This is a genomic window from Natrinema hispanicum (assembly GCF_004217335.1).
Lineage (GTDB): Archaea > Halobacteriota > Halobacteria > Halobacteriales > Natrialbaceae > Natrinema > Natrinema hispanicum.
In genome coordinates this window covers 1-115,343 of sequence record NZ_SHMP01000008.1, presented here as the reverse complement: position 1 = coordinate 115,343, position 115,343 = coordinate 1, and the positions used below count along the sequence as shown (strand labels likewise).

General features: G+C 58.9%; 104 protein-coding genes and 2 pseudogenes. 48 read left to right on the top strand and 58 right to left on the bottom strand.

Annotated features, from left to right (window positions below; all coding sequences use genetic code 11):
- Nucleotides 1–6: 6 nt before the first annotated feature.
- The 4 genes from BDK88_RS18525 to BDK88_RS18510 all read right to left on the bottom strand — a co-directional run bounded on the left by BDK88_RS18525 (nt 7) and on the right by BDK88_RS18510 (nt 6,829).
- On the bottom strand, nt 7–1,527 hold the full coding sequence (locus BDK88_RS18525) for an RAD55 family ATPase (protein ID WP_130501640.1): 1,521 nt from the start codon (nt 1,525–1,527) through the stop codon (nt 7–9).
- Between the two features lie 120 nt (nt 1,528–1,647).
- A complete protein-coding gene (locus BDK88_RS18520; RefSeq protein WP_130501639.1) occupies nt 1,648–3,009 on the bottom strand; it encodes a hypothetical protein in 1,362 nt (453 codons plus the stop codon).
- Nucleotides 3,006–5,069, bottom strand: coding sequence for a type II secretion system F family protein (locus tag BDK88_RS18515; RefSeq protein WP_242611717.1), 2,064 nt, complete (start codon nt 5,067–5,069; stop codon nt 3,006–3,008). The genes BDK88_RS18520 and BDK88_RS18515 overlap by 4 nt, the downstream gene beginning before the upstream one ends.
- Before the next feature lie 2 nt (nt 5,070–5,071).
- Nucleotides 5,072–6,829 carry a type II/IV secretion system ATPase subunit gene (locus BDK88_RS18510; RefSeq protein WP_242611716.1) on the bottom strand — a complete coding sequence of 586 codons (1,758 nt, stop codon included), beginning with the start codon at nt 6,827–6,829 and terminating at the stop codon, nt 5,072–5,074.
- A 179-nt stretch (nt 6,830–7,008) separates the two neighbouring features.
- Between BDK88_RS18510 and BDK88_RS18505 the strand changes: the two genes are divergently transcribed.
- Nucleotides 7,009–7,467, top strand: coding sequence for a pyridoxamine 5'-phosphate oxidase family protein (locus tag BDK88_RS18505; RefSeq protein ID WP_242611715.1), 459 nt, complete (start codon nt 7,009–7,011; stop codon nt 7,465–7,467).
- Nucleotides 7,468–8,102: 635 nt separating this feature from the next.
- On the opposite strand, the gene BDK88_RS18500 is transcribed toward BDK88_RS18505, so the two are convergent.
- Nucleotides 8,103–8,372, bottom strand: a complete 270-nt coding sequence (locus BDK88_RS18500; RefSeq protein ID WP_130501638.1) for a HalOD1 output domain-containing protein — start codon at nt 8,370–8,372, stop codon at nt 8,103–8,105.
- Between the two features lie 391 nt (nt 8,373–8,763).
- On the opposite strand from BDK88_RS18500, the gene BDK88_RS22560 reads away from it, so the two are divergent.
- The 4 genes from BDK88_RS22560 (at nt 8,764) to BDK88_RS18490 (ending at nt 11,944) form a co-directional block, all read left to right on the top strand.
- Nucleotides 8,764–8,934: a DUF7475 family protein gene (locus BDK88_RS22560; RefSeq protein ID WP_449406710.1), complete on the top strand. Its 171-nt coding sequence runs from the start codon at nt 8,764–8,766 to the stop codon at nt 8,932–8,934.
- A gap of 260 nt (nt 8,935–9,194) precedes the next feature.
- Nucleotides 9,195–9,323, top strand: a complete 129-nt coding sequence (locus BDK88_RS22155) for a hypothetical protein (RefSeq protein ID WP_277613489.1) — start codon at nt 9,195–9,197, stop codon at nt 9,321–9,323.
- Nucleotides 9,324–9,354: 31 nt separating this feature from the next.
- Nucleotides 9,355–10,623, top strand: a complete 1,269-nt coding sequence (locus BDK88_RS18495; RefSeq protein WP_130501637.1) for a saccharopine dehydrogenase family protein — start codon at nt 9,355–9,357, stop codon at nt 10,621–10,623.
- A gap of 580 nt (nt 10,624–11,203) precedes the next feature.
- The gene (locus tag BDK88_RS18490) at nt 11,204–11,944 is read left to right on the top strand and encodes a helix-turn-helix domain-containing protein (RefSeq protein ID WP_242611714.1); all 741 of its coding nucleotides are present in this window, start codon (nt 11,204–11,206) and stop codon (nt 11,942–11,944) included.
- A gap of 33 nt (nt 11,945–11,977) precedes the next feature.
- Here the strand turns inward: BDK88_RS18490 and BDK88_RS18485 are convergent, their stop codons facing one another.
- From BDK88_RS18485 to BDK88_RS18465, 5 genes are all read right to left on the bottom strand, one after another.
- Entirely contained in the window at nt 11,978–12,733 is a 756-nt protein-coding gene (locus BDK88_RS18485) for a CoA-transferase subunit beta (RefSeq protein ID WP_130501636.1), read from the bottom strand.
- On the bottom strand, nt 12,730–13,752 hold the full coding sequence (locus BDK88_RS18480; RefSeq protein WP_130501635.1) for a CoA transferase subunit A: 1,023 nt from the start codon (nt 13,750–13,752) through the stop codon (nt 12,730–12,732). The genes BDK88_RS18485 and BDK88_RS18480 overlap by 4 nt, the downstream gene beginning before the upstream one ends.
- Nucleotides 13,749–14,144: a Zn-ribbon domain-containing OB-fold protein gene (locus BDK88_RS18475; RefSeq protein WP_130501634.1), complete on the bottom strand. Its 396-nt coding sequence runs from the start codon at nt 14,142–14,144 to the stop codon at nt 13,749–13,751. The genes BDK88_RS18480 and BDK88_RS18475 overlap by 4 nt, the downstream gene beginning before the upstream one ends.
- On the bottom strand, nt 14,141–15,310 hold the full coding sequence (locus BDK88_RS18470; protein ID WP_130501633.1) for a thiolase domain-containing protein: 1,170 nt from the start codon (nt 15,308–15,310) through the stop codon (nt 14,141–14,143). The genes BDK88_RS18475 and BDK88_RS18470 overlap by 4 nt, the downstream gene beginning before the upstream one ends.
- Before the next feature lie 738 nt (nt 15,311–16,048).
- Entirely contained in the window at nt 16,049–17,488 is a 1,440-nt protein-coding gene (locus BDK88_RS18465; protein WP_130501728.1) for a cryptochrome/photolyase family protein, read from the bottom strand.
- A 369-nt stretch (nt 17,489–17,857) separates the two neighbouring features.
- Between BDK88_RS18465 and BDK88_RS21905 the strand changes: the two are divergent.
- Both BDK88_RS21905 and BDK88_RS18455 read left to right on the top strand, forming a co-directional pair.
- A pseudogene (locus BDK88_RS21905) lies at nt 17,858–18,178 on the top strand (hypothetical protein); the annotation flags it as partial.
- A 709-nt stretch (nt 18,179–18,887) separates the two neighbouring features.
- Nucleotides 18,888–19,622: a SagB/ThcOx family dehydrogenase gene (locus BDK88_RS18455; protein WP_207225329.1), complete on the top strand. Its 735-nt coding sequence runs from the start codon at nt 18,888–18,890 to the stop codon at nt 19,620–19,622.
- Nucleotides 19,623–20,208: 586 nt separating this feature from the next.
- Here BDK88_RS18455 and BDK88_RS18445 read toward each other — a convergent pair.
- The 5 genes from BDK88_RS18445 to BDK88_RS18425 form a co-directional block, all read right to left on the bottom strand.
- Nucleotides 20,209–22,677 carry a DUF5059 domain-containing protein gene (locus BDK88_RS18445; protein WP_130501631.1) on the bottom strand — a complete coding sequence of 823 codons (2,469 nt, stop codon included), beginning with the start codon at nt 22,675–22,677 and terminating at the stop codon, nt 20,209–20,211.
- A 212-nt stretch (nt 22,678–22,889) separates the two neighbouring features.
- Nucleotides 22,890–24,002, bottom strand: a complete 1,113-nt coding sequence (locus BDK88_RS18440; protein WP_130501630.1) for an ABC transporter substrate-binding protein — start codon at nt 24,000–24,002, stop codon at nt 22,890–22,892.
- A 58-nt stretch (nt 24,003–24,060) separates the two neighbouring features.
- Complete coding sequence (locus BDK88_RS18435) at nt 24,061–25,179, bottom strand: ABC transporter substrate-binding protein (RefSeq protein ID WP_130501629.1); 1,119 nt, start codon at nt 25,177–25,179, stop codon at nt 24,061–24,063.
- A gap of 48 nt (nt 25,180–25,227) precedes the next feature.
- The gene (locus tag BDK88_RS18430; protein WP_130501628.1) at nt 25,228–26,088 is read right to left on the bottom strand and encodes an ABC transporter ATP-binding protein; all 861 of its coding nucleotides are present in this window, start codon (nt 26,086–26,088) and stop codon (nt 25,228–25,230) included.
- Complete coding sequence (locus BDK88_RS18425) at nt 26,088–27,197, bottom strand: FecCD family ABC transporter permease (protein ID WP_130501627.1); 1,110 nt, start codon at nt 27,195–27,197, stop codon at nt 26,088–26,090. The genes BDK88_RS18430 and BDK88_RS18425 overlap by 1 nt, the downstream gene beginning before the upstream one ends.
- 508 nt (nt 27,198–27,705) lie before the next feature.
- Between BDK88_RS18425 and BDK88_RS18420 the strand changes: the two genes are divergently transcribed.
- The 3 genes from BDK88_RS18420 to BDK88_RS21400 all read left to right on the top strand — a co-directional run bounded on the left by BDK88_RS18420 (nt 27,706) and on the right by BDK88_RS21400 (nt 29,720).
- Nucleotides 27,706–28,359, top strand: coding sequence for a protein-L-isoaspartate(D-aspartate) O-methyltransferase (locus BDK88_RS18420; RefSeq protein WP_130501626.1), 654 nt, complete (start codon nt 27,706–27,708; stop codon nt 28,357–28,359).
- 435 nt (nt 28,360–28,794) lie between these two features.
- Nucleotides 28,795–29,073 carry a universal stress protein gene (locus tag BDK88_RS18415; protein WP_130501625.1) on the top strand — a complete coding sequence of 93 codons (279 nt, stop codon included), beginning with the start codon at nt 28,795–28,797 and terminating at the stop codon, nt 29,071–29,073.
- A gap of 506 nt (nt 29,074–29,579) precedes the next feature.
- The gene (locus tag BDK88_RS21400) at nt 29,580–29,720 is read left to right on the top strand and encodes a hypothetical protein (protein WP_165397001.1); all 141 of its coding nucleotides are present in this window, start codon (nt 29,580–29,582) and stop codon (nt 29,718–29,720) included.
- Nucleotides 29,721–30,147: 427 nt separating this feature from the next.
- Here the strand turns inward: BDK88_RS21400 and BDK88_RS18410 are convergent, their stop codons facing one another.
- Nucleotides 30,148–31,362 (bottom strand): COG1361 family protein, encoded by a 1,215-nt coding sequence (locus tag BDK88_RS18410; RefSeq protein WP_130501624.1) that lies wholly within the window; start codon nt 31,360–31,362, stop codon nt 30,148–30,150.
- A gap of 281 nt (nt 31,363–31,643) precedes the next feature.
- On the opposite strand from BDK88_RS18410, the gene BDK88_RS18405 reads away from it, so the two are divergent.
- The gene (locus BDK88_RS18405; RefSeq protein WP_242611713.1) at nt 31,644–34,646 is read left to right on the top strand and encodes a PAS domain-containing protein; all 3,003 of its coding nucleotides are present in this window, start codon (nt 31,644–31,646) and stop codon (nt 34,644–34,646) included.
- A 351-nt stretch (nt 34,647–34,997) separates the two neighbouring features.
- Here BDK88_RS18405 and BDK88_RS18400 read toward each other — a convergent pair whose 3' ends face one another.
- The 6 genes from BDK88_RS18400 to BDK88_RS18380 form a co-directional block, all read right to left on the bottom strand.
- Nucleotides 34,998–36,380, bottom strand: a complete 1,383-nt coding sequence (locus tag BDK88_RS18400; protein ID WP_242611712.1) for a DUF5305 domain-containing protein — start codon at nt 36,378–36,380, stop codon at nt 34,998–35,000.
- Nucleotides 36,381–36,387: 7 nt separating this feature from the next.
- Nucleotides 36,388–37,548: a signal peptidase I gene (locus tag BDK88_RS18395; RefSeq protein ID WP_130501623.1), complete on the bottom strand. Its 1,161-nt coding sequence runs from the start codon at nt 37,546–37,548 to the stop codon at nt 36,388–36,390.
- Between the two features lie 302 nt (nt 37,549–37,850).
- Nucleotides 37,851–38,273 carry a hypothetical protein gene (locus tag BDK88_RS18390; RefSeq protein WP_130501622.1) on the bottom strand — a complete coding sequence of 141 codons (423 nt, stop codon included), beginning with the start codon at nt 38,271–38,273 and terminating at the stop codon, nt 37,851–37,853.
- Nucleotides 38,274–38,601: 328 nt separating this feature from the next.
- Nucleotides 38,602–38,727, bottom strand: a complete 126-nt coding sequence (locus tag BDK88_RS22150; protein ID WP_277613488.1) for a hypothetical protein — start codon at nt 38,725–38,727, stop codon at nt 38,602–38,604.
- 1 nt (nt 38,728) lies between these two features.
- Nucleotides 38,729–39,331, bottom strand: coding sequence for a hypothetical protein (locus BDK88_RS18385; RefSeq protein WP_130501621.1), 603 nt, complete (start codon nt 39,329–39,331; stop codon nt 38,729–38,731).
- A gap of 15 nt (nt 39,332–39,346) precedes the next feature.
- Nucleotides 39,347–39,892, bottom strand: coding sequence for a DUF1102 domain-containing protein (locus BDK88_RS18380; RefSeq protein WP_130501620.1), 546 nt, complete (start codon nt 39,890–39,892; stop codon nt 39,347–39,349).
- Between the two features lie 514 nt (nt 39,893–40,406).
- Here BDK88_RS18380 and BDK88_RS18375 point away from each other — a divergent pair.
- From BDK88_RS18375 to BDK88_RS18330, 10 genes and pseudogenes are all read left to right on the top strand, one after another.
- Nucleotides 40,407–41,063, top strand: a complete 657-nt coding sequence (locus BDK88_RS18375) for a DUF7344 domain-containing protein (protein ID WP_130501619.1) — start codon at nt 40,407–40,409, stop codon at nt 41,061–41,063.
- Nucleotides 41,064–41,127: 64 nt separating this feature from the next.
- Nucleotides 41,128–41,673 (top strand): hypothetical protein, encoded by a 546-nt coding sequence (locus BDK88_RS18370; RefSeq protein ID WP_130501618.1) that lies wholly within the window; start codon nt 41,128–41,130, stop codon nt 41,671–41,673.
- Nucleotides 41,673–42,056 (top strand): poly-gamma-glutamate biosynthesis protein PgsC/CapC, encoded by a 384-nt coding sequence (locus tag BDK88_RS18365; RefSeq protein ID WP_338143227.1) that lies wholly within the window; start codon nt 41,673–41,675, stop codon nt 42,054–42,056. Before BDK88_RS18370 ends, BDK88_RS18365 begins: the two co-directional genes overlap by 1 nt.
- Nucleotides 42,056–42,679 (top strand): poly-gamma-glutamate biosynthesis protein PgsC/CapC, encoded by a 624-nt coding sequence (locus BDK88_RS18360; RefSeq protein WP_130501616.1) that lies wholly within the window; start codon nt 42,056–42,058, stop codon nt 42,677–42,679. Before BDK88_RS18365 ends, BDK88_RS18360 begins: the two co-directional genes overlap by 1 nt.
- Nucleotides 42,680–43,075: 396 nt before the next feature.
- Nucleotides 43,076–44,902: an asparagine synthetase B family protein gene (locus BDK88_RS18355; protein WP_165397000.1), complete on the top strand. Its 1,827-nt coding sequence runs from the start codon at nt 43,076–43,078 to the stop codon at nt 44,900–44,902.
- Between the two features lie 362 nt (nt 44,903–45,264).
- Nucleotides 45,265–47,028 (top strand): hypothetical protein, encoded by a 1,764-nt coding sequence (locus tag BDK88_RS18350; protein ID WP_130501614.1) that lies wholly within the window; start codon nt 45,265–45,267, stop codon nt 47,026–47,028.
- Between the two features lie 584 nt (nt 47,029–47,612).
- Entirely contained in the window at nt 47,613–48,488 is an 876-nt protein-coding gene (locus tag BDK88_RS18345) for a ParA family protein (RefSeq protein WP_130501613.1), read from the top strand.
- Nucleotides 48,485–48,946 (top strand): hypothetical protein, encoded by a 462-nt coding sequence (locus BDK88_RS18340; RefSeq protein WP_130501612.1) that lies wholly within the window; start codon nt 48,485–48,487, stop codon nt 48,944–48,946. The genes BDK88_RS18345 and BDK88_RS18340 overlap by 4 nt, the downstream gene beginning before the upstream one ends.
- Before the next feature lie 204 nt (nt 48,947–49,150).
- Nucleotides 49,151–49,384 (top strand): annotated as a pseudogene (locus BDK88_RS18335) (BCCT family transporter); the annotation flags it as partial.
- A gap of 328 nt (nt 49,385–49,712) precedes the next feature.
- On the top strand, nt 49,713–50,894 hold the full coding sequence (locus BDK88_RS18330; protein ID WP_130501611.1) for a COG1470 family protein: 1,182 nt from the start codon (nt 49,713–49,715) through the stop codon (nt 50,892–50,894).
- 223 nt (nt 50,895–51,117) lie between these two features.
- Here the strand turns inward: BDK88_RS18330 and BDK88_RS18325 are convergent, their stop codons facing one another.
- Entirely contained in the window at nt 51,118–52,101 is a 984-nt protein-coding gene (locus tag BDK88_RS18325; RefSeq protein WP_130501610.1) for a DUF3592 domain-containing protein, read from the bottom strand.
- A gap of 723 nt (nt 52,102–52,824) precedes the next feature.
- On the opposite strand from BDK88_RS18325, the gene BDK88_RS18320 reads away from it, so the two are divergent.
- On the top strand, nt 52,825–53,073 hold the full coding sequence (locus BDK88_RS18320; RefSeq protein ID WP_130501609.1) for a sporulation control protein: 249 nt from the start codon (nt 52,825–52,827) through the stop codon (nt 53,071–53,073).
- Between the two features lie 527 nt (nt 53,074–53,600).
- On the top strand, nt 53,601–54,290 hold the full coding sequence (locus tag BDK88_RS18315) for a peroxiredoxin (protein WP_130501608.1): 690 nt from the start codon (nt 53,601–53,603) through the stop codon (nt 54,288–54,290).
- 90 nt (nt 54,291–54,380) lie between these two features.
- Here the strand turns inward: BDK88_RS18315 and BDK88_RS18310 are convergent, their stop codons facing one another.
- The 8 genes from BDK88_RS18310 to BDK88_RS21390 all read right to left on the bottom strand — a co-directional run bounded on the left by BDK88_RS18310 (nt 54,381) and on the right by BDK88_RS21390 (nt 63,143).
- The gene (locus BDK88_RS18310) at nt 54,381–54,623 is read right to left on the bottom strand and encodes a hypothetical protein (protein WP_242611710.1); all 243 of its coding nucleotides are present in this window, start codon (nt 54,621–54,623) and stop codon (nt 54,381–54,383) included.
- Between the two features lie 590 nt (nt 54,624–55,213).
- Complete coding sequence (locus tag BDK88_RS18305; RefSeq protein WP_130501607.1) at nt 55,214–56,392, bottom strand: MBL fold metallo-hydrolase; 1,179 nt, start codon at nt 56,390–56,392, stop codon at nt 55,214–55,216.
- 161 nt (nt 56,393–56,553) lie between these two features.
- On the bottom strand, nt 56,554–57,378 hold the full coding sequence (locus tag BDK88_RS18300) for a DUF1641 domain-containing protein (RefSeq protein WP_130501606.1): 825 nt from the start codon (nt 57,376–57,378) through the stop codon (nt 56,554–56,556).
- 3 nt (nt 57,379–57,381) lie between these two features.
- Nucleotides 57,382–58,563 (bottom strand): NAD(P)/FAD-dependent oxidoreductase, encoded by a 1,182-nt coding sequence (locus BDK88_RS18295; protein WP_130501605.1) that lies wholly within the window; start codon nt 58,561–58,563, stop codon nt 57,382–57,384.
- A gap of 349 nt (nt 58,564–58,912) precedes the next feature.
- On the bottom strand, nt 58,913–59,995 hold the full coding sequence (locus tag BDK88_RS18290) for a rhodanese-like domain-containing protein (protein WP_130501604.1): 1,083 nt from the start codon (nt 59,993–59,995) through the stop codon (nt 58,913–58,915).
- A 465-nt stretch (nt 59,996–60,460) separates the two neighbouring features.
- Nucleotides 60,461–61,888 carry an orc1/cdc6 family replication initiation protein gene (locus tag BDK88_RS18285; RefSeq protein WP_130501603.1) on the bottom strand — a complete coding sequence of 476 codons (1,428 nt, stop codon included), beginning with the start codon at nt 61,886–61,888 and terminating at the stop codon, nt 60,461–60,463.
- Between the two features lie 382 nt (nt 61,889–62,270).
- A complete protein-coding gene (locus tag BDK88_RS21395) occupies nt 62,271–62,420 on the bottom strand; it encodes a hypothetical protein (protein ID WP_165396999.1) in 150 nt (49 codons plus the stop codon).
- Nucleotides 62,421–62,978: 558 nt separating this feature from the next.
- A complete protein-coding gene (locus BDK88_RS21390; protein ID WP_165396998.1) occupies nt 62,979–63,143 on the bottom strand; it encodes a hypothetical protein in 165 nt (54 codons plus the stop codon).
- Between the two features lie 116 nt (nt 63,144–63,259).
- Here BDK88_RS21390 and BDK88_RS18280 point away from each other — a divergent pair, with 116 nt between their 5' ends.
- Nucleotides 63,260–64,375, top strand: coding sequence for an MFS transporter (locus BDK88_RS18280; RefSeq protein ID WP_394342680.1), 1,116 nt, complete (start codon nt 63,260–63,262; stop codon nt 64,373–64,375).
- Between the two features lie 102 nt (nt 64,376–64,477).
- Nucleotides 64,478–65,881 (top strand): carotenoid oxygenase family protein, encoded by a 1,404-nt coding sequence (locus tag BDK88_RS18275; protein ID WP_130501601.1) that lies wholly within the window; start codon nt 64,478–64,480, stop codon nt 65,879–65,881.
- A 263-nt stretch (nt 65,882–66,144) separates the two neighbouring features.
- On the opposite strand, the gene BDK88_RS22400 is transcribed toward BDK88_RS18275, so the two are convergent.
- Nucleotides 66,145–66,360: a helix-turn-helix domain-containing protein gene (locus BDK88_RS22400; RefSeq protein WP_207225328.1), complete on the bottom strand. Its 216-nt coding sequence runs from the start codon at nt 66,358–66,360 to the stop codon at nt 66,145–66,147.
- Nucleotides 66,361–66,588: 228 nt separating this feature from the next.
- On the bottom strand, nt 66,589–66,930 hold the full coding sequence (locus BDK88_RS18265; RefSeq protein ID WP_130501723.1) for a CBS domain-containing protein: 342 nt from the start codon (nt 66,928–66,930) through the stop codon (nt 66,589–66,591).
- Nucleotides 66,931–67,611: 681 nt separating this feature from the next.
- Between BDK88_RS18265 and BDK88_RS18260 the strand changes: the two genes are divergently transcribed.
- Complete coding sequence (locus tag BDK88_RS18260; RefSeq protein WP_130501600.1) at nt 67,612–68,241, top strand: phosphoribosyltransferase; 630 nt, start codon at nt 67,612–67,614, stop codon at nt 68,239–68,241.
- 69 nt (nt 68,242–68,310) lie between these two features.
- Here BDK88_RS18260 and BDK88_RS18255 read toward each other — a convergent pair whose 3' ends face one another.
- Both BDK88_RS18255 and BDK88_RS18250 read right to left on the bottom strand, forming a co-directional pair.
- On the bottom strand, nt 68,311–69,363 hold the full coding sequence (locus tag BDK88_RS18255) for an NAD(P)-dependent alcohol dehydrogenase (protein WP_130501599.1): 1,053 nt from the start codon (nt 69,361–69,363) through the stop codon (nt 68,311–68,313).
- 198 nt (nt 69,364–69,561) lie between these two features.
- The gene (locus tag BDK88_RS18250) at nt 69,562–70,011 is read right to left on the bottom strand and encodes a universal stress protein (protein WP_130501598.1); all 450 of its coding nucleotides are present in this window, start codon (nt 70,009–70,011) and stop codon (nt 69,562–69,564) included.
- Between the two features lie 189 nt (nt 70,012–70,200).
- Here BDK88_RS18250 and BDK88_RS21385 point away from each other — a divergent pair, with 189 nt between their 5' ends.
- The gene (locus BDK88_RS21385) at nt 70,201–70,359 is read left to right on the top strand and encodes a hypothetical protein (protein WP_008014727.1); all 159 of its coding nucleotides are present in this window, start codon (nt 70,201–70,203) and stop codon (nt 70,357–70,359) included.
- Nucleotides 70,360–70,488: 129 nt separating this feature from the next.
- Here BDK88_RS21385 and BDK88_RS18245 read toward each other — a convergent pair whose 3' ends face one another.
- The gene (locus BDK88_RS18245) at nt 70,489–70,794 is read right to left on the bottom strand and encodes a thiamine-binding protein (protein WP_049911989.1); all 306 of its coding nucleotides are present in this window, start codon (nt 70,792–70,794) and stop codon (nt 70,489–70,491) included.
- Nucleotides 70,795–71,164: 370 nt separating this feature from the next.
- Entirely contained in the window at nt 71,165–71,485 is a 321-nt protein-coding gene (gene rpl12p, locus BDK88_RS18240) for a 50S ribosomal protein P1 (RefSeq protein ID WP_130501722.1), read from the bottom strand.
- A gap of 483 nt (nt 71,486–71,968) precedes the next feature.
- Here rpl12p and BDK88_RS18235 point away from each other — a divergent pair, with 483 nt between their 5' ends.
- Complete coding sequence (locus BDK88_RS18235; protein ID WP_008014720.1) at nt 71,969–72,418, top strand: Hsp20/alpha crystallin family protein; 450 nt, start codon at nt 71,969–71,971, stop codon at nt 72,416–72,418.
- A 231-nt stretch (nt 72,419–72,649) separates the two neighbouring features.
- A complete protein-coding gene (locus BDK88_RS18230) occupies nt 72,650–72,838 on the top strand; it encodes a hypothetical protein (RefSeq protein ID WP_130501597.1) in 189 nt (62 codons plus the stop codon).
- A 125-nt stretch (nt 72,839–72,963) separates the two neighbouring features.
- Here the strand turns inward: BDK88_RS18230 and BDK88_RS18225 are convergent, their stop codons facing one another.
- On the bottom strand, nt 72,964–73,854 hold the full coding sequence (locus BDK88_RS18225; RefSeq protein ID WP_130501596.1) for a universal stress protein: 891 nt from the start codon (nt 73,852–73,854) through the stop codon (nt 72,964–72,966).
- Between the two features lie 8 nt (nt 73,855–73,862).
- Between BDK88_RS18225 and BDK88_RS21380 the strand changes: the two genes are divergently transcribed.
- Nucleotides 73,863–74,030, top strand: a complete 168-nt coding sequence (locus BDK88_RS21380) for a hypothetical protein (protein WP_165396997.1) — start codon at nt 73,863–73,865, stop codon at nt 74,028–74,030.
- A gap of 98 nt (nt 74,031–74,128) precedes the next feature.
- On the opposite strand, the gene BDK88_RS18220 is transcribed toward BDK88_RS21380, so the two are convergent.
- The 5 genes from BDK88_RS18220 to BDK88_RS21375 all read right to left on the bottom strand — a co-directional run bounded on the left by BDK88_RS18220 (nt 74,129) and on the right by BDK88_RS21375 (nt 77,600).
- Entirely contained in the window at nt 74,129–74,890 is a 762-nt protein-coding gene (locus BDK88_RS18220) for a diphthine--ammonia ligase (RefSeq protein ID WP_130501595.1), read from the bottom strand.
- A gap of 132 nt (nt 74,891–75,022) precedes the next feature.
- Nucleotides 75,023–75,472, bottom strand: coding sequence for a universal stress protein (locus BDK88_RS18215; RefSeq protein WP_130501594.1), 450 nt, complete (start codon nt 75,470–75,472; stop codon nt 75,023–75,025).
- 70 nt (nt 75,473–75,542) lie between these two features.
- On the bottom strand, nt 75,543–75,920 hold the full coding sequence (locus tag BDK88_RS21900; RefSeq protein WP_008014709.1) for a hypothetical protein: 378 nt from the start codon (nt 75,918–75,920) through the stop codon (nt 75,543–75,545).
- Between the two features lie 157 nt (nt 75,921–76,077).
- Complete coding sequence (locus BDK88_RS18205) at nt 76,078–77,061, bottom strand: hypothetical protein (protein ID WP_130501593.1); 984 nt, start codon at nt 77,059–77,061, stop codon at nt 76,078–76,080.
- Nucleotides 77,062–77,426: 365 nt separating this feature from the next.
- Nucleotides 77,427–77,600: a hypothetical protein gene (locus tag BDK88_RS21375; RefSeq protein ID WP_165396996.1), complete on the bottom strand. Its 174-nt coding sequence runs from the start codon at nt 77,598–77,600 to the stop codon at nt 77,427–77,429.
- 222 nt (nt 77,601–77,822) lie between these two features.
- Between BDK88_RS21375 and BDK88_RS18200 the strand changes: the two genes are divergently transcribed.
- From BDK88_RS18200 to BDK88_RS18190, 3 genes are all read left to right on the top strand, one after another.
- The gene (locus tag BDK88_RS18200) at nt 77,823–78,836 is read left to right on the top strand and encodes an arsenic resistance protein (RefSeq protein ID WP_130501592.1); all 1,014 of its coding nucleotides are present in this window, start codon (nt 77,823–77,825) and stop codon (nt 78,834–78,836) included.
- 206 nt (nt 78,837–79,042) lie between these two features.
- Nucleotides 79,043–79,432 carry a DUF2237 family protein gene (locus BDK88_RS18195; RefSeq protein ID WP_130501591.1) on the top strand — a complete coding sequence of 130 codons (390 nt, stop codon included), beginning with the start codon at nt 79,043–79,045 and terminating at the stop codon, nt 79,430–79,432.
- 143 nt (nt 79,433–79,575) lie between these two features.
- Nucleotides 79,576–81,306, top strand: a complete 1,731-nt coding sequence (locus tag BDK88_RS18190; RefSeq protein ID WP_130501590.1) for an adenine deaminase C-terminal domain-containing protein — start codon at nt 79,576–79,578, stop codon at nt 81,304–81,306.
- Between the two features lie 136 nt (nt 81,307–81,442).
- On the opposite strand, the gene BDK88_RS18185 is transcribed toward BDK88_RS18190, so the two are convergent.
- On the bottom strand, nt 81,443–82,360 hold the full coding sequence (locus tag BDK88_RS18185) for a universal stress protein (RefSeq protein ID WP_130501589.1): 918 nt from the start codon (nt 82,358–82,360) through the stop codon (nt 81,443–81,445).
- Between the two features lie 189 nt (nt 82,361–82,549).
- Between BDK88_RS18185 and BDK88_RS18180 the strand changes: the two genes are divergently transcribed.
- The 3 genes from BDK88_RS18180 (at nt 82,550) to BDK88_RS18165 (ending at nt 85,427) form a co-directional block, all read left to right on the top strand.
- Nucleotides 82,550–82,864, top strand: coding sequence for a hypothetical protein (locus BDK88_RS18180; RefSeq protein ID WP_049911968.1), 315 nt, complete (start codon nt 82,550–82,552; stop codon nt 82,862–82,864).
- 556 nt (nt 82,865–83,420) lie between these two features.
- Entirely contained in the window at nt 83,421–84,065 is a 645-nt protein-coding gene (locus tag BDK88_RS18170; protein WP_130501588.1) for a phosphoribosyltransferase, read from the top strand.
- Between the two features lie 144 nt (nt 84,066–84,209).
- The gene (locus BDK88_RS18165) at nt 84,210–85,427 is read left to right on the top strand and encodes a CBS domain-containing protein (protein ID WP_130501587.1); all 1,218 of its coding nucleotides are present in this window, start codon (nt 84,210–84,212) and stop codon (nt 85,425–85,427) included.
- A gap of 51 nt (nt 85,428–85,478) precedes the next feature.
- On the opposite strand, the gene BDK88_RS18160 is transcribed toward BDK88_RS18165, so the two are convergent.
- Together BDK88_RS18160 and BDK88_RS18155 are read right to left on the bottom strand one after the other, a co-directional pair.
- Complete coding sequence (locus BDK88_RS18160) at nt 85,479–86,087, bottom strand: YbhB/YbcL family Raf kinase inhibitor-like protein (RefSeq protein WP_130501586.1); 609 nt, start codon at nt 86,085–86,087, stop codon at nt 85,479–85,481.
- Complete coding sequence (locus tag BDK88_RS18155; protein ID WP_394342679.1) at nt 86,084–86,356, bottom strand: nitroreductase family protein; 273 nt, start codon at nt 86,354–86,356, stop codon at nt 86,084–86,086. Before BDK88_RS18155 ends, BDK88_RS18160 begins: the two co-directional genes overlap by 4 nt.
- Nucleotides 86,357–86,411: 55 nt before the next feature.
- On the opposite strand from BDK88_RS18155, the gene BDK88_RS18150 reads away from it, so the two are divergent.
- Together BDK88_RS18150 and BDK88_RS18145 are read left to right on the top strand one after the other, a co-directional pair.
- Complete coding sequence (locus tag BDK88_RS18150; RefSeq protein WP_130501585.1) at nt 86,412–86,858, top strand: universal stress protein; 447 nt, start codon at nt 86,412–86,414, stop codon at nt 86,856–86,858.
- A 94-nt stretch (nt 86,859–86,952) separates the two neighbouring features.
- The gene (locus BDK88_RS18145) at nt 86,953–87,825 is read left to right on the top strand and encodes a universal stress protein (RefSeq protein WP_338143226.1); all 873 of its coding nucleotides are present in this window, start codon (nt 86,953–86,955) and stop codon (nt 87,823–87,825) included.
- A gap of 120 nt (nt 87,826–87,945) precedes the next feature.
- On the opposite strand, the gene BDK88_RS18140 is transcribed toward BDK88_RS18145, so the two are convergent.
- From BDK88_RS18140 to BDK88_RS18125, 4 genes are all read right to left on the bottom strand, one after another.
- Nucleotides 87,946–90,714, bottom strand: coding sequence for a TRAP transporter permease (locus BDK88_RS18140; protein ID WP_130501583.1), 2,769 nt, complete (start codon nt 90,712–90,714; stop codon nt 87,946–87,948).
- A complete protein-coding gene (locus BDK88_RS18135) occupies nt 90,711–91,208 on the bottom strand; it encodes a DUF1850 domain-containing protein (RefSeq protein WP_130501582.1) in 498 nt (165 codons plus the stop codon). Before BDK88_RS18135 ends, BDK88_RS18140 begins: the two co-directional genes overlap by 4 nt.
- A 169-nt stretch (nt 91,209–91,377) precedes the next feature.
- Nucleotides 91,378–92,328, bottom strand: a complete 951-nt coding sequence (locus BDK88_RS18130; protein ID WP_130501581.1) for a TAXI family TRAP transporter solute-binding subunit — start codon at nt 92,326–92,328, stop codon at nt 91,378–91,380.
- A gap of 362 nt (nt 92,329–92,690) precedes the next feature.
- Nucleotides 92,691–93,041 carry an ArsR/SmtB family transcription factor gene (locus BDK88_RS18125; protein WP_130501580.1) on the bottom strand — a complete coding sequence of 117 codons (351 nt, stop codon included), beginning with the start codon at nt 93,039–93,041 and terminating at the stop codon, nt 92,691–92,693.
- Between the two features lie 179 nt (nt 93,042–93,220).
- Here BDK88_RS18125 and BDK88_RS21370 point away from each other — a divergent pair, with 179 nt between their 5' ends.
- From BDK88_RS21370 to BDK88_RS18115, 3 genes are all read left to right on the top strand, one after another.
- Nucleotides 93,221–93,394 (top strand): hypothetical protein, encoded by a 174-nt coding sequence (locus tag BDK88_RS21370; RefSeq protein WP_394342678.1) that lies wholly within the window; start codon nt 93,221–93,223, stop codon nt 93,392–93,394.
- A 43-nt stretch (nt 93,395–93,437) separates the two neighbouring features.
- The gene (locus BDK88_RS18120) at nt 93,438–93,878 is read left to right on the top strand and encodes a hypothetical protein (protein WP_242611708.1); all 441 of its coding nucleotides are present in this window, start codon (nt 93,438–93,440) and stop codon (nt 93,876–93,878) included.
- A 225-nt stretch (nt 93,879–94,103) separates the two neighbouring features.
- Nucleotides 94,104–95,303, top strand: a complete 1,200-nt coding sequence (locus BDK88_RS18115) for an MBL fold metallo-hydrolase (RefSeq protein ID WP_130501578.1) — start codon at nt 94,104–94,106, stop codon at nt 95,301–95,303.
- Nucleotides 95,304–95,356: 53 nt separating this feature from the next.
- Here BDK88_RS18115 and BDK88_RS18110 read toward each other — a convergent pair whose 3' ends face one another.
- Nucleotides 95,357–95,752 (bottom strand): DsrE family protein, encoded by a 396-nt coding sequence (locus tag BDK88_RS18110; protein ID WP_207225327.1) that lies wholly within the window; start codon nt 95,750–95,752, stop codon nt 95,357–95,359.
- A 64-nt stretch (nt 95,753–95,816) separates the two neighbouring features.
- On the bottom strand, nt 95,817–96,077 hold the full coding sequence (locus BDK88_RS18105) for a sulfurtransferase TusA family protein (protein ID WP_130501577.1): 261 nt from the start codon (nt 96,075–96,077) through the stop codon (nt 95,817–95,819).
- A gap of 276 nt (nt 96,078–96,353) precedes the next feature.
- Here BDK88_RS18105 and BDK88_RS18100 point away from each other — a divergent pair, with 276 nt between their 5' ends.
- From BDK88_RS18100 to BDK88_RS18075, 5 genes are all read left to right on the top strand, one after another.
- The gene (locus tag BDK88_RS18100; RefSeq protein ID WP_130501576.1) at nt 96,354–98,177 is read left to right on the top strand and encodes a 4Fe-4S dicluster domain-containing protein; all 1,824 of its coding nucleotides are present in this window, start codon (nt 96,354–96,356) and stop codon (nt 98,175–98,177) included.
- 2 nt (nt 98,178–98,179) lie between these two features.
- Nucleotides 98,180–101,380: a molybdopterin-dependent oxidoreductase gene (locus BDK88_RS18095; RefSeq protein WP_130501575.1), complete on the top strand. Its 3,201-nt coding sequence runs from the start codon at nt 98,180–98,182 to the stop codon at nt 101,378–101,380.
- A 6-nt stretch (nt 101,381–101,386) separates the two neighbouring features.
- Nucleotides 101,387–102,616 (top strand): Mrp/NBP35 family ATP-binding protein, encoded by a 1,230-nt coding sequence (locus BDK88_RS18090; RefSeq protein WP_207225326.1) that lies wholly within the window; start codon nt 101,387–101,389, stop codon nt 102,614–102,616.
- 409 nt (nt 102,617–103,025) lie between these two features.
- Nucleotides 103,026–104,243 (top strand): MFS transporter, encoded by a 1,218-nt coding sequence (locus BDK88_RS18080; RefSeq protein ID WP_130501574.1) that lies wholly within the window; start codon nt 103,026–103,028, stop codon nt 104,241–104,243.
- A gap of 209 nt (nt 104,244–104,452) precedes the next feature.
- A complete protein-coding gene (locus tag BDK88_RS18075; protein WP_130501573.1) occupies nt 104,453–106,315 on the top strand; it encodes a glycoside hydrolase family 15 protein in 1,863 nt (620 codons plus the stop codon).
- Between the two features lie 84 nt (nt 106,316–106,399).
- Here the strand turns inward: BDK88_RS18075 and BDK88_RS18070 are convergent, their stop codons facing one another.
- A complete protein-coding gene (locus tag BDK88_RS18070) occupies nt 106,400–107,467 on the bottom strand; it encodes a zinc-dependent alcohol dehydrogenase family protein (RefSeq protein WP_130501572.1) in 1,068 nt (355 codons plus the stop codon).
- 554 nt (nt 107,468–108,021) lie between these two features.
- Here BDK88_RS18070 and BDK88_RS18065 point away from each other — a divergent pair.
- Nucleotides 108,022–108,909 carry a cation diffusion facilitator family transporter gene (locus BDK88_RS18065; RefSeq protein WP_130501571.1) on the top strand — a complete coding sequence of 296 codons (888 nt, stop codon included), beginning with the start codon at nt 108,022–108,024 and terminating at the stop codon, nt 108,907–108,909.
- Nucleotides 108,910–108,948: 39 nt separating this feature from the next.
- On the opposite strand, the gene BDK88_RS18060 is transcribed toward BDK88_RS18065, so the two are convergent.
- The 5 genes from BDK88_RS18060 to BDK88_RS18040 all read right to left on the bottom strand — a co-directional run bounded on the left by BDK88_RS18060 (nt 108,949) and on the right by BDK88_RS18040 (nt 113,799).
- Nucleotides 108,949–109,458 (bottom strand): metal-dependent hydrolase, encoded by a 510-nt coding sequence (locus tag BDK88_RS18060; RefSeq protein WP_130501570.1) that lies wholly within the window; start codon nt 109,456–109,458, stop codon nt 108,949–108,951.
- On the bottom strand, nt 109,458–110,066 hold the full coding sequence (locus BDK88_RS18055; protein ID WP_130501569.1) for a hypothetical protein: 609 nt from the start codon (nt 110,064–110,066) through the stop codon (nt 109,458–109,460). The genes BDK88_RS18060 and BDK88_RS18055 overlap by 1 nt, the downstream gene beginning before the upstream one ends.
- Nucleotides 110,067–110,336: 270 nt before the next feature.
- Nucleotides 110,337–111,065, bottom strand: coding sequence for an ABC transporter permease (locus BDK88_RS18050; protein WP_130501568.1), 729 nt, complete (start codon nt 111,063–111,065; stop codon nt 110,337–110,339).
- Entirely contained in the window at nt 111,062–111,991 is a 930-nt protein-coding gene (locus tag BDK88_RS18045; RefSeq protein WP_130501567.1) for an ABC transporter ATP-binding protein, read from the bottom strand. Before BDK88_RS18045 ends, BDK88_RS18050 begins: the two co-directional genes overlap by 4 nt.
- Before the next feature lie 635 nt (nt 111,992–112,626).
- Complete coding sequence (locus BDK88_RS18040) at nt 112,627–113,799, bottom strand: ISH3 family transposase (RefSeq protein ID WP_130501566.1); 1,173 nt, start codon at nt 113,797–113,799, stop codon at nt 112,627–112,629.
- A gap of 90 nt (nt 113,800–113,889) precedes the next feature.
- On the opposite strand from BDK88_RS18040, the gene BDK88_RS18035 reads away from it, so the two are divergent.
- Nucleotides 113,890–115,343, top strand: a 1,454-nt coding sequence (locus BDK88_RS18035; RefSeq protein WP_130501565.1) for a hydantoinase/oxoprolinase family protein, incomplete at its 3' end; no start/stop codon positions are given.

The window sequence follows — 115,343 nt, the reverse complement described above, 5'->3', positions numbered from 1 at the left end:
CGGATATCACGTAACGACTCGAACGTAGGGGGGTTTGTCTAGATACTCGATCAGTCGTACTGCACCAGTGTCGCCGGTTGGGCTCTTGTGAAGTTGCACATACTGGAGGCCAGTATCGTTCATCCACGTCTCGAGAAGTTGAGAGGCGAGATCGACGTGGAACGCAGCGAGGTCGTCTTGTAGCAGTGCCGGATTGTGAATGTCGATAATGGCGTCGGTTGCGGTTACGACGGATGATTGGAGCCACGAACGAACCTGCCGTGTCGTCTCTTCGCCAAGCATGTGGCGCAACGTGTTTGTATCGAGTGACAGCACGACTCCTTGACTACGGGACCGATCGTGTATCGTCGTCATCGCGCTCTTGATACCGCTTTCGTCTTCGGCGGATTTGAAAATGTTCTGATGGTCATCCCAGACGCCGTGGTGGTCGAAAACGAAGAGACGATCGTCATCGAGAAGGTCATCCATCGGCGTTCCGAGCCGTTCGAAAACAGACTGGAGAAACAATGGTTGTGAGTTGATCCGTGGCAAGAGAGCGATGGACCTCTCTTCTTTAAGTATATTTGATAATATAACGTAGAGGATACCACCGACCTCTGCTTTTCCATCGTGTTGAACGACCGTACTCTCACCAGAGAGGATTCCACCACCAAGTAGCGTATCAAGTCCATCAATGCCCGTCGGTACGTGGTTCGTCACGCGAAGCGTCGAACTAAATGTCCGGTTCTCCGGAAGAATACGAATCCCTTCATCGTCGAACATGAGTTCGAACGTTCGGTCATCGTACGCCACACCACGCATTTTCAGAATCTCGAGTAATCGTCTGTCCGTTCCGCGGAGTCGGTTTCGCTGGAGCCGTATCACGCCATGCAGATTATACTGTGTGAGCTCGTCGACCGAAAATTGGCCCGTTTGCATACCGTTGGTGTTCGGCCGTGATGATTCTGCAGTAAACAGCGCTGTTGCGTCGTGATGATCGTTTATCAACTGGATTAGGTCCAGCAGGAACCGTCGATACGTCTGCTCGTTTTCGCTGACGGAACGGAGTCCGGAAATGCTATCCACGACGACACGGTCGCCCGAGATATTACAGCGGAAAAACTCCCGAAGGTTCGCGGGTGTAAAATCGATGTAGTGGTCATCAATCTCGTCGGCCCCCTCTAGGGTCCGAAGGAGATGACGATCGACGTCGTCATCGGTCCGATCCGCTCCATACGTTTCGACGATTGTTCCCTGATCGTATTGGTCGGTCCCACTGCCGGGACGTGCATGCAACGAGAGGACAGTGAATAACTCGTCTGTCAGGTCGAACGAAAACGGCTCGAACGTGTCACGCAATTCATCCGGCGTCTGTTCAGTACTGATGTACGTACAGTGCTCGTCGTTCTCGAGACCAGCCTGCAAGAAGTTCATTGCCAGCGTCGATTTTCCAGCCCCCGGTGGCCCAGTCACAAGGACTGTTCTGTTCTCTTGGAATCCTCCGTCGAGGATCTCGTCTAATTTCTCGATCCCCGTCGAAACAGCCATATCAACGCTATGAATCGAACGCTAATAATGACGAGGGTCTTGAATGCCACCTTCGCCGATACGCGCGCAGTCTCTCATTGAGTCGAGAAAATGAAACGCGACACGGCGGTGTGTGCCGACTTACGAGAAGCTTGGCTCGAAAGTAAATGGTCGACCTCGATCCCAACTCGATTCTCCCCTGTTGCCGGGTTCTTCCCCGTCGTCCAATTCTTCCTCGCCATCGCTATCGGTCGGCGGACCCGCATGTTCCGGTGGGCCTTGATCATCGTCCGGTCCTTCCTCGTTGCCCGACTCTCCCCAGACTTGTAGTTCAAACCCCACTTTCTCTTTGTCATTTTGTCCTTTGTCATCGCCACCGAACTCGGCTACAACAGTTACGTTCTGAACCTTGGAGATATCATCTGGTGCCTCGTAGATGAACGTCATCCGACCATCAGTACCCGACGCCTGTTCAACCGGACTGACAATACCCTGCCCCGAAGAGACCTTGGCCTCAACCGAAACACCACTGACTGGATTATCGAACTTGTCCCTGACCTCCGTGATGAGTCGCTGCCTTCCGCCTGCCGGCACACTCACATTAGAGCCTTCGACATCGGTGAGATAAATCCCGTTCCGTGTGACCGAATCGTCATCAACCCATACCTGAGCGAGTTGCATCTCGTATGTCTCACTGGCCTGTAACGTTATTGTGAGTTTGTCACATGGATTAGGTGGAGCAGTTTCGCATGTGTAATCCGTCACGTATCCACCGTTTTTCGTGAGTTCTGACTTGAGGAGGTCATCCCACTGTTCTTTGGTGAGTTCAGTCGGGACAGTGAGCTTGGGCGGGTCGTCAGCGCGACCGGAGACGAGAACGGATCTCGTTTCGGGACTCGAGGGCCGGATCTTGAGGAGCGTTCGATCGACGCCGGTATGGCTGACCTCTCCTCTGAGGGTAGTCAGCGTTATTGTCCGCCCGTCGATAAGTTGGTGGCCGTCCGTGACGAGTGTCGTCTCCCCGATGCGGTTATAGACGGTCCCCAGCTCGTAGACCGTCTGTGGTGCGTCGTGATACTCGTTATACTCAGGGGTGTAGATGAGCGGCTGCGTCTCGATACGGTTCGGCGAGCCGTCCCAGTAGTCGCCGGTCTCACCCTGTGCGACCGCATTCTCTATGGTCACGTTTTCCGGCTCACCCGTTCGAACCGTTCCGGTCGCTGGCGGTGGGTTCAACAGGAACAGACGCGACTGATATCGAACACCAGGGGTCAGTGCGATCGACTGACTTGTTCCGGTCGCCACCGATCTGTCGATCCCCGCGGCGACATCTCGCATCTCCCCCTGGACGCGCTGGTTGTGATTGAATTCCGCCTCACTGACCAGCGCTGGAACCGCGTTCAACTGTAACAGCGCCAGCATCGTCATGAGAATCGCGAGGAGTAAGATCGCACCGATGAGCGGTGAAACGGCACGCTCGTCACCGACACTGTCTCGGTTCATAGGGCGAGAAACACCCCCGTCACGAGCACCGAAAGCGCGATCGCATATTTGAGGCCACTGAGAAGGTTGTTCTCGGCCAGCTTACCACCGATTAACCCAGCCACGATACTTTGGATGAGTGCGGAGTGAAAAAAGATCGTTCGGAACACGTCGACATCGATCGAAATCGTCGCCGGGCCCGCCTCCATGGCATCCGGACTCGAGGATGCGGCCGCTGCCATCGGATCGAGAAAGCTCACACTCAATACGACGATGATGAACAGATAGACGAGCGAGCCGATAAAGACGATCGCCAGATACGGTCCGACCTCGTTTCGTCGAGCAGCGTTCATGCGAGCGTGGATCTGTAACTCCTCGGCGGCGATCTCGAGAATTTCGTGGAGATCGCTACTGATTCGATTGCCTTTCGCGATGATCGTCAACGTTGGTGCGACTTGTGGAATTGGGAGGCGGCCTGCGAGTCGACGAAACGCCTTCGAAGGGTCGTGATTCCAGACGATATCGTTTCGCACCGTCGTTAGCTCGTCGCTCAACGGGCCCGTACCCGCCTTCGAGACCAAGTTGAACGCGTCAGTGAGCGTCACACCCATTCGGTTCGCGTTTGCAAGTGTCTCCAGAATATCCGGAAACTGATCGACGATCTTTCGTTCCTGCCGTCGGTTCCGTTCGTACAGCACCGATACCGGAACGCTGGTGACGAGCCCCGGTAGGATAACCAGCCAGAGCGTTGTCATGACCGGTTCGGCGACGATGGCGGTGGCGGCTGGTCGAACGCGGCCACTGAGTACCGCACCGGCGGCAAGCACGACGCCTAACGGAACGGTGATCGTAAACCCGAACGCCGGCCGCCGTTTCACGTATTCGATACCGTTCGTGAGGCGTTCGCGGAGTCTCGTCCGGAGCTGACTCTGTTGGTATGCTCGATACCGCTCAGAGTCTGCGAGTGTCTCGTCGACCGACGACGTGCCGTCACCGATATGTCCTATCCCCTGTCTCTGCTCGTCAGCTGTCGTCGATGCAGTGAGGCGAGGTGCGTGGGCAAACAGATCGACAAACAGGAAAAACCCGACCGCACTCAGCGGCAACACGATGTAGATCACGACGGCGATCTCGAGGGCGCTGACGCCGCCTAACAGGCCAAGCACGAGTAGCGTAATGATCAAAAATAGTGGGCCAGCGACGAACCCGGCGATGAACACCTCGCTGATCAGTCCGAGTCGGTCGACGAACGTCTCCTGTTTCTGCATGGCGGTTTCAGTCTGTTCGTCGATCGCTTCGCCGAGGAATCTGCTCACATCCCCACCCGACTCGAGGACGCCGAGGAGATTCGTCAGAAACTGCTGAAGCGTCTCGCTCGGTGTTCGATCGCGCGTGTTTTCGATCGCCGTATGCAAATCGTTCCCGAAGAGTTCCATCTCACGAGCGATCAGATCGAACTCGTCAGCGACTTCACCGTAGACAGCTTTCTCATCGGCCAGCGCATGGATTGACGTGATAATATCGACGCCACCACCAGACATGGCGTAGAGAAACGTAATTGCGGATGGCAGTCCCAACTCAATCTCGCTGCGACGGGTACTGACGAGTCGACGTGGCCGGTAGTGGACGACCCATCCCCACGTCACACCGCCACAGACGATCGCAATGCTCGAGATCGAGAGCACGGCCCACATGACCGTCTCCATCGGCGTCGATCCCGTGACAGCAGGGACACGGTCGAAACGTCCAGCAATGACAGCTACTGCTGTGAGGACAACGAAAGCGAAAACGGCACCACCACCTGCTGCTTGCAGACTCCTGATGGCGCTTTCGGCGAGATACTTGTCGACGGTCGTCCGTACGTGGGCTTGCTCAAGACGATGTTGTAGCGCACGGTATCGCTTCGTCCGCCCCTTAAAGTATGACCGGATGCGTCCATACTCGTCGGCGAGGCCGTCTCGCAACTGGTCGTCCGGGCTTCGATCCGTCGGCTGTCGGGTCGCATCGTCTGCGTCAACACCCACGCTTGGCTGTACGTGGGATGCTGGCTGGTCCGCCTCCTCGAGCGGAGTCTTATCCACGGCTAGTCACCCGACTCGGCAAGGACAGACGCAAGCTCATCGTCACGGACGAGATCGACGACTGTGTCTGGCTGACGAGCGAACATCGTCGTCGTCTTGACGACCTCGTCGTAGCCGCTGATTCCGTTCGTGTGAAGATACTCGAGGATCTCACGTCGCCGCTTGAGTTCGGTTTCGGCCTGTCCTGTCGTCCAACCACGTTCCTCACGGACGTCGTCGATCGTCTGTGAGGTCTGTGCCCGATTGAAACTGTCCGTCGCAGGGTCGCGATCGAAGACTGTTCGCGCCTGAAGCATGTCTTGGCCCTCGTCTCGGGGAATGATCTCGACGACCTCGCTGTTTCGACGGACGTTCTTGCCATCGACGCGCACCTGTTTCTGTATCGAAACCAGATCGAGTTCGGCGATCATCTGTCTCGGAACCGTCAGTGGTTCGTTTTGCAGTCTGCTCAATAGCCCTCGCACGGAGTTCGCGTGAAACGTCGTATAGGCCGTGTGACCGGTCGAAATCGCTTGAAAGAACGTCGAGGCGACGCGTGGATCAGCTCGGATTTCGCCGACAAGCAAGTATTCAGGTCGCTGTCGCAGACTTGCTTCCAGCAAGTTGTACATCGAGACTTCGCCCCGTCCTTGGTCGCCTGTGGCTTCACGGGAGACGCTTTGAACCCAATTGTCGTGTGGCAACGAGAGCTCCGGTGTATCTTCGATGGAGACGATCTTGCTCTGGGGTGGGATAAAAAAGGACATCGAGTTCATGCTCGTCGTCTTTCCAGACCCTGTCGCTCCAGCGAACAACAGCGAGCGATTGTTCTGCACTGCAAACCAGAAAAACGCCATCTGTTCGATACTGAACGTACCAGAGTCGATGAGATCGATGGGCGTAAACGGGGTATCGGTAAAGTTTCGAATCGTAAAATTTGACCCGCGCGTCGTCACGTCACCACCCAGCGTCGCTTGCATCCGGGATCCATCCGGAAGACTGGCGTCAACGAGCGGATTCGAGACGGAGAGATGTTTGCCCGCTCGCTGGGCGAGTCGCATTACGTACGAATCGAGTTGCCCCGCATCGAGCCGACAGTTCGTCGGGATGTTTCCGTACTCACCGTGATAGACGTGTATCGGGACCTCCTCGCCGCTGCAGGAAATGTCTTCGACCATCGGCGAACGCATGAGTGGATCGATCCGCCCATACCCGATGAAATCCCGGCGCAAATAATAGAGGATCTTGTGTAACGACGTACTGGAGACGGAAGCTGCATACTCCTTGACGATCCGCTTTGCCTCGCTATCGAAGACCGCACGCGACGGTTGCTCACCGGTCCCGTCCGCATACATTAACTCGGATCGAAACGTCTGCTCGAGGTCGTCGCGAACGTATGCTTCGAACTGATCGAGCGCTGGCTCGACGACCCAGAGACGCGGCTCGTCGGTCGCGTCATCCGAGACGGTCGCCAGATATGCATACGGTCGATTAACCCACGACCAGTCGCGTTGGTGGTGTGTCTCGAGATAGTCGAACTCGAAAAACGTCTCGTCGAGTTCCGGTTCGCGGACGGGATCGAAGGGGTCGTCCGGAAAGAGTGGACTCGTGTATGCGCGTGCCTCCGACAGCACGTCGTCTCTGAGACTGGCTAACTCTTGGCCATCCACGTCGGCGGACGCATCCGCCAGACGATCTGGAGACTCCGGCGACAGATCGTCTTCCGCCTTCCTCCCTGCTGTCTCGCGATTATAGCTGAATTCGGACCCCTTGTCAGACATAGTGGTTCAGATGTGTATGCGCAGCCGAGACAGACGCCAAAACACAATTTCGAGTTGAATAGTGCTGGCTTCTAACTCGAAGGCCTAAAACTTTGTTCTGGGGGTCGCTAAGTCGGAACCACGCACTCTCCCGGCTACTATCCCATGTATTTATTCTCCGCGACTGATATCCACGTGGTGTGTCTGAACAGATCGGGTATTCGATGTCGACTGCAGAAACGGTCCGCTTTCTCGAGCAGCAGGGACATGGCACGCTCAGTCTCGCAGCGGACAATCGTGCGTATGGCATTCCGATTTCGTATGGGTACGACGAAGACTACGATCGACTCGTAATGGAGTTCGTCTCGACTGAAACGAGCAAGCGAAAACGGTTTGCCGAGTCGACCGACGAGGTAACGCTCACGACGTATGAATTTCGAGATCAGACGACGTGGGCGAGCGTCGTCGTAACTGGGACGTTGCACAACGTTCCGCCGGAAAAAGTCTCGAGTCAGGCTGCAGCGCTGTTTTTCCACCGTGCTGATGACGCCGCAGGTGATGACCGCTGGCGGAATGACATGTTCGACAAGGAGTGGTACGAAATCGATATCGAGACGATATCTGGTCGCCAGGGTGAACAGATTCCGTCTAAGGAATGAGACACGTGATCAGTGTCGCCAGAGCGAAAATCATCAGTAAATTGCTTGTCTGTGATCGGCACCTGATCGTTAGGGACGACTGGGAGAGAGTGATTGGGACCGTGACTCGACAGCGAGCAGGTAGCTGCCGAATGGTTGCCGACGTATCCGCCGGGTCTGAGTCGATCGAAGGGATCTGGAATCAGACAAAGTACGGTGAGTTAAACAATTTCACGACCGATAAGCTGAAGACGCTGAACTCACGTGTTGAATGGCCAATAGCTGCAAAGCAGGATCAAACAGAGTTCTTACAGGATTTCGTCAGCGTTGCTGGACTGGAACGACTCTGGTTTCATTAGCAATAAACGCTACAAGCTAACGGTCAATGAATGACACCCTATTTAACAGAATCCAATGAACTATTGTGTAATATTGTGATGACTCAGAAAGACTGATATGGCTGTGATCCAAACAGTGACTTGGGCGTGAGGATAGGCGGTGGGGGATAGCACTCACGCTCAGTCAGAGGCACATCTTAGACACACGGACCGTGTCGAATACTCGTCTCCACACGAGTCATCTGGGGCAAACAGTATGACCCAGAACGGTGGCTCCATCGTACCCTGCCTCGAGAAGTGATTTCTCGTTCGAGTGTGTTACTCAACGAGCTCTGGCCCCTCTTTGACCGCGATTGCTGGATCGGCTCCGAATTCCACAATAACGGTATAGCCATTGTATTGGAACTCGATTCGGCCAGATTGAGCCGTCCCGTTCTGGCGTCCTGACGCAAAGAGATCGTCGAGCGCATCTGGATCGACCGCATCATACAATGGAGGAAGTTCCAGTGGATCCGTGTGCTCTTTTTCAGCAACACAATTAACTATATACAAAGAAATCCTATCTTCTCCCTCAATATCTCTCTCCATAGTGGCAGATAACCTCTTCAGGTACTAATATATGACGCCAAACATACTAATTTCTGTGCTCTCATATAGGACTTATTTTGGCCATAGTTGGATCAATAGTATTTCGAGAGTGGCGTTGTGAGCTATATTTAAGCAGCACAGCTCCTGACGTGGTACCTCACGACGTTATCGGGGTCGGCTATTCGGAATTCTGGCAGACAGATATCGAGCTCGAATATAGAGACTCTATCAAGAAGAGTATTGTCGGTGATGGAAATGGAGTGTAATGCCTCCGTGAACATGGGTGCCGAACGCCGTGAGCGAGTAGAGAGGAATAGCCAAATCAGTTGAGCACTTTTAATCACAATCCAAAACGGTTAAAAATTGTAAATTTTTACTGGTATTGGGTGTCATGGGAGCTATGGCGACCCAATCAACTGCGACCGGGCAAGACAACTCACTGATCAACCTCCCATCGAACCCAATCGGCTATCTCGTGATACTTGCGGCAGTAATAATAGGTGTAATTCACCTCTTACTCGGATCACAAGTGTTCAGCTTCGCATGGAATCAGCTTATCTGAACACTACCAACGCAAGACAGCACACCGTTACGGCAATCGGACCATGGCCGTAACGCGCAAACCTCTCGAGAACTTTGCCGTACATGCTATTCAGACGTTGTTCACGGCATTTCTAATCGGATTTGTGAATCTGTTACGGCAAAAACCAACTAGTATAGAACGGGGGGTCCCCGTTGGGACAAAGGGTTGGATCAAGAATGCGAGCAGAGCGCATTTTGTCTGGGCTCGAGACAGGTGAGAGCCATGCAAGGTGAGTGTAGATGACCGGGGACAGTGAGGTCGGTGAGCAGGTAACTATTCCGGAGGCGCTCCATGAGCGCGACCAGTGGGTCTGCTGGAAGGAAGAACCTCGAGATGGGCGACGACACTGGCCGCCACCCAACAGTTGAGTCCATGGAACGCTAATTGCAACCGATACCCGTGTCGAACACTGACCGGCAGCACGATCTCGTCGTCTGGGGGGCAACCGGCGTCGCTGGCCGCCTTGTCGCCGAGTATCTCACGGAGCAGTACACACCAGACCAGCTCTCGCTCGCACTCGGCGGTCGCAGCGAGAGTCGACTCCACAAATTGGAAACAGCACTCAGAGACCGGCGTTCTGCGTGGGATGAAATCCCGATCGTTCTCGGCGACGCAACCGAGCCTGAAAGTCTTCACGCCATCGCCGAAGACACGCGTGTCGTTTGTACGACGGTCGGCCCGTACACGAAGTATGGGACACCACTCGTTGAGGCATGCATCGACGCTGAGACGGATTACTGTGATCTGACTGGTGAGGTGAACTGGGTGCGGGAGATGATCGACCGATACCACGACGATGCAGTCGAGGCAGGCACTCGAATCGTCCACAGCTGTGGATTCGACTCGATCCCCACCGATCTCGGTACGAAACTCGTTCAATCGTTCGCTATCGATGAGTTCGGGACTCCGTGTGATATGGCACAAATCTACCTGGAGGACAGTCGCGGTAGCGTGAGCGGTGGCACGATGGCCAGTGCAATTGAAATGTTTCGGGCTGCGTCGACCGATCCGCTGGCCCGGCAGACGCTTCGGAACCCGTACTCGTTGGCACCGAAAGGAGAGCGCGACGGTGTCGATCCGGGCGCACAGTCCGTACCGAAAAAGGACCCACTGAGATCGGTGTGGACGGCTCCGTCGCCGATGGCGATGGTGAACGAACGAGTCGTTCGACGCAGCAACGCGCTGCTGGGGTATCCGTGGGGGCGTGAGTTCGAGTGCACAGAAGTGCTTCCCATGGGCGGGGGGCTCGGCGGCCTGGCACGTGCAAACGCTGTCTGGGCGGGGATCACGGTCGCCACTGCTGGGATGGCGTTCGGACCCACACGAGAAGGATTACGTCGATTCGTGTTCCCAGATCCGGGCGAGGGGCCGACGAGAGAGCAGATCGAAAACGGGTATTTCACCGTCCGTGTACTCGGCCGTGGGACCGCCACTGACGGCCCGTTCGTCGTGGAGAGTCAGATTAGCGCCGATCGAGATCCGGGGTACGGCGCGACCGCGAGGATGCTCAGCGAAGCTGCGATGTGTCTGGTGCGCGACCAGACCGACTCACCGCTCGAGGGTGGAATTCTCACGCCAGCGTCAGGTATCGGTGATCCACTTGCTGACAGACTTCGGCAGGCGGGACTGGATGTGAAGGTGGACGTGTGGGATCGTCCGCCCGCGTAACAGGAGTTGCTCACCAGAAGCTAGGCCAACACCGGCTGTCAAGCGATCTCGCTCCGAGACGGGGACCCGCTACTTATGACGTTCGCCGAGCCCGTTCACGGTCAACAGTGCGTCCCGGACCATCGCGGGCTCGACTGGGAGCGGCTCGTTGTGGATCGTCTATTTCAAACTGCTCCGGCGGTAAGCCGGTTTCAGACGAACCCTCGTTAGTGAGAGTGATCAGTACAGACGATCTCGGAGGTACTGGTCAAGGCCGTCGGTGTCGTCAAACTGATCGAGCGTGTCAAGGATCCGTTCAATCTCCTGTTGATCCTTGAGGGAGAAATGCTCTTCTTAGGCGATTCGCCCGAGGCTGACGAGCAAATTGGCCGTATCGATCTTCCGTGCTGTTTCGGGAGAAGGAACGATCAATATTCTAGTTCCTATTTTTACTTTGGAAACGCGCTCAGATAATTAAGCATGGTATTATTAAATACCATATACTCATTACCCACAATTCTTCGAAGGGCTTGTAAACGAGTGTCTCTTGCAATGAGGGTTTAGAAAACGCTATACGGATGGATCACAAGAGTTCTGGGAAATGAATGCGTTAAAGCTTGACATGGTCCAGTACGACTGCCCGTACATCAGGACCACTCGAGAACACGATGTCGCCTTTCACACCCAACACTGGGAGTTCAACCAGGCGAAGCGGACCCTCGAGACACGGCTGCTCGCGATCGGGGAGACCCCGGAAGAGTTACACGGTGCACTCGAGACACTCAACGGCTACGAGATGCTTCAGGGGTACGAGCTCCTCTCTCGCAAACAGAACACGGCGCTCATTCGTTCGCGAATCGGCGAAACTGACGCCATGCAGACGATCCGTGAGAACGATGGCTATGTGACAGGCCCGTTCGTGATTCGAAACGGAAGTGAGATCTGGAACGTCGGCTTCGATAGAGAGCGGTCGGCAGACGACGCCCTTTCAGAACTCGACGCCTCGAACGAGTTCACGGTCAGGGGTGACGACTCGATCCACATCGACGACTTCTTCGACATTCTTCAGAACGTCGAATCCCTTGGTGCGATGCTTCGAGCGCTCCAGAACCTCACCGACAGGGAGCGCGAGACCCTCGAGGCCGCAGTCGAGAAGGGGTACTTTTCGACGCCGCGGGGAGCGACCCTCGACGACGTTGCCGAGGAGTTCGACATCTCGAAGATGGGAGCCTCGAAGAACCTTCGGCGGAGCCAACGAAAGGTTCTCCGCCGCGTTGTTCGCGTCATGAACGACGTCGAAGCGCAGATGGAGTTACAGGACGAAGTGTCGAGTGACCGGTAAGAGTCAGGAACTCTTCGCCACTCCGAGGTATGTTCAGCGAATTATGCCTCGTGGATCGATCTCTTCGCGGAGAAGTCGTAACTGTTCTGCGGTTGGCTCCGGACTCCGATCGTACGTCCCAACATGAATCCGAAAGCCGCTTTCCTCGTTTACCGTTGCCTCCTCGACGCCTGGGTGTAGGAACTCGAGTGTCAGCTCGCAGTTGTCGTCGAAGCCGTAGACGCCATACTGGGTGATCACGTGAGTCGGTCCGGTTTTGGCAGGGAGACCAGCGTCTTTGCGTGCACCCGGGCCGTCGAGGTAGCCCGGTGTCGTAAGGAAGTCGAGTTCCTCGACGAAACTCGTCTCGTCTTGATGCATTGTAACGATGGTCTCATGAGCGAGCGAGCCAATATCGTTTGCGCCGCCGCTTCCCGGGAACCGGACAGTCGGACGCTCCCAGTCGCCGATTACTGTCGAGTTCAAATTGCCGTAACGGTCGATCTGTGCGGCTCCGAGGAAACCGACGTCGACGAAGCCGGCGCTCATATAGGACATCACGTCATGCATTCCGGCAGCTTTCACGCCCCGGTGGAAGGTCCGCTCGTCGCCGACCGAGATCGGGAGTTCGGGTGCTTCGGGACCGATGCCGCCGGCCTCATAGATCATCGTCGCGTCGGGCGCATGCGTTCGCTGAGCGAGCATCGCCGCAAGCATCGGCATCCCAGTGCCGACGATGATCGTGCTCTCGTCTTCGATAAGGCTCGACGCGACGGTCGTCAGCAGTTCCGTCGAGGTGTACTCGCTCATGCCCGTTCACCTCCTTCGGGGCCGCCCGTGTCCGGGCGCTCGTAGTTCTCGATCGCCTCGAGATCGGCGAGTCGCTCCTCGCCGCCGACGGCCTCGAGGTACTCTGCAAAGTCCTCAGTCCCGGTAATGTATTGCTCGAGGTATTCTTCGAGACCCTCTTCAGTCGCTGTGAGGTCCATCCACTCCTCAAGGTGGTCTTCATCGAAGTAGTACTGGTACGGCATCTCACCGGGGTGGCTCCCGTAAGGCGCTTCGATGACCGCATCGACGAGGAAGTAAGGGATCTCGACGTCTTTCGGCCGTGCCCTGAGTTCGTCGTTGTCGACGATCTCTTCGGCGGTGACGATTAGCCGCTTCGCAGCTCCTGCAAGTTCCGGGTCTTCGACGCTGATGCCGTCAATGACTGCATTACCGTACTTGTCGGCTTTCGAGACGTGGATACAGGCGACGTCGGGATAACAGGCGGGAATCAGCGTGATCGGCTCGCGGGTCCACGGATCCTCGACGATCTTCGCTGCACTCTTCTCGAAGGTCTCCGTCCCCGCGAGGATTCGGGCGGGGACGAAGGGGACACCCATTTTCGCGGCGAGAAACCGCCACTGGAGGGTCGCATTGCTCGCTTCGGCGACGACGTCGACGTCGCCCTCTTCGACTCGCCGGCGGCTTGCAGGGGCGAGACCACGGGTTTCGTGGGCGAAACAGTAGGCGGCCTCGACTTTCGAGACCGCACCCGCCGCGATCAGCAAATCGGCGTCGAAGACTGTGGTTTTTCCAGAGAGCGTTAGATCCGCGATATCCTGCCTGACGATCTCGTGGAGGATTGGCGTCGAGATCCGGACGTGGCCGAAGCCACCGCTGGCGAGGAGATCGCTGTCGTCGACGAACCGCTCGACTGCCTCGCTCGCGGTCATCCGTTTGTCCTCGAACGCACGCGAGCGCTTTTCCCGGTTCCACTTTCTGACGTCGTCGGGGTGTTCCCAGCCGACAAGTTCGCCATTCCCCTCATCGATAACGTTCATCGATCACTCACCTCGCCTGCGGGACGGAACCCGACGAACCGCTTGCCACTCGTCTCTGCCTCGAGCACTGTCGCCTCGACCGTGAGACCGGTCTCGACGGCTTCGGGATCGGTTCCGGTGACCTGTCCCGTCAGTGTCACGGGACCGAATTCGACGATCGCAATCGCATAGGGAGCAGCATCCTCAAAATCAGGGTGAGGGACACGGATGACAGTCTTCGATTCGACCGTCCCAGTTTCAGGAAGGGTCTCACGCTCGAGTTCGTCGGTTTCCTCTGTCACGGCTGGTGGGACGGTCGCTCGACGATCGCCACGGAAGTAGTAGCCGTCGTCGACCTCGAGGGCGTCAAGCCAGGCATCGTAGTCGGTTCCACGGGTTATTTCGTCGCTCATTTGGCCACCTCCAGTACGTGGACCGCGGCAGTTGCTACCGTTCCACCTGCATTGTGGGTCACACCGACTTCCGCATCAGGGACTGCATCGGCGTTTGGATGAGTTCCCTCGAGTAGTGTGGTCAATTCGACGAGCTGACCGACACCTGTCGCACCAACGGGATGGCCTTTCGCTTTCAGTCCCCCTGAAAGATTGACTGGGAGCGTTCCATCGCGGGACGTCTCTCCGTCTCGAGCTGCAGCGATCGCTTCACCGGGCTCGTAGAAGCCAAGCGCCTCGAGGGCGAGCACCTCGGCGATGGTAAAACAGTCGTGAACTTCGGCAACATCAACGTCGGCAGCGGTCACCTCTGCCCGGTCGTAGGCAGCTTGAGCGGCCGATTCAGCTGCCCTCGTCCGCGTCAACTCACCACGTTCCTGCAGCGCCAGCGTCTCGGTCCCCCGGCCCGATCCCGTGATCGCGACCGTGGGCTCGAGATCGTGCTCGGTAGCGTACTCTCTTGAGACGAGGACGGCTGCAGCGGCCCCGTCGGTGATCGGACAGGCATCGAGTACGCCGAGCGGATCCGCGATCGGTGGAGCCTCGAGGACGTCCGCAACGTCGATTTCGCTCTGGAACTGGGCTTTCGGGTTGGTCGTCGCGTTCGCGTGGTTTTTGACAGCGATGTGGGCGAGATCTTCGCGTGACCCGCCGAAACGCTCCATGTATGCATCCGCGAGCAACGCGTACGCCCCTGGGAAGGTCAGACCGGGACGCCCCTCGTGAAGTTCGTCTGCGGCCCGGGCAAGTGCTGCGGTTGTCTCTGCGGTCTCGAGGGGTGTCATCCGCTCGAGCCCACCGACGAGGATGACATCAACTTCGCCACTTGTGATTGCCCGTACACCATCTGCGACGGCGTAACCGCCGGAGGCACACGCGTTCTCGACACGTGTCGCCTCAAGATCGGTCGTTCCGACCGCGGAAGCCATCAATGGGGCTTGGTGGCTCTGTCTCTCAGCTGTCTCTCCCATGTAGTTGCCGTAGTAGAGGGCATCGACGTCCGAACGTGGGACGGCGCTTTTCTCGAGCGCGCTCGAGCTCGCCTCGGCGAATAGTTCCCGGCCGGTTCGTCCGGTATGGTCGCCGAAGTCGGTCGCACCGACACCTGCTATCAGTATCTCTGCCATTACTGGAGAAAGGGTCTCTATCGGCGAAAACCGGCGGGTTGATATGTATACCACCTCCTGAGACCGGGGTCAAAGCGCGGATTCGAGTCGAAGCTACTAGGAGACGGGATAGTCAGCCAGCGGATTAGCAAGCAGTGTCTCTGATGGATCCTCTGTGAATGATAAGTTCAGAACCCTCGGTGGTACGTACAGGTGACCTCCTCCTCGCCGTAAACGGAGAGGGATCGAAGATCCCTCGGGCAGTCGGGCTACGCCCGACGACGGCGAGGCTTCCCACGGCACCGCACCGCTGGGTTGGGATATTTGCTGGTTTACGACTCGTCGGTATGACGGGCCGATGGCGGGGCCACACCGCTGTTACTCCTATCCCCGGCACGGGGACTCGGAGTTATCTTGGTGACCGAGACACCACAGCGGTTCGAGATGGGTGTCTCGAACGTTCTGGGTCTCGGAGTCCCGATATTGTCCGATTAGGTGGGCGGACGTGCCGCCTCGGTGTATGTCATACTACATCTCGACTGAACTTAAATACCCGTATTGCTACCGAACGGGGACTGCGTAAGCGTTGTCAGATTCACGCCCGGTCGTCAGACTACGTCTGACGGGCAATCAGAAATCGAAGATTTCTGATGACGGCGTAAACGCCGGGATTCTATCCTTGAAGAAAGATAGCCCGAACCACAAACCATCCCCACCATTTCCTTGTGCTCCTGACGGTGCCGCTTCTCGCGTGCCTCGTCAGCCGTCGCCGCGCGCGGCCTCGAACGCCGCGATTGCGCGCTCGCGGTGCTCGCCGAGGTCGACGATGGGTTCGGGGTAGTCGGGCGCAATGGCGGCGCGTTTCTCGGCATCCAGCGTGGGCCACTCATGGATGGCATCGGTCGGCGTGTCCCGGAGTTCGGGGACGTGTTCTCTGACGTACTCGCCGTCCGGGTCGTACTTTTCGGACTGGATCGTGGGGTCGAGGACCCGGAAATACGGCTGAGCGTTCGGTCCCGTCGAGGCAGCCCACTGCCAGCCGCCGGCGGCGTGGGCAGTGTCGTGGTCCACAAGCTTTTGACGGTACCAGTCGTACCCCTCGCGCCAGTCTATCAGCAGGTCCTTCGTAAGGAACGAGGCGGCCACCATTCGGACGCGATTGTGAACCCACGCCTCGGTGCGCAACTGCCGCATCCCGGCGTCGACGAGCGGATAACCCGTCTCGCCGTCCTTCCACGCCTGGAGCCCCTCAGGATCGTCGCGCCACTGGATTTCATCTGGGTACTCGCGGTAGTTCTCGGTAACTACATCGGGGCGCGCGTCGAGGACGTGTGCGTAGAACTCCCGCCAGGCAAGCCGTCGCCGGAACGCCTCGATCGACTCCCGTGCGTCCTCGTCGCTGGCGGCGGCCGCCGCGTCTTCAGTGGCCTTCCAGACCGTCCGGACGCCGACTGTCCCGAACTTCAGGTGCGGCGAGAGGCGCGAGGTCGACTCCCGGGCGGGGTACTCGCGGTCGTCCCCGTAGCGGTAGATAGTGTCCTCGCGGAAGTCGGCGAGTAGGTCGTGGGCAGCGTCGGTGCCTGCTGGCTGCACGTCGGCTTCGGGCTCGTCAAAGCCCAGGTCGGCGAGTGACGGTAGCGAGCCGGCGGCACCGGAGTCCTCGGCAAGGCACTCCTCGTCGAGGCTGTTACGGGGGTCGACAACGTCACCGCGAACCGGCGCAGCGACGGGGTCGGCCTTCTCCTGGTTGCGCCACTCTTCCCAGAAGTCCGAGAAGACGGAGTGGTGACCCCCGTCGTTCGTCGTGATGCTCTCTGGTTCGTGGAGGAGAGTGCCGCCGAACCGCTCGACGCCGACGCTGACACCGGCGTCGGTGAGCGCCGCCGCGACCGCACGGTCGCGTTCGCTCGCCAGTCCGGAGTAGTCACGGTTCCAGGTGACCGCATCGGCGTCGCAGGCTGCGGCGAGGTCAGGAAGCACCGCGCTTGGATCGCCACGGGCGAGGAGCAGTTCGCCGCCGCGCTCGCGGTACTGCTCGCGCAATGAGTCGAGCGCATCGAGTAAGAACGACACCACGGGCGGCGCGCCGTAGGCGAGTATCGTGGGATCGTGGACGAACACCGGGAGGAAGCGGTCGTCGCCCGACAGCGCCGGGTTGTCAGTCACACGAAGGTCACGGCGGTGCCAGTGGAGTCGCATACCGGCGTCTTGGCGGGCGCTGGCACCTCCCATCGCGAGCATTCCGGCGAGGCCCGCCCCACGAAGTGCGCTTCGACGCGTTGCCCGCAGGGGTTGAGAGTCCGATACTGACGTCGTGTGGGTTTTCTCTTCGCTCATAGCTCATGCCTCTCCGAGTGGCCCACAACAGCGATTGAGACCATCTCACACATTTGCACTCCAACATTCCATATAATACAGTGACGAGACTCGGGAACAATTTCACGCCACGACGATAGTGATAGACGGATAACTATATCTAAATTCTCGATCGACTATCTGTCCCTGTAGTGAGCGCTCACGGACCTCGCTATTCAACCGTCAGTTCATGCTACAATTGCGCTATGTATTCTCCGGCAACTCGACGAGGGAGTAGCCGACACACCGACTCGAGATCTCCGTGAAGCTTCGAGTGTCTCTTCGTTATCCGTTCTGCCACTTGAATCGGACGAACCCGAAAAAGTCATGCTTGGACCGGACGGAGACATTGAACCGTCGTATTGGTGGCTCGTGATATGGACACATCGACTCAAACGCTACCTCTTTGGAACACATCCACCAACCGATGAGCGAATCAAGACGCTCTCAGAACTCGAGCGCGAACTACCCCTCCCCACTCGCTCTCTTCGGTCGCTCGTTGAGGAAGGGGCCTTAGCGCCTCAATTCAGGTAAAGGGAAAGCAGATACCGGTCAAAACTCGTCCAGTCAGTATCGTATCTGGAACAGTTACTCTGTCACATCAGTGTGACACTCTGCGGTACGAATCGGACACTCGGAATTATGCGTCACGAATGACGGTCTATCTTTGCGTATCTCGGCTATAATTCCCAAACAGTCTTCATAGTCAGAGGTAGCGAGGGAGTTCCGTTCACCATCCACATGTCGGACCACCACTGTCAAAGGTGCATCCGGCCAGACACAATCGAGCGTAAGCATATCTGGGTCCGTCAGAATCTCATGGGTTTCCAGATATACTCTTTCATCGGTGTCATCTCGTTCTACTCTCACGTCCACCGTTACAGACTCGCTAAGGGGGTTTATCAAATGTAGACTCTGCAACGTGGCATACGCATCCCCAGAAGGGGATACACAGCCTGCTGTGGCACTAATTCCACCACTCGCAGCAAGACCAAGAAACCAGCGTCGGTTCATATTACCGCTCAACTGCACGATGATAAATACCTTCTTTGACCAACGGGTGCGATATGTTCGCGGATCTGGTCAACGAACGATGTGAACGGTAGTCAACTACCCCACCCTAGCCCTTGGTGTACTGAGGTATAACGACGCTTCCAAATCGTCTCGTACAACCAAGCAGATATGTAGCTAAGACGGGCTATGGCGACGTTTTTCACTCTTTCAGTAGACGTTCCTAGTTACCATGCAACGACCGTCGAGGCGGACAATCGTCACCCTAGGGGCGATCGGCATCATGACAGCGGGCCTGGAGGCGGTACTCGGGGTAACCAGACGAACCCGGGCTGCGAACCATGATCTCTTCCAGAACGAGGCTCTCTCGCTCCCTTCTCCACAGGAAGAGAGCGATACATCAGTCGAAAAAGCGATCGCGAACCGACGATCTCGACGTGAGTACGGAACGCAACCGCTGACACGACAGGAGCTCAGCCAACTACTGTGGTCCGCTCAAGGTGTGACCGACCGATCAACTGGCTACAGAGCAGCACCAAGTGCCGGCGCATTGTATCCACTGGAGCTGTACGTTGTCGTCGGAACCCCTGGCGTCGAGAATCTCGAGCAGGGTGTCTATCAGTACCAGCCAGAAGAACACGAACTCAGACAGGTCAAGTCCGGAAACGTCCAGTCCCGGTTGCGCCAGGCAGCCCTCGATCAAGAAGACGTCGAGGACGCAGCCATCGACATCGTGGTGAGTGCGACCGACGAGCGCACGACACAGAAGTACGGGAAACGTGGAAAGTTGCGGTACGTGCCGATGGAAGCCGGCCACGTCGGCGAGAACATCTATCTCCAGGCCGAATCACTTACTCTCTCGACTGTGACGATCGGGGCCTTCGACAACGAGCGTGTCCGACAGATCGTCGATGCACCGGCAAATCAGCGACCACTCTACGTCATTCCTGTTGGCACTCGACCGTAATATCGACCGACCGGTCACAGCGACATGGTCTCTCACTGCTTTTTAGACTGCCGGACAGAACGACGTGAAAATTGGTCGCTCTGGTGCGGCCGTCACCGGTGGAGACGGCCGCGAATTCACGATTGACTTCGTATTGATTTCTGTCCGACAGTATGAGTTCGCTGACGGAGTCACAACGAAACACGGTCAGGTCCGCTCGATGAGCGCGTGCAGACACGGACAGCGCTCTGACCGCGAGGGCCGGTACCGGTCAGTGCACACCCGGTTCGATACTATGTTTATCGCACCAGGCAGCGAAGCTCTGTGTGGTGCCAGTGAACACCCACCGTCATCTTGGAGCGGTGACCCCCATGCCAGAGATCAAGCCAATCGTCCGCAAAGAGGTCATAAGCGCGTCTCCAACGACAATCCTCGCCGAACTGGCAGAGTTGATGGCCGACGAGAACATCGGCAGTATCGTAATCGTTCATCGCCGCGTTCGTGTCGCGGTCACGTTCAAACCCACACGAGGGCACTCTTTCGTCGTCCTTAGACGCCTACGGCCTCTCGAACCATCATAATCGAGTCGTAGGCTGGGTCAGAGTCCCTATTCGACGATGACTTTCCCAACCATTCCAGCGGCTTCGTGGGGAATACAGTAATATTCGTGTGTCCCAGTCGCCTCGAAGGTGTGAACGTATGACTGACCGGGTTGGACGGCACCGTTCCCGTTCTCCCAGCCGGTCTCTGCTGCGGACTGTGAGTCGAAGCCACCCGACGCCCAGTATTCGGCGTTGGCGGGAATCTTGTCCTCATACGCGGTCACGGAGTGCGCTTCGCCACTCGCGTAGGCCCAAGCCACTTTGTCTCCTTTCGAGACCGTGATCTCTGCCGGCTCGTATGCGACGGCAGTCATGTCGATGACGTGATCTGCGTCCTCGGGGACGCCGTCGACGACATTTGGGTCGCCTTGGAGGTCTGAGTTACTGCCATGACCGTCGTCCGAGTGGGAGTGTGAGCCGCCCGATGCTCCGGCTAAGTCGAGATCGAGCGGCAGTTTTTCGACGCTGTCGACAAGTGCGAATTGCGCGTACTGCGAGGCGTTCGCGAACGACTCAGCTGCCCCACCAATGTCACCGCCCTCTTGAAGCGCAGTGATGTAGGCGTCGAGTTGTGCCTCGAAGGTTTCGTAGGCGTTGTGATCGGCTTCCTCGATCAGTTCGTGGACGCGAGCCTCCTCGAAGTGGGCGAATACGTCCTGCATTACGGCCGCGGCAGCCTCAGTATGTGAACCACCGCTACTGCTGACGATGGCGTAACCCGACGCCAGCGCCTCCGCGTTGAACTGCTTTGTGACGGGATACACGTCGTCGCCGTTGCTGGCAGCCGTGGAGATGCCGCCAAGGCGTTCTTCGAACGTCTCGTAGATGGATTCGTCCGCCTCTTCGAGCGCCTCGTGGTAGCCGCCCGCGCCTGACTCGAAGTGTTCGAACGCGTCCTGAGCGATTGCCTGCGCCCGACTGTCATTTCCGAGCGTATCGAGGACGGCGGCGTCGAAGCCGCGAGCGGCCATGTAGCCACCCTCAGCACCGCTCACTGTCGCGGTGCTGCCGGCCATCGTTTCGAACTCCAGTAGCGTCGACTGGACTCCTTCGTAATGGGTTTCGACACCGGAGTCGTTCGTGTTCTTGAACGCGTCGATCAGACCGCTGAGATGCTCTTCCTCGAACTGGGTGTAGAGCTCCTCGCTGGTCGACTCGACCGTCTCGTGGACCCCGAGTTCGTTCTGTTCGAACCGCTCGAAGAGGTCTTCAGCAATCGAGGCAGCGACGGTGTTCTGGCCCAAGCGGTACAGTTCACGGGCGTCATCGAACCGCGCTCGGAAGAACGCCGCCTCGAGAAGCGGTGCGTTCGCGCCGGCGAGTGCCTCGATTCCGGCCACGAGGTTCGAATCGACCGTCGCGACAGCGTCGTCGATACCGGACGCGTTTCCGTTCTTGATCGCGGACTGGAGATCCGAGAGGCCGGCTTCGAAGCCTTCGTAGGCGTCGCCGTCGGCCTCTTCGAGCGCTTCGTGTGCTCGTGCGCCTTCGAAGTGTGCGAAAATGTCGCTCGCCATCGTCGCAGCGCGGTCAGTCTCGCCACGAGCGGCGAGCCACTGGCAGTCATACGCGCGGGCGCGATAGATGGTCAATGCGGCAGCATGTGCAAACGACGAGGATGGGCCACCCATCGATGCGAGTGCCGCCGCATCCCAGCCCCGGGCCTGGAGCGCTGCCATGTGCCCTGCACCCGCGGCGGACTCAGCGTCAGCAAGCGCGTAGCTCCCGTCGATAGCCGCTTTAAACGCCTCGGTGGCACTTTTCTGGACGTTCTCGCTATTTTCGTTCCCAGCAGCCGATTCAACCGCCGCGACGGCGCTTTCGAACGTCGCGTAGGTCTCGCTGTCGGCCGATGCGAGCGCATCGTGAACCGCCGCCTCTTCGAAGCGACTCAGGACGTTTGCTGCGGTGGTTTGTGCCGCCTCGAAGTTCCCCGAGGCTGCGAGGAACGCGGCGTTCTGAACAGTAACCCCGAACAACTGAAGATCGAGTAGGTGCGCCGTCGTCTCGCCAGCGAGTGCCTGCTGGGCCTCCGCGAGTTGCGTGCTCGCGATAGCTGTCTCCTCGCGAGCGCGACTGATGTTTTCGGCCTGGAGTCCTGCCGTTCGGAGTTCGCCCAGCGCTTCCTCGAACTCTTCGTAGTTCGATTCACTCGTCGCCTCGAGCATCTCGTGCGCACCGTACTTCCCGGAGGCGTGCTCGAACCGGGCAAACGTCTGCTGAGCGACCGATGCGCCAGCGCCCGTTTCATCGGCAATGCCCAGCGAAAGGGAATCCCAGAGACGGGCGCGCATCGCGTTCCACTCTGCGCTGACAGCCGCATTCACTGACGCGGCCGTCTCTGCCTCGTCGGTTCCCTGTGAGGCTGTTTTTGTCGTGTTGCCCTCAGCTTCCCCTGAAGCGCTACAGCCGGCAAGTCCAGCTACAATTGCGGCCGTACTCGCTGCCAATAGATCCCGTCTGCTTGGTCGCATATTTTTTAGGCTTACCTAAAAGTTGATAACTCCTTCGATTTAGGCTAGCCAAAACAACGGCATGAGACTGACTCTAACGCGACGCTATAAAGCAATCGAACAGCGGCCGTCGATACCGGTCGTCGCTGGTCGCTGACGCGCACGTTCCCGACTGGATACACGCCGTTGGGGCAGGTCCGCCGAAAACGACTCAACTCCCACACTTGGTGGGCCTAATAGTCGCCGTTGACGATGTCGCTGACTTCCTTCCGGTCGTAGAGGTCTACCTCAACGTCATAGAGCTGTTTGGCTGCCCGCTCGGTCACAACGAGGTTCGTAATTGGGCCCTGATAGAGCGGCCCACCTCGGTAGACATCGCCGTTCTGGACTGCTGTTAGCTCGCTGGCGACACTGTCGTTTTCCATCTGGGAGACGATCGCGTTCTGGAACTCCTCGGCGGTCTTCGCTTCCTGTCCGCGGAACAGAAGGATATCGGGGTCGATCTCGAGGAGCGTCTCGTAGTCGACTGAACCACGCGTGTTATGGAAGTCTTGCACGTCTGTATTGGCGAACGCGTCCGTGACCTTGAGGTCACGCCACTGCTTGAAACTCGTTCCGTCGCCGATCAGGTACGGAGAGAACGATCCCATGTCACTTTCGGTCGCCCACATGATAGCGACGCTTGGCCGCTGGCTCTCCGGTGGGACGATATCGGCGACGTTCGACTGGAACTCGTCATGAAGACTCGCGAAGGCCTCGTATCGCTCCGTTTCCTGGAAGACCTGCGCCAGCTTCTCGAAGGCCTCGTACAGCGAGAGGTAGTCGTAGTCGTGCCACCCATAGCCGGTCGAAAAGATACTGTTGCCAAAGAAAGGCGTTCCTGTCGCCTCCACTCGATCGATGTCCTCCTGCTTCCAGCCGTTACCGCGATTGATGACGAAGTTCGGGTCCATGGCGAACATATCGACACGTTCGCTCATCGAGAGGACCTCCTCCGGACCCAACGTGCCGTCTCCCCAGAACGATTCCATATCGCTTTTGTCGATGTTTACGCCCGGAATCTCGTCGTAATACTGCGTATGGTATCGACTGGCGAGATACAGGACTGCAGGTGGTTCCTGACCCAGCGCAATTCCCATGTCGGCCCAGCTACCGTTATTGGCCGCCCACTGCTTCGGGACGCTGTCGAACTCGACCTCACTAACTGGCGGCATCGACACCGTGTACGCAGCGTCGTCAGCTGATGTTCCGCTCCCGCCGATGCAGCCGGCCATTGTACTCACGCCAGCGATAACGCCACTCGTTCGAAGTACGTTTCGTCTCGTCCAACAGTTTTCCCCGTTCATCAGCTTTTAGGCTGGCCTAAAAACTGAAAAGCGTTTCGAAGCCAGGCAATCGTTTGTCCTAAAACGTGCCAGTGACGATGTCAGCGACCGCCTGCCGGTCGAACAGCTCCTCGTCGCCGAACTCGTCAGAATAGATTCCCTGTGCGGCCCGCTCGAGCTGGAAGAGATGGATAATCGGTCCCTGGTAGGTCATCCCGCCGTAGACGACGCGATCGTTCTGGACCGCTCGGAGGTTGCTCGCGGTGTCGTGGGTTCGCAGGAACGAGACCATTCCGTCCTCGAACGCCGCGTCGGTAACGGCTCCCTGCTGTCGGATCGCGATGACGTCTGGATCGATCTCGAGAAGCGTCTCGTAGTCGATGGTTCCGCCGGTTGCTTGCGCATCGGCGACGCCGTTTTTCGCCAGCGCACCCTCGACACGGAGGTCGTTCCAGTGTTTGGATTGCGTTCCCTCGTCGATGAGGTACGGATAGAACGCCTCTGGTTGTTGGGACGCAGGAACGAGCACTGCAACGGTGGGCCGCTCGTCAGGTAGTCGCGACTGCACATTCGCGATGACGTCCTCGTGGAGTCGTTCGAACGCCTCGTAGCGCTCCCGTTCCTGAAACACTGCGGCTACCTTTTCGAAGGCTTCGTACAGCGTGTAGCGGGAATAGTCGTGCCAGTCGTAACTGGCTGAAAAGATCGTGTTGCCGACGAACGGCGCGACGTTTCGCGCGACCCTGTCGACGTCGTCCTGGCTCCAGCCGAGCCGATTGATCATGAAGTTGGGGTCGATCAGGTGGACATCCGCATCGATAGTGTAGAAGGTTTCGCGGTCGGTACCGCCCTGCCAGAGTTGTGTGAGTTCGTCGGTCTCGACCGAGACGCCCGGCAACTCGTCGTAGTGGTGTGCGGCGAACCGACTCCGGAGGCCGATGCCAGCCAGTCCATCAGCCTGCCCGAGTGCAACGCCCATGTCGGCGTAATCTCCTGTGTAGGGTACCCACCGTTCCGGGACGGTATCGAACTCGACGGTACCAACGGGCTCCATGGTAACGGAATGTCCGTGTTCTCCATCCGCTCTGTTATTCGATGATCCAGAATCGTCGAGGCAACCAGCAGTTACGCCGAGTCCGGCGATTGCCGCCCCCGTTTTCAGTACCCCACGTCTCGTCCGTCTCACGCCAGCCTCCATCATCTTTTAGGCTAGCCTAAAAATATAAAAGCGTTCCGAACGGAGCCACTACAACCGGCTATTCGGCAACGAACGCTTCGGGAGGACCTGTAGTTCGGGTTCGTACCTGACGGTCGCTTCGATGCCGAAGACGTCGGCGAGCAACTGTTCGGTTACTACCTCTTCGGGCGGTCCCCAGTCGTAGAGTTCGCCGTCACACATCGCGATCAGATAGTCGGCGAAACGCGCTGCCTGCGAGATATCGTGGAGTATCACAGCGACGGTGACCCCCTTCTGCTCGTTTAGCTGACGGATCGTCTCGAGGACGCGAAACTGATGGTGAACGTCGAGAAACGTCGTTGGCTCGTCGAGCAACAGGACATCGGTGTCCTGTGCCAACACCATTGCAATCCAGGCCAGTTGCTTTTGCCCACCGCTCAGTTGCCCGAGTTCGGCGTTTCGGAGGTGTTCGATGCCCGCCAACTCGAGCGCGCGCTCGACTGCCTCGCGATCCGTTTCACTAACGCTGTCGAAAAATCCACGGTGGGGGTACCGGCCGTGATAGACGAGATCCTCGACGGAAATCGAGCCCAGCGAGTCGTTCTCCTGAGAGAGGACACCGAGTTCGCGCGCCAGTGCTTTCTGACTGAACGAGTCGAGGTCCTCGCCGTGGATTCGGACCGTTCCCGTCTCCGGCTCGAGGTGGTTCGAGAGCGCCTTCAACAGTGTGCTCTTCCCGCTGCCGTTCGGGCCGACGAGTGCGGTCACCGCCTCCTCGGGGATATCGAGGCGTGCACAGTCGACGATCGGTTCCTCACTCGTCGGATAGCTCAACTCGAGATTCTCACCGACGAGTGCGCTGTCGATGGCAACGCCGTCCTCGTCAGTAATCCGGTCCTGTTCGCGTTCGTGGTCCTGTGTGCGTGCCATTATAACTCACCCATCGATTGTTGCTTGCGCATCAGATAGAGGAAGTACGGACCGCCGACCAGTCCAGTGACGACGCCGACGGGAAGCTGGGTGCCAGACAGCGCGAGACGTGCGCCGACGTCGGCGACGACCATCAGTGCAGGGCCGGCAAAGAGACAGCCGAGTATCAGCCGTCGGTAGTCGCCGCCGACGGTATTTCGAACGATATGCGGGACGACGAGCCCGAAGAAGCTGACAATCCCGGCGACAGCGATCGCAGCACTTGCAGCCAGAATGGCGACGACCGAGAGGAGAAAGCGAGTCCGTTCGACGCGCATCCCGAGCGATCGGGCAGTACGTTCGCCCAGCATCAACACGTTCAGCTGTCGCGCCCCACCGATCGCGATTGCACACGAGAGGACCGCTGGGAGGATCGCGATTCTGACCTCGTCCCAGCCGGTTCCCGTCAGTGATCCCGTAAGCCAAGCGACTGCCGTCTGGACGACACCGAGGTCGTCCGCGAAAAAGAACAGCCCCTGTTGGAGTGATTGAAAGACCATGTTGACGATGACGCCGGCAAGAACGAGACGGACGGGATTTGTGCCGCCTTTCCAGGCAATCGTGTAGACGAGTATAAACGCAACTGCGCCTCCCAGGGTCGCGATGAGTGGCAATATCGACGCGAGCCCGCTGAAGACGATCAGCGTCGCCAAGACTGCGAATCCAGCACCGGAACTGACTCCCAACACGAAGGGACTCGCCAGTTCGTTGCGCGTTACGGCCTGAAAGATCGCACCGGAGACCGCGAGCGTCGAACCAGTAATGACCCCCACGAACACGCGCGGGAGTCGGAGCTCCCAGACGACGATGCTCGCGGTACTCATCTCCGGAAGCTCCGTCCCGAACAGAAACGCCGACCACGTGTTGATATTAAAGATCACGTTGGGATTGAACACTGCCCGCCAGGCCTCGAGGAACGTCATCGAATACTCCCCGAAACTCACCTGGACAAGCCCAGCGATGACGGTGACGATCGTACTCGCCAGACAAAAGAGGACAAGCGTCCCCGTAACCCATCCCGCTCGTTGCTGGGCGGGTGTCTGGCCACTAACCGACTGTGTTTCTGCCATCCGTGTTTAGGTGCGCCTAAAAACTTTTAGTAGTTGTGGTTTCAGGTGGCAACATCGATGACTGGTTTAGTTACTAGAACCGATCTGTCTTTGTGGAAGATTACCGAGCCACTAACGTGTCTACGGTGGACTGTCTTTGTGCGTGCAGCGCTTTAGGTTTGCCTAAAACCGACGCCGATTTAGTGTTATCGCTCGTCTTCCGCTTCGTACTGACGGTCGTGCTGAACGCATCTTCTGAATTCAGCAGCTGACCTCCGGCAGAGTCTGAACAGCACGCTACTCCACTGCTGGATACAGGGCGCGAATGTCCCACCACCAATGAATGAAAGGGGTACCCGTCTGGCGCTGAGGGATAACTATGTGTACGCACTTCTTACTGAACATCCTGCCAGTTACAGTCAGTTCCCCCCGACGTTCGATCCAAAACGCTTCAGCCCGATCGGACAATATGATCTTCATCGTCCAGTCACTGCAAATGGATCTATTGACCATGAGTGGATGAGAGAATATGGAAGCGGAGCAACAGTCAGCCGAACGACTCGTCGAGAAACTCAGGGCAGAGAGGAACGTGTACTCCTCGAAAGTCGCGGCCGCACTCCGAAGTGTTCCGCGCGAGAAATTCGTCCCCGAATCGGCGCGAGATCGAGCCTACAACGACGTGCCACTCGACATCGGCGAGGGGCAGACGATCAGCGCCCCGCACGTTGTTGCGGACATCACGGAACTCCTCGAGCTCAGAGAGGGGCAACGAGTGCTCGAGATCGGGACAGGGAGCGGCTATCATGCGGCGGTAACCGCAGAGATCGTCGGCGAGAAAAATGTCTTCATGATCGAACGTCTTCCGACACTGGCTCGCATGGCCCGTCGAAATCTCGCTCAAGCCGGCTACGATGAAGTCACGGTAATCGTCGGCGACGGTTCTTGCGGACTTCCTGATCGATCACCGTTTGATCGTATATATCTGACCTGCGCTGCCCCAGACATCCCCGATCCCCTACTCGAACAACTGGCCGATGGCGGACGCATGGTGGTTCCGATTCCAATCGACGACGAGATCCAGCGATTGACGCTGGTGGAAAAACGCGATGGCCGAGTGGAACAAGTCCCCTACGGGGCAGTACAATTCGTCCCGCTCGTCGGCGAACACGGATTCGAGGCGTGAACTACTCTACCCGCCCGCAAGCCGTTAAGCGAGCGGTAGAGTGGATCGTTCACTATCACAGTCATAGTGTTGTAAATCAACCCATATTGAAAATAATATATTGTATTTATTATTAACTATGAGGTATTATGACTGTTCTAGCGGCCGGCGTCTCGTCGCGATCGACTGGACCACCTCGAGGGCGACGGGAAGATCAAGGAACTCATCGCGAAACTGGTCGATCTACGAACAGGAGGGTCCGTTCCTGCAGGAAGGCGCGTGGACGTGGGCTTGGGCATTACTGACAGCCGATCGGTCGAGCGGGAATCGTTCCCGTCGTTGACGATCTTCTCGTTGAGGACCGCCGCGCATTCATCGGGGACGTCATCTCGTTGCTCATCGCGCCGATACTGTTGGTTGCCCTCCCGGTTGTGGTTGGGGAGGTGATATGAAGCGATGGTCGGGGCTGAGGAACTGGACGAGCGCGTAACGGATCGCGCTGAGGAGTTACTCGCAGATATGAGGACACATACGTCTGAGCATAAGGCTCGCGTTACGACTGAATACGTTTTCGGCAAACCAGCGGATGAGAGTATCGAGTACGTCAACGAACACGATATCGATCTGATCATAATGGGTTCGCATAGCCGCACAGGGCTCACCCGTGTCCTCCTCGGCAGCGTCGCCCAGAGCGTTCTCAAGCGCGCCCCAGTCCCAGTTACCATCATCAGGTGACCAGCCCGACTGTTCGATTCCCCGTATCGCAACGTATCTCGTCCCGATCTAAACGCTCGCGTGAATAGCCTCGGGGCCAAGTACTAGAACATTCTCCGATTCCACTTGTAATACTACCGGACAGCAGTCAATACGAAGTCGCTCGTGAATTCGCGTCCGTCTTCACCGGTGATAGCCGCACCAGAGCGACCGATCGTCACGTCGTTCTATCCGGCAGTATCAGTACCCAGTCTTGGACCTCGATCACTACCTGTCTCTCAGCGCAAATACTGCTCTTTTGATCGATATGACGGCTATCTCGAAGAGCAAAAATAGAAAACCCGGCTCAAAGATGTTTTGTGGTACTACTTCGCCGACTCCGAACCCGACGGTAACGCCGTGCAACGTGAACTCTTCTTGAGAATGTGGGGCTACTCGGACGATACCTGGAGACTCGAGGGGAAAACAGAACCGGCCAACGGTGGCACTGGAATACTGTTAAGGCCCACCATGTTGAATGTGCTCATATGACATACGAACTACGGTGTGACAAGTGCGAGTTTGGCCAGACGTTCACGGAGTGGGCTGATGCGAACTGGGCTGCCAGTAATCACGAGGCTGATAATCCCACCCATTGGGTGACCATTCTTGACACCCAGCCTGCCTGAGCCACACAGTGGAGTGAGACACCCGGAGCGCAGTCCACACAGACACTCAAAAATTACGTAATGATTTTCACAGCCCGTCAGAATCACAGAGCGGTTTTGAAGACGGTGATTCGGAGTGCCTCGCTCCTCCTTCTTCGAGACCGTGAGAAAGGAGTCCATACGGCGCTGGATCCCTCGCTACTCGTGCCTGCTCTTCGGTCGGCGGTTGCTGATACTGCTGGACAGAACGACGTGAAGCCGGCCGCACGTATGCGGCCGTCACCTATGGGGACGGCCGCGAATTCGCGACCGGCTTCGTATTGACTGCTGTCCAGTAGTATGAGGAAGGAGTTTAGCGCCTCAATTGAACGCGAGGCGTTTGTCCCACAGTGCTGTACGCACGTCCAAGCTGTCTCGATAGCACCCTGGTATTAGCAACCCAACTCGATCACCGATCCCACTGTCGATAGCCAACGAGGCCAACACTAACGAGGCCTATGAGGACGATACTGACGCCTGTAAACGGAAGGCCCCCGAACCCACCAGCTGCGGTCATCGACTGTTCACCGTTGGTGCTGGTTTCGGACTTCGTTGCAGTCGATTCCGTAATGTCGACAGTCTGGCTCGTCTGCGCTGTGCGGTCGCCGACCGTGTACGTCGCCTCGATTTCGGCAGTCCCGACCGGTACGTTGTTGACCGGAATCGTCACTGTCTCAGCAGCCGTTGCGTTGACAGTCCCGATCGTTGCACCTGGCAACTGCGTGTCGTCTGCTTGCCCCGAGATCGATACATCGTCAATTGGGGCGTTCCCCTGGTTAGTAACACGGTACTGAAGCACCGCCGATCCATTTTGTTCAAGCACTGATGCGTACAGATCAACGTCTTCGCGTAATGGTTCGACTTGAATCGACCGAATAGCCGTTACTTGACTTCCACTATTGTACGCCAACGTCGCCTCGAGACTGTTAGAACCGACTTTTTGCGGCTGGACGTTGAAATCGAAGGTCGTCATGTTTTCAGCACCGAGCGTCGGACGAATCCGCGTTGGGTCTTCGACGGTTCCGTTGTTCTCGAGTCGGAGAACGAGGTCAGTCAACGCGTTGTCGTCGCCGTTCGACACCGTTACCGTGACCGGGACGTCGGATCCAGCGACTGCACGGTCAGTATCGATCTGCAGTTGTGGTTCCGTCACCGGATTGGACGAGGGTTCGGAGACGCTGACGTAGACCGGCCGCTTGATAACACCGATCTTCTGCGTACTCCCGTCTGCGTCTGTTCTAATTCCGCGCACGTTCACCACTAAGCGCTTTTCGCCTGCAGTGTCGAACGTCGTCTGAAGCGGGATATCGATACTTTCACCGGATGCGATGACGCCGAGATCGCCCGCTTCGTCAACTCGCCCCTGGTCAGGAGCCGTCAAAATAACCTGCGTGACCTCGAATCCACCGTCTTTCTGGCCCGAAAGGCTGACTGTCGGCGTGACTGTGACAGCCTCACCAGTTGTCGGTTCGTCGTTCGAAACTGTAACGTCGGAAACGGTGACGTAGACATCCGATGCCGATGCAGTAGTGAGTCCTGCCCCGGCGAGCAGCGAACAACAGAGTATTCCAACGACAAATACCACACGTAGCTGTGCTAACCCGTGTCGCTCTGATTGTGACATACAAGATTTAGGCGAGCCTAAACTAATTAATCACTTTCGATTTAGGTCGGCCTAAACCAATGTCTGAGTCGCTTATTAGACTATCAAATCGGTGGGATTCCTCACAGTGACCCAGCATCGGGACGCAGATACTAGATACGATTAGGTGGTCTGCGCCGAACGGATCGGGCTTACTGCTGTGGTCCGCTCGAGACGGGCGAGCGGAATGACTGTCAGCCTTCCATACCGGGGTCTTTCCACCGGCGGAGGAGTTATTTACCAGACTCGCTCTAGAGCGCGCAATGACAGCTTCTGCGTTGACCAAGCGTCTCCGGGAAACGCTTGCATGCTTTGGTGGCTCCGGAGAACCGCGGACGACAACCGAGGTGGCAGACCAACTCGATCTCGGCCGACGGAGCACCTACAGCCGACTCGAGCAACTCGTCGAGCACGACCGGATCGAGACCAAAAAGGTCGGTGCAAGTGCCCGTGTCTGGTGGCGGCCACCGTCAGCGGCCGATCGATCGACCAGTGATGGAGAGCCACCGCCCGGTGCCGAGCTCCCAGTCAGCGACGTGCTCGACGACGCCGAAATCGGGCTGTTCGTTATCGACGCAGATCTCGAGGTAGCACAGCTCAATGAGACGGCCGAACAGTACTTCGGCCTCGAGCGTGAGCATGCACTCGGTCAGAACAAGCGCGACCTCATTAGGGATCAGCTTGCCTCGGCCGTCGCAGACGGCACGTCGTTTGCTGACACCGTGCTGGCGGCCTACGAGGATAATACGTACATCGAACAGTTCGAGTGTCGCGTCACGGCGAGTGAGAACCGACAGACGCGCTGGCTCGAACACCAGAGCAAACCGATCGAGTCTGGGACGTACGCCGGCGGGCGCATCGAACTCTACTACGACATAACCGACCAGAAGCGCTCGGAGCGTGCCCATCGTACGGAACGAACCCTCCTCGAGCGCGTCCTCGAGTCCAGTCCGATCGGAATTGGAATCTTTGATGCTGACGGCCAAATACGCCGCGTGAACCGCCGATTCGCCGAGTATCTCGGAGTGAGTGGAGACGATCCGACGACGTACGTGCTCGGCGACGTGCCCCTGTTCGACGAGGATGGCGAGGAAATGCCGTACGAAGAGCGACCGGCAGCTCGAGTACTCGCGACCGGCGAGTCAGTCGTCGATCAGCACATACAGGTCGACAGTGGTGATGGCCAAATGCGATGGCTCTCCGTGAACGCCGAACCGCTCGACGACGGCGTCATCGTCACAACAGCCGATATTACGCAACTCAAAGCGCAAGCACAGCACCTCGAGCGCCAACACAACGACCTCGAGGCCGAACTCGAAGCAGTGTTCGAGCGGATCGACGACGCGTTCTACGCGCTTGACGACGGCCTGCAATTTACGTACGTCAATGACCGTGCCGAAACACTGCTGGGCCACTCCGAGTCAGAACTCCTGGGCAGGAACATCTGGCAGGCGCTGTCCATCCCCGACGATGACCCACTCCGGGACCGATACGAGACGGCGCTGGCCACCCAGACCGCGACGAGTTTCGAACGCTACTCTGCGCCGCTTGACATCTGGGAGATCGTCAGCGTGTATCCCTCGGCGTCCGGCCTCTCGGTGTACGCGACCGACATCACCGAGCGCAAGCGACACGAGCGCCAGCTCCGCGAACGGGAGACCAGCCTCGAGCGAACAACGGAGCTCCTGGAGCAATCACAGCAACTGGCGAGCGTTGGTGCCTGGGAACTCGACCTAACCGACGAGCCTCCAGCCCTCCACTGGACCGACGAGGTCTACCGGATCTTCGAGCGCTCGCCAGATCAGGAGGTCGATCTCGAGTGGGTACTCGACCATCTGCCGCCGGCGGACCGGGACCATCTCAACGAGGCCCTCGACCGTGCGATCGAAGACGGGGACGCCTACGATATCGAAAACCGGATTCTCACGGCTGCTGGTGATCAGCGATGGATCCGAAGTATCGGTGAGCCCGTTCGAGACGACGGCGAGATCATCGCCCTCCGCGGCGCGGCACAGGACATCACCGAGCGCAAAGAATACGAACAGGTCCTCGAGCGCCAGCGCGAGCAACTCGCTGCACTGAACAATCTCAACGACGTCGTCCGCAGCATCACCGATGAAGTCATCGACCAGTCGACACGCTCGGAGATCGAGCAAGTAGCTTGCGAGCGACTCGCCGAGGCAGAGTCGTACCTGTTCGCGTGGATCGGGGATGTCGATATCGCTTCACAGACGGTGACGATGCGAACGGAGGCCGGCGTCGAGGGCTATCTCGATGATATCACGATCTCCGCCGATCCCGACGACGAGCGCAGCAAGGGACCGACAGGGCGGGCGATTCTCGAAGGTGAGATCCAGACGACACAGGATATCGAGGCTGACAGCAGACACGACCCGTGGCGCGACCATATCGAACAGTACGGCTTCCGCTCGTCGGCGGCGATCCCAATCAGCTACGAGGACACCGTCTACGGAGTCTTGAACGTCTATGCCGACCGGCCGAACGCGTTCGAGGGCAAAGAGCGGGCAGTTATCAGTCAACTGGGCGAGGTGATCGGCCACGCGATCGCTGCCACCGAGCGCAAGCGGGCATTGATGAGCGACGATGTCGTCGAACTCCAGTTCCGCATCCGCGACATCTTCGACGTCACGGGGGCCGATACGCCAGCCGACGGCTCGATCACGATTGACCACACAGTTCCCATCGAGAACGATGAATTCCTCGTCTACGGGACAGTCACTGAAGACGCTATCGAGAGTTTAGATGGGCTCGTCGATGCACTCCCTCACTGGACTGCTGTCACCTACCGGACTACCGACGGGATGACGAACTTCGAACTTCGGCTTTCCGAACCGCCGGTGCTGTCGACGCTCGCCTCACTCGGTGGTGCCGTCAAAAGCGCTGTCATCGACGACAATGGCTATCAGATGACGCTTCACCTCGCCCCAGGTGCAGATATCCGACAGGTCATCGACGCTGTCCAGACGACCTATCCGACCGCAGAGTTGCTAAAACACCGTCAAACTGCGCGTCCTGACACCACCGCTGAACGTGTCCGTCACGTGCTCACGGACGAACTCACCGACCGCCAGCGAGCAGCCCTCGATGCTGCCTATCACGCAGGCTTTTTCGAGTGGCCTCGCGATGCCTCCGGCGAGGAGATCGCCGACTCACTCGAGATCGCGCCGGCGACGTTCCATCAACACCTCCGTCGCGCACAAAAGAAAATCTTCGAATCGCTGCTCTCGAGGCCGACGACTGCCTGAATGCTCTAGAACGCGCCGCTGCCAGTTCGATGAAAATCGTACGTTCTAGAGAGTTCACGCAAGCGGGAACGACCCACTCGTGGAGACAGTGCAATCAGAAACGCCAGCCAGTGGCTGACGTTGGAGCCCCCGTCGGTGGGTTCCACCGGAAGAGTCGAGATCATGAGGGGGAAAGCTGGCAATTGACTGTTGGGACAACTGATCTCGAACTGGCGGGAGCGATGTCTCGGATCAGATTGGGTCGGTGGCAGAGTGCCACCCTATGTGTCTCCCGCCATCTAATGCTTAGAAATCTATCATTATAAATCTGATGGAAAACGAATACCATGGCAGCAAATCGTTCGAGTTCGATCAGTCGCCACCGGACGTGTCGTCTATATCGGCCACGTCCGACTCCGCCTCGTCTATACGTGCGTCTCGATCGCTCGAGTTGACGTCATCGGTCTCATCTGGTGGTGTCTCGAGTCCGTCAAACATACCCGGGTCATCAGCCCTCGGTTGCGAGGGATTAGTATCGGACTTCGATGTGGATCCGCCATTCGACGCCTCGTCCTCGCTCGGTGATACTAAATCGGACGCGTCGATGAACGAAATCTGCTCGTCGTCGCCGGAATCCGTGTTGTCGCTGCTGTCGGCTCCCGACGCGGGTGTCGGTGGCTCGAAGACGTATACGATCCCGTTGTGGCGGACGACGTACAGCCCCCGCTCCGGATCGAAGACGACCGCAGCGTTGACGTCGATTGCGAACTCGGCCAGCGCCGCTAGCGTCGCCGAGTTCGCGTGCGGTCCCTCGAGTGCTGCATCTGGCAACGCCACGGTCGTGATTACCTCCTCGAACTGGTCGCGGTCGTCGCGGTACGAAAGCCACTCGCGTTCGGCCGCCGTCACCTCGGGGAGACGTCGTGAAGCGTACGCGAGTCCTCCAAGACCACCGACGCCGATCAGCAAGAGTACCGGCCCACCGACGGTCCGTGGTGGGCCAGCCGAGGCAGGGACAACTTCGGTCTTGTATTCCTCGTACGTCTCATCGTACGAACTCGCACTTTCGATCCAGTACGTCCCTTCCTCGACGTGTATCGGAGCCCGATAGCTGCTCGCGACCGATCGCTGCTCGCCGTCGATGGTCCCCTCGATCTCTCGGTTGAACTCGAGTACGACCTCGGTCTCTCCTGGACTGGCTCCTAAATCGGATTCGATCTCGTCGATCCGGCTTGCGACGTCGCTGACGTTAACAGCGAACGCGGCAGTGACGTTCTCGTCCGGCTTGACGTCTTCACTGGTCGTTGAGACGACCCGTTCTCGCTCGCTCCAATAGACAGCCTCGCCGTCAGGTTCGACCGCGCGGTAGACCAGATCGACCGAAAGCGAGACGTTGACGCTGTCTCCAGTCCGTGACTCGTATCCCCCAACGAACTCGCCGTCGATCGTCGGGCTGATCGCCGTGTAGTACAGCGACTCGTTCTCGAGTCGCGTTCCAGTCGGATAGACCGAGTTCGGCTCCGTAACCGTGACGCCGTGTGCGACGTCGCCCGTCGCAGTCCAAGCGTGCTCACGTTGCTGTGTCGTCTCCTCGCCTGGATTCGCGTACGCGCCGTAACTCAACCACCCGCCGAGCGCCACGAAGACAATGCACGCGACGATCAGTATCGTTCGATACTTCTCGAGCAAAACGTGAAGCCGCAGCCGTCGCTCCTCATCCCCCGCTTCGCTTGTTGCTGTCGATAGGAATGTCATGTGTGTCTCAGTCTTGCCGTCGAACAATCGATTGCGTCTCCCTGCAGCGGCTTCGGATCGCCGCTCGTCTCGAGCGGACGTCGCCCGGTCCAGCGAGGGCACGCCCGAGGACGTAGGTGCCACCGCCCAGCAGCGACAGGATCGTCGCGAGCGGTGCCCATGGGTGGAACACATAGAGGGCGTCAATGACCGGTGCCGGGAGCACGTACAGGTAGCGATACTCGGTGATATACGTTGGATAGTGACCCGTCTCTTCGGGAGCCGTAATCGAGACTGTCACCGTCGTCTTCTCGCGTGGACCGACGATCATCCGGCCGGGATCGACGGCCACGTCGTCGCTGCCGGGCTCGACATAGGAGAGTACGGGAACGAACCCACCGTTAGAAACCGGATAGGGAATCTCGCCGGTTGTCCCTTGCTCGATCACGACTGGTCGCTCCGACTCGAACTCCGCGCTGATGACGGCATAGGACTGCGTGCCGGCCGGCACGATCATCGCCGCTGCAGCCGCGACGACGACCAGTAGCGCGAAGCCAGCCGAGAGCAATCGGGGATCGAGCCAGTCGTCGCCCTCGTCGTCAGTGTGCGACTCGAGCGACGGCTCCCGGCGTTCGCGGATCGTCTCGACGACGTAGAGAACGATCGAAACACCGAGAATCGGAAGCGCAAGTCCCGACGTACCCGAAAGGCTCCGGACGCCGAGTGTAACGGCCAGCCGCGTCTGGACGCGCTCGAGTGTGTCGCTTGCGGTCATGACTGCCGTCCCGAACGCTGGGATCGTCACGACTTCGCCGTTTACCTGCCACGCTTCGGCGACGATCTGGGCATCCTGAACGTACGGCTCGTCGCCGTCTTGGTCGGTAAACGGGTTCGCGTCCCCGCGCGTCACATACCCCCGGTCGGTCTCTTCGACGATACGGTGGGTCGTCAGTCCGCCGCCCTGGATCTCTTTTGCCTCGAAGACAACGACATCGCCCTGCTCCGGCTCGCCAGTCACCTCACTCGGGAGTGCGACGAAGCCGTCGCCGGTCTCGATGGTCGGCTCCATGCTCCCCGTCTCGACGAACCCAAGCAGGATCGGCTGGCCGAGTACCTGTCCCGCGACGAGCGAAACGAGTACGACGAGCACCACCCCCTGTAGCCCCTGTTCGACCCTCCGCCGCATCATCCGTTATCTAGCCAAGTCATGTCCATCTATTTGTAATTATTGATAGATAACTAGTTCGTGCTGCTGATCGTATTGATCCGATAATGGTCGGCCACAACCATTGTAAGACGATCGTTGACCGACCAGAGGGCATGGTCAACGATCGGTTTTCAAACTCGAGCGACCAGTATTGCTCCTGTTGACCCTGTGTCCTGGAGTGACGAGGAACTGCTCACGCTGTCAGACGAACTCCTATCGGTTAGGGCCGGTGGGACCGCACCCCGCAGTGCGGGCCCACCGGGACATCTGGACAGCAGCCCGTCTCAGGCACCGACCAGGACCTTCGCCAGCAGGTAGGCGTTCCACGTCGCGGCGAGCAGCCAGACGCTTGCGAGCCCAGCCGGCACGATGAGCGTGACGTAATCGGGGGCGATCCGATCCGGCGCTTGCAAGACGGCAGCGGCGACCACGAGTCCAAACCCGACGACCAGCGCTTTCAACCCGAAAAGTCCGAGCACACCCACACTGTCGAGTACGAGTACCCCCGCAGGGTTCGACTCCTCGAGCCCGAACGTGAGACCGCTGATCGTGGTTCCGAGATCGGCACCGATCGCGACCACGACGGCAAGCCAGAGTCGTCGGTCAGTCGGTGTTCTGTTGACGATTCCCGTTCGCTCGTCCGGCTGTCGATCATCGATCGCGGCGACCAGTGCTCGAAGATAGCGTCGTATCGGTGTTCCGTCCATGGCTCGAGGGCTTCCTGTTTTCCCGCGTGGCTGTTTCGGGCGGCACTCAGCTGCTACTCGAGAGTATCCGGACATGCCACGGACCATTGTAATACAGCCGTTGAGGTGTCTCGCGGTCGTCAAACCGGAAGTTAATGCGAGGCTGTAGGTTCGGGTAGCCACGGCTGCGTTCGAAAACGAGCGAGGACGCCAATTTGCGATCCAAAACGGTCGGCGAGACGATCGTCGAGAACTATTGGTCGAGATCAGCGACGAGATAGCCCGATTGTGAGGATCGATCGTGGCTGGGTGAGCGACGCCGACGGGCAAAAAAGTCAGTGTCGGCCGCCTAACTGGAGAAGAGTCGCTCCAGTTCCGCGTTGATCGTCTCGCGGTCGATCTCTTCGTCGCTCATGTCGAATTCGACATCGGCGGTCTCCTCGTAATCGGTGAGCGTTGGTGTGTCGTCTGCCATGTTAGATCGCCTCCGCAGTGAGTTCGATTTCGTCGTCGATAGCCACCGAGTCGACTGCGCTGTCGGGCAGTGCGATCGCCACCAGGCTGAACTCGATCTTGTCGCCGGGTGACAGCGTCGAGATGGACATGAGGTTCACCGAAGGCTCCCACGACAGGTCATACCTGACCTCGAGCCGACCGATCTGTGGCACCAGCAGGACGACAAGGCTTTTATCCTCTGAGCCGGTCCTGTCGACGTCGCTGAAGGCGATCGGGGCAATCTTGAGTTCGATCTCCTGGGTTCCCTGGTTCTTGACCTGGAAGATGTCTTCGATCCCCGTGATGGCGTTCGCGTTCAATCCCTGGCCACCGGCGAGTCCATTACCGATGTTGTTATTATCGCCGGTGAGGTTGATCGCGAGCGCGTCACTGGATGTCGTGTCGACGTAGTTGCCGTTCGGTCCATCGCCGGGTTGAATCCCAAGATACGCGCTGGCGTCGGCGGCGACGTTGACGGCGACGTCGCGCTCGGCCTCGAGACTGCTGAACGCGCCGGTGCCGAGCGTGAGGCTGCCACCGGCGGCGAGCGCGCCGACACTCAGGACAAATTTTCGTCGTTCCATGACGTTCCAGCCCTGTTAGTTCGTCGCGACCGCGTTGAAGGTCACCGAGTCGAGCAGTTCGGTTTCGTCGCTGAGGCCTGCATCCGTCGTGTCGATTTTGATGCTGACATCCGTGCTGATACCAGTTCCGAGCGTCTCGGCGCTGTCCGAGAGCGAATCGCCGTCGTAGTCAGCGTTGGGGTAGAACTCGACGAGCCCCTTATTGTCTCCGGACTTGGAAATGCTCACGTCGACCTCCTGAGTCCCCTGATTTTCGACGGTAAACAGGTTATCGATTTTCGTGACTGCGTCGGGGTTGACACCCTCACCACCGCCGGAAACATCTCCGCTGTTGCTCGAGCTGAGATCGATCGTCAGCGTACCGCCGTCCCCGTCGTCGGTGACGTAATCCGAGTTGTTACCGCCAGTTCCCTGCAGTCGCAGGTAGGCGGACGCGTCGTCGGCGACCTCGACATCGACGTTTCGTGTTGCGCTCACGCTCGAGAACGCGCCAGTTCCGATGCCCGCAGCTGCTCCCGATGCCAGTGCTCCCATTCCGATGACGAATTTGCGTCGTTGCATTGTTGGATTCTCCGTATTGGTTGTCTCTCACGGGCGACCACACCTCATCGCGCCACGTCAGCTCGTCGTCGCCCAGATCCCCGCCGCGGGGATCACAGATCATCCGTGTCCAGCAAGGGGTATTGTAATACAGTCGTGGAGTCGATCGCAATTTTTGGTGTCCAGTGGTCAACACACGCCCGACCGAAATCGGGGCGGGTGTATGGGACAGGTCGACTCGAGTCGACCACCACTTGAGTCAGTGAAAACTGCGGTCGGACTGTCGTTGACTCGCGGTCGACGACCACCGCGAGCCGGTATCGGTGCGGTTGACTGGCGGTCAAACTGGGTCTGACCGACCCTCGAAAACCGGTATATCGCCGGTTGACCGACCATCTAGACGGTAGTCGTGTCGTTGACCGGCCGACTCAAATTCGATGAGAACCCGAATTTCGTCGGTTATAGAAGATCTGGCAGTCAACCAATTATTAATTAGTAATACTTTTAGTGGGTAATGTAGGATGGTAGACCTGTAATGGGGGCAACTCAAGCGGAGACATCCAAAGAGACCGATACGCTAGAGTTAGACACAGACGACGAGCAAACGGACTCATCGGGGGCGGAAGGCGACGCACTCACCGAAGACGAGCTTTTCACGCTCTTGTCCAACCGGCGACGACGATACATCTTGCATACGCTTATGCGAGACGCAGACACGGTCGACATCGGCGATCTCTCACAGGAGATCGCCGCCTGGGAAGACGGTCTCGAGTACGAGAAGGTATCGAGTAGTGATCGCAAGCGAGTCTACACGGCGATCCAGCAGACGCACCTCCCGAAGATGGACGACGCTGGCGTCGTTGAGTTCGATCGCGACCGGGGCACAGTCAAACCGACGCCAGCACTCGAGGATGTTGAAATCTATATGGACGTCGTTCGCGGACGCGAGATTCCCTGGGGCGCGTACTACTTCGGACTGACAGGACTGACCGGCGCGCTGTACCTGGTCGCGACGAGCGGCCTGACGCCGCTCAGTCAGCTCTCGCCGTCTTCCTGGTTCGTGTTCGTCATCGTCTCCTTCGGCGTCTCCGCGATCGCACACCAGTACTGCGAGCGACAAAACCGGCTCGGCATTACAGAGGAACCACCGGACGTGGAACTCGAGTACCACGACCGGTCACGAGATAACTGATGTGTCGACGAGTGGACGCGTTACGCTCGATATCGGAACGAGTCTCCGAGAGTACACGAGGGCTATGAAACGGACGAGACGCGCAACACTGGCGATGATCGTCGGTTCGAGTAGCGTCCTCGCGGTCGACACTACTAGTTTCTCGACCGCGAAAGCCGATCGTGATATTCGTGTCGCGGTCGTCGACGATGCCGACGCCTATCTCGGACTGACCGATGACGGAGTCGAAGACGGCGGCCTGCTATTTGAGGGCGACGCTCGTCAGTCACCGGTCTCGTTCGACGTGATCAACCAACTCCCGGAGCCGATCACAGTCACGCTCGCAGCCGACGAGTTCCAGTTCGACATGTCCGGCGATCGACTCGGTCCTGGCGAGCGAATCGACGTCACCGTCGAGATCGAGCCAGCGGCCAGTCAGCCAGTCAGTGGCACGGTGACGGGAACGATCGAGATCGACGCCAGTGGAGACGGAATCCAGATCGAAGCTGAGCGTGATCTCACGCTCGAGTGGCCCGAGTGTGCCGCTGACGCGGCGGCCGATACGAACCGGACCGACAAAGGCGGCTGCGAGAACCGCAGCCAAACGCAAGCTGGGGGGACCGACCGGTGATGCTCAGCGCAGTGTTGGTGACAGTCCTCGGGCTCACGGCGAGTATCGCGCTCATGCAACTGACCGGCCTGCGACTCAGCGGCGTGGTCGTCGTTTCGCTGGTAGCGCTCGCTACGCTCGTGGCCGTCAGTGTCCACCCGGTGTTCTTGGGCAGCGTTGCAGTGGCGATTGCTGCCGTTGGCCTCAGTAGCCAGCGGACATCGATTCATCGCCGCGCACTGGTTCTGGCCTCGCTGGCCGCGGATGCGATCGTTCCAGTCGCTGGCACGCTTGCGATGAGCGGCCTGTCGCTGCCGGTGACGGGTCTGAACGTTCCGACCGAATTGGAACCACTGACGGCGATGGCTCCGGGTTCCAGTGCCGATGCGAGAGGTGTCGAATGATGGTGCCGACCATCCTGTCGGATTTGGGTGTCCTCGCGGTCGTCTTCGCCGGTGCGCTCGCTGTCGAAGCGGCCCGCGCACGCTATGGACTTCGACTCGGTGGCGTAGTTGCCGTGCCGATGGTCGCTGTCCTCTCATTGACCAACGCTTGGGTGCTGTCGATCTATCTCCCGGGTGTGGTCGTCCTTTTTGTGGCGACAACACTCATGCACCGTCTCACGCTGCTCTATGGCCGGGCATTGCTTTCGATGACGCTCACCATGGCAATGGGCTATGCGCTGGTCGTCATCGCACTCGGATTGGTGCTTGGAACCGAACTTCCGGTGACCGACTTCCAACTGTATTTCACCGCCCTCTTCGCGGGCGCGGGTGCGTATACACTCTATCTGACGTCACCGGCTGACCGCCCGGCGACGGTCACGCTAAGTGGGGCGCTCTTTGTCATTATCCTCGTCGGCTGTCGGACCCTCGTGACGCCACCGGCCCGCGGGTTATACGCCGACCTGACGCCGCTCCATATCCTGCCGGTCGCCGGCGTGCTCACTGCTGCAGGGCTGACGTTGACTCGCCTCGAGCGCCGAGAGCGACCACTCGAAACGCACCGGAGGGAGCTGGGTCAATGAGCGTCAGACAACGGGTCCGTGGGGTCGCTCTTACGCAGATCGTCAAGCTACCGACGAATGGCCCAGCGCTTTGCCACGGCAAACGTTATTATCTTGAACATAATATATGACAGATAGGGGAATGGGGGACAGAGGTAACACAAACGCGGGGGACAGAGAGATTGATCTCGTCTTTGAATGGCATCAACTCTGCCATGCCTGCAGCGAGCGAAAGTGGTTCAGCGGACTGATTTGCGACGAGTGTCGAGACCGTCATGGCGTGTGATTTTCACTGTGAATACCTGTTGTGTTGGCTCGATGGAAACGCAGCAGCGCGACGGCTTCGCATTCTGTAGCCACTAACTGAGACTCGTAAACGCCGACATTACAATGGTGTCCGCTCACACGGCTACTGCTATGGTCGGCATCACTGGGCGAACACCTGCGATAGACGAGCAGTCGTTCGCCAACTCGCTCGAGCCACTCGTTCACACCGATCGGTACGAAGCCGACGTCGTCTTCGAGTCAGCGTCGCACTCGATCGGGACGACAGCGTATCCCGAATATCCGATCCGGATCGTCGAGAACGACGATCGGTGGGTCTGTCTCGAGGGGCACATCTATGATCGCGATGACGAGGCACTCGAGCGCGAACTGCTGACGGTCGGCGCACACGTTCTCTCGGCCGACGGCGACGACGAGTTTCTGACCCAGTGGCTCCTCGAGACTGACGGCGAGTTCCTGCTCGTTGCTGCCGACAAGGAGAGTGATCGGCTCGGACTGCTCAATGACCCGCTTGCTCGCCTGCCAACATATTACTTCCACGACGGGGAGACGGTGCTGTTCTCGCGAGAGCTGCGATATCTCATCAACGAAGCGCCGATCGAGGGGTTCGATCCACTGGGCATTGCCCAGTGTCTCCTCTTTGGCTACTCGCTTGGTGATCGGATGCTCGTCCACGGTGCGAATCGACTGCGTCCAGGGACGAAACTCACCGTCGATCCGGAGCGCGGTGCGGTCACGGAGACGGCGTTACACCGATTCGACTTCGGCGACCCGGCCTTCGAAGACCGAAGCCGAACGCGAAACGCTGCCGAACTCGTCGACCGGTTCAAACAGGCCTGCCGACAGCGGTCGGGGTATGGCACTCGTGACGTACTCTCGTTGAGCGGCGGACTTGACTCCCGATCCGTGCTGGCCGGCTACCACGCTGAGGGAATCCCAATGACGGCAGCCACAATGGTGTCCGACGACTTCGTGCCACCATCCGATGTCGAAATCGCCCAGCAGTTGGCCGACGAGTTCGACGTCGACTGGCGTCGGTACGAGGTCGGTCCGCCGAACGGCTCGGATCTCGATCGAATCATCAAGACGAAAAATGGGCAAATCGGCCTCCTGACCTCGTTTATCCTCGAGTTCTTTCGGCAACTCCGCGAGGAGTACGACGCCGGCCTCACCTACGTCACCGGCGACGGCGGGGACAAAGCCCTCCCGGATCTCACTCCCGCGAAGCCGATTTCGGACGACTCGGAGCTGATCGACTATATTATTCGGGAGAACTCGTTTCTCTCACTCGAGCAAGTGGCTCGGATCACGGGGCTGTCGGCGGAGTCGATTCGCCGGAGCGTTCGCGACCGCCTCCGCATGTATCCCGAAACGGATCCAGCGTCGAAGTACGTCCACTTCCTCGTCTACGAGCGGGGCGTTAACTTCCTGTTCGAAGGAGAGGATCGTAATCGATTCTTCTTTTGGAGCACGACCCCGTTTTACTCGATCGAATTTTTCCGGTATGCGATGAACTGCCCGGCCGACCAGAAAGCTCGCTACAACCTGTATCGGACGTTCCTCGAGGAACTCGAACCTGCAGCGGCGGATCTGACACATCCGGACTACGGCGTGCCCGTCTCGTCGACCCGCCACGAAGTTGCGGCATTCGCAGACGAATTGCTCTCGCGGTATCCATGGCTGTTCGATGCAGTGCGACCAGTCGTCAAATCACTCAACAGCCTCGACACGGAGTCACAGCTGCAACCGGATACGGTCGACTGTATTCGCACACAGATCGAACAGTGTGAGGCCGTCGACGATGTCCTCGTGACCGACGAACTCCGTCGGTTCCTCGATTCGTATCCCGAGCACGATCGGACATCCGTGTACCGTCTCTTTGCGATTACGTCCGTCATCGACGACATCCACTCCTCACAGAGCGTGCTCGAATCGCGATGCGATGCTGTCTTCAGCTAACCGTCGAAGCTGTTAGCCATCAGTCAGTGAACAGCCGTTCGAGCGCGATCGACACGCAAATCGTTTCGTCCGACAGTATCAATGGCCCCGTTCGACAGCCGAATCGTCAGGTCACGATTCTGGTGTTTACGGTCGTTTCTCGAGTGTAGACAGTGGCGATATCGATATGCTCTTTTTATACTGTCGACCAGGATGGAGTATATTCGGGGCCTCGCTGCCGTCTCTCGATTTTCTGTATAAGAAATCAAGAATGGAGCCGGTAATTGCAGTGAATTCCGATACAGATCTTATTAAAATCACGAAGTTCTATTGATTCTGGGGTGGGAAAGTTTATAGTTCGGTAGTGTCCCCTCTCAGATCGCATGGCACGCGACGAACCGGGACGGGACACTGCGGGTCCCGCCGCACAGACAGCGAGTACCGACGAACGGAACGACACCAGTCTGATGGGTCGACGGTCGTACCTGAAGCTAGCCGGCGCGACGGCAGCCGCTGCGAGCGTTGGCACGGGTGCGGTGAGCGCGGCTGAGAATGACTACGAGGTTATCGAGGCACGCGGACAGACGGTCACCATCGATTCCGGCCAGACCTGGGAAAACAAGCTCATCGATCTCGGAAACGGGAATACGATCACGATTATCGCCAAGGGAACGAACTGGACCGTTCGGAACATCGGGTTCCGCGGAACGCTCGGCGCGACGGGCACGGCACCGAACAGCGGGACTGTCTTCGGGATCGCCGACACCGGCGACGGCACCTCCACGCTCGAGAACATCTTCTGGGGACGTGGCAACCCCGATCGACCGTCGAACGAGCGCCCGCTGATGATGTGGGTCGATCCCGACCACAGTGGCCACCTCGATGTCAAGAACGTGCATTTCGGTCATGCTGGGTGTAACGGAATCTACGGATCCGCGCCGGCGTACAACGGCAACGGTGGTACGATCCACATCGACAGCTGTTATGCCTACGACAACCACCACACGGCGTTCCGCATCGGTGACAACGGCTGCAAGATCACTGACTCGGTTGTCTACAAGAGTGGAACGCGAGCCGCGAATCGAGGAATATGGGTCTGGTCTGGCAACTACGGTGGCGGTGCCACGATCGAAAACACCCACGTCATTACCAACGGCGCTGGTGGCAGTATCGTCACGCACAACTCACCGTCCATCGATATGGACCACGTGTACACTGACGACGGTACCGGGACCCACAGCGGCCCCGAGCACTTCGTCCCGGATGGCTGTCCCGAAAGCCCCGAAGCGGCTGCCAGTGGCGGCAACACGCCCTCAAGTGGCTCCTCGAGCGCTGACGGGAGCACAGAGTCCCTTGAGAACACGCTGCTAGTCGACGGCGTTGGCACGTCGGGCGGCACGCGCTACGAGTTTACGGTCTCCGGGGCTGCCGAGAAAGCGACTATCAAGGGAGCGACGATTGACGACGGCGACACCATCGAGAGCGGCCACATCTCGGGGAGCGTCGCCGGCTGGCGCGATAGCTTCCGCTTTGCGGGCGACCTCGAGGAACTCACCGTCGACGGTGACGCGCGAGTGTTCATCAACGGCGAGGAAGTCGATCTCGCCGACTACGGTCAGGAGAAGCCACACGTGCTGACGCTGGTCGGAAACGGAACGACTGCGAACTACGAAATCTCCGTCGACGGGGCGATTGAGACGATTTCGGGCGACGAGTCGGCAGCCCACGCTACGGTATCGTCCGGAAATACGGTCGAGGGATCGATCGAGCGGGCTGCCCAGCGGTTCCGGTTCTCCGGGACGCTCACCGACATCACCTTCCTCGACGGCTCGGCACAGGTGTATGTTGACGACCAGCGGATCGATCCCAAGCAGTACAACGAGCAGGAACTGCTGCCACACGCCATCGTGATCGATGGAACCGATACCGACGGCAGGACCGAGTATGCATTCAGCGTCGATGGCGAAGTTATTACTTCGAGCTATCGCGACGCGTCGGTCAATCCTGGCGACGAGATCGACGGCCGCTCTGTCAGCGGGAAGGTCGACGATGGACTCGATGCCTACTGGTTCGACGGCGACATCGCTGACTTCCAGCTCAGCGGGAACGCGAACGTCGACATCGAATATAACGCCCGTAGTAACTGACCGAACGCGACTTCGTTTTCATCGCCGTCTCTCCGAGATCGGACTACTTGCCTCTCGCGAACTGCAACCGATTTGTGCTCCACCCACCGCCCTCATTAAAATTTGATAATATTATTTCTTCATAATGTAATATATTTTAATGAGTTTGTGATATTATATAGACTAGCCTTCTTAGACGTATCTCTTAGGTGAGTGACTTAGGCAAGATTCTAATACTACATTCTTAGACATAGTTCTAAGATACGTTTCTTTGATATGATTGAGCCCTCTCTTCTATCAGTATAACGTCTGTGAGAGCCATTGCTCTATCTTGATAGATCTTATATATAGTCCCTCGCTCGTTCACGCTGCTACACTCTCTATTGGCACCATAGATACGCGCCTTACCTTAGAATCTTAGATACTACTCTAAGATGAACGCCTTGGCTGTGATCGTGCTCTCCGTCCCTAAGACGCTACAGTTTATGTGGTAGCCATAGGCCCTTAGCTAAGAATCTTAGATGTGAATCTGAGAGATCTAACTTAGGTATATTTCTTGGGTGCTTTGCGTAGTTTCTTATCTTAGTAACTCACAAGAGACACTCATGCTTTCGTACACGGTGTACTCCGAAGCGGGTGGCGTCGGAAAATCGTCGCTGACAGCGAATCTGGCTGTCGCGCACGCTCGAGCAGGCCTCGACGTCTTGGTCGTCCCACTGGATCCGCAGGACGGCGACCTCAGCCGGCTGCTCGGTGTCGACGAAGACCGTGCCAGCAGCGATGCGGACAACCTCGTCCGTCACATGGTTAATGCGCCGAAGGGGCCGTTTGAAGACCTTATCCGAACGTCGGAGGGTGTCGACATCATTCCAGAGCACAACATGCTTTCGGATCTCGCAGATCACCTCGCTCGCGAACAGCAGAAAGCCGAGGACTTCGGCGACGCGTACAATATCTACGCCCAACTGCAGCGCGTCCTCGCTGATGCTGGCGTTGGGGAGCAGTACGATGTCCTGATCTGCGATCCGCCGGCGACCGAGTCGGATCACCTCTACAACGCCATCTTCGCAACGCGAAATCTGGTGATCCCCGTCGAGCCCTCGGCCAAGGGACGGGCATCGGTCGAAGGTCTCGAGGAACTCGCGAGTAACTTCGCTGACCAGCTGAATATTGACGTCGGTGTTCTGGCCGCAGTCCCGAACGGATTCAAGCGGACGAACGACCAGAAGGAACTCATCGAGGAAATCGAGTTCCCAACACCGGAGGTTATCAACGACCGGACATCGATGATGGAAGGCTGCTGGAAACAGCAGTGTTCAGCGTTCAAATACGTCCGTGAGCATCGTGCCCGCCAACGGGACTACGAGCTCGAAACACTCGCCCAGTTCGATCAACTGGCTCGCTACCTCGAGAAGGAGGCTGGCATTGAGGCACCAAATCCGCCTGAGCCTGGTGCGCTCGAGCAAGAGGTGACAGCATGACGGGGTTCAAAAGCGGAAGCGCCGGTGATCCGTTCAGCAGTGGTGACACAGACGACGGTTCTGGCGGCAGCGATGCCGGAACGGATGAACCAGCCACGCTCGAGCCATCGGCGTCAACGTCGACAGCTCAGCCTGATCATGCGTCCGAGGCCGGCGTCGACCGTGATCAGGGTCGTGACAACGATGGGAGCGAGACGATATCTGATAGTCCCTCGAATACCGTCCTTCCTTGGATCTACGAGCGCAACAGTATCACCGACGGGCGTGCCCAAACTGTCCAATTGCATCTCCAGCAGTCAACGCTGGATCGCCAGCGTGAGGGAAAACGGGATGTCGAGGCTGTCTTAGGAGAATCGGTAAAGAAGGCCGATCTTCGCGAGGCGGCACTTCTCGTTGGCCTCGAGCATCTCGATGAGCTCGCTGAGCAGCTCCGAGAGTGGGGCTACGACTTCGAGTGAGGTTTTCTGTCAATCACCCCACCCTATATTCTCCTCCCCATGGCCGGTTGAACGTTAGTCTGGTAAGTTGTGATCTACCGTTCTTAGCTAGATCTGCATAGTATTCATACAGTTCATCGCTGGATAAGGAGGATTATGGAAGCTTAGATACTAATCATATATTCTTAGATTAGAATCTTAGATAACTTGTCCAGAATAAACAGAGTGCTCGTCGTGGTCCCGACAGGCTTCAGCTGGATCCAACACGGACTCATCGGCGGCTGGGTGCTTGCGCCGGGCTACCAGCAACCGGTCGCCGAGGCGATGGCTGCGGCGGGCAATTCCGCAGCGATCGCGAAAGCACTCCAGATCACCCATACGGCACAGTACTCACAGTGCTATTCGTCGTCATCGTCGCCGGGTCACATCATCACGCCGCTCGACTCAACGGTCTGTATGAGTAATGATCGTCATCTATGTGGTCATACAGCGCTGTTTGACATCAATACTCACTGCTATTTTATTAGCACTCGAAATCAGTACTAGATTTTCTCTGCCCTTTCGGATGGTGGTTGTCGGTAGACTCCCTCGCTCGCGTTATTACTCATCAACATAAATAATAAAATCGTAACTATTTCAATATAGTAACTAAAACGGCTGAATTGACTCCTAAGCCGCCCAACATATCAATGGCCACAAGGAGTCCCCAAATCGAAGTATGAATCGGAGTACAATCCTTCCTCTCCTGCTCGCAGTGGCACTACTCGTACCAGCTGCGGCCGCAGGTATGACCCCTCAGACGAATAGTTCACAACCAGCAAGCGTCGATAGTAGTTCCCAACAGAACGATTCTCCAACAAACTACACTCAGTTGTATGTCGAAGAGCAGTACCGGAGTCTAGAGCTAAAGCCCGGCGAGTCTGAGACTGTCAGTGTTGATGTCGAAAACGGTGAAGATGAAGCGATTACGATTAACCCACATCTGTACACCCACACTCTCGAAGAGCCCCCAATCAACGAGGAGTGGGTCTCGATTAGCGATGACGAGCTGACTCTCGAGGAAGGCGAGACGAAAACAGTGGATGCAACCGTCGAAATCCCCGAAGATGCAGACCTCGGCCGTTACAGTGGATCACTCGCCTTTACCGATGAGATGATTTCGTATCCTGGCGGCCCAGCCCGACCGGTCCACGCTGCAAACCTCAATCTCGAGGTGTCCAAACAGCCGACAGTGGCGATCAAATCGGGCAGCTATGAACACACGCAAGTAAAGGCTGGAGACACCACATCTCACGAAATCGTCATCGAAAACACTGGCGATCAGGCAGTCCCACTGAACCCGCAAGTTACCGTTCGAGACGGTGTCCGCCGTCCCAGCGCCGGTCAGTCGCTTGAGAAGTCCTGGTTCGATATTACGTCGCCAACCGAGCTTCCCCCAGGTGAGACGACGACTGTCGAGGTGACGATTTCACCGCCAAGCGATGCAGATCGCGGCCGATATGATGCCGAGATCGACCTTGGAATTCAGGATCCTGCACGGCCTGATCGAAACGATTACTGGCAGCAGATCAATTTCAACGTCGAAGTGTGGGAAGAACCAACGGAACCCTTCGAACAGGAGTTTGAGGTAGCTGACGACGTTGAGGATGTGACGCTTACGCTGTCGGCACGCAACCGGTACCAAACCGGTGACAGCCCATCTTCGGGTTTCGATGTGACGTTCATCTCTCCGAACGGCACCGAGATCGATGCTGAACGTGTTGAACGATCTACCAGCGGCCACGTCAGTTTAGCCGAGAGAGATAGTCGCTCACAGCTACAAGACGGTGAGTACGCAACTGGGACCGCCCAGCAAGAATTCGTCTACCGAATCACGGATCCCGAAGCTGGCAATTGGTCAGTTGAGATCATGCCAGAGAATGTGATGGAATTCCAGTACGACATCACACGAACTGACTCGACCAACTGACGGACCACGGAACGTTATTTTTGAGTAGCCGTCGACGCTGCTTTCGACAACGTAGCTGTTGATCGTTCCAGGGCGTCATATGTAGTCAGCGAGGAAACCTCATTTCCCTGGGCAGGGTGGAATCGCAGAACAAGTCACTCTGGAATATACAAAGATCTTGGAAAGAAGTCCATAGCAACCTCACTTAAAATATCTGAGAATATAGCTCAGTGATCTGCTGCTATCAGAACACGAGTATTTCTAAGAGAACGCCAATAAGGAAGATCACTACCCCGAATGCGAATCCGGTTCGCTTGACTCGTGTGCCATAGGTGTCAAGATCATCGTTTGCGAGGAGGATCGTAACGAGCCGTGTGGGGTGTTTGAACGGACTCGGCGGACGTGGCTCTGGCATTCGCTCACGAAGCCGTCGGTACTCGGTGAATGACCAGATTCCGTAGAGTAACGCCGCCGCGATTAGTAGAAGGATCGCAATGAACACCGTTACAAACAGGACTCCGATCGGATCCGACAGTTCAACGTCCATTGATGGCGAGGGACTGTCAGCCGATTCCGACGAGGCGAACACGAGAAGTACCGCTGTGACTAGTGATACTGGCAGAATGATCAGTGCTGCTATGGCTAGACGCTTACTGAGGTGGTTGACTGTATCGCGGTCAATTCCGAACAGTGTTTGATACCGTGTTGACCCGTATTCGCTTTCTGGTCGTAGCTCTATCTCCTGGCCAGGGTTTTGCACACCGATGGCATCAAGAGTAGCTAAGAGTATCCAGAGTCCGCCAAACGCGATAAATATGAGTGGGCCCTGTGTTGTTTGTCGCTCCAAGAACGCCTCGCTCGGGTCGTCAGGATCGACGTACGCAGTGACCGTTGTGCCGGAGTCGTAGGGCTTGATTACGGATTGTGCCTTCGATCTCGTCTCATACAGCGGGCTAATATCACCAGGGAACAACTGGTCACTTGTGTATTCGGTTCCCTGATAGTAGTAGGTATACGTGACGTGAACATCATACTCGATACCTCGACCGTCTGTCTGTGTGATAGACGATTCAACGATGGTTGCATCGACGGACACGGCATCGTCAACCGCCGCTGACTGCTGGGCATAGTCATACCCGCCGAACGTGAAGAGAGCAAGCCCAATGAGTATCGTGATGACAGTCCCTTTCGTGACCTCAATTGGTGTTCCCATCACGGAGAGTTTCATATATACGAACTCTACTACATTGATGGAAATAATTTAATTGGATTTACCCCTCTTAGGCTGTCAGCGATCGTGCGGGCCGTATGGAATTACCAGTTAACGAACATCGTGGAGTTCGGCCTCTTCGAGGCGGAGCCCCCGGCCTCACCAAGCGAGGGCTTCTGACGCATACTCGACGCACGGTGGACGTGGGAGTGACCCGGCTCGAACAGACGCCGGACATCCACGAGTTTCGTGGGCTATTGGCTTCAACTGAGTGCATGGAATACGCATAGCGTCGCAAATTGGGGTCTGAACGACCAGCAGCGGACGATTCTGAGTGTGCTGGAATCGAAAGGGGATTGATAAGGATGTCGACGAACATACTCACTGTCGCGTTCATACCCGCGCGACATGGGCAGATCCAATCATTTATTCATCTCTGTCTCGCCCCGCTTGGCGGCCATCACCCCTGGCCCATCCAAGCGGTTTGAGATCCTTCCGGACCATCCTACTGAGAGGCGTCTATCCGATCTCGAGAGTGTCGATGGCCTCGAGTTGACTGCCGCCGTCATGCTCGAGGAGAGCAGCAACTATGTGCCGCGCTATACGTTATTGAGAGGGTGTCATAGAAGTCTTCCCACGGTGTTGATTACAGCTTCCTCTACGGTGAATGGTCCGATAAGCAGGTATGCAAACTGAACGATAACCCGAAAACATATGTTTTCTCGATAAGGTATTCGCTGTATGCCTGCATTCGGAATTGGTACTCCCATCTACCTTGTCATCCAAGCGTTCATCGCACGCTTCGTGTATCGTGAGGCCACAACTCAAAACCGCCGCTCGCCGCTTGTTTTAGCCGGTAGCATCTTTATTCTGAGTATTGTTGCTATGTTTATCGTGGGTAGTATTCTACCTGTTCTGCTTGTCGAAGCAGTGGCTATTATAATGTACCGTGCTGGTAAATCTAGAAATAAACCACCTACTACACAATAATCAAACACCCTCCTGTTTAACTGAGAATCAAATAGTTCTTTACCTCTACTTACCGACTGATTCACTCAAAGGGAGTTGAAGCAATTCACTTGCGAGTCTTTCTCTGATACTCTCTGCCAGGTTGATGAGGGTGTACGCCTCCTTTATTAACAGCAGAACCAGAACACTCGATTCGGTAATTACACCCGTTCATACACTAATTCCATCGCGCTTATTCCACCGAGAATCAACGCACCGAATATTAGTTCCGATGACTGACTGGCCAGCCTCGAGTCAGTTGACTCGCTCGTGGTAAACTCCGACAATGGAAGATATTCTGCTATGATGTCCACCCGATCTGGCACCACCCAAACCGCACTCGGTGGTTATGTGGGAATCGAATAGACCCGAATTTGATCGATAATACGATCACTCGAGTAAACAACCAGAAATTATGTGTTATACTCTGGGGATAGGGGTTGTAGAATGAGAAAATATAGTTCGTAGAAGGGGACTTTAGTAGCCTACTACCCAAAGAAAAACTGTAGATGACGAAGCACACAGCTCAAATGGACGAAGCGACGACTGACGTACCTGGTATTGGCGATACATTCCCTGAACTGACCGTCGAGACAAGCATGGGTGAGCGCTCGCTGCCCGACGACTACGAGGGCAAGTGGCTCGTCCTGTTCAGTCACCCGGGTGACTTTACGCCGGTCTGTACGTCTGAATTCGTCGCCTTCGAGCAGCGCCGCGAGGAGTTCGAGGACCTGAACGCCGAACTGCTCGGGCTGTCGGTCGACCGCGTCCACTCGCACATCAAGTGGACTGAGTGGATCGCCGAGAACCTCGACGTCGACATTCAGTTCCCGATCATCGCCGACGATCAGGGAACAGTCGCCCAGCAACTCGGCATGCTCCACCCCGGTGCAGGAACGGCAACCGTCCGCACCGTCTTCGTTATCGATCCGGAGGGAGCAGTTCGGCTGCGCCTGACCTACCCGATGGAGATCGGCCGCAACATCGACGAAGTCCTCCGCTCGCTGCGTGCACTCCAGAAGAGCGACGACGACGGTGTCGCCGCTCCCGCTGACTGGCCGAATAACGACAAATTCAGTGACCAGGTTCTCCTGTCGCCGCCGGGTACCGAGGCGGACGCCGAAGCGCGCAAAGCCGAGGCTGCTGACGACGACGAACTCAACTACTACGACTGGTGGTTCGTCACCCGCGACCAGTAACAGGCTACTGAACGGCAGTCCGCTGGTAATTTCGAACTCTGGAATAGTCACCAGATTCGATACTATTCAATTATGAACCCCAGCGGCAAACTAAATTTTGTCAATACTATCTTCGAGCAGGGACTCGAGTTTTCGAATCCGTTCTTTGAGAAACTCGACATCACTCTCTGTTTCGCTGTCCGGTTGTGATTGGACTGCTTGAGAGATGATGTCATTAAATGCCTCTTCCATCTCTTGGTCTTGAATTTCCATTGCCATCTGTATCCCGTCACGAACAAACTCGCTACGCGTCTGCCCCGCTTGTTCAGCGACGGAGTCTGCACCCTCGATCAACGCGCGTGGGACGCGGACCGTGATTTTCTTCGTTTCTTGGAGGCTATAATCGGTCGAAGTGTCGGAGTCTAGAAAATAGGATCCACTGAGGAGAACTGCAACCTGATAATGACTTGGACACAGGACGACTGTTGAACTGTCACCTGACGACGATTCAAACGAATATTTCGAGAGTGAGTCTGTCGATCCGCAGATCTCACACTCGTTTTTAGACTCTAGATCAGTGTCCTGATTGGAACGGTTTGTGGTAGATGGTCGGTTAGGTGACATATTGATGGTCCAAGTTTAGTTACTCCCATCATCGTACTCGAACCTAATAGTATTAGTTCTCCGCACTGATCGATCGTATAACATACTTCTGATCGAGCAATCTCACCCCACCCATGCGGATTGCCTCGAGCAGAAGTGCTCGATCACCGATCGCTAGTCTCTCGTCGACGGCGTCGAGCCGACGTGGAGCATCGTGTTCTGATCAACGGCTAATTCAAGTATTACTGCTCGACAAGTGTTCATACAGTCTGCTGTCAGTCAGTGCCGGCCGGCCGCGACCGCCTTGCGGTCCCACCAATAAATCGGTACAGCAGACCGTATCAGTCGTCGCCGACGACACTCTCCTCGGTGGCGGCACACCGGTTCGGCCCCAGTTCGAGTTCGTTGGCCTCTTCTTCGCTCTCGAGTTCGCGCTTGCCCTCGTTCGTCGCGATGACTTCCTCGTAGTTCGGGGGCTTCTCCGGAATGGTCTCGAACGCGGCCTGGACGTACTCCGCTTTGTCCATCTTGATCATTTCGTTGTGGGTCCGGATATGGCCGATGGGGGACTGCATCGGCATCCCGGGCGTGACGCCGACGTATTCGCCGTCGTCAGTGACGTTAAAGTGCCCCGGAAGGACTGTCACAGTGTCTGGTTCGGACATCAGCTTTTGGAGCGTCTCGTAGAGCACCGCCGACGCCTCCTCGGCGTCACCACCTTCGAACTGGAGTTCGGTCCGGCCCACAGACTCAACGAACAAGGTATCGCCGGTCATGATCGCTTCATCTTCGACCAGCCAACTCGTCGAACCAGTGGTGTGCCCGGGCGTGTGGACGCCCTTCATCGTGACCTCGCCGATGTCGACGGTGTCGTTGGGGTCGACAGGGTCGTACTCGAACTGCGGGTCCCGCGTCTCGATTTCGCTTCCGAGATAGTAGGGGACATCCAGTTCGTCGCGCAGACGTTTCCCGCCGGTCATCAGGTGGTCGGCGTGGATGTGCGTCTCGAAGATGGCCGTCACAGTGAAGCCGTGGTCCTGGGCGGCCTCGAGGAACTGCTGGGTGTGCCGAGACGGGTCGACGATCGCCGCCTCGCCGGTGCGTCGGCACCCGACGACGTAGCCGAGACAGCCCTTCGAGCGGCGCTGGAGCTGGATAATCTCTATGTCGTCGTCCCGCGTCGCAATGGGGACGACGTCGTATACGCGGCTCCAGGCCTCCATGCCGCCGTCGACCGAGGAGACGTTCTCATAGTCCCGTTCCTCGAGCCACTCACTGAACGCCTGGGAGGCATTGCCAACGGCACAGATGGTTACGATCTCGGTGTCCTCCTCGAGTTCGTCTCGAACCGCGTCGAAATCGCCCCGGAGTTCCTCGTCCGTGGCCGAGTAATCCATGTTCTCGGCCGCCGCGATGTGCCAGTTCTCGTAGTCCTCGGGACTCCGGTTGTCGAAGAGGACGAAGTCGTCGTCTCGGTCGATTTTCTTCTTGAGCTCGTCCGCCGTGATTGTGTCTGTCATGGATGGATATAGGTGTTGTTTCGCTGTCTCTTAACCGATCGTCAGTGCTACCGCGCCACCGTGGCGTGCCTCGCGACAAGCCGGAAACAACTGCCAGAACCGTCGCGGGCTGGATGAGGCACACCCTCGGCTGAACCAACAGATCGCACGGGCCAGGGCCGTCATCGCGCACCCACCCGTCGGAGGAACTCGACGATTCGACCGATGCCGCGCCGGACGTTCCGATCCCGGAGCGCACTGAGCAGCCCCAGGATGCCCATCTCTTTGGGCTCCTCCTCGGCGAATGCGCCCAGACCGGCGTCGAGCGTCTTGAGGACCTGGGGATCGCCTACCTGCTGCGTGAACCACATCACGTTCCCCAGATTCTGTCCAAGCTGGTACGGATCGATATCATAGTCGCCGGTCGCGTCGACTAACCCAGCCGCGACGAGGCGAGATTGTCGGATCGCCGGCCGCATGTCGCCGGTGGCGTCCTGGAGTTCCGGAATGAGGTCTTCGACCAGTCCCTCCGTCGCATCCAGGAGGTCGAGTGTCTCGGCGAGTACGTCCGCGTTCTCGCCCAGTCGCTCAATGAGGACGACCATGTCTTCGCTCTCGACGGCCATTCGGAGTCGGCTGAGGACGTCACGGTTCTCGCGGACGGCGAGACGGAGTTCCGGTGCCAGATCCGAGGCCAGCCCTTCGGTGGCATCTAGCAGGCCGAGTAGTTCGGTCAGGTCCTCGGAGTGTTCGCCGAGTTGCTGGAGGAGAACAAGGGTCTCCTCACGTTCGAAGGCCATCCGGACGTCACGGAGTGGCTCGCGGTTCTCCCGGACAGCCGTCCGCATTTCGGGAGCGAGATCCGCGGCCGTCTCCTGGAGCACGCTTAGCAACTCCAGCAACTCTTGCAGTTCGTCGGCGTTCTCGTTGAGTGTCGCGGCGAGTTCCGCCACCTCTTCATCGCTGAGGGCCGCTTCGGCCGGGCCACTTGCGTCTGTTTGGCTCATCGTTTACACCGGGAGCGGATCGTAGCCGCGCATCCAGAGGTCCCAATACACCGACGGCAAGACGTTGACGTCCAGGATCCAATTGGAGCGAGTCTCGACGGGTGCGGAGATGCTTTCCTCGTAGTCGAACTCCGCAACCATCGCCTTGCCTTTCTGGGTCAGCAGCGGACATGCCGCATAGCCGTCGTACTTGGGTTCGGGCTTACGGCCGTTCATCGCGCGGACGACGTTCTCTGCCACGACGTGGGACTCCTTGCGGGCGGCTGCTGCAGTCTTGGAATGTGGTGCGTTCTCACAGTCGCCCAGCGCGAAGACGTTCTCGTACTCGTCGTGCTGAAGCGTGTGCTTGTCGATCGTGACGTACTCGCCGTCGTGTTCGTCGTCACCCTCGGTCAGTGGCGAGTTGTCGGTGATGGCGTGCTGGCCGTACTGTGGCGAGACGGGTGCGCAGAAGTCGTACTCGATCTGGCCGTTGTCCGTATGGATGACCTGCGCGTCAGGGTCGATCTCGGTGACCGACGTGTTGGCCTTGAACTCAATGTCGCGTTCGTCCCAGATCTCGTAGAGTTTGTCCCGATAGGGCTGGACGCCGAAGTGGTGGTCAGCGTTCCGGGTCATAATGAACTCGGCGTCGTCACGGAACCCCTGTCGCCGAGCGTAGTCTTCGGCGAGCATCGTCATCTTCAGTGGCGCACCCGGACACTTGAACGGTGTGTCCGGAATCGTGACGACGAAGGTGCCGCCGTCGAAGTCCTGGATTCCCTCGCGCATCTCGAGAGCTGCCTCGTAGTGGTAGAACGGGTACACCGTGTCGGTCTCCTCCCAGCCCTCGACCATCCCTGGGGTCGTCTCCGGGGCGAGCCGATGGCCAGTAGCCACCACCAGGTAGTCGTAGGTGAGATCCTCGTCGGCCTCCTCGAGGTGCACGACCTGGTCGTCGGGATCGACACCCGTTACCGCGTCGTGGACGAATTCGACGTCGCTGTGGACGAGGTCGCGGATGTTTCGCGACTGGTCTGGCTCCAGATAGCCGAACGGGACGAGGTAGAACGACGGCTGATAGAAATGTTCTACACTCTTATCGACGAGGGTGATCGTCGCCTCGTTTCGGCCGAGTTTCCGATGCAGGATGTTGGCAGTCATCGCGCCACCTGCTCCGGCACCGAGAATTGCTATGTGTGTCATTCCCACCCTATGACTAGGTGAAGCAATGTGACAAAGCTAGCGATAGGAGTAATTACCGGAACCGACACGACTTGTGGCGAGACTGCTGCAATAATTGCAGGTTTTGATTCGAGATGAGTTCGGAGCGACGCTCGTTTCTGATGCACCAACGTCGGCTGTGACCGCGGACACGTCTCTAGCCGGAGCAAATTGGGCGATCGATTGTGAATTATACGGACTACTGTCAGTCAGTGGCGGTGGGACCGCAGGGCGGTCGCGGTCTCACCGAGACACCGGGACAGCAGACAGTCTCAGAGTGTGGGCAGACACACTCGCATACTCCGTCTCAAGTGAGATCCGGACGGAACTCTCACTTCGTTTCCACGGGGACATCGACGAGGCTCCCCCATTCGGTCCAGGAGCCGTCGTAGTTCATCACTTCGGGATATCCCAGCAGTTCCGAGAGGACGACCCACGCGAGCGCCGAGCGTGCTCCTACGCCGCAGTATACGATGATCGTTCGGCCGCTGGTGACTCCGGCAGCGGCCAAGACGTCCTCAACGACGCTTCGGGAAGCGAACCGGTGGCCGTCGAACAGTCGGTCCAGCGGGATGTTGATGGCTCCGGGAACGTGTCCCTGGATGGGCGTCGACGCCGATAGATCGCTCCCGTCGTCGGCCTCGCCACAGTATTCGGATTCCTTTCGGACGTCGAGCAACACGGTATCCTGAGCAATTGCGCGGACGACGTCGTCGCGGTACGCCCGCATGTGATCGAACGGTCCGCTGGCGGTATACTCAACCGCGGGAAACGAACCCGGAACGTCGGTCGTGGGATATCCGTTGGCGATCCAGTGCTCGAGGCCGCCGTCGAGCAGTCGCTGGTTTCGATGTCCGTAGTAGGCGAGGACCCAATACACGTACGCGGCGTGACGTCCCTCCACATCGTCGTAAAGAATCAGATTTGTGTCTTCAGTCATGCCGTGACTGCCGAGCAACTCCTCGAGTTCCAGCCGGTCGGGAAGGCGCTGGCGGTTGGGATCGAGCAGGGCCGACTCCAAATCCAGGACGATCGATCCGGGAAGAAACGCGTCAGCGGAGTCGTCTGTCTCGACGTAGACGAGTCGTGTGGACGTATCGTCCTGCTGGAACGACGAGAGATGCTCGCGGACCCAGCCTGGATTGACGAGCGCATCGCGCGAGTACGTCGAGCTCCCTGAGTCACTAGCGAGGGTGTAGCAGGTCTGTCTGGCGTCATAACGTGCTGGTTGGGACGTGACGAGTCCGGCGTCTTCCAGTTGGTTGATGGCGTAGTGCAGCGTCCGTGACGAAAGTCTGGTTTCCTCGATGAGGTGCTTCTGTGACAGATGTCCGTTGTACTCGAGGACCTTGTAAACGAGGTTCGCACTCGGCGGGAGGTCCGCTAACGCTTCCTCGATCCATTCTTCTGCCATGGTGGTTGTCGTCAGTCGTACTATGGTCCGTAATGACTTAACAAGTCGAATCTGATACCGAAGTGACTGGTTCGGTTGAATAGCGTAATTATATAGAACGACGGTGGAGTCAATGGACTTCGACCGAGCGTCGCGAACGGCCGCCCCGCGACGCTCTCCGCTGAACAGGTTGACGAGTTCCGTCCGATTGAAGCCACACGACTGTCTCTACAAAGGGGAAAACAAACGGAGCACCTCGAGCGATCGGTGAACTGGATACGGAACACTTCGATAGAGGTGTGTCTCGCAGGATGGTCGAAAGTATAGCGCCTGAATAACACGATAGCATTTCTACAGGAAGAGGAGTGGCTAGAAAGAGCAATCGAGAACGAAAATTCGCGCTCGAAATGCCACGTTTTAGCAGCTATTCTTCCAGATCACACATCGATAGAGGTGTGTGTGCGAGGATGGGGTCGCGATACCGACTCAGTTTTCGTTTCGAACCTGTGCCTTGACGACGCTCGTTACTTCGTCCCGAGAAACCATATCGAGACGCGAATCTTCACGAATCGTTTCGAGAATCGTGTCGGGACGCTCACCGAACTGAAACTCGAGGAACATGCCCGAACTCGGCCCGTGGCTCCGACGTTCGAAGTCGACGAGCGAGTACGTCGTCATCTCCTTCATCTTGTTTACATATGTCTCCTGATGGTATTGCTCGGCACCGATCGCGTCAGTGAGGAACTGATAGACACGGTACCCGGTCGTGCTGCGAGCGGATTCGTCGTCCGCCTCAGCGGCGACAGCCGCGGTCGCGTAGAGACACAGCTTCTTTTGGGTGCTGATACCACGGACGACCTCGAGAACCCGATTTTTCTCGACTTTATCCTGTGCTTCGCGAACGTGTTCTTCCCGAACGCGCTCGTCACCTTCACGTTCTGCGAGTTCGCCAGCAACGCGCATCAGGTCGATCGCTTTGCGAGCATCGCCGTGGGTCTGGGCTGCAAAGGCCGCCGCCAGTGGAATGACATCGTCTTCGAGGACATCCTCGTAGAACGCGTCCTGCCGCCGACGCAGAATCGATTGCAGCTGATTCGCATCGTAATCGTCGAAGTGGACGTCTTCGGGGGTAAACGAACTCAGGGCCCGACTGCCCACGGACTCCATCATTTTCGTATCGTTGGAGATCGCAACGACTGAGATGTGGGCCGTGAGTTCGTTGTTTGCGCCGGCTCGAGAGAGCTGATAGAGCAGTCGAGAAAACGCCGGTTCCTGTTTGTCCCGACGACCGACGAGCATGTCGAGCTCGTCCAGAACGAAGACCGCAGAGTCGAAGTTCTCGTTGACGATCCGATAGAGTTCGTCCCACTTTTCTTTCGTCGCGACGCCGTGTTTCGGAACCTCCACGTCGACGTCAGCTTCGTCCGCAGCGCGACTCGCCAGTTCGTAGACTGCAACACCAAGAGTGTCAAGATCCTGGCAGTTGACTTCGATCGTCCCGAACCGAATGTCTCGAGTCTGGCAAATTGAGGTGATATTCTTGCAGACGGCTTTCGTAATGAGGGATTTGCCGGTTCCCGAGGGACCGTAGAGGAAGAGGTTCGGAGGACGGTTATTACCGAGCGCGACGCGGAGCATTTTGGTTACCTCCTGGAGTTGCTCGTCGCGGCCGACGATCCGATCCTCTTCGACGATATGATTCGGATCGAGAAGCGACCGGTCACGGATAAGTCCGTCCTGTTGGTCGAACGCCAGTAACATGTCCTCGATCGATTTCGATTCACCGGCCGACGCTGAGTCAGTCGGAGATGAGGGCCGTTCGGATGCAGTCGAATCAGACGAGGAAAGGGCCTGCTCCGTCGTGTCATCCTTCGATGTCCCCGCCCCATCACGAGGATCCTCGAAGTCATCCATACGATGACCCATACAGGGTGGAACCAAAAGTGTTCCCCACCACTATCGATGTGTATTTTTTCGATTGAGAAGGTATCACCACCAGTTCCCCAGTACTGAGAGCGGACAGCCTCGAGTTGTGACTAACGACCGACGATGTGTTACGCCTCAAAACGGTGGGAACACAGACACCCCTCTATCGATGTGTTCGATGTGTCGGAGGGGGGTGGGGGTATCCCACGAGAGAGATGAACTGTGAAGTCCGGTACCTCGAGATATCGAAGGAGAGAGCCGATTAGATGATATCAAGTGCGCTAAGCGAGTCGATTCTCTCTTCTCTTCTTCTAGCTTCTAGACTAGACACTCACACACCCCTCTATCGATGTGTTCGATGTGTTCTGGACTATCGCTCTTTTGTTCCCTCGAGTTTCCACAGGCTGAAACTCACTATACTCCCCCTCTCGAGGCTGTTCTCTATCGAATCCTCCCAGAACGGCTCCTCTATCCCACTCCTTTTTCCGTTCGTAGGCTCTTCTCCCGCCGTCACCTTCATATCGAACACATCGATAGAGGGGTGTCTGTGTCGTGACGACCTCGTTCGTTTTCGGCACAGCTATAGACACACATCGATAAAGGGGTGTTTCCGTACGGTTCGAAACGTCCCGTGTCTTCCGCGACGACACTATCACCGAACAACGCCGTCATACGCACGTTGATCACACGTATGGTCTCTACTCACGTCGGTCACAATCTCTACTCATGTCGGTCACAATCTCTACTCTCGTCGATTATACCGATCGTCACAACTGAAACTGGGTACACACTGATCGCACAGCCCTCGTGCGCGCAGGTGTGCACTGATGTTCAGTGGCTACTCTTGAACTCCAACTCGAGTTGGAAGTAATCATCTCCCACGAACACATCGATAGAGGGGTGTCTCCGGACAATTTCGGAAAAACTGCCAAGCCAACTGCCCTTTCCGTTGTCTAGGTGTCTTTTCGCTGCTTCCGCTCGAGTCTTGTCTCTCAAAATCCGTCACTCATTTCGATGACCGTGAGTCAAAGGTTCTGGTATTCAGCCGAGCTATGAACACGACGAATTCAACGGCTATCTATCCCCACTCGACGAGGGAGAGGGGAACGACTTGGAAGAAGCCGTGAATCGCCTCGGGGTCAAGCCCCGAGGCTTCCTGATTCAACGACGTTGTCGGACTTCGTCGGGGGAACGGTGATACCAGTGCGTGGCTCGTTCGCAGTTCGACCGCAGCGTCTCCCACTCAAGATCAGAACCCTTTCGACCGCTTATCAGTGAGAGTGGGTCGTGCATACTGATCGTGTTGAACAGCCCGACAGCCGCCGTAGTTGGATCGTGGCAATCGTCGGCTCCGTGGCGATGGTGTTCACCTTCGGGACGCCGCTTTCGTACGGTATTTTCCGCGCACCGTTCACCGATGCATTCGGCGTCTCATCGGTCGCGTTGTCCGGTGTGTTCTCTATCATGCTCTTTACGTTCTTTATCGGCTCCGGGCTCATCGGCGTGTTCGGCGCACGGTTCGGGGCGCGAGCAGTGCTGCTCGCGTGTTCGCTCGCAACCGGTGTGGTCGCACCGTCGCTGTATCTCCTGGATTCACTCGGTGGGCTGCTCGTCGTGTTTGCCGTTCTCGGACTCGCACTCGGAACGGCGTTCGTTCTCCTTGCTTCCGTCGTTCCGCGCTGGTTCGAGGGTCGCCGAGGGGCCGCAACGGGACTGCTCTTCGTCGGCAACGGACTCGGATTGTTCGTGCTCCCGCCGATCTGGCAGCGTACGCTCTCGGAAGTCGGCGTGCGGCGTGGCTTTCTGCTGATCATGTCGACAACTGCGCTCGCCTTTCTGCTCGCCGGGTTCGTCTGTCGCCGCCCGAACTGGGCGGCGCAGTCGACTGCGACTGCCGGCGAACTACTCGAGTGGCTCACTCGCTTGGCTGGGACGCGGACGTTTCAGTTGCTGTTCGTCGGGATCGCGCTCTCGTTTGCGTGGTACCAGTTGCTTGCCGCCTACGCCGTCGATCTGTTCGCCGCTCGCGGACTGACGGCGGCTGGTGCCTCGACCGCATTCGGGTTGATCGGCGGTGTCAGTATTATCTCGCGGATCGCCAGCGGCTATCTCGCCGACGTCATGGGCTCACGACGAGCGTTTCTCGCGTCACTTGTCTGTGCAGCTGCCGGTATCGCAATGTTGTTTGTTCCCTCAGTTTCGATAGTCGTGATCGCGATTTGTTTGATCGGACTCGGACTGGGTGGCTCCGCAACGCTGTATATCCCGCTTCTCATGGGCGTTTATTCACCCGAGAAAGACACTGCCATTGTCGGCACGTTCAACGTCGCAATCGGCGTTGCTGCCCTCGCGATGCCGCCGCTTGGAACGGCGAGCGTCGAGTTTACGGGGAGTTTCACCAGTGCGATCCTCTTGACGTTCGCCGCGGCCGTTGGTGGATTGTGGGTGACTGCTGTCGGCACAGCGGGCCCATAGTGAATCCACACTCGCTCGAGGATGGTCCGGGAGTGAGACACATCACGCGATCTGGATCGACGCGCAGGAAGATTGATTGCTGTTTCACCCGAATACGTAGCTGTGACAGTATCTGGTGCCGGCTTTCACTCGCTGACCACCGAAGTCCACGACCATCATCTGCCGGTCGAGGGCTCCATCCCCGACTGGCTCTCTGGGACGCTGATTCGCAACGGTCCCGCCCGCTTTGAGGTCGGCGATCGCCGCGTCAACCACTGGTTCGACGGTCTCGCGATGCTCCGCCGCTACGCGTTCGATGACGGGGTACTTCGCTACTCGAACCGGTTTCTCCGCACCGATGCCTACGCGGAGGCAATGGACGGTCGGCTAACCGGCCAGTTCGGCACTGACACGCGTGGCTGGCGTCGTCTCCTCGAGATCATACCCTCTCTGGGAGTTCCCGATCCGACCGACAATGCGAACGTTCACGTCGCCCACATCGACGGCGAATACGTCGCACTCACCGAGGCCCCGCGTCGGATCGCCTTCGATCCCGAGACGCTCGAGACACGCGGGCGCTTTCGATTTCACGACGACCTGTCCGAACACATCACGACCGCGCATTTCGTCGACGACCCTCACCGGAATGAACTGGTCGGCTTCGCTATGCAGTTCGGTCGGCGACCACAGTATCACCTCTACCGTCTCCCAGGTGGGAGTCGCACGCGTGAGGTCATCGCCTCTCTCGACGCGAGTGGGCCGGCGTATATCCACGACTGCAGCGTCACCGAAAACCACGTCATCATCGTGGAGTCGCCGCTCGTTCTGTCGGTGTTTCAAGCACTGAATCCGTTTGCTGAGGGGGCGATCGACATGCTTGACTGGCAGCCAAAGCGTGACACACGCGTACTCGTGGTCGATCGGGATACCGGCGATATTGTTGCCGACCCGACGTTCGAGCCAGCTTTCACCTTCCATCATGTCAACGCCTACGTCGACGGTGGGACGATCGTCCTTGACGTGGTGGAGTTCCCGAACGGCGACATCGTCGACACCATGTCACTGTCCGAACTCGACGGCGACGGTTTCCCAGACGTGACCGATGCCCACCTAATGCGGTACCGTATCAACCCCGACGCGAATACGATCAGCCGGACACGACTCTACGACGGCGCGATGGAGATGCCACGCGTCGCCCGCGCAGTCGTCGGCCGACGCCACCGCTATGTGTACGGACAAGTGACCGATCGCACGGGGGCAAACGGACTCGTCAAAGTGGATTGTAAGACAGGCACCGCCAAGGAGTGGTGGAAGCGGTCGGTCTACATCGAAGAACCAGTTCCCGTCCAGCATCCTCACGCCGACACCGAAGACGAGGGTGTCGTGCTCGCAACAGCGCTGAACACCCAACGTGAGCGGACGGAACTCATGATCTTTGACGCAGCGACGCTCGAGGTTCACGCGCGGGCTGTTCTCCCACACGCGGAACCCTTCGGCTTCCACGGCCGTTTCTTCCAGAACGTGTAGCTCAATACCTGCCCACGTTTCTCCTTTCTTGACATAGATTATGGGATGCAGCCGATCAGTATTGCTGTTCGAAGCGGAGGGATTTTTCGCGTCCTCGAGCTCGAGTCGCTGCCACTCACTGTGGTTACATGGATCAAAAGCCGCCCGGATGGGCGCAGAATGGTGGCCGCCGGGCGAACTGAGACAACGTAGGGTCGAGGCTGATTGGATCTGTTTGTCGCGCCGGGGTAACGCGACAAGAGGGACGTTCGGGAGAACCATTATTAACTTCGTCTCGATTCTCGGTTACTCAGAACCGTCTTGATAGACCAGTCAGTAGCCTTACACGGCCAGATTGATGTACGGGAGGACGACTTCGAGGAGTTGACGCTCGGCCGTTTGCAAGTGATTTCATGCGGTGTCTTCGTGATCCCCATCTCATCGGCGAACTCTTCGAGTGTCACCTCCCGAGGGAGTTCAAAGTAGTTCGGCTCGGCCACTTTATTAAGAAATTCACGCTGTCGTGAGGGGCGTGAGGCGAGTAGTTCTTGTCACTCGGCTCAGCTTGGTATCACTTCTCGACGGAAATCCTGGGTGATGCGCTCAACTGTTACAGCATCAAACACGGAGCGAACGCAAATCGCTTCGGACGCACCCGTTCGTCGCTTGCACGACAGGTCGGACGGCTTCTTAGACGAAGTTTGCGTCCGGTACTGGACTGGCAGTGGTCAGGATAGTTCGGACGTGATGTCCGTCGATGAAATCATTCCGAGGTAATCGTCACCGTCGACGACCGGAAGGTGGTTGATTCCGAAATTGGTCATCATCGCAGCAACTTCCTCGAGATAGAGTTCCGGTGGAACGGTCTCGACCGATTTCGTCATTACATCGGACACCTGTTGTGTGGTGGGATCGTGGCCCTCAGCGGCCGAAGAGACGAGATCAGTGCTAGTGACGATCGAGGGTGGATCCGTCGATACGACCAGCGCGTTGATCTCTTTGTCGTGCATCACTGTTGCAGCTTCCGTGAGCGTTGCATCTTTCGAAACGATCTCAAGCGGCGTTGACATCACGTCTTCAACAGTTCTGTTTACCGTCGTCATGCCGTGACTTATGACAACCACACTCATGGAAGTTTCGGACACCGCAATTTAGGAACCGACTCGAGGACACGCAGGGTGTGCGAGTACGACTCGCTGATCACCACCCGGTGTCTCTCGGTCGTCGAAACGATCGCAACTCATCGTGTGGGTATAATTACTAGAAAACAGTCAATAACAGCTGTAATAGTAATTGTGTATAAAGAACAATACTATTCCGCTCACTGTTCATTCCAGTATCCCACAGTCATTGGCTCATTCAGCTGATCGAGCTACGATCTTCCTCTACTACTCCCCTTTCTGAGAACTATATTTGCTGTTTACTCCTTTCTATCAATCGTATTTACAGTCCACTGTTTATGAGATGATGTCGATTGCCGGTCAGAAACCGGCAGATTCGTGAGTGTTATCCACACAACTATTGTGCTCTGTTGTTGTAGCTATTCGAATTCTTATATTTATTCACGGAGCTACGGAACGGCTGGTACTGGGTTCTGTATTTTGTAACTGCGGAGAGTCCGTTGGATGGTAGCCGAATAATGATGCAGTATACCATCACTCAATGGCCTGTGTGCTTGTCTCGGCCTAGTCGACCGATCCGTGAGCGAACCCGTTGCGAGCGACTCGAGCCACACTGCAGAGGTGATATCGATGTTTGACGATCGAACTGACGCTGGCGAACAACTCGCGACCGCGGTCGCTAAACAGGACGTCGACGCTGATGTCGTCCTCGCGATTCCGCGAGGGGGACTGCCGCTCGGACGAATCGTTGCCGATGAACTCGGCGTCCCGCTCGATGTCGTCGTTGCGAAGAAAATCGGTGCTCCGGGCAATCCCGAGTTGGCGATCGGAGCGGTCTCGAGCGACGGGTCCGTTTGGCGCAACGAGGTGATGATCGACCACCTCTCGGTCAATGACGAGTACGTCGAAACACAGCAAGAGGACGTGGCGACGGCTGCACAGGAAAAAGCGGAGCAGTATCGGGCCGGGCGAGACGAGATCGATCTCGAGGGAAAGCGAGTGGTCGTCGTCGACGACGGCGTCGCGACCGGGGCAACGACGCGTGCCTGTCTCCGACGGGTGACCAATGCCGGTGCTGCGTATGTGATGCTTGCAGTACCAGTCGGACCGCCGGAGGCAATCGAGAGCCTTCGCGACGAGGCCGATGCAGTCGTCTGCGTCGAAACACCGTCGTGGTTCAGTGCTGTCGGGCAGTTCTACCGGACGTTCGGACAGGTACCGGATTCGGAGGCGATGCAATATCTGGACGAAGGCTCGTGACGAGTGTGGCGGCCCCGATACGAGACACCGTCCGCGATCCTCGTGACGCCAAGCAGACGCTCGCCCGCCTTACTCGAAGTCGATGAGGGGTTTGATGATGCCGTCTTCTTTGGTTTCCATCAGCCGGAACGCCTCGTCGATCTCGTCGAAGGCGAACTCGTGGGTCGTCATCGGCGTTGGATCGACCACGCCTTCCTCGAGCAATCGCAAGAGCCGGCGCAATCGGAGTCGACCGCCGGGACAGAGGCCGGTCACGATGTCCTTTTCAGCCATCCCGACGCCCCACGCCTCGCGTGGAATGTTCACGTACTCTCCCTCGCCGTGATAGCCGACGTTGGAGATGGTTCCGCCGGGTTTCGTCGCCGCGACACATTGCTCGAGCGTCGCCGAGGACCCAAGTGCTTCGATGGCGGCGTCGACGCCTCTGTCGTCGGTCAGTTCGTGAATCCGTTCGACGGGGTCGTGTTCTTCGAAGTCGACGATCGCCGTCGCGCCGTAGCGCTCGGCGAGGTCTTGGCGTTTGGGGACCGATTCAACTGCGAGGATCTGGCCGGCTCCCTGCAGTGCAGCCCCTTTGGTGGCCATGAGGCCGACGGGACCCTGAGCGAACACGGCAACGGTTCCGCCGATCGGGATGTCGGCGTGTTCGGCACCCATAAACCCTGTACTCATCATGTCGGTGGTGTAGGCGGCCTCCTCGTCGGTGACATCGTCGGGAATGTGGGCCATATTCGCGTCGGCCTCGTTGACGTGGGCGTACTCGGCGAACGTGCCGTCTTTGACGTTCGCGAACTTCCACCCGCCGAGCGCACCGTTCGACTGTGATGGATGGTCGGCCTGTGCGGCGTCGGATCCCCAGTCGGGGGTGATCGCTCCGACGGCGACGCGGTCGCCTGGCTCGAACGAGTCGACGTCACTGCCGATCTCCTCAACGACCCCGACGATTTCGTGGCCGAGCGTGAGGGCTTCTCGCTCGCCGATCGCGCCGTGGACCGTATGCACGTCGGAGGTGCAGACGAGCCCTTTCGTCGGCCGGAGGATCGCATCGGTTGGACCCGGTTCCGGCTTGTCTTTGTCTGTGAACCCGGTTTCGCCGATCTCTTCCATGACAAATGCTTTCATGGCACGCACACGGTACCACAACTAAACCCTTGAAACGGTATTGTTCCTCCAACCGAAGATCTACTTGCAGTGAATTTTCCTATACCCCGTGGATCGTTTCGGTGATGCTAGTGCAGCATCTCCCGCTGTTGAATCACGTATTCATGCGGCGTGACGCGGCATACACGAGACCGTCCGAAAACCGGACCGTAATTGCGGTTACGTCTCGTCGGCCGGCTGTGGCTCGCGGATGATCGTCACGGACCCCGGCGACCGACGGACGACCTGTTCGGCGACGCTCCCGATCAAGAACCGTGACAGCCCACGCCGGCCGTGACTCCCGAGGACGATGTGGTCGATATCGTGTTCCTCTGCATACCGGACGATCGACGACGCCGCCGTTCCGACCGTCGTGTCAGTCGTCAGGTCCGCGTCGTATTCCTGTGCGATCTCGGTCGCTTTCTCGAGGAGGCGTTCAGCGGACTCCTGTGACTGTCTATAGGCTGTCTCTGAGTAGAAGCCATCCATGCCGTCGGTACTCACCCACTCCTGTGGATCACTCACGTGGAGGACGTAAATCTCGGCGTCGGTGTACGTCGACAGTGCGTGATGCAATGCGGCGGTCGCCTGCGGTGATTCGTCGAACGCGACCAGAATCCGGGATGCCATGGTCCTCCTGTGGACGGCCAGCAGTGAATACGCTTTGGGCGGTCGTTTCGATGACGATTCCCAGGCCCACTATAGCCACTGAAAGTCACTGCACACCCGATCGCACAGCCCTCGTGCGATTGGTGTGTGAACCGTTTCAGTTGTTACTATACCCCCCTTATTCATAGGGACTGCTGTCGTACTTCTCCTATGTCGCCAAAGCATCACCACCATCGCTGTAATTTCTGTGGCGACGACTTCGATACCGGCGAACAGCTTCGTGAACACGTCGAGCGCCGCCATCCCAAGGAGGACGTCCACTGGTGGGTCGTCGCAGAAGATCCCGCAAAGGAGCTCCGTTTTTCCTAGGAGCGCGACCAGTGCCAGTGGCCGAGTGGCGCTGTCGACGCTGGCAGCTGTCTCGGACGGACGACCGTCGAAAAGACGCGGTCGGTCGATGACGATCACGATCACCGAGTCGGTTTCCATCGCCTGCGACTACCCTTGTGGCGTTCGGCCGAGTTCGCGTTCAACCGTTGCCACTCTGTCTGCCGTATGCTGCTCGCGATCGGGTTGATGGTCGATTTCCAACGAGGTGATGGTTCGGTCCTCGTCGATCGCTTCGTGTGCGGCCGCTGCAGCGTCGAAGATCTCGCTCACGTCGTCGGCTTCGATGATAGTATCCATCGGTGTGAGTTCGTACGAGATGTCGAACTGATCGAGCGCATCGACTGCAGCGGCGATCTGATCCGACATGTGTTCTTCTCGAATCGGAATAATCTCGAGTCTGGCGATTGCTGTCATGAGTTTCTCCTCCAGGAGACCCACGGCTGTTCGACACCGTGGCACACGACGTACCACCGGCATCGTCAAATGCTTTCGCGAGTCAGCGCTCGAGACAGTCAGACGGTCTGCTGTCCCGATGTCCCGGTGGGACCGCGACCTGCCCTGCGATCCCACCGGTACTGACGTACAGTCGTCCGTATCAGGCGTGTTTTTCCCGGCCTGACGCCTGCCGGATGGTACTGGGAGAAGTCGCCGGCGCGCATCGCGTTTCCAACCAACTTGTGCAGGTCGACCATCGTCTCGGAGTTCGCATCGCTCGACGCGTCCACTCCCTCTCCACGCTCGAGAACAGCATCTCTCACACACCAGCAGCAACAAAAGAGGATGGTTATCCGAACAGTTCTCCGAGCCCCTCGCCCGACACGTCTTCTTCCTCTTCTTCTTCTGGTTCTTCCGCTTCCTCCTCTGGGGCTTCCGCTTCCTCTTCTGCTTCGTCCGCCTCTGCAGCGGGTGCAGCAGGTGCTGGCGCACCGATTGCCGCCTCTGCAATTGCGTCCTCGATATCGACGTCCTCGAGTGCGGCGACGAGTGCCTTCACGCGGGATTCTTCGCTATCGACATCCGCGGCCTCGAGAACGTCGGTAACGCTCTCTTCTGTGATTCCCTGATCGGCTTCGTGTAAGATGAGGGCTGCATAGACGTATTCCATGATGATCACCGGTTCGACCCGGAGTCGATCCACGACGTACACTCATACAGTCTGCTGTCCCGAGTTACCGGTGGGCCCGTAGTGCGGGGTGCGGTCCCACCGGCACTGACTGACAGCAGTCCGTATCATCGGTGGACCGTGGGACTCGACCCCGGTTCGAGCGGCCCCTACACCGACGAGATACATAGTCACTCCGCTAGTCACGAAATCTGAAAGACACGCGATTGGACACGACAGCCGCTCTCGAGAGACGAGTTATCGTCACAACTGGGCTGAATGGCACACCGATCCCACAGCAGTCGGGCGAGCAGGTGTACACTGGCGGTCGGCGGCGACTGTCGATGACGATCAGAATGGAATTACAATCATAGCATAGTAAATCACAGCACTACCTGACTATCTCTCGACCGATTCTCCCGACGGCCAAGTTTTAACTCATCTCGAGTGGCCCTTCCACTGGGCAGTATGCCCGTGAGAAGCGCTATGACTGAGGAACGTGATTCCACCGACCGATTCGACACGCAGCTAGAGCGGCTCCAACGGCAGTTCGAAAACATCTCGCGGATGTGGGACCTCGAGCGGTTCGGGCTCTCGGAATCGGAGATGACGTCGATTGGAATCGATTTGATCGATCACGGGGACGAGTTCGAACTTACGGCGAACGTTCCGGGCTTCGATCGTGACGAGATCGACGCTCGACTCTCGGAGAACACGCTGACTATCACAGCGGAGCGCGAAGAAGAGACCGAAGCAAACGAGGAACTGTACCTCAAGCGCGAACGAGCACACCGGTCGGTCAGTCGCTCCATTCGATTACCGGAACCGGTCAACGAAGAAAACGTAACCGCAACGTATGAGAACGGTGTCTTGAGCCTGACACTCCCGAAGCAGCAACCGAGCGATGTCGGTGGACACACGATAGAGGTCGAGTAATCGCGCTGTCTCCGTTGGCCAACTCGCGATTCGGGATGGCCCGTTACTGTCGTCTATTTTCCGTCTCTCATCGATTACTCGGGGGCAGACGATGGGTACGCGTTCGCGTTCACTCGATGTCGTCGGCAGATGAAACGCAGGATCGGACTGAACATGTAAACTTCGTTACTGTGGTATCGCTCCCGCCGCTCCCTCCAAGAGCTTTGACGTTCGGCGTCGTAGCTCGAGCGTATGGAGTACGATGAGATCGATCTCCGGCTGCGCGAGCGCGACGGCCAGCGAATCATCGAGATAGATGGGTACTTCCGACCACATCCAGAATCGAAGACGTCTGAATACAGACGACACGCGATCATCGACCTGACAGAAGATCAAGCACAGACCCTATACGACGAGCTCGAGGAGTGTCTGACAGAGTGATCGACGCGCGGTATCAGACGGGCTGCTGTCAGTCAGTGCCGGCCGGCCGCGACCGTCCTGCGGTCCCACCGGGACCCAGTGACAGGACGCCGTATCAGGCAGTGGATTCGAGACGTGTCCGGGAACTATGCCGATCCGCTCGGGCGTCCGCGTATCAGCGTCACGGGTATCGTCGATCGACGTGACACGGTTTCAGCGACGCTGCCAGTGATGAGTCGTGCAGGCAGGGACCGACCGTGACTCCCCATGATGATCTGATCGAATCCGTTGTCCGCCGCGTAGTCGACGATCGACCGAGACGGCTCTCCGTATGTTAGATCCGTCTCGACGGCGAGATCGTCGTCTTCAATCGTCTCGTCGGCTGCTTCGAGGATCGAGTCGCCTTGCTCAGTGAGGTCGTCGACGATCTGTGCTGCGTACGTTCCGTCGATAGCATCGACATCGTATTCGAACGGCAGCGCCACGGCGTGGAAAATCGTGATCCGCCCCTCCGGAAACTGGCTGGCCGCGTACTCGAGCGCGGCGAGTGACTGATCGGAACCGTCGACGGGAACCAGAATGCGACCGGGGAGCTCTCGCTCGAGCAGTTCCGACTGCCCCTCCGGAACGATCGTCGTCGAGACGGGGGCTCGCCGGACGACTGCTTCACTGACGTGGCCGAGAAACGGGCGAACGATCGGTGATTGGCCGTGGCTTCCCATGACGACGTGGTCGATGTCGTGTTCGACGGTGTACTCGACGATCGTGCGATGTGGGACGCCTGTCTCGAGTACCGTCTCGAGTTCGCGGCCGTACTCCGATGCGATCTCGGTTGCCTGCTCGAGGAGTCGTTCGCCAGCCTGCGCAATCCGCTCTTCGCTCGATTCAGGGGAGCCGACCGTTGCGTACGCGTCGTGGTTGGTGTCGGTAACGTGTATCGCGGTGATGGTGGCATCGGGAAACGAGACGAGCGTATAGACGAGCCCTGCGGTCGACTGTGTCGAGCGATCGATCGGAACGAGGATGGTCGTTGACATGGTCTCTGATGGGATCACAGCATCCGGCGGCGATGCGTGACAATGATCCCGACGACGCCGAGACGAATAAACCAGGGGTGACTGATACTGCCGGACAAAACGGTTCATCCTCGATCGCACCCACGACGCTGTCGCCGACGGCGACAGCCATCGAGACGCGATCGAATATTCACTGACTGTTGTCCAGTAGTATGACGAGGCTCGAGTGGCGCACGCTGCGACCAGCACAGGCGCAATCCCGCAGTGGTCGCTGTGAACGGACCGCGTCGGTCGGTCATCGATGTTCGTCTACCGACGTGGGTGTCTCGAGCTTGGCGTCGGTGATTCGAATCCGTCCCCAGGTGTCGTACCACTCCCGCTCGAACTCGAATGCGATGGGACGAGACATGTGTGGACCGTCGGTGACGATCGTCTGGAACTCGCCGCCTTCGCCCAGCAGATGGACACCGTATTCGCGGTGGAGCGCTTCCAGTTCCGCCAGCGCATCGTGATCGAGCTGGCGGCCGAGCCACGACTCGTCGAAGCCTGGCCCTGCCACCTCCACAATGCGTATCGTCAGTCCGCCGTCGATCATCGTCTCCGCGAGTTCACGTGGATCCGCCTGCCACAGCGGCGCGAAGAACGCACAGTCGAGACGGTCACACATCGACCGCAGTCGATCAGCCTGATAGTCACTCGTGACGGTCCCGGCGACGAGGCCGCATAAACCGCCGTCGAATTCGGTGTCCAGCCGCTCGAGGGCGGGCTCGAGTGCTTCTAGCTCGCCCGCTTGTCCTTCTGACACACCCGTCCGCAGGTCGGGTGGCTCCATGTCGGTGACTGGGAGCCCAACGTCGAGGATGGGAAGGCCGATGCTGCGTGCGGCCAGCCGGATCACCGACTGTGCGGGCGCGTGGTACATGGACGATGTTTCTGGGGGCTGGACGACGACGAGTGTGCGGACGTCACGACCGGACTCGATGGCCTGATAGAGTGCCCACGAGGACTCCTTGCCTCCCGAAAAGAGCGCGGCCCATCCACCGTTGGCTTCGGGCATACGGTTACTTCTCCATGAATGGATACATCCCTGCGGCTCGGCTCGCTGTCGGGCCGCTCGATCCGTCTGCCTGCACTGCCATATGCAACGACGGAGCGCGAGCCGCTGATGACACGCTGGAATGGGCCACTGTCAGCGGACGACGGTGACCGGAACGGTCGCCTGTTCGACGATCACTTTTGCTACGCTGCCAAGCAGCCGTTCCATCCGCTCCGAGCGGCCGCGGTGGCCGAGATAGATCGCGTCGAACCCTTCCGTCTCGGCGTAGTCGGGGATTTCCGTGCTCGGATCGCCGTAGAGGAGTTCTTCTTCGACGTCGACATCGCGTTCCGCGGCGATCTCGACCATCTCCTCGAGGATGGCGACGCCGCGTTGTTCGGCGTCTTCGATACTCTCGAGGACCAGTCGTTGATCGGCGTCCGAGAGCGTCGAAATCGGTTCGCTGCCACCTTCGTCGTAGACGGCGGGATCGACCGCATGGACCACCGTTATCGAGCCCTCGACTGCGTCTGCGATCTCGAGGGCGTAATCGAGGGCGTTTTCGGCCTCGTCGGAGCCGTCAACGGCTACCAGAAACCTCATAGCGGTGGATTCGTTCCGGAGCGAGTTAAATCGCTGCCCGTTTTTCAGTTCGTCGTCCTCCGCACGATCGTTACGTGCGGTTCTGATTTGAGCTGCCTCTCGTCTCACGATCGGCTGCTCGGTGTCTGATCGTCGGGGATCGAGCCCGGATCGATCGCGATACCAGACGCCAAGCAGTACGTCCACCGATTGCACCGAGTGCGGTGAGAATCAGAAACGAACAAAAATACCACGGCTTGGATTGCACTACGGCGAGTCCTTTCGTGGAAGCGGGGACGACACCCAGTGCCAGCAGATAGCAACCGGTGAGGAGACCAAGCGACGAGCGGTGGTACTCGTGCCAGTAGAGAACGCCGACGAGGAGTCCCGCGAGGAGGCCAAGTTGGCCGGAGTGAAGTTCCGGAATCGTACTAAAAATCGAGGACAAGACTGTCTCAACGGTCGCCATGTCTACGTTGTGCTACGTCGGTATCGACATACGAGTTGACCTGCAACTGGACAGCTACTATAGTCCTTGAACGACAGCGGTTGCGACCCGAGCGTTGCCCGTGAGCGCTTATCGGCAACCGTCCGGGGCAGTCGGGCCGGCCGACGTGTCCGCCCGATCAGTCGTCGGCCTGTCCTGATGCTTTCATCCGGAGCGCAGGGCCGAGTACCGGATCCGCTTCGAGCTCCTCTCTGAGTTCTTCGGCTCGCGCGTTACATCGTTCTGATGGATTCGGCTCGCCTTCGAGCTCTCGTAGCCGCTCGAACTTCTCGTACTTCGAATACGCTTCGAGCGTCTTTCTGAGGAAGTGGAGCGCGGAGTCCGAGCTTCGTCCCTTTCCGGCGAGTTCTGCAACTATCTTTGCGACCCTTTGGTCGATCTCTCGCTTCGGTTGCAACTCGTGATTCTTATCTAACTCGAGGACGGCGTAACTTCCGTCCGTGTACGCGTCTCCATCTTGCAAGACCCGAAGGTCGTCATCCAACGTCAGATCGCCGCTGACGGACTCGTCTCGGAAGCAGACGAAATAGCCGGGCTGGAGGAGCTTGTGTCTCGTCTGTGGCTGGGTTATCTCGAGCCAAAGTTCGTCGTCGAGTATCTCGTCGTGCTGATCGATATTGTTCACGAGGTCGACCAATGGCTTCGAACCGAGACGGGCGATGTTTGCGTACGTAGCGAGTTGTGGGAAGAGGACAGCGGAACTCTCTGAAAACTTCTGTATCGTGTCCACGAGGTCGGTATTGACGCCGTCGACATCGTATACCTGCACTCGGAGATGAAGTCGGTCGTTCTGCAGATCTGGCAGCGATACGATCACATCGTCGAAAAAGTCACCTCGCCAGCCAAGCCGTTGTTCTTTTTCGATATAGTGGAGCCGATCTACCGGTGGTTCGTTCTTGAACCGGTATCTCGTTTTGACAATGAGATCGTTGTGCCATCTGCCGGGTGGTTTGAACCGATCCCGCCGCTCCTGAACCATCACACCGTGTAATCGAACGCGGAGTTGATCCGCCTCGTGGAACGTCTTCGCTTTCGAGAACGTCTCATCGAGTGATTGTAGATTCTGCCGCTCATCACTACTATGACTTGTTCCTCTCCACATGATCTATTTCTTCTTTACTTGGTGGCTTAGTACTATCTGGAAATATACTAAATAATACTGGTGGAGTGACTAAACAGCCACATATGATTTTGTCAGACTATGATAGTCACGATATGGCTGATTCATACGGACTCCTGTCAGTCAGTGCCGGTGGGACCGCACCCCGCACTACGGGCCCACCGGGACATCGGGACAGCAGCCCGTCTCACTCGTTGATAGGCGGCCGAGGCGAATGCCCTGTGGCGATTCACTGGCTCTCCCGAGTTACCTACGTGCGGTTTTGCCTCCGCTGGTCGTCCCGTGAAGCGACGTCGCTGCGTACTCTGTCCGTAACGCCTCGAGCCGTTGCCGGAGTGTGTTGTGTTCTATGCAAGTCCTTCGGTGCCCGCACAGCCAGCCCACAGGTTTCCGTCGGGTCGCTCGGTTTCGCTGTCGTTGTTGCAGGCACGCGCTTTACCGGTCTCGTCCTCACCGCTTGTCTCGTTTCCTGTACGCGGAACGCCTTCGGGATCCACTCGTGGCGGCTTTGCTGGACGCACAGAAGCACGTGTCCGTCTTCAACTCTCGGCAGGTTGTATATTGTCACCCTATCATATCGATAACGGGTTCGGACGGCGACCGGCGAGACGTTCACTCTCGCAGACAGGAGTGTTTTGTATGGTCACTACAATACTACACAATATCATGGGGCAAAATTCGATGCGACGTGTGTGGGTCGCAACGACCATCGAACACGGCCGACGCGGCGCGGAGGGAGGACGATGATCGGGGACGCACTCGAGACGCTCAAGCAAAACCTCATCTACGTCGTGGTGGGGTCGCTGTTCGCGGGACTGGCCGCTGGTCAGGTCGTGGGGCCGGAGACGCGCTCGCTTCTTAAGCAGGCGGTCTTGCCGGCGCTGTTCGTGATGATCTACCCGATGATGATCAACCTTGACGTGCGGGAGATCCTCCAGATCAGACACCACTTCCGGGCAGTTGCGTTAGGGCTCGTGATGAATTTCGTGATCGCGCCGGCGTTCGCCGTCGGCCTCGCTCAGCTGTTCTTCGCGGGGAACCCCTACTACGCAGTCGGGCTATACCTGATCGCCTTGATCCCGACATCTGGGATGACGGCAGCCTGGACCGGGCTGGCGGGGGGTGATCTCGAGAACGCCCTCGTTGCGATCGCGATGAATCTGATCGTCGCCGTGTTCGTCTTACCGCCGTATCTGTCGGTGCTCGTCGGGGATGCGGTCGGGTTCGATCCGGCGACGCTGTACCGCCAGCTAGCTATCGTCGTCGTGATCCCGATGGTCGCTGGCAGCCTGACCCGGCGGTGGCTGTTACACCGGCGCGGTGCCGCGGGATTCAAGCGTCTCAAGCCGAAGCTCGGTGGAGTCAGTTCTGTGGGCGTGATGGTCATCGTGTTCATCGCCATGACGATGCAATCGGGAAGTATCCTCGCAGCGCCCATCGCCTCAGCGCTCGTGGTCGTGCCGCTGGTGGCTTTCTACGCGCTGATCCTCGCTGCCGGAGCCGCCATCGGTCGCACGCTGCTTGAGGAGTCCCAATCGGTCGCGCTCGTGTACGCGACCAGTATGCGCAACCTCTCGATCGCGCTGGCCATTGCAGCCGCGCCTGGGTTCCCGCCGGCGGAAGCCGTCTTGCCGATCGCACTCGCTTACCTCATCCAGCCGCCACTCGGCGCGGTGTACATGCACTATCGCCGTGATATCGTCGGGCAGGACCGGGGCCTAGCCGAGGCCATCCGCTCGTGGGGAGCGGCGCGGTAGCGTCGACGATCTAGTATTTTTGCGAGCCTGAGACACGCCATCGTACTCTCACCTTTCGAGACGGTCCGTAGCCGAGCGAACGCCTGCGCGGAGAGGCGTAGAGCTTTATTTAATGTCGTTCAGCGGTTCACGGATGTACGATACGTCCTCGAGAACGAATACTGGTCCTCGAAGATGTTTTTGTTCACGCAACACGATCTATCAGTATGCCCGAACGGAACGTTCTCGGCGAAGAACTCATCACCTGTAGTACTGATCCGACAACCGGCGTCGAGCGCGACGGCTGCTGTGGAACCCATCCCAACGATCGGGGCCGACACGAACTCTGCGCGGTGATGACCGAGGACTTTCTGACGTTCAGCAAAGAACGGGGCAACGATCTCGTGACACCGCGCCCGGCGTTGCAGTTTCCCGGGCTTGAGCCGGGAGATCGCTGGTGTCTCTGTCTTGGACGGTGGATCGAGGCCCTCGAAGCGACCCGGACCGAACGGCTCCCGGAGACGACCGTCCCGCCTGTCGTTCTCGACGCAACGAACGAGGCAGTGTTGGATTCCGTGGACATGGAGACGCTCGAAACCCATGCGTATGACGTGTAAACCGGCTGCTAGGATGTGATCGAGACCGTACATCCTCGCTATTGATGACGCCAGGTGGACCGCTACGATTCCTCTCGATAGCGCCACCGATCGACGGACGGAAACAGAACGCTTAGCACAGCGCTGTTCGCAGTCTCGACTAGATGACCGACCTCCAGGCAGTTGCTCTTGGCGAAGCGACAGCAGATCTCGTCGTTCGTGGTGGCCACGTGTTCCTCCCGGAACGTGGTGAGTTCCAACGGCGCGATGTCGCCGTGTTGGACGGAGTCGTGGCCACTCTCACCGACGACGCATCCACAGTCACGGGTTCGGAGACACGAGTGATCGACGCGACCGGTCAGCACGTGCTTCCGGGATTCATCGACGCGCACACACACGTCGATTTACATCAAAGTCTCGAAGGAGCGGCTCATCGCATGCTGGAGGGCGGAACGACGGGCCTGATCGCCGAATGTCCGGGTGTCTCCCTCGTGCTTGGTGCCGATGGCGTGACGACGCTACTCGACAGGACAGCGACGCTCCCGATCGACGTCCGGTTTACCGTTCCACCGCAACTATTCTTCGACACGTTCGAGCCCCAACCGGGGCGGCCCGAAGATCGCGAGGAACTTCGTGCGTTGCTGGACCACCCCCGTATTGTCGGCGTCGGTGAAACCGACTGGATTCACGCCGTCGGGATCGAGACGCCCGCGACCGCGCTGTACGACCGTGCCGCCGCCGTCGGCAAGCCGGTCACCGGACACGCCGCTGGCTGTCGCGACGAGAACCTCTCCGCGTTCGCGACGCTCATCGACAACGACCACGAGGCGATCACCGGTGACGAAGTGATCGAACGCGTCACACGCGGTATCCACACCGTCGGCCGCTACGGGACCATTCGTGACGACATCGACGCGATCGCCGAGGCGGCCGAACAGGTACCGACACGAGAACTCTCACTATCGTCAGACGGCATGTGGCCCAGGGACCTCGTCAGTGAGGGGTACATGGACGTGGTGGTCCAACGGGCCATCGAGGCTGGCGTCGATCCGATCGACGCGTTCCGGATGGCGACGCTGAACCCGGCCCGCCACTTCGGCCTGGACGATCGCGGCTCGCTGTCTCCTGGCAGTGTCGCTGACATTCTCGTCCTCGACGAACTCGAGACGGTTTCGGTCGATACCGTCGTCGCTGGTGGAGACGTCGTCGTCCGGGGCGGTGACGCGCTGGTAGAGCCGATGCAGCCGGACTACCCCGATTCGTTCTACGAAACTGCGACCGTTTCACGCGAGCCCGACCGATACCGGGTGTCCAGTGATGCGGTTTCTGGCGACGCCGTCCGCGCGGTCGAGTACGTTTCCGGCCTGCTCACTCGAGAAACCCGCGAGCCAGTCGTCGAGCGTGACGGCGAACTCGGAGCCGATCCCGACACTGGCTTACTGAAAGCGACGCTCGTCGAGCGGCGACCGCACGGAGACGGGGCGTCGTTCACGGGATTCGTCACGGGACTGGGCCCGCTCCGGGGCGCTGTCGCCACGTCGATGCTTTGGGAGTATCCGGGGCACCTCGTCGTCGGATCAACAGCGGCGGCGATGCAGCGGGCACTGGACCGCGTCATCGAGATGGGCGGTGGGTGGGCTGCCGTCGCCGACGGCAGCGTCGTTGCCGACGTTCCGCTGCCACTCGCCGGGCGGTGCGCTGAGATGCCAGTCGAAGAAACGGCCGCCGCATACGAAACGCTGGAGAGCGCGCTCCGAGACATCGGGATGGACGTCGAGCGGCCGTTACTCGCCATCCAGACACTCACGACACCCGGCGTGCCTCGTCTTCGCTTTACTGCTTCCGGCTACGCCGACATCCGGAATCAGCGAACGGTGACGCTCGATCCGAACTGACCGACGACCATCCGAGGAAGTTTGGCTGGCAGTTGCGCTGCCACCGCCGAGTGTGAGCAGCCAACTCGCGCAAACCGACGGGGGAACTCAACCAGTGCAACCGATATATCTAGCCGAGCTGCGCTCGGCCGCGCTGTCATTCGTTGGGCATCGGGACACAAACCACAGGGACGTCAGCGTTCCGGACGACCTTTTCCGTGACACTCCCCAGAAGGTGACGCTCGAGTCCGGAGCGACCGTGCGTTCCGATCACGATTATATTGACAGCTTTCTCATCGGCATACTCTAGAATGACTTTCGCCGGTGGCCCGTTTGCGACGGTTCCTGTAACGCTAACACCGCTCGCTTTCGCACGTTCACGAACCGATTCGAGCGCGGTCTCGCCTGTGCGCTCGAGTTCGGATAGGATCGTACTCGGCTTCGATCCCATCGTCAGTCGGCTCGTGTCGGCCGAGTACAGCGCATGCACCATCGAGTCGAAGACGTCCGCGAGATGGACGCCCCAGTCGACGGCAGCCGCTGCGCCCTCGCTTCCGTCCGTTGGAAGGAGAATGTGCGCAGCGGTCTCCCGAGTGAGTGAGACGTTCTCCGCCGCCGGTGGAACGACCAGCACTGGAATGCCGACCGTCCGAAGGACGTTTTCGGTCACACTCCCGAGGACGACCCGCTCGAGTCCCGTCCGGCCTTTCGTTCCCATCGCGATGAGATCGATGTCGGCCGCATCGACGTAGTCGTCGATACACTCAAACGGCGTGCCTCGTTCGATCGTCGTCGTGACCTCGAGGTCAGGGGCCTGTTCCTGAGCGATCGTTGCCACGGTTTCGACGGCTTCCTCGGCGTCGGCTTCGAGCGCGTCTCGTTCCTCTGCTACCGCGTCGGCGTCGAGAACCAACGAGAGATCATCGAAGTCCGTCGTGTCGGCGACCGAGAGGACGTGGATCTCCGCGTCCACTGTAGCGGCCAGGTCGATACCACGCTTTGCGCCTGCGAGCGCGCCATCGCTCCCGTCTGTCGGTAGCAACACCGCATCGATCGACTGGGTTGCCCACGGCATTGCATTGCTGTTCACCGACTCGCCGAATAATTGTAGGGGGTCACCGTCTTCGGTGGCTGACCATCAAGTCGCGTCCATTGCCGGGTGACAGGTCACTCGAGTCGACGGGACGGCACGATTCAAGACGACGAAAACCTAGAACACCTGACAACCGAAAAGACGATTGGGATCTTTCTGGTATGTAGTGGCATGGACGAGACACAGTGGCCGGAACTCAGCGGAACGGAACTACAGTACGGCGACCACACGTGGGAACTTACCGGGACAGTCGATGTCGGGAACACTGGTACCATGCTTGCGGTCGAAGCGAAGCAAGTCGACGACGTTCGCCAACCGAAAGCCGTCCTTCGGTTCGCCCTTGACGGCGACGCACCGTCGTTGAATCCCGGTAATCTCGGGAGCCACTTCGACAGCCTCGAGCAAGCGGGTGGCACACAGTATCTCGTCGTCAAAAAAGCGGCGCGAACCTATCGATACGAGCTACACGGGTTCGAGTACGAATGACAACTGCGACACGCTGCCCACACTCTCCTGTTCGCGACCATCGGTTGCGATGAGCGAGAGGGGAGAACAGAACGACGACACCACTCATTGCGTGTGCGAAAGCCACTGGCTAAGACGATGAACGAGATTCACGACAGAACAGCATGGCGAGCGTCCACCGATATCGAGGCTGCTGTGTCCGACGTTCGGTCAGTTGGACACGACCTGACGAGCCCGGCCGACCTTGACCAACTCGTCGAGCGATTCGGCGACAGGAAATACGTGCTGATCGGGGATGCTACCCATGGAACGTCCGAGTTCTACAGGCGGAGCAGGCCGAGTGCCTCGGGGTCGTCCGAAAATCGAAGATTTTCGTGATCACGAGAATCGAAGATTCTCGAACGACTTGACCCCGAGGCGGTTCACTTCGAACAGCACGGCATTATCGACACGGGCGAACGCTAGTGTCGATGCTCGCTGATACTGGTGGTGAGTAGCCAGCGCGCTGTGCCGCGCCTGCCATGGCTTGTCGAGACACACCTATGTTATATGCTACTGTCCCTCGTTCGATGATCCGATGGGAGGAGCTCGTCGATTTACCGACCGAACTGCTGCGGGTGAGCAACTCGCAACGGCGCTCCGTGAGCGGGAGCTCGACGCGGATATCGCACTCGCCATCCCGCGGGGCGGCCTTCCGCTCGGGCGTGCAGTTGCCGATGCACTCGATGTCCCCCTCGATATCGTCGTCGCAAAAAAGATCGGTGCCCCGGGGAACCCGGAGTATGCGATCGGGGCTGTCGCAAGCGACGGGAGCGTCTGGCGGAACGAAACAGCGTTTCGGGGGACGAGCGCCGATGAAGACTACTTCCAGGAAATGCGTGAGACGGAAGCAGCGAACGCGCGTCAAAAGGCCGACCGCTATCGTGGCGACCGGTCGGAACCCGACCTGACGGATAAGACTGTCGTCGTCGTCGACGACGGCGTGGCAACGGGATCGACTGTCAGAGCGTGTCTCAAGCGCCTTCAGAACACGGACGCCGAGCGCATCGTGCTTGCAGTGCCAGTCGGCCCGCCGAGTACGATTACCGAATTGCAGGATGAAGCTGACGACGTCATCTGTCTCGAGACGCCCAGTGGCTTCCGGGGCGTCGGGCAGTTCTACGAGAACTTCGCGCAAGTGTCCGACGAGGAAGCGATGGAATATCTGGAGTCAGAGACATGAGCAAAATACGACGACCCACGTCTCGATTTGGGATCCCGAGACGACTCATCGAGGACGTGGGAGACAGACACCACACGCAGCTGCAAGCAGCACAGTCGCATCGGACGACAGATCGACCACTCGAGCGGACACACACCAACACCCATGGACATCGCTGACATCGTTTCGGACGACTACGTCGAATTCACGCCAGATACACCAGTTTCGAAGCTCGTCGGGACGTTCGAAGATTCCGACGTCAAGGGTGTCCTGATACGGGACACCGAGTTCGAAGGGGTCGTCACCAGACGACAACTCGCGACATCGCATCGCCAACCCGACGAAAAGCTCGGGTCGCTGGTCTGGCACGTTCCCCGACTCGCGCCCGACGAGGATATCCGCAAAGTCGCACAGCTCATGATCGAGAGCGACTCACAGCTCCTGCCGGTATTCGAGGGACGGGAACTGATCGGCGTCGTCACCGTCGATGCAATTCTTCAGAAGGTCAAGCCATATCTTGACGCCGCGACCGTCGCCGAGGCGTATTCGAGCGATCTCGTCGTGCTCGATCCGGCATCGACACTCGGTGAGGCGCTCAACGTCTTCCGGCAAAACAAGATCACGCACCTCCCGGTCGTCGACGGGAATTCGGCAACTGGTATCCTCAGTCTCTACGATGTGACCGACCTGACGGTCCGAGCAGAGGTCCAGAGCAAGGGCGGCGATGCGGGCGGGACAGACCCGTTCGGCGGCGAAATCTCCTCGAGCACTGGTCGCTCACGGCGCGGTGGCTTCGGCGCTCGAGAGGGCGAGCCGGCACGGATTCTCGATCTCCCGATTCGGGACGTCATGGCCTCGCCGGTGCGTACGATCCCGCCGACTGAAACGCTCGAGACGGCCGTCGAAGAGATGTTCGAGGTCGGTGGCTCGTCGCTGGTGGTGACGTCGAACGGACAGCCCTATGGGATCGTCACGAAGACCGATGTCCTCGACTCGCTGACGTGGGAAGCAGGCGGGAATCGAGGCGTCCAGGTCTACGGGACTGAGCTGATAGACGACGCGACCTACGACGAGATCGTCGCAATGGTCGAGAAGTTCGACGACAGAGACCACGGGATGAACGTCCTCGACGCAAAGATCCACCTCCACGAGCACGACGAGACACGTCGCGGGCGGCCACTCCTGCTCGCTCGCATCCGATTGCATACCGATCGGGGGCTCTACATCGCCTCTGGTGAAGGATACGGCGCGAGTCACGCGCTCAATGAGGCTCGCGAGGTGCTGGAGCGACAGATCCGCGACCAGAAGACACACGGCCGAAGCAAGAAGCCCCCGAGCGCGGAGTTCTGGGAGAAACGGTTCGGGTGGCTGCTCGAGGAATAACCGATCCAGCGGCCGAACAGAATTTGGCCGGGGCGTCTCCGCGAGTGAGGCTCACGGCGCGTATGTGCCGGTCAACTGCGTCCGAGCGACGACGTGTCCGTCCATCGCCTCACCGAGGGCGTCGACCGTCGACCCCTCCTCGAGGTCGAGGACGGTATCTAGCGCGTACAGTTTGATCCGGTAGGTGTGTGTCTCATCGGGCGGGTTCGGGCCACTGTACCCGATGTCGTCGAAATCGGTCTCGCCTTCGACGGCGTCGATGGGATTCCACCCCTCCGGTATCGTCGACGTCTCCAGTGGAATGTTCCACACCAGCCAGTGAACCCAGATCTGACCTGCTGGTTCGACTGCGTCGGGATCGTCCATCACGAGCACGAGCGATTCGGCGTCGTCCGGAACGCCGCCGATTTCGAGCGGGGGATTGACGTTCGCCTCGTCGTATCCGTATTCGTCGGGAATTCCCTCGCCGTCGTCGAAAACAGGGCTCGTAAGCCGCAGGTCGCCTTCTTGGGTCGCCTCTGAAAGTGCGGGGTTGTTCGCTTCTGCTTCTTCGGTCTCGTCACTGCCGCCGTCGTCGCTCCGATCGATGCAGCCAGCAATTCCGAGTGCGAGCGCGACAGAGAGGTCCCGCCGGGTAATTTCTGAACGCTTTCGTCTCATAGCTCTCGTATATGATTCTTCTCGCTTCCGTTCGGCCCAATCTCGAGACCGACGGTAAGCGGAGACGTCGCGCCAGCGCTTGGTGCGGCGCGTAACTCGACGCCGTCTCGAACGTGCGTTCGTCCCTGTGCCGTCCACAGGAGCGGTGCCACGTCGTCGATGTCGATCGGTGTCCCGGCAAACGCCCGGCGGCTTTCCCTGGTCGCGATCGCCCGTTCGACGCTCGTCGATCCGTCGCTTTCGGGATCGGGGAGCTCGATCGATGCCATCTCGAGCGTGTACGTGCCCCAGGAGATTATAGCACTCCGTGGGAAAGCAGTGTGTATGTCGCGGACAGTGCTCGTTCCTGTCGATGGCTCGCCGTTATCGTTCGACGCACTCCGGCATGCGTTTCGGGAGTTCCCGGACGCAGCGATCGTCGCGTACCACGTTGTCGACTTGTTCAGGCCCGACTACGGGACGCTCGAGGGCCTCGACTCGACGTACGAACCGATGATCGGGACCGCAGCGTGGGACCGTGCCGTCGACAACGCCACCGACCAGCTCTTTGCGGAGGTCACCGACGTCGCCGACGAGTACGATCGGTCGGTCGTGACCGACTCGGATATTGGTGATCCGAAGCGACTCATCGTCGAGTATGCGACGGTCGAAGACGTCGATCACGTCGTCATCGGCTCTCACGGCCGACTGGACGAACGGCGGCCGCTCTATGGAAGCGTCACCGAAACCGTCGTCCGTCGCGTCCCGGTTCCGGTCACCGTGATTCGGTGAGTGCGGATCGCTCGTCTGCTGGCAGCCAGCCGTCGTGTCACGATCGCGAAACGTGTGGGTGCGTTTGATGCCCGTTCAGGTCGAACGACCGGCCATGTTCAGCACGATGCTCGTCCCGACCGACGGTAGTGCTGGTGCCGAAGCGACGATCGGTCATGCAATCGAGTTTGCTCGGACCTACGGCGCGGCCGTGCACACACTCTACGTCGTCGATACCGGTGCTGAGCCCGCAGGAATCGCCGGATCCGATCGCGAAGAACTCTATGCACCATCCGAACGACGGGGACGCGAGGCGACGATCCGGATTACGGATCGTGCTGCGGACGCCGACCTGACGGCTGCTCGAGAGGTACGCGAGGGAGTCCCGCATCAGGAGATCCTCGCGTACACGGACGAACACGACGTCGATCTCATCGTGATGGGGACGCACGGTCGGACTGGCGCTGATCGCGCTCGCTTGGGAAGTACGACTGAACGCGTCCTCACGCTCGCTGACGTGCCGGTGCTTTCGGTCCGGCTGGGTGATGACCGCGAGACAGCGGCGGCGGGACCGTACGAGCAGGTGGTGATTCCGACCGACGGGAGCGATGTCGCCGAACGCGCCGCGGAAACGGCACTCGACGTCGCCGAGAAGTACGACGCCGACGTCCACGTCGTCTACGTGGTCGATCCGATGCCGTACGATCTCGAGGATACGTCACGGAGCATCATTGGCTCTCTCAAAGAGGGTGGCCGCAAGGCGACGGAGACGATCGAAACCATGGCACGCGATCGGGATCTCTCCGTGACGACCGCTGTCCGTCGCGGCGAGCCAACAGCGGAACTCCTCGAGGCGGCGTCGGCGGTCGATGCCGACCTCGTTGCGATGGGAACGCGTGGCCGAACCGTCGGAACCGGTCGATTGCTCGGCAGCACGACGGCACGCGTCGTCCGACGCTCGTCGATTCCCGTCTTGACGGTCGGCTAGTGGACTCGAGCGTCGTGAGTTCCCCTCCAGATCGAGCGATATGCCAATGGAGCGCCGACGGCCTGTAACTGAATTGCCTCGAGAGCCGCTGTCGGTGCAGCGCATCGTCCGTTCTGGGATTCAGCCCACGGTGGCCTGTCTCGTCTCAGGAATGTTCGTCGCCTCGCGGTGGTTTTTGACAACGAGGACGGCGAACAGCGCGAACCCGAGGCCGCGAAGCGTGAGATCGAGGAGGAGCGCGTCGACCGAGACAGTGATGCCGGCGATGCCGAGGAGATCGAACACCGATGCTGAAAGCAGCCGCGGTGCCATCAGCAGCAGTGAACTGATCGCGAAGCCGGTCCGTTCGGCGCGATTGACGCTCGTATACAGCGTCCCGATGACGGTCGCACCCAGGGCAATCACCCCGAGGAAGACACCGAGGACGGGAACGACGATCTCCGGAACGGAGTACGACAATTCCGCGAGGTCGCTGAAGCCGATGACACGATACTGCTCGCGGATCGGCAACTCGTCGGCGTTGGCCTTCTCACGAAGCAGTACGATTCCGGGTGCGAGGACGAACGCGAAGGGGACAATCGCCTTGTTCAGCGACAGCGAGAACGCCTTTACGCCTGTCTCGAACGGGTCCGACTTGGCGACTCCGCTCGCGGCATAGGCGGCGACAGCCACCGGGGGTGTGATGTCAGCGATAACGCCGAAGTAGAGGATGAACAAATGGGCGGCAAGCAGCGGAATCCCGAACTCGACGAGCGGCGTGGCGAGCATCGAGATGAGGATGATGTAGGTGACCGTCGTCGGCATCCCCATTCCGAGGATGATGCTTGAGACGGCCGTCACGACTAGCATAACCACGATCGATCCACCCGACAGTGCGAGTAGCAGCGACGTGAGGTTCGGACCGAGTCCGGTGACGCTGATGACGCCCGGAATAATGCCAGCTGCTGCAACGGCGATGACGACTGGAACGGCCGTCCGCGCACCTTCGTCCATCGACTTGACGACGAACGTACCGAGGCGGAACAGTTGGATATTACCGAGATCGCGGCCGGTTCGATCGCCGATCGAGTCAGCGGTCGTCTGGACTGCCGGGTTGAGGTCGAGCAGCGGCGCGTCGATGTCCGGACGAGATACCAACGTCAGCACGCCGGCCAGCATCACGTACCACTCGATTTGGGCGATAATACGGTTGATCCCCTCGCCGATGGGGACTCCAGCCCCGCCGGCCCCAGTGACGAGTCCGGTTGCTGGGACGCCGGCGACGACGTAACTCGCCAGTTCGACGCCAACGATAGCCACGAAAATCCCGAGAAGCCGTCCGCGCGTTTTCTCGTTGTACGCCGAGACCAGCGCGATCAGCGCGACGAGCGCGACGAGCGTGAACCACGCCGACCGCGAGACGGACAGTCGCTCGATGATCAGGTAGTACAGGAGTAACCCGATCGGGACGAGGTAGAACCACCCGCGTTTGAGGTGTGCCCCAAGCGAGACGGTGTCGACGTCTGCGACGCCACCGATCCCCTCTTCGACTGCCTTGAGATGGACCATGACCCAGACGCCAAAGAAGAAGACGATCGCCGGAATCGTCGCGAGGATGATGATATCCGCGAACGGCGTCGCCGTGTACTGAACCATCAGGAACGCGGCAGCGCCCATCACCGGTGGCAAGATCTGCCCGCCGGACGATGCCGAGGACTCGACTGCGCCGGAGAACTCCGGTGAGTAGCCCGACCGCTTCATCAGCGGGATCGTAAACGCGCCGGTGGTGACCGTGTTGGCGATCGACGACCCCGAGATCGTTCCCATGAAGCCGCTTGCGAGGATGCTCGCCTTCGCTGGGCCACCCTTGCGTTCTCCAGTGACCGCATACGCGAGGTCGATGAACCACTGGCCAGCGCCGCTCATCTCCAAGAACGCACCGAAGAGGATGAAGATGTAAATAAAGCTCACCGACACCGTCACCGGAATGCCGAAGACCCCGTTTTCGGTGTTGTACCAGAGGTTCTGAACGATGCTCGGCCAGGTCAACTCGTTGACCGCGAGCAGGCCGAGAAGGGGTGTCTCGCCGCTGATGAGGTAGCCCCAGCGTGCATAGACGATGAACGTCGCGACGATGATCATGAGCGGCAGGCCGAGTGTCCGACGGGTGGCCTCGAGTACCAAGAGGACGCCGATCACGCCGAGTGCCATCGCGTAGGAGTACTCGCTGACGAACGGAACGCCCCCGAGGACGGGCTGGAGGAACGTGTACACCTCGGTGATCGGTCGCCCAAACGTGAGTCCGAACACTCGCATATCCTGAATTTCGGAGAACTCCGTCAGGAAGTAGACCGCCGAGAGGATCGAGGCGACGATACACAGGAGGTCGAACGGCGTGACCCGTTCGCGGTCGGGATCGAGGAACGCCCACCGGAACGTGGCTCGAACGCGCCCGAGAATGCGCGTGATAGGGTTCCGATCGCCGAGCCTGCGGGACACGGCGGGGACGACCCGGCCCAGGTTGCGTGTGACGATCCCATCACCCATACTCGCCGGGAACAGCAAGAACGTGAGCACGAGTGCGAACGAGACGTGGACCGCGTTCGCCTGGAGGAGCTGAAGCGAAATTTCCCAATCGTAGAGCATGGGCCGCCAATTATCGACGATCAGAACCGGAATAGTGAACGAGAAGCCGCGTGCGGCCAGAAACAGCTGGAAGACCGAAAATAGAATGCCGATCGCCGCGACGGCCACCGCGGCGACCCCCTGTAGCGACCGTCGGCGTTCGATTTCATCGATCAACTCCTCGGCCTCCTCTGGGGAAACCTCCTCAGTCTGTTCGTCGTTCGTTCCGTCCCGATCGTCGTTAGGCCCGTCGGAACCACTGTCCGATGGATCGTTCGTGTTCATAGGATTCTCTCGATTCGCGATCGTTGTTCGACATGAATGCGAACGTCACTGGCGTTCGTCGCAGCGACCAGGTCGTATCGTCGATCGTCGACGATCAGCGTATGACCGGCGATCCGTCCGGGTGAGACCGAAAGGCGTTCCAGTTCAGCGATCGGCTTGGATGGCTCATACACAAGCATCCCATCGACGGTCGTAACGTTGGCCCGGGCGGGCAGTCCCCAGCCGTAGGACTCGAACTCCATCCGGGTGTTCACCAGGATTTGATCATCCACGCGGTACTCATCGTATACCCGAGATTTTTCCACGCTATGTGTGTACTCGAGGCCAACGGTACTTCCGTCGGAGACTGGCTCAGTGAGGTACCGCTCGCCGGTCTCGATGTCCTCGACGACGAGCACTGTCTCGGTTGGGACCATCGCGACAACAGCGACGAGGACCAGTACTGCTGCTACGAGGAGCGCAGCAGAGACGGTCGACCGGAAGACGCGGCTCATTCTCACGTGCTAGTTAGTTCACATCCCGGTAGTTGCACCGCTGATAGCGACGATAACGGTCCCACAGGTCCACTGATGTCCGTATACATGACTCGTTCCGCGGTCCGGGCGCATGGCCGATCGATCACGTGTCTGCACCGCTGTCTCGAGCAGTCGATACGAATCCCGATCAAGCGTCGAAGTACGCCGCTGCACCTTCGTTAAGCTCGATGGACATCCCGTCCTGTGCGCTGTCGACTGTGATGAAGTCAGTCTTGATCGAGAGCTCACCGAGGTTGTCGAAGATCGCGGCGGTGACCGTCTCGACAGTATCGGCAGCCACGTCGGAGTGTGTAGCGATCATCGCTTGCACTGCAACGGTATCGACGTCTTCTTCCACACCACTGTAGGTGCCACCGGGAATCGTGTCGTCAGAGAACCAGGAGGCATCCGATTTGACCCCCTCACGGTTCTCGCCCTCGATCGGAACGATCACGACGTCGTTCGTGTTTGCGAGCTCCTCGATCGCACCGACCGGCCACCCGCCGACGACGAAGGCAGCGTCAATGTCCCCGTTGGCGAGCTGTTCGGACGCCTGCGAGAAGCCGGCGTTTTGCTCCTCGAAGTCCGAGATTCCGACTGACTCGAGGATCTGGAGGGCGTTGACCTGCGTCCCCGATCCGAGGTCGCCCGTGTTGATCGTCGCGCCGGTTAAGTCCCCGAGCGACGAGATGCCGTTTCCGGCAAGCGTGACGAGCGTGATCGTCTCTGGGTAGAGCGTCGCGACGCCTTGAAGAGTGTCGATCGGGTTGTCCTGGAAGGCGTCGATTCCGGTGCCTTCCTTCGCAAAGGACGCAATGTCGTTCTGGATGAGCGCGAAATCAGCCGAGCCGTCCGCGAGACTGCCGACGTTCTCGACGCTTGCACCCGTCGACTGGACGTTTAGCGAGAAGTCGGTGTTGTCTTCGACAATAGTTTTGAACTCGTTTGAGAGCGGGTAGTACGTCCCACCAGTCCCACCGGCGTGCCAGCTGAGACGATTTTCGTTGCCACCGTCACCGCCAATACAACCGGCGAGTGCAGCTACACCGGCAGCACCCGCCACTTCGAGGAACCGCCGCCGATTCTCGTGGTATGGCATCCCAACCCATGCTATATCACGCAGAGATATATTTCTGGCTCTTACTGTCTGCTGAATCGTATATCTAACAAGACAGATCACGTTCTCTCGAAAAACAATGTAAGGCGTGTCGCACAGCCAAAGACGACGTCGGGATATCGTCGCCACTGCCTGGCACAGCATACTCGATCGTACGAGGGCCCTGCGTCGGTGTGTGAGACGGGCTGTTGTCCCGCTGTCTCGCTGGAATCGCGACCGCTCTGGGCCTCCCGGCACCGCCTGATACGGTCTACTGTAAGTCATTGCCGGCGCAACCGCGACCGCACTGCGGTTGCACCGGTACGTCGTTACAGCAAACCGTATGACAGGAGTCCGTCTGAACTTCAGGGATTCCGCTTGTCTGAGTCGAGCACGCTGAGAATCTCACCGACCGTCTCAGAGTGATAGTATCGCACTACCCTTCCCTGTCTGTCATAGTCGATCAGTCCTGCGTCCTCGAGCATCGGCAAGTGAATGTGGTGGAGCTCCCGTTCCCAATCGGTTACAGTTTCGTCCTCGCGTGTCATCGAGAGGCGCTGTGCCATCTCGCCGACACGGATCCAGTTACGTTCCAGGTTTTCTAGCAATGCGATGGCTCGTCGTCGGGAGGCGTCCGTGAGCAGACGAAATAGTTCGTCTGTCCCACATGTACACTGCGTGAGTTCATCTTCGTCTGTGATCAGGAACTCGGTCATGGCTCGAGGTGAACCGACTATCGAGATACTGGTTGAAGTACCCCCGCTGGTGTTCCCACGATGTGGAAGCTCCATCGCTGGTGATCAGTCTGTTGAAGCCATCGGAACAAGAGGTAAGTTCGTCTAGGCGTACTCGTCGAAATCGTGTTCGTTATCCGCTGGTGGCCCTGAAGATGAATGTGACCTCCGCAGAATCCCGTGCAGGCGAAGACCACGCGCTAATCAGTCGTGGCTACCGGATCACCGTCGATGACGGCCGTGACTCGTTTTATGCGATCTGTATCGAAGAACAGGACAGCGAGACGGCGTGGATCATGTCCGATACCGTCCGATCGCTAGAAGACATGCAATAGGTGTCGCCGACATGATCATATAGAACGTCCGTGAATGGAAGCTATGGGGAAATGGATCAAACGTCTTGGAAGTCTCCTCGTGGGTGTATTCGGCTTTCTCGCCGTCGGAATCGGCGTGACAGTCGCACTCGAGCCCTACATCTGGCCATCTGCGATGCTAGGCTTGCCTGCCGGGATCATCGCCGGCGTCGCCTTGTTCCCGCTTACATATCTAGGCCTCACCTACTGGGAGGAACGAACTACCACTGGCACGGCGTCTCCGGAAACGTCGCGACGGTTCTGGGCGACGGTCGCAGCGATACTCGGATTCCTCGGTGGTGGTGGGCTTGCCATGATCGCGCTCTCCATGCAGGCCATCGGACTCGCGGCAGCGATGCTATTCGGTGGCGTCCCGGCCGGAATTGGCTCGGCGGTGCTCGCTGCATACTTCGTCTCCCATCGTAACTGGGGCCGTCACTCCAACTCCGAGTCGGTGGTTCGGTAACGGATCGCTGATACGGCTGTCGTCCGAGGAACTCTCCGATCGCACAGCAGATAGGCTACTGTGTGGACTCGTTCATCGTGTCCCGGCCGGAAATTCCGGGTATCTATTCGATCTCACGTTTTGATGCCGGGCTCGAAAAACGCAGTACCTCGCTATGCACTCGATTTTCAACCACTCAAACGGTCTGAGAAAGATCTTAAGACGATTTCTGTGGTAGTGTGTGGCATGCCTGGGCCAGAAGAACTGGCGGAGTACCTCCCCGATGACATCGAGGTGACGTCCATCGAGCCGGCGGACCTTCGCAATCGTATTGCTGCGGGCGAACAGGTGACCATCCTCGATGTCCGTGCAGAAGACGAGTACGAGGAGTGGCATATCGAGGACGACGATATCACGACGGAGAACATCCCGTACTACGAATTCCTTGACGATGTCGACGACGAACTGCTCGAGCGAGTCCCGGAGGGAGATCCGGTCGTTGCCGTCTGCGCGAAAGGTGGCTCGAGCCACTTCGTCGCTGGAACGCTCCTCGAGCACGATATCGACGCGGTAAACATGGCCGATGGGATGAACGGCTGGGCTCGCATCTACGATGTCGTCGAGGTATCGCGTGCGCCCGGTCCGGCAACTGTACTGCAGTTCCAGCGCCCCTCGAGCGGGTGTCTCTCCTCTCTCGTTCACCACGACGGTGAGGGAGCGCTCGTCGATCCGCTCCGGGCGTTCGTCGACTTCTACGTCGATCTCGCGGACGATCTCGATGTCGACCTGACGTATGCAATTGATACGCACGTCCACGCGGACCACGTCAGCGGCGTTCGCGAGGTCGCAGCGCAGACCGGTGCCACCGCCGTGCTGTCACAACGCGCCATCGGGCGGGGTGTCGAGTACGATGTGGATCGCATCGTCGAGGACGGTGACGTCCTCTCGGTTGGCGACGCTCCCATCGAGGTTCACGCGACGCCGGGGCATACGACGGGGATGACCTCGTTCCTCGTCGACGACGGTGTGTTACTGACCGGCGACGGCCTGTTTACGGAGAGCGTCGCGCGGCCGGATCTCGAAGAGGGGGCCGAGGGTGCGCCCGATGCCGCTCGCCAACTGTATGACACGCTACAGGAGATCCTGTCACTGCCGGACGATACTATCATCGCGCCGGGGCACTTCAGCGACGCGGCCGAGCCAGCGTCGGACGGGACCTACACGGCGCGGCTGGGCGACCTCGAGGATCGCATGGCGGCGCTGTCGATGGAGCGCGACGAGTTCGTCGAGTTCATCCTGTCGGATATGCCGCCACGGCCGGCTAACTTCGAGGAGATCATCGCGACGAATCTCGGCCAGCAGGACGTCGACGACGACCGTGCCTTCGAGTTAGAGCTTGGCCCGAACAACTGCGCTGCAACCCAAGAGGCGATGACGGGCGATTAACGACCTTTTGCAGGCGGGGCAGGCAGAGCCTCGGGGCTTGTCCCCGAGGCAGTTCACCCGAAGCTAAACACGTGGGCAGCGTCCGACGTTTCGTCGAGGAACGCGGCTGCACCGGCGAACTCGGTCGTCACCGAGTCGTCCATTCTCTCACGGTCCCAGCCGAGCATGTCGATGGTCGTCGTACAGGCGACGGTCGTGACGAGGTCGTCCCCGGTTTCGACGAAATCCCTGAGCATCTCGTAGGGGTCTGGCACGCCCGCCTCGACCATTCGCTCGAAGTCGCCGAGGTCCTTCTCGCCCGCCATCAGATGTGTGAGGCCGTCGAACGTGAAGTAGACGACTACCTCCGTGTCCATCGCTAGGGCGACTTGACCGAGGTTCATGGCCATGGCGAGGCTTTTCGGATCGTCACTGTACACGATGATACCGATCTTGTCAATTGCTGGCATTGTTACACCAATCGTTGGATCTCTGTGTCGGTCACGTGCTCGAACGCGGTCGGCGAATCGGTGCTCACGTCGTTGTCCTCCGGACGTAATGCCGATAGACGGTCTCACCGCCCTCGTCGCCCTCGGTTTGTTCGAGGAGCTCTACCCCGTCCGTTGAGCTCGCCCACCCTTTGATGTCGGACATACTTCCGGGGTCGGTCGCGATGACCGCAAGAACGTCTCCTGGCTCGAGGCTGTCGACTGCCTGCTTCGCCTTCACAACCGGCATTGGGCAATTCAGCCCTTTGACGTCGGCCGTTTCGGTGATGTCGTAGTCTGTACTCATGTGTCTTGCCGGCCTCGTACAACGTTATCTACCGCGCACAGGCCGATAAAGTTTCGTCCCGTTGAAAATTGAGTGTCATTCTCAGTCGTGTGTGCTGATATTCGCGGCGGTATCACCGCTCACAGACAGTGATGCTCGGCTGACGACCGAGAAGCGGTGACGCTGATTCGGGTCGTCCCACCGACTGAAATGCTCTTTATTCGGTGTATTGTGCAATCCGCGCAAGTTTTAAGTGTTATCTTGACGCATGTTGAATGTTGCCATGAACCAACGGAGGTGGTCCCCATAACGAACTATGGCTTTGTCATCGACAACAGGAGGTGTATCGGCTGTCACGCCTGCACAGTAGCCTGTAAGGGTGAGCACGACGATCCGATCGGCGTAAACAAAACGTGGGTCAAGTACATCGAGAAAGGCGAATTCCCCAACACGAACCGCAACTTCTCGGTGATGCGGTGTAACCACTGCGCTGACTCCCCGTGTACTGACGTCTGTCCCGTGACCGCGCTGTGGGAGCGCGAGGATGGGATCGTCGACTTCGATCCGGAGCGCTGTATCGGCTGCAAGGCTTGCATGCAGGGGTGTCCGTACGACGCGCTCTACATCGACCCGAACTCGGAGACGGCAGCGAAGTGTAACTACTGTAGCCACCGGGTCGACACGGGGCGCGAGCCGGCCTGCGTGACCGTCTGTCCCGAGGACGCGATTCTCGCCGGCGACCTCGAGAACCCCGACACCGAAATCGCGCGCACGATCTCCCGCGAGGAGGTACAGGCCCGCAAACCCGAGAAGGGAACCGAGCCAAAGCTGTTCTACGTCGACGGCGACGAGGGCAGTACCACTCCGGGGACGACCGCCCGCGAGGAACACTACATGTGGAGCGATGCGCCCCATCAGGTCGAGACTGAGGGCGGCTCGGTTCCCGACTTCGACCTCGAGAAGGCGGCCGAGTCGCTCGCGGCGTCGGATGTCTCGCTTGGTAGTACCGACGGATCGGACGATTCGGAGGCCCGCGCGGACGGTGGGCGGGACGAGTGTGGCTGTGACTCCTGTGCGTGCGGCGAAAGTGGGACCACCGACCGATCCGAAGCCACCCGGACCGCAGACCGGCAGTCAGATGGCGGCTACCAGTCCGACGGTGGCTACGCCACCGAACCGTCCGGACGGACACGTGACGACGAGGGCAACGCGAGTCGCACCGAGCGTGCGTACGAACTCCTCCACGAGGAGGCAACGCGGGTTTACGATATCGGTGAGAGCCACTATGGCTCCTGGGGATGGGAAGTGTACTCCTACACCTGGACGAAAGGGATTGCCGCCGGGATGCTCATGCTCCCGGCGCTGTTCATGCTGTTCGGACTGGTCGACCCCAACGTGGCCGCCTTCGGCGCGAGCGCGTTCGTCAGCGGCCTGTTTTTGGCAGCGACCGGTGTCCTCCTCATCCTGGATCTCGAGCAACCGACGCGGTTCCATTGGGTGCTGTTGCGACCGAACTGGAACTCCTGGCTCGTGAAGGGGGCCTACATCATCTCGGCGACCGGCGCGTATCTCGGACTGGTCGTACTGGGGGCGCTTCTCGGAATCGACGCTATCGTCACCCCGCTTTCGCTGGCTGTGGCCGCCGTCCTCGGTGCGGCGACAGCGGTCTACACCGCCTTCCTGTTCAGTCAGTCGAAGGGGCGAGACCTCTGGCAGAGTCCTGCGATGCCGTTGCACATGTTCACGCAGTCGGTCGTCGCCGGTAGCGCGACACTGATCGTCTTCGGCGTCGCGGGCGTGCTGTGGTTCGAAACGATGGTCGGACCGTCGGCGCTGGCACTCGGAGCCGGTCTCGTCGGCCACGCCGTGCTGGTCGCCTCCGAGATCTTCACGCCCCACCAGACCGAGGACGCCGAAGAGGCTGCCGCGCGCATCACACGTGGCCGATTCCGGACGGCGTTCTGGTTCGGTGGCGTCGTCGTCGGCATCCTGCTCCCGCTGGCGGCGCTGGCCGTCGGGTTACCGATTCTCGCCGCAGTTGCCGGCGTGCTCGCGCTCGCTGGTCTGTTTGCCTTCGAGTATTGCTGGATAACCGCACCGCAGACAATCTCACTCGCCTGACCATGGGACACGAATTCGATCCGAGCCGTATCGAGAAACTCGCCGAACGACTCGGCGTTATTTCGAATCGATCCGAGAACACGAAAAAACAGCGACAACGTCGCGGCGTCGACGGCATCGACCGCATCGCTCCGGAGGGTGAACTCGGCTCGTACCCCGACCCCGACCAGTGGCACGACTGGGTCGAGTACGAGTCCGAGGGCCTCCCGAAGGAATACTCGGTCGTCCCGACAGCCTGCTTCAACTGCGAGGCCGGCTGTGGGCTGCTCACCTACATCGACAAGGAGACCGGCGACATCCGCAAAATCGAGGGCAATCCCGAACACCCCGGAAGCCGAGGGCGCAACTGCGCGAAGGGACCGGCCACGATCAATCAGATCAAAGACCCCCAGCGCATTCGCTATCCACTCAAGCGTGACGGCCCACGTGGGAGCGGCGAGTGGACCCGCGTGTCTTGGGACGATGCCCTCGAGGACATCGCCAGCGAGATGCGCGAAACTATCACCGATGGTCGCGAAAACGAGATTACCTACCACGTCGGCAGGCCCGGCCACGAGGGGTATATGGACCGGGTCATCAACGCCTGGGGACTGGACGGCCACAACTCCCATACGAACATCTGCTCGGCGGGTGCCCGGGCAGGCTATGCCTTCTGGCAGAAGTACGACCGGCCGAGCGCGGACTTCGCTAACGCCGAGTTCATCCTGCTGTTGTCCGCTCACCTCGAGTCGGGCCACTACTTCAACCCCCACGCGCAGCGAATCATCGAGGGTGTCATGGAGGGCGGCCAGCTCGCTGTCTTGGATCCGCGACTGTCGAACACCGCTGCCATGTCGGACTACTGGCTGCCCACCCAGCCCGGCAGCGAGGCCGCGGTCTTGCTGGCGATGGCGAACGTCATCCTTCAGGAGGGACTCTACGACGAGGAATTCCTCTCCAACTGGGTGAACTGGCAGCAGTTCCTCGATGAGGAATATCCCGGCCGCGAGCGAACGTTCGAGACGTATCTCGACGTGCTTCGGGAGACGTACGCGGGCTTTACACCCGAGTACGCCGAGGCCGAGAGCGGCGTCGACGCCGCGACCATCGAGAAAGTGGGTCGGAAAATCGGCACTGCCGGGTCGCGCTTTGCCAGCCATATCTGGCGCTCCGCAGCCTCGGGGAACGAAGGCGGCTGGCAGGTCAGCCGGGCGCTGCACTTCCTCTCCGTGCTCACCGGCAGTGTTGGCACGAAAGGTGGCACCTCGCCCAACGCCTGGCACAAGTTCGAGCCGGAGCTCCCGAAGGAGCCACCGCGCCAGCAGCTCTGGGACGAACTTCAGTTACCGCCGGAGTGGCCGTTCGCTCATTACGAGATGAGCCAGCTCCTGCCGTACTTCCTCAAGGAGGGCCGCGGAAAGTTGTCGGTGTACTTCACCCGCGTGTTCAACCCCGTCTACACCTATCCCGACGGGTTCTCCTGGATCGAGGCGCTGAGCGACGAGGAGAAGGTCGGAATGCACGTCGCGCTGACGCCCACCTGGAACGAGACGGCGTACTTCGCGGACTACGTCCTGCCGATGGGCCACAGTCCCGAACGCCACGACATCCAGAGTCAGGAAACCCACGCCGCGACGTGGGTCACGTACCGCCAGCCGGTCCAGCGGGAGTTCGCCGAGCGCGAGGGCGAAGACATCGAGCGCACCTACGAGGCCAATCCGGGCGAAGTCTGGGAGGAAGACGAGTTCTGGATGGATCTCTCCTGGCGCGTCGATGAGGACGGCGACTTGGGTATCCGGGAGCACTTCGAGAGCCCCTACCGAGATGGCGAGACGGCCGCAGCAAACGGCGGTGCGGCGACACAGCGAGACGACCGCACGGCCGAGCGGGAAGCCTCGAGCAGTGATCAGGCCGCCGACGAACCGCCCCAGATGACCGTCGACGAGTACTACCGCTACGTCTTCGAGCACGAGGAAAACCTCGTCGAGGCGGCTGAGGAAGCGGGCATGGAACCCCTCGAGTACATGAAACACCACGGGGCGTTCGAGGCCAGCGAGAACGACTACGAACTCCACGAGGAGCCACTCGATCCGGCGCTGCTCGAGGACGACGGCGTGTTCGTCGACGAATATGGTACGATCCACCGGGTGCTCGACGAGGACGCCGACGTCTCGATCCCCGAAGGAGCGGCGCAGTCAGCCGAAACCGACGAGGGGGCCGATCATCCTGAAGCCTATGATACAGTCCCGCATGGCTCCCTGTCGGACCTCGAGACCCAGGTGCTCGGCGTGGTCGTCGACGGCGAACCGAAACGTGGCTTCCCCTCTCCGACCGGAAAACAGCAGTTCTACTCGAAGACGCTTGCCGAGTGGGGCTGGGACGACGAGGAATACACCATTCCTCATTATTTGAAGAGTCACGTTCATCCCGAGAACATCGACTACGAGAACGGCGAGATGGTACTCGTGCCCACGTTCCGCCTGCCGACGGCGATCCACTCCCGGTCGTCGAACTCCAAGTGGCTCGAGGAAATCTCGCACAACAATCCGGTCTGGCTGCACCGCAAGGACGCCGATCGACTGGGTGTCGAGACGGGCGACCTCGTGCGCGTCGAGACCGATATCGGCTACTACGTCAACGAAGTCTGGGTCACCGAGTCGATCAAGCCCGGGATCGCCGCGATGAGCCACCACATGGGGCAGTGGAAAATTGACCGTGATGGCGACGGTGAGGCTGACGGGGACTTCGACGAGGGCGGTGATCCCTACGGGAAGGTCACGGTCGACCTGAAAGACGAGGATAGCCAGTGGGGAATGCGCCAGCAGTCCGGCATCGAGCCATTCGAGAGCGACGATCCCGACTCCGCGAGGGTCTGGTGGACCGACGGCGGCGTTCCACAGAACCTCACGCACGCGCCCCATCCCGACCCGATTTCGGGGATGCACTGCTGGCACCAGAAAGTCCGGGTTCGGCCAGCGAAAGCGGACGACTACTACGGCGATGTCTACGTCGACACCGACCGCGCCATGGAAATCTACCGTGAGTGGGTCGAGAAGACCCAGCCGGCAGATGGGCCAGACGGAAAACGCCGGCCGAAGTGGCTCAAACGGCCGATCGCACCGCCGTCAGACCCCGACGAGGACGATGCCTGGTATCTGGATGGCCCGATCGGTCGCGAGCAGCGATGGGATCCGGACGAGTTCGGCCCGCAGGGTGAGGACTGACCCACGATGGCTGATTCCGACGAGACTCCTCACGCCAGGCGGAACGATGGGGTGCCGACAGCGTCAGCCGATGCCGGCCAACGGGACGATACCGCTGCAGCCGTCCGGGAGGCTATCGCCTCGGCGGACGTGGGAACCGAAGACCTCTATGCCGACCTCGCAGCGATCGATGGCGTTAGTGACGTCGTCGTACGCGACGGCGTGGCGTCGGTCGAAATCTCGCTTCCGGTGTCGAGCCAGACGCTCCGCGACCAACTCGCCGCGGACGTGGTGACTGCCGCTGAGTCCGTCGCTGGCGTCGAGTCGGCCGATGTCGACTTCCGAGCCAGCGCTGCCGACCCAGGGGAGCGCATCGATATGCTCCCCGGCGTGAAAAACGTCGTCGCCGTCGCATCGGGCAAGGGTGGCGTCGGCAAGAGCACTATCGCGGCGAACCTCGCGGTGGCGCTGGCCGATACAGGCGCGGCCGTCGGCCTGCTCGATGCCGACGTGTACGGGCCGAACGCGCCGACGATGCTCGGCCTCGATGAGCGACAACCCAACGCCACGACCGACGACGAGATGGTCCCGCGTGAGTCCTACGGCGTCCGGACGATGAGCATGGAGTTCATCACCGGCGAGGACGACCCAATCATCTGGCGCGGCCCGCTGGTCGACGAGTTCATCAAACAGCTGTTTGGCGACGTCCAGTGGGGTAAACTGGACTACTTGATCGTCGACTTGCCGCCTGGAACGGGGGACGCACACCTCTCGCTGGTCCAGCACTTCCCCGTCGCCGGCGCGGTCATCGTGACTACGCCACAGGAAGTCGCGGTCGACGACGCTGCCCGCGGCCTCGTCGGTTTCGCACGTCACGACACACCGGTGTTAGGGATTGTCGAGAACATGGCCGGGTTCGAGTGTCCGGATTGTGAGTCGCTTCACGATATCTTCGGAACCGGCGGTGCCGACGATCTGGCCGAGCAGTTCGACGTCCCCGTTCTCGGTCGTATCCCACTCGAGCCGGCCCTCGGGACAATGGACGGTGACGGCGAACCGGTGCGTCCACCCGGCATCGACGTACCCCTCGTCGGTCGTCTCGAGTTACCGCGGACCCGCGAGGAGCGAACGCAGGGCGACAGAGCGCCTCCACTTGCCTGCAGGACCGACGGCGGTGCTGCTCGCGATCAGTTGCGGATCACCGCGAGCCGCATTGCAGCGCGGCTGAACGAGGCTGCCGTGACGTTTCGGAAGTGAGCGTCCAAACGGCGCTGTTCAGATACGGAGTGACGGGTGAGCCGTCACGCTTTCTGCGCACCCATGCCAGAAAACGCGTGCTTCGGTAGTAGTCTCGACCAGCTCTCGATTTCGGATACGAACGACACGGAACTCGGAACGCTGTCGAATGGATCTTCAGCGAAATAAAACGCCGAACTCCCGCGTTCTCAAATCAGTTCAACGCCGAAGCTGATACGGACCCTCGTCAGCTAGTTTCGACACACCCGCACCTCGTCGTGCGGATGCATCAAGACACAGTGACAGCAAACTGTATGAAACAGCCGACGAGTGGCGCAACGTGGGCAGCTTCCCATGGAATCAGCGTCTCTGAACACTCCCTGATTGATCGGCCACATTTTTATATTAGTCATCCGTTGTGTCTCGGGAGATGTCAATGGTTGTTGGTACCAAGTGGCGCGCACTTGTTCTCGTCGGAATTGCCGAACTGTTCGCGATGACGTTGTGGTTTAGTGGGAGTGCCGTCGGACCTGAATTGGCCGAGATGTGGAATCTCACGCCGGCCGAGACGGCGTGGTTGACCAATGCCGTCCAACTCGGATTCGTCGTCGGAGCGCTTCTCTCGGCTTCGCTCACCATCGCCGACGTGATCCGACCACGATATCTCTTCGCAGGCTGTGCGTTTGCCGGTGCAGCGGCGACCGCCCTCATCGCTGGCGTCGTCGAGAGCGGTGTGTCGGCGATCGTCCTGCGCTTTCTCACCGGCGTCGCACTGGCCGGCGTCTACCCGACTGGGATGAAGATGATGGCCTCGTGGTTCGTCAAGGGGCGGGGCCTCGCTATCGGCGTCCTCGTCGGCGCACTCACCGTCGGCTCTGCCTCGCCACACCTTCTTCGAGCTGTCAGCGGGATCGGACAGCCGCGAGTCGTCCTCTACGGAACGGCCGCCATCGCAGCGACCGGCGGCCTCCTCGTACTGGCCTACGAGGATGGCCCCCATCAGCCTGAGACGGCTCCCTTTGATCCAAGCGCGATCTGGCGTATCGTCACTGATCGTGGCGTCGTCCTCGCAAACACCGGCTACTTCGGCCACATGTGGGAACTCTACGCGGTCTGGACGTGGATTCCGGTCTATCTCCTCGCCAGCCTTGAGGCCAGCGGGACGGCAAACCCGGAGCGATACGCGGCACTGCTTGCGTTCGGGACGATCGCGATTGGCGGTGTCGGGGCATGGATCGCGGGATCGGCCGCGGATCGTGCCGGGAGATCCGTCGTCACCAGTTTGTCGATGATCGTCTCCGGAGGTGCGTGTCTGCTCGCCGGCGTGGTCTACGGTTCGTCGCTGACCGTCGTCGCCCCCTTCGTGCTCGTCTGGGGCTTTTTCATCGTCGCGGACTCCGCGCAGTTCTCCGCGGCGATCTCTGAACTCGCAGACGATAGCTATGTCGGCTCTGCACTGACGCTGCAGACCGCTATCGGCTTTCTGATCACCATCGGGTCGATTCAGCTCATTCCCGTCGTCCAGCGTGCCGTCGGCTGGCGGTGGGCGTTCATCCCGCTCGCTATCGGGCCGTTGATCGGGACGCTCTCGATGCTTCGATTACGGTCTTTGCCGGAGTCAGATCGACTGGCCGGCGGCCGCGGATAGCGCGTTGCTCCGGTTATGAGTTTGAGTATTTCTGATTGACCCAGACAGTTCAGGCAGTGCCGTCTGTCCCATTGTTCGGCGGTCACGTATCTCACGTCATGTGTAATTCGCCTTTTTTGTGCTTGCCCTCGAACAGGATCTCATGTCTCTCGGTCCCTGGTTCGGTTGTGTTCCGTTCGACATCTTGGGCCGTGTCGTTGGTGGTGACAATGGCTGAGCCCAGCACGTATCTACCGATCGAGTCCTACGCCGTCATCGGCAACCTCGAGACGTGTGCGCTCGTTGCACCGAACGGCTCGATCGACTGGTTTCCTTTTCCACACCTCGAGTCGCCGAGTATCCTCGCCGCGATCCTCGATGCCGAACGTGGGGGGCGGTTCCGAATCGGTCCGACCACCCGTTTTGAGACGAACCGGTGGTACGTCGACGATACGAACGTCCTCGAGACGAGCTTCCACACGTCCGACGGGACAGCGACGCTGACCGACTTCATGCCGCCGGCCGGACAGGTCGACCAGCCGAAGAAGGTCCTCTACCGGAAAGTCACCTGTACGGACGGAGCCGTCGACCTCGCGATCGATCTTGAGCCGCAGTTCGACTATGGTCGCGCAGAGACGACGCTCGACTCCGTCGACGGCGGTGTGCTCGCCGCCAGCGAGGCCGAGCGGGTACTACTCGAGACTTCGGTCGACCTCGAGATCGAAGCTGGTCGAATCACCGGCGAGTTCTCGCTCGAGGCGGGCGAGACGGTGTGGGTCCTGTTCCGGTGTACTGGTGCCGAAGACGCAAATACGGACCCCGACGCCGCGTTGGAGGAAACGATCGAGTATTGGACCGAGTGGGGACATAGCTGCGGTCCCGAGGACGACTGTGCATTCGAAGGGCCCTGGCACGATGACGTCGTTCGGTCGGAGCTCGTTCTCAAGCTCCTGACACACGCCGAATCGGGAGCGATCGCCGCCGCACCGACCACGTCGCTGCCGGAGGACATCGGCGGCGTCCGCAACTGGGACTATCGGTTCAATTGGCTTCGCGACGCTGGGTTCACCGTCCAGGCTCTGATGAACCTCGGGACCGTCACGGAAGCGATCGACTATTTCGAGTGGTTCGTCGATCTCTGTCAGACGGCCGATCCCGAGGCAATTCAGCCGTTGTACGGCCTTCATGGCGAGGCGGACCTCGAAGAACGAGAACTCGAGCATCTCGATGGATATCGCGGCTCGCGGCCGGTGCGGGTCGGCAACGAAGCAGCACAGCAGCGCCAACTCGATATCTACGGTGAACTCCTGCTTGCCGTCGACGAAATGTGTCAGCGTGGTCGAGCACTGAACGACGACGAATGGGTTCGAATCCGGGACATCGTCGACTACGTCTGCGACGTCTGGGATGAACCCGATGCGGGTATCTGGGAGGTCCGTGGCGGGAACGAACACTTCGTCTACTCGAAAGTGATGTGTTGGGTCGCCCTCGACCGCGGAATCGAACTCGCTCGTGCACGCGACCGGGACGCCTCGCTCGCGGGCTGGCAGGAGGTTCGCAAACGGATTAAAACGGCTGTGCTCGAGAACGGCTACGACGATGAGATCGGCGCGTTCGTCCAGTCCTACGGAACGAACGTGCTCGATGCGACGGCGCTTTTGCTACCGGTTGTCGGCTTTTTGCCCTTCGACGACGAGCGCGTCCAGAGGACGATCGATGCGGTCGACGAGCGATTGGTTACGGACGACATCTTCGTTGCTCGCTACCACGGTGATGATGGGCTCCCTGGCAACGAAGGCGCGTTCGTCCTCTGTTCGTGCTGGTTCGTCAACGCACTCGCGCTTTCCGGGCGTGTCGAGGACGCCCGGTCACGGTTCGAGTCACTGCTCGAGTACCTGAATCCGCTGGGACTCGTCGCAGAGGAGATCGATCCCGAGACTGGCGCACAACTCGGGAACTACCCACAGGCGTTCAGCCACATTGGAATCGTCAATAGCGCGCTGTACCTCGGCTACGTCCACGGCCACGAACTGCCCGGACCGGACCCAATGGGGATTCGACTCGGTGATCCGGCCGTGGTTCCTGACGAGTGATCCTGATTAGCGCTCGAGCGGTCACTGACGAGTCCGCGACTCTCACGCACGCTTGTCAAAAAAGTGGTGGATGTGGCCGGAGGATCAGCTGCTGAACTCGTTGCAGACGGGAATACCGATCGTGTTGTAATCGCTCATTGCGGCCAGTTCGTCGGGCACCTTGTGGATGTCGACCGTTTCTTCGACCAGTGCCGTCGGATCCAGCTTGCTGGATTCGACCATGTCGAGCATCTCGCTGTACCGCGATGGCTGGAGCCCGAGCGATCCCTTGAACTCGATTTCCTTGGCGACGAACTCGTCAGTCGGAAGTGGGATCATGCCCTCTTCATCGCTGGTCGTCAGCCCGATCTGGACGTGTGTTCCGCCCTTCCGGAGTGAGTTCACTGCGTTCTGGCACGTCGTTTCGATACCGAGTGCGTCCGCAGAAACGTCCGCTCCGCCGTTCGTAATATCTCTGACCTCAGCAGCAGGATCGTCGACATCCGCTGCATTGACGGTGGCAACGGCACCGAGATCTTCTGCTCGGTCCAGTTTTTCGTCCATGAGGTCGACACCGATGACGTTCGCCCCGAGGGCGTTTGCGATGTGGACTGCCGACAGCCCGATACCGCCACAGCCGTGGATGACGACGTCGTCACCGGCGCGTACTGGTGCCCGGTGGGCCATCGCGTGGAAGGACGTCATGAACCGACAGCCCATCCCGGCAGCTGCTTCAGCGTCAATGCCGTCCGGCAGCGGAACGGCGTTGATGTCCGCGTTGGGGATGTGAACTTCTTCGGCGAACGCCCCGGGTGCCTCGTTCATGAACCCGAGGCCGATGTGGTTTTCACAGATATTCTCTCGGCCGTTTCGACAGAGGTCACACGTCCCGCAGGCAAAATTAAACGGGATGGCGACCTCCTGTCCCTCTTCAATATTTTCGACGTCTTCGCCGACGGCGACAATACGCCCGGTCGGCTCGTGGCCGAGAACATGTGGGGGATCGGGTCGGTAGCCGAACCAGTCCCAGTCACCTTGCCAGCAATGCCAGTCGGATCGGCAGATGCCACAGCCGATCACTTCGGCAACGGCACCATCCGGTTCGGGTTCAGGGCGTTCGACGTCTTGGACGGTCAGCGGTTCTTGGAACTCTTCTAGCAGTACGGCTTGCATTACAACAGTTACCATGTGACAATCATTGTTAAGCATTATGTATGTGTATTTACAAATACCGTTATGGACTCCGTTTCGGAATTACGAACTGGTGTTGACGAGCGCCAGCACCCTGACAAACCGGTTTCTAGACAGCGTCTCTAGTTGGTTGGTACTCTATCGAGGCCGTACGCTGTCCCCCACACCACACTTATCATAGAAACGAAACACATCGATTCGGAAAGTTCCCCGTCTCACTCCTGTTTGTCCGATTGTATCCAGAATTCAGTATCGCCTCGGTATTTTGCTTCGCTCGAGATACTTGCGCTTCATATTCGGGATTGAATATTTCCATTCTTGTTTTGGACCGTCTCTCACCATCAAGAGCATGATGGCAGACTGTACTTTTCAAGACTAGTCCAGTCTCGATGAATATGAGCAGCGGGCAAATCGATACCGAACGTACGGTCTCAGGAAGGAGACGATTCGGCATGAGTGTGGACAGTATCGAGGCCGTTACTGGACCTCACTGGTAGCAAAAGCACTATCGGCTCCCCCCGCGGAATCACCAGTAGATGGACCGACGAGCTGCTGTTCGACGCGTCGGGGTCGTCGTGCTTGTGGTAAATCTGCTGCTAGCTGTTGCGAAGGGTGCAGTGTGGTGGACATCCGGGAGTTACGCCGTTGGCTCGGAAGCGGTCAACAGCATTTCCGACACGGTCTACAGCGTCGTCGTACTCGCTGGGCTGTACGTTACCACCCAACCCCCGGATTTCGAACACCCGCATGGCCACGAGCGCATCGAGCCGTTCGTCTCGCTGTTCGTTGCCGCCGGCGTACTCGCTGCGGGCGGCACTGTCCTCTATCGATCGATTACGACGCTCGTCGCGGGCGACTATGCCGTAGTTGCTGGCCCGTGGGCGGTCGGTGTCCTCGTCTCGAGTGCGGTGGCGAAGTACGGACTCTACCGGTACTGTCTGCGGGTTGCCGAGACGTACAACTCACCAGCGACGACCGCGACGGCACTCGACAACCGCAACGACATCCTCACTGCAGCTGCGGCGCTTGTGGGCGTTTTGGGTGCCGCCGCAGGCTTCCCACTCCTCGATCCGTTGGCCGGTGCCGTGGTCGCGCTGGGGATCCTGTATACGGGGTATGATATCGTCAGCGAGAACATCGACTATCTCGTCGGTGCCGCGCCGCCACCTGAACTCCGCGAGGAGATACGCGAGCGGGCGCTCGCTCACCCGGACGTTCACGGTGCCCACGATGTCGTCGCCCACTACGTCGGCCCGGAAGTCGACGTCAGCTTGCACATCGAGGTCGAGAGCGACCTGACGCTTCAGCAAGCCCACGACATCGAGTCGACGATCGCGGCGGACATCCGTGATATCCCCGAGGTCGACGATGTATTCGTCCACGTCGACCCGCGCGAACTCGGCGAGTGGGAGAAAAATGAATAGACCGTGTCTTAACAGACCATCCAGCACCTGGAAACACGTTTACTCCGAGATTGGTAATGCCTCAGTAATATCATACCGACGGACGGCCCACGAACCGATTGCGAGGACGCCTGCAACGGCTGCAGGCCAGCGATCGGTACTGAGATACAGATCCGGAGACGGTGGCCGATACGCACTGATCGGGAAGAAAACGGCGTACGCGTCGCCGGTCGCCGTGAACAACGCGACATCGAGGACGTGGTGAGAGGCTGCGCCGATAGCAGTCAGCACAATCGTCTGTCGTCGATAGTCGGGTGCGACCAACAGCGATCCCAAGAGGACGACGAGTACGCTCCCACCGAGTGTGTGTAACGGCGTCCACGAGATCGGGCCGCCGGTTACCAACTCGAGCGGGCCAGTCGGGATCACGGGTGCAATCTTTCTGAAATCCGGGGACAGCGCACCGACCATCACGAGAGTGACCTGTGGCGCTCGAACTCGCTCATATCGAACTGCGAGCAGCGTCCCGATGCTGTAGCCGACCAGCACGTGTGTGAGGAGATCGGGCATCACCGATCACGCTGTTCCCGATGTTGCTCGCTCGAGCCGTCAGCCGATGTGCCATCGCGTTGTAACCGACCGGAATCGACGCCGGATTTGCCACCGTTCGTCGGCGCTGTGGGTCGGGGAACGAGCGCATACCGGTCCCAATCAATGCGCCAGCCACGGATGAGCCGTGCGAGAACCCAGCACCCGCCGACGAATGAGATGACGACCATGTAAAGCGATTCCCACAGGGCAGTGGAGATCGTTCGCTCCGCGTCGAGCGTCGATGCATCCTCGAGCGTTCCGAATACTGTCACGCGATCGCCCGTCTCGAGGGGGCCGGCCGACCGCTCGAGGGTGTCGGCGGTCCGTACGACGGTGAACCTGCCGTTCCCGTTCGACTGCGTTGCGATCACGAGGGGGTCGGTCTCGACGACGGCACCGTCAAGCACAATACGGTCTCCGATGTAGGATTCGCGATCCGGCGTCACGTCGGCTTCGTCTGGGTACGTGCTTTCTAGCGGTTCGATAGCGGCTGTGCCGGTCCATGACAGGAGTCCGACGAGCGCGAGGAGGAGGGCAACGCTGGCCAGAAGACGGCCAGACTGACCGAACGGCTCACGTGTGGACATTCACTCTCATGACTGGGGCCTGAGATATAGCCGTTGTGTCGGAGATACTGACTAGCAGCCACAGCTTCTCCTTCTCTGCGTTTGGTGTAGCTAAGCGGAACTGACCGACAACATCCAGTCTGCCCGGGCGACTAGCCTGTTGCCGTTCCTCGAGCGAGACTCCGAACCGAGTCCGCGTATCGACTGGTTGGCCCACGTCACACGACGACGTTCTCGGTGCGGTTGTTCTACCGACTCGTGAACTGCCTCGAGAGCAAGCCTTTACGGTGGTTACAGCCGTTTCGGAAGGGTCTTTCGGTGAATGCTGACTGCAAGACTGAAGGTGATGATGAAAAAGAAGAGAAGCCCCACGAGCCAGATGATCGCGCTGTCCCCGGTTCCAAGTCCGTATTTCGTCGTTTGGACAAGATAGGTGAGTGGTGACCCGTAAGCGACCACACGACCCCACGAGGGGAGGTCCGCGACGGGCACAAAGATACCGCTGACGAAAATAATCGAGAACTTGACCAGGGTTGCCAGCATCATGACGTTCGACGTCTGATCTGTCGGGACAGCAGCGAGCAAGACACCAAGCGCCGAGAATCCGATCGCTGCAAGAATCAGTCCAACACCGATGAGAACGGGATTTGCGATCGAGACGTCGAGAACGAGAGCGAGTATCGCTGTCGCGACGCCAGTAATGATGACGCTAATGGTGGCAGATGCGACGATATCACCGAGGAGTATTTCGACGACCGTGATCGGAGCAGAAACGAGCCGTTCCAACGTGCCGTCGCGGGTCTCCCACGGTGCGATGACCGGCGAGATCGACGTGGCGGTAAACCAGAGCGTCATCCCGATGAGACCCGCGACGAGTTGTGTTCCGGCCATATCTCGCCCCATAGTGAAGGCAAGAAAGAAGAATACTGGGAGGAGGAGACCGGAGATGAGGACCGGTCCCTTGGTGTAGTAAATCCGGATGTCCTTTTTCGCTATGGCCAGCACCCGACGGACTCTCATTGCTGTGCCTCCGTAAGGGCGGTAAACGCATCTTCGAGACTCGGACCAAGCGTCTGTAACGACCGGAGTGTGAGGTTCTCTTCCTGTGCGAAGTTTACTATAGCTTTGATGACTGCATCGGGGTCAGGCGTCATGAGACGTATAGTATCACCGCGCTTTTCTACGGTGTCGACTGTACTGAACGCGGCCAACGTGTCCAACGTCACCTCCTCATTGAAACTCACCTCCACAGCACGGGTCCGCTCAATCGTCTGTTTCAGTGCGTCTGGCGTATCGATGGCAGCGATTTCGCCACGGTTGATGATCGCAACTCTATCACACAACCGATCCGCTTCCGCGATATTATGTGTGGTCAAGAACACTGTTCGTCCCTCCCGGTTCAACTCCGCTATCCGCTCCCGGATGAGGCGTTGGCTCTCGACGTCGAGCCCTGTAATCGGTTCGTCCAGGAAAAGAACCGCAGGATCATGCAATAGCGCCATCGTCAACATCAGCCGCTGTTTCATCCCTTTACTGAAGTTCGTTGCAAGGGTATGACGCCGTTCGAGCAACCCGAACGAGCGTAGCAGCTCCGTCCCTCGTGACTTCCGTGTTTGCCGTTGAATCCCGTACAGTTCGCCTGCAAGCATCACGTTTTTCCAGGCTGTCAAGTCCGGATACGCGTTGAACTGCTCAGGGACGATTCCGATTTCGGACTTTGCCGCATCGGTATCGGTACGGACGTCATATCCAGCAATTCGAGCGGATCCCGCGTCGGGTCGCAGAACACCGGTTACCATCCGAATCGTCGTCGACTTACCCGCCCCGTTCGGTCCGAGAAAGCCAAACGATTCTCCCTCATCGACTTGGAAGGAAATACCATCCACGGCGGTAAGATCACCGAAACGCTTGACGAGATTCTCGACGCGAACTGCTGGTGGGGCCATCGTTATCGTATCGTGTCTCCGTAGCCGGTAAACCGTCGTCTACTCGTATAACTGTGGATTCGCTTCGTCGGTAGTTAAATCCCGACGTTCGATAGAATTCTCGAGTCCACAGACGGCGCAATTCACCCGTACAGCCGATCCGAAAACTCTGCGAAGCGGTCTCTGACGCTGGGGGCGTCATTGGAGAACGATCGGATATCGAGATGTTTATAGGTATACATTATTAGCGAAATTAATCGGTCATGAAAGCGGTGATGTTCCAGTTGCTGCTGTGAGTGGCTCAGCCAGCGGTCACAGCCGGTCGAAGCACGAACCGCCGGTGCGGTCATCAGTACGTCGACCCGACCGGACCGTTTTAAAGCGACCACATATGTCACGTGTTGTCAGCGTCTGTCACTCCCGTCCACCCCAATTCGTGATAATACCTAACTTACCACATAGTATCGGTACTTCCCGAGCGTCGCTTCGTGAGCTGTGCTGAGTCTCGGATGACCGGAGTGAACGCTGGTGTGATAGCTGAGTGTAGGAGAAACAGAGTCCACAGATGGAGAGAACCGAACTGAGAAAGCTGAGATACGCCGTTTTAGACGAATGCTGTTGCTCGTCAGGTGCCTGCTCAAGGCCGCGGGCTGGCGTCAGCCCGCGGCCGATGCATACGTTTCTGGCACACCGACGCCGTTCATCTTGATCTCCCAGCGCCGTTCTAGCTCTTCTTCCAATGCATGTCTAATCCAGTCAGAGAAGGTCTTGAACGTGAATTCCTGGGGGAGGTCGCGCCCGCCCCGACGCGGGCGGGCGACGACCGCCCACCGAAGCACGAGCCAGAGGTTCTCCAGCAAGAACCCGACCAAGACGAATGCAAAGCGGACGACTGGATCTTGTGTCGTCGTTACCACTCGTGCTTGGCGAAACACCCGGTAGCTTGTTTCAATCGCTGACCGTTTCCGGTACAGCTGTTCGACCTGCTTGGGCGTGCGATCAGCCAGATCGCACGCCACATACCCTCGCACAACCTCTCCGCTTTTCCCTCGATCTCCAGCGTGATAGGACACAGCGACCGCGAGCGGGAATTCTAGTTCCCGCTCGCGGTCTTTGTACATCCGATAGGTTGTCATGTACGAACGGTGCGTGTCCAACTTTTCCTTCATGCGTTCTCCCTTCTTTTGGACGGGAACGACAGTCGCAGCAATCTCCTGAGAACGACGCAGGATACGTTCGTTGTAGAAGCCACGATCAGCCAAGAGAAGCTCTATTTCGAAGGGATAGGCTTCGATGCGGTCGAGGACGCGCTCGACCGCATCGGCCTCTTTCTCATCACTACGGACGTACGTCATCGCCAGCGTCACTGGCTTTCCGTTCGAGACGAGATACGCCGTGCAGTACCGGTGGCACGTCGTTGTTCCGTCTTTCGCGTGCATGCGGCAGAGTTCACCTTCTTCATCGGCGTACGTTCCGTGGTAGGGGTTATCGACGAAGTCAATGGAGACGATCCTCGACCGATCAGGGTCGAGGATCGTCATCGCTAACTCCCAGAGAAGGCGGTTAGCAACCCGCTCAAGCCACTCTCGGTTGAGCGTATGTAGCCAGTCCATGACAGTATCATCACAGGCAGCGTTGTCGTTGTCCTTGCACGTCTCCCAGATGGACGTCTGATTGACCGCTGCAAGAATGACAACAGCCCAGATATCGCCGGGATCGAGGGGCGAGCCCTCGATCCCTGGCAAGGGGAGTTGGCAGATGACGTCTTCCGCTAAATCTTTCACGTCCGAATCCGAAAGAACACCGTCTGGCTGAGGGATACTGAACACATTCACTCAACCAGACATCTTCCTCATGAGACCAACGCTTTAGCTCCAGCTCTCACACCAGTCGGGAAGTACCGAGTATGGAAACCCTTGATGGCAAGTTCAGAAGACGATCCCACAACACAACACGACGCACAGATCCTGTCGATCGATGCTGGCGGGACGATGACGGATACGTTCCTCATGGACTCGAACGGCGAGTTCACCGTGGGGAAGGCGAAAACCACGCCGGATGATGAGTCTCGAGGATTCATCAAGTCCTCTCAGGACGCGCTCGAGGACTGGGGGTTGAGCGTCGAAGAGGGGTTCCCGGACCTCGTGTCGACGGTCTACTCCGGCACGGCAATGCTCAACCGGCTGGTCGAACGAGAAAGCGAAGTCGACGTCGGCATCCTCATCACGGGCGGGATGGAGGACACGCTTCGGATGGGACGGGGCCGCCAGTCCTACACCGGCTACTCTTATTCGGATCGCCTCCACGTCAACACCCACAAACACCCCGAGCCGCTCATCCCGCGGAACCGAATTCGTGGCGTTCGAGAGCGCATCGACGTCAAGGGGAACACGCTGGTGCCGCTGTACGAAGACGACGTCCGGGAGGGTGTCAACGACCTGCTCGATCAGGATGTTGACCACATCGTCGTCATGTTCCTTCACTCCTACAAGAACGGGGAGCACGAACACCGGACTGCCGAAATCGCTCGCGAAATCATCGACGAGCGCGGGGCAGAGACGTCGGTGATGCTCTCGAGCGAGTACTACCCGACGCTCAAGGAGTCCGAACGGCTGAACACGGTGACGGCGGAGGCGTTCGCTGCCGAGCCGTCACGTGACCAGCTGTCGAACATTCAGGAGGCCGTCGACGAACAGGGCGGTACCGTCGGTGTGCGGGTGATGGCGAGTCACGGCGGCACGATCGACATCCATGCGAACGAGCTTGCCCGGACGCTGATTTCCGGCCCGATCGGGGGCATGATCGGGGCGAACTACTTCGGGCAGAAACTCGACTACAACAACCTCGTCTGTACCGACATCGGTGGGACCAGCTTCGACATGGGCATCATCATCGACAACGACTGGCAGATCGATTACAGCCCGGAGATGGCCCGGCTGCTCCTGTCGCTGCCGATGGTGAACATGGAAAGCGTCGGTGCGGGGACGGGCAGTTACGTGCGGGTGAACCCAACGTTCGACAAGATCGAACTCGGGCCAGAGAGCGCCGGTGACAAAGTCGGCGTCAGCGCGGTCGAGACCGACGTCGAGACAGTGACGGTGACCGACTGCCACGTCGCGATGGGGTGGATCAATCCCGAGAACTTCCTCGGCGGCGACATGCCGATCGACCGTGAGGTGGCCGAACAGGAGATCAAAGAACAGATCGCTGATCCGCTCGATATGGGCGTCTACGAGGCGGCCCAGGGCGTCATCGACATCCTCGAGAGCAAGCTGCGCAACGACTTAGAGGCCGTCGTGACCGGCGAAGGGTACGCGCCGTCGAACTTCAAGTGTCTCTCCTACGGCGGTGGCGGCCCGGTGCATACGGCCGG

Excerpts from the sequence above, each read along its gene's own strand:
- BDK88_RS18525 (WP_130501640.1), bottom strand. The coding sequence starts at position 1,527 with ATGGCTGTTTCGACGGGGATCGAGAAATTAGACGAGATCCTCGACGGA.
- BDK88_RS18520 (WP_130501639.1), bottom strand. The coding sequence starts at position 3,009 with ATGAACCGAGACAGTGTCGGTGACGAGCGTGCCGTTTCACCGCTCATC.
- BDK88_RS18510 (WP_242611716.1), bottom strand. The coding sequence starts at position 6,829 with ATGTCTGACAAGGGGTCCGAATTCAGCTATAATCGCGAGACAGCAGGG.
- BDK88_RS18500 (WP_130501638.1), bottom strand. The coding sequence starts at position 8,372 with ATGGAGAGAGATATTGAGGGAGAAGATAGGATTTCTTTGTATATAGTT.
- BDK88_RS22560 (WP_449406710.1), top strand. The coding sequence starts at position 8,764 with ATGGGAGCTATGGCGACCCAATCAACTGCGACCGGGCAAGACAACTCA.
- BDK88_RS22155 (WP_277613489.1), top strand. The coding sequence starts at position 9,195 with ATGACCGGGGACAGTGAGGTCGGTGAGCAGGTAACTATTCCGGAGGCG.
- BDK88_RS18490 (WP_242611714.1), top strand. The coding sequence starts at position 11,204 with ATGAATGCGTTAAAGCTTGACATGGTCCAGTACGACTGCCCGTACATC.
- BDK88_RS18485 (WP_130501636.1), bottom strand. The coding sequence starts at position 12,733 with ATGAGCGAGTACACCTCGACGGAACTGCTGACGACCGTCGCGTCGAGC.
- BDK88_RS18480 (WP_130501635.1), bottom strand. The coding sequence starts at position 13,752 with ATGAACGTTATCGATGAGGGGAATGGCGAACTTGTCGGCTGGGAACAC.
- BDK88_RS18475 (WP_130501634.1), bottom strand. The coding sequence starts at position 14,144 with ATGAGCGACGAAATAACCCGTGGAACCGACTACGATGCCTGGCTTGAC.
- BDK88_RS18470 (WP_130501633.1), bottom strand. The coding sequence starts at position 15,310 with ATGGCAGAGATACTGATAGCAGGTGTCGGTGCGACCGACTTCGGCGAC.
- BDK88_RS18465 (WP_130501728.1), bottom strand. The coding sequence starts at position 17,488 with ATGCGACTCCACTGGCACCGCCGTGACCTTCGTGTGACTGACAACCCG.
- BDK88_RS18455 (WP_207225329.1), top strand. The coding sequence starts at position 18,888 with ATGCAACGACCGTCGAGGCGGACAATCGTCACCCTAGGGGCGATCGGC.
- BDK88_RS18445 (WP_130501631.1), bottom strand. The coding sequence starts at position 22,677 with ATGCGACCAAGCAGACGGGATCTATTGGCAGCGAGTACGGCCGCAATT.
- BDK88_RS18440 (WP_130501630.1), bottom strand. The coding sequence starts at position 24,002 with ATGAACGGGGAAAACTGTTGGACGAGACGAAACGTACTTCGAACGAGT.
- BDK88_RS18435 (WP_130501629.1), bottom strand. The coding sequence starts at position 25,179 with ATGGAGGCTGGCGTGAGACGGACGAGACGTGGGGTACTGAAAACGGGG.
- BDK88_RS18430 (WP_130501628.1), bottom strand. The coding sequence starts at position 26,088 with ATGGCACGCACACAGGACCACGAACGCGAACAGGACCGGATTACTGAC.
- BDK88_RS18425 (WP_130501627.1), bottom strand. The coding sequence starts at position 27,197 with ATGGCAGAAACACAGTCGGTTAGTGGCCAGACACCCGCCCAGCAACGA.
- BDK88_RS18420 (WP_130501626.1), top strand. The coding sequence starts at position 27,706 with ATGGAAGCGGAGCAACAGTCAGCCGAACGACTCGTCGAGAAACTCAGG.
- BDK88_RS18415 (WP_130501625.1), top strand. The coding sequence starts at position 28,795 with ATGGTCGGGGCTGAGGAACTGGACGAGCGCGTAACGGATCGCGCTGAG.
- BDK88_RS21400 (WP_165397001.1), top strand. The coding sequence starts at position 29,580 with ATGACATACGAACTACGGTGTGACAAGTGCGAGTTTGGCCAGACGTTC.
- BDK88_RS18410 (WP_130501624.1), bottom strand. The coding sequence starts at position 31,362 with ATGTCACAATCAGAGCGACACGGGTTAGCACAGCTACGTGTGGTATTT.
- BDK88_RS18405 (WP_242611713.1), top strand. The coding sequence starts at position 31,644 with ATGACAGCTTCTGCGTTGACCAAGCGTCTCCGGGAAACGCTTGCATGC.
- BDK88_RS18400 (WP_242611712.1), bottom strand. The coding sequence starts at position 36,380 with ATGACATTCCTATCGACAGCAACAAGCGAAGCGGGGGATGAGGAGCGA.
- BDK88_RS18395 (WP_130501623.1), bottom strand. The coding sequence starts at position 37,548 with ATGATGCGGCGGAGGGTCGAACAGGGGCTACAGGGGGTGGTGCTCGTC.
- BDK88_RS18390 (WP_130501622.1), bottom strand. The coding sequence starts at position 38,273 with ATGGACGGAACACCGATACGACGCTATCTTCGAGCACTGGTCGCCGCG.
- BDK88_RS22150 (WP_277613488.1), bottom strand. The coding sequence starts at position 38,727 with ATGGCAGACGACACACCAACGCTCACCGATTACGAGGAGACCGCCGAT.
- BDK88_RS18385 (WP_130501621.1), bottom strand. The coding sequence starts at position 39,331 with ATGGAACGACGAAAATTTGTCCTGAGTGTCGGCGCGCTCGCCGCCGGT.
- BDK88_RS18380 (WP_130501620.1), bottom strand. The coding sequence starts at position 39,892 with ATGCAACGACGCAAATTCGTCATCGGAATGGGAGCACTGGCATCGGGA.
- BDK88_RS18375 (WP_130501619.1), top strand. The coding sequence starts at position 40,407 with ATGGGGGCAACTCAAGCGGAGACATCCAAAGAGACCGATACGCTAGAG.
- BDK88_RS18370 (WP_130501618.1), top strand. The coding sequence starts at position 41,128 with ATGAAACGGACGAGACGCGCAACACTGGCGATGATCGTCGGTTCGAGT.
- BDK88_RS18365 (WP_338143227.1), top strand. The coding sequence starts at position 41,673 with ATGCTCAGCGCAGTGTTGGTGACAGTCCTCGGGCTCACGGCGAGTATC.
- BDK88_RS18360 (WP_130501616.1), top strand. The coding sequence starts at position 42,056 with ATGGTGCCGACCATCCTGTCGGATTTGGGTGTCCTCGCGGTCGTCTTC.
- BDK88_RS18355 (WP_165397000.1), top strand. The coding sequence starts at position 43,076 with ATGGTCGGCATCACTGGGCGAACACCTGCGATAGACGAGCAGTCGTTC.
- BDK88_RS18350 (WP_130501614.1), top strand. The coding sequence starts at position 45,265 with ATGGCACGCGACGAACCGGGACGGGACACTGCGGGTCCCGCCGCACAG.
- BDK88_RS18345 (WP_130501613.1), top strand. The coding sequence starts at position 47,613 with ATGCTTTCGTACACGGTGTACTCCGAAGCGGGTGGCGTCGGAAAATCG.
- BDK88_RS18340 (WP_130501612.1), top strand. The coding sequence starts at position 48,485 with ATGACGGGGTTCAAAAGCGGAAGCGCCGGTGATCCGTTCAGCAGTGGT.
- BDK88_RS18330 (WP_130501611.1), top strand. The coding sequence starts at position 49,713 with ATGACCCCTCAGACGAATAGTTCACAACCAGCAAGCGTCGATAGTAGT.
- BDK88_RS18325 (WP_130501610.1), bottom strand. The coding sequence starts at position 52,101 with ATGAAACTCTCCGTGATGGGAACACCAATTGAGGTCACGAAAGGGACT.
- BDK88_RS18320 (WP_130501609.1), top strand. The coding sequence starts at position 52,825 with ATGCCTGCATTCGGAATTGGTACTCCCATCTACCTTGTCATCCAAGCG.
- BDK88_RS18315 (WP_130501608.1), top strand. The coding sequence starts at position 53,601 with ATGACGAAGCACACAGCTCAAATGGACGAAGCGACGACTGACGTACCT.
- BDK88_RS18305 (WP_130501607.1), bottom strand. The coding sequence starts at position 56,392 with ATGACAGACACAATCACGGCGGACGAGCTCAAGAAGAAAATCGACCGA.
- BDK88_RS18300 (WP_130501606.1), bottom strand. The coding sequence starts at position 57,378 with ATGAGCCAAACAGACGCAAGTGGCCCGGCCGAAGCGGCCCTCAGCGAT.
- BDK88_RS18295 (WP_130501605.1), bottom strand. The coding sequence starts at position 58,563 with ATGACACACATAGCAATTCTCGGTGCCGGAGCAGGTGGCGCGATGACT.
- BDK88_RS18290 (WP_130501604.1), bottom strand. The coding sequence starts at position 59,995 with ATGGCAGAAGAATGGATCGAGGAAGCGTTAGCGGACCTCCCGCCGAGT.
- BDK88_RS18285 (WP_130501603.1), bottom strand. The coding sequence starts at position 61,888 with ATGGATGACTTCGAGGATCCTCGTGATGGGGCGGGGACATCGAAGGAT.
- BDK88_RS21395 (WP_165396999.1), bottom strand. The coding sequence starts at position 62,420 with ATGAAGGTGACGGCGGGAGAAGAGCCTACGAACGGAAAAAGGAGTGGG.
- BDK88_RS18280 (WP_394342680.1), top strand. The coding sequence starts at position 63,260 with ATGGTGTTCACCTTCGGGACGCCGCTTTCGTACGGTATTTTCCGCGCA.
- BDK88_RS18265 (WP_130501723.1), bottom strand. The coding sequence starts at position 66,930 with ATGTCAACGCCGCTTGAGATCGTTTCGAAAGATGCAACGCTCACGGAA.
- BDK88_RS18260 (WP_130501600.1), top strand. The coding sequence starts at position 67,612 with ATGTTTGACGATCGAACTGACGCTGGCGAACAACTCGCGACCGCGGTC.
- BDK88_RS18255 (WP_130501599.1), bottom strand. The coding sequence starts at position 69,363 with ATGAAAGCATTTGTCATGGAAGAGATCGGCGAAACCGGGTTCACAGAC.
- BDK88_RS18250 (WP_130501598.1), bottom strand. The coding sequence starts at position 70,011 with ATGGCATCCCGGATTCTGGTCGCGTTCGACGAATCACCGCAGGCGACC.
- BDK88_RS21385 (WP_008014727.1), top strand. The coding sequence starts at position 70,201 with ATGTCGCCAAAGCATCACCACCATCGCTGTAATTTCTGTGGCGACGAC.
- BDK88_RS18245 (WP_049911989.1), bottom strand. The coding sequence starts at position 70,794 with ATGACAGCAATCGCCAGACTCGAGATTATTCCGATTCGAGAAGAACAC.
- rpl12p (WP_130501722.1), bottom strand. The coding sequence starts at position 71,485 with ATGGAATACGTCTATGCAGCCCTCATCTTACACGAAGCCGATCAGGGA.
- BDK88_RS18235 (WP_008014720.1), top strand. The coding sequence starts at position 71,969 with ATGACTGAGGAACGTGATTCCACCGACCGATTCGACACGCAGCTAGAG.
- BDK88_RS18230 (WP_130501597.1), top strand. The coding sequence starts at position 72,650 with ATGGAGTACGATGAGATCGATCTCCGGCTGCGCGAGCGCGACGGCCAG.
- BDK88_RS18225 (WP_130501596.1), bottom strand. The coding sequence starts at position 73,854 with ATGTCAACGACCATCCTCGTTCCGATCGATCGCTCGACACAGTCGACC.
- BDK88_RS21380 (WP_165396997.1), top strand. The coding sequence starts at position 73,863 with ATGGGATCACAGCATCCGGCGGCGATGCGTGACAATGATCCCGACGAC.
- BDK88_RS18220 (WP_130501595.1), bottom strand. The coding sequence starts at position 74,890 with ATGCCCGAAGCCAACGGTGGATGGGCCGCGCTCTTTTCGGGAGGCAAG.
- BDK88_RS18215 (WP_130501594.1), bottom strand. The coding sequence starts at position 75,472 with ATGAGGTTTCTGGTAGCCGTTGACGGCTCCGACGAGGCCGAAAACGCC.
- BDK88_RS21900 (WP_008014709.1), bottom strand. The coding sequence starts at position 75,920 with ATGGCGACCGTTGAGACAGTCTTGTCCTCGATTTTTAGTACGATTCCG.
- BDK88_RS18205 (WP_130501593.1), bottom strand. The coding sequence starts at position 77,061 with ATGTGGAGAGGAACAAGTCATAGTAGTGATGAGCGGCAGAATCTACAA.
- BDK88_RS18200 (WP_130501592.1), top strand. The coding sequence starts at position 77,823 with ATGATCGGGGACGCACTCGAGACGCTCAAGCAAAACCTCATCTACGTC.
- BDK88_RS18195 (WP_130501591.1), top strand. The coding sequence starts at position 79,043 with ATGCCCGAACGGAACGTTCTCGGCGAAGAACTCATCACCTGTAGTACT.
- BDK88_RS18190 (WP_130501590.1), top strand. The coding sequence starts at position 79,576 with ATGACCGACCTCCAGGCAGTTGCTCTTGGCGAAGCGACAGCAGATCTC.
- BDK88_RS18185 (WP_130501589.1), bottom strand. The coding sequence starts at position 82,360 with ATGCCGTGGGCAACCCAGTCGATCGATGCGGTGTTGCTACCGACAGAC.
- BDK88_RS18180 (WP_049911968.1), top strand. The coding sequence starts at position 82,550 with ATGGACGAGACACAGTGGCCGGAACTCAGCGGAACGGAACTACAGTAC.
- BDK88_RS18170 (WP_130501588.1), top strand. The coding sequence starts at position 83,421 with ATGGGAGGAGCTCGTCGATTTACCGACCGAACTGCTGCGGGTGAGCAA.
- BDK88_RS18165 (WP_130501587.1), top strand. The coding sequence starts at position 84,210 with ATGGACATCGCTGACATCGTTTCGGACGACTACGTCGAATTCACGCCA.
- BDK88_RS18160 (WP_130501586.1), bottom strand. The coding sequence starts at position 86,087 with ATGAGACGAAAGCGTTCAGAAATTACCCGGCGGGACCTCTCTGTCGCG.
- BDK88_RS18155 (WP_394342679.1), bottom strand. The coding sequence starts at position 86,356 with ATGGCATCGATCGAGCTCCCCGATCCCGAAAGCGACGGATCGACGAGC.
- BDK88_RS18150 (WP_130501585.1), top strand. The coding sequence starts at position 86,412 with ATGTCGCGGACAGTGCTCGTTCCTGTCGATGGCTCGCCGTTATCGTTC.
- BDK88_RS18145 (WP_338143226.1), top strand. The coding sequence starts at position 86,953 with ATGTTCAGCACGATGCTCGTCCCGACCGACGGTAGTGCTGGTGCCGAA.
- BDK88_RS18140 (WP_130501583.1), bottom strand. The coding sequence starts at position 90,714 with ATGAACACGAACGATCCATCGGACAGTGGTTCCGACGGGCCTAACGAC.
- BDK88_RS18135 (WP_130501582.1), bottom strand. The coding sequence starts at position 91,208 with ATGAGCCGCGTCTTCCGGTCGACCGTCTCTGCTGCGCTCCTCGTAGCA.
- BDK88_RS18130 (WP_130501581.1), bottom strand. The coding sequence starts at position 92,328 with ATGCCATACCACGAGAATCGGCGGCGGTTCCTCGAAGTGGCGGGTGCT.
- BDK88_RS18125 (WP_130501580.1), bottom strand. The coding sequence starts at position 93,041 with ATGACCGAGTTCCTGATCACAGACGAAGATGAACTCACGCAGTGTACA.
- BDK88_RS18120 (WP_242611708.1), top strand. The coding sequence starts at position 93,438 with ATGGGGAAATGGATCAAACGTCTTGGAAGTCTCCTCGTGGGTGTATTC.
- BDK88_RS18115 (WP_130501578.1), top strand. The coding sequence starts at position 94,104 with ATGCCTGGGCCAGAAGAACTGGCGGAGTACCTCCCCGATGACATCGAG.
- BDK88_RS18110 (WP_207225327.1), bottom strand. The coding sequence starts at position 95,752 with ATGCCAGCAATTGACAAGATCGGTATCATCGTGTACAGTGACGATCCG.
- BDK88_RS18105 (WP_130501577.1), bottom strand. The coding sequence starts at position 96,077 with ATGAGTACAGACTACGACATCACCGAAACGGCCGACGTCAAAGGGCTG.
- BDK88_RS18095 (WP_130501575.1), top strand. The coding sequence starts at position 98,180 with ATGGGACACGAATTCGATCCGAGCCGTATCGAGAAACTCGCCGAACGA.
- BDK88_RS18090 (WP_207225326.1), top strand. The coding sequence starts at position 101,387 with ATGGCTGATTCCGACGAGACTCCTCACGCCAGGCGGAACGATGGGGTG.
- BDK88_RS18080 (WP_130501574.1), top strand. The coding sequence starts at position 103,026 with ATGTCAATGGTTGTTGGTACCAAGTGGCGCGCACTTGTTCTCGTCGGA.
- BDK88_RS18075 (WP_130501573.1), top strand. The coding sequence starts at position 104,453 with ATGGCTGAGCCCAGCACGTATCTACCGATCGAGTCCTACGCCGTCATC.
- BDK88_RS18070 (WP_130501572.1), bottom strand. The coding sequence starts at position 107,467 with ATGCAAGCCGTACTGCTAGAAGAGTTCCAAGAACCGCTGACCGTCCAA.
- BDK88_RS18065 (WP_130501571.1), top strand. The coding sequence starts at position 108,022 with ATGGACCGACGAGCTGCTGTTCGACGCGTCGGGGTCGTCGTGCTTGTG.
- BDK88_RS18060 (WP_130501570.1), bottom strand. The coding sequence starts at position 109,458 with ATGCCCGATCTCCTCACACACGTGCTGGTCGGCTACAGCATCGGGACG.
- BDK88_RS18055 (WP_130501569.1), bottom strand. The coding sequence starts at position 110,066 with ATGTCCACACGTGAGCCGTTCGGTCAGTCTGGCCGTCTTCTGGCCAGC.
- BDK88_RS18050 (WP_130501568.1), bottom strand. The coding sequence starts at position 111,065 with ATGAGAGTCCGTCGGGTGCTGGCCATAGCGAAAAAGGACATCCGGATT.
- BDK88_RS18045 (WP_130501567.1), bottom strand. The coding sequence starts at position 111,991 with ATGGCCCCACCAGCAGTTCGCGTCGAGAATCTCGTCAAGCGTTTCGGT.